This window comes from Pseudomonas idahonensis (genome assembly GCF_037903935.1).
Classification (GTDB): Bacteria; Pseudomonadota; Gammaproteobacteria; order Pseudomonadales; family Pseudomonadaceae; genus Aquipseudomonas; species Aquipseudomonas danubii.
This window is the reverse complement of sequence record NZ_CP149586.1, coordinates 3,944,026-4,057,968: the sequence shown is the minus strand read 5'-3', so window position 1 is coordinate 4,057,968 and position 113,943 is coordinate 3,944,026. Positions and strand designations below refer to the sequence as shown.

The window sequence follows — 113,943 nt, the reverse complement described above, 5'->3', positions numbered from 1 at the left end:
TCAGTGGTGCCCGCGGCGGCCAGACCATCGACTTCCGCGCCCTGGCCCATCAAGGCATCACCCTGGTGGGGCTGACCCAGGCCTTCGACGGTGAACGGGTGACCTTCCGGGCGGACCTGGTGGACAACCTGGCCCGAGGCGACGAGAACTACCTGGCGCTGCTGGACGCGGCCGATGCCTATATCGCCCGCAACGGCCTCGACCTGCCGCCGGAGCCCGAGGCTCGGCAGCGTGTCCCTGATCCGCAGTGCGTGAAGCAGCCGATCCTGGAGCTGGACCTGCTGGAGGCGGGGATCACCTCGATCATCTGGGCCACCGGCTATGCCGTGGACTTTTCCTGGCTGCAGGTGGACACCTTCAGCGAACAGGGCAAGCCCCTGCACCAGCGCGGTGTGTCCCGCGAGCCCGGGGTCTATTTCCTCGGCCTGCCCTGGCTGTCGCGTCGGGGTTCCTCCTTTATCTGGGGCGTCTGGCACGACGCCAAGCACGTCGCCGATCACATCGCGACCCAGCGCAAATACCTGGCCTACAGCCAAGCCCGGCAGTCCTCGACGCAGACTTCAGCGCAACCAGAGACACCGATCCACAACCTCGACAGCGTGGGAGCCCACTGATGCCTACTCATACCCGTATTCGCATGTTCAACACCAAGGACACCTATCCCAACCAGTCCCTGGACAATGACCTGTGCCAGGCGGTGCGTGCCGGCAACACGGTGTACGTGCGCGGTCAGGTCGGCACTGATTTCGACGGTCGGCTGGTGGGCCTCGGCGACCCGCGAGCCCAGGCCGAACAGGCGATGAAAAACGTCAAGCAACTGCTGGAAGAAGCCGGCAGCGACCTGTCCCATATCGTCAAGACCACCACCTACCTCACCGACCCGCGTTATCGCGAGCCGGTCTATCAGGAGGTGGGCAAGTGGCTCAAGGGCGTATTCCCGATTTCCACTGGCCTGGTGGTCTCGGCCCTCGGCCAGCCGCAGTGGCTGATGGAAATCGACGTGATCGCGGTCATTCCCGAGTGACCCCTGTGCGGTTGTTTCCAGCGGCGCCGAGTCGAGCGTCCATGCAGGCCCAGTGGGCCAAGGAGTTGCCATGACTTTTTCCATCGTTGGCCGCTGTGCCGAAACCGGCCAGTTGGGCATTGCCATCAGTTCGTCGAGCATCGCCGTCGGCGCTCGTTGCCCCTGGGTGCGAGCGGGAGTGGGGGCGGTGGCCACCCAGAACGTGACCCTGCCGGCCCTGGGGCCGCAGATTCTCGACCTGCTGGAGAACCACAAGCTCGATCCCGGCACGGCCCTGGACAAGGCCCTGGGCAGCAACGGCTGGAGCCAGTACCGCCAGGTGACGGTGATCGACGGCCAGGGGCGCACAGCGCTGTTCAGTGGCCAGCAAGCCCTGGGTCTGCACAACGCGCTGGCGGGCGAACAATGCGTGGCCGCCGGCAACCTGCTGGCGGGCACAGGAGTGATCGAGGCCATGGTCGAGGCGTTCGAACAGACGCCGGGCATTCTCGTCGAGCGTCTGTTGGCGGCCATGCACGCGGCCATGGCTGCCGGGGGCGAGGCGGGGCCGGTGCATTCGGCGGCGCTGAGCGTGGTGGATGACCTGACCTGGCCCATCGTCGACCTGCGGGTGGACTGGGCCGATGAAGACCCCATCGGTCAGTTGGCCGGCCTCTGGCAGGCCTATCGGCCGCAGATGCAGGACTACCTGACCCGGGCCCTGGACCCCACGGCGGCGCCCAGCTACGGAGTGCCGGGCAATGAGTGAGCATTCGAGCCGCGAGCTGCTGGCGCGGCTGGTGGGGTTTGCCACAGTCAGCCGCGACTCCAACCTGGAGCTGATCGGTTTTATCCGCTACTACCTGATGAGTCATGGGGTGGACAGCGAGCTGATCTACAACCCGCAGCGCACCAAGGCCAATCTGTTTGCCAGCATCGGTCCCAGCGATCGCAGCGGTGTGGTGCTGTCCGGGCACACCGACGTGGTGCCGGTGGATGGCCAGGCCTGGAGCGTCGAGCCGTTTGTCTTGAACGAGCGGGAAGGGCGCCTGTACGGCCGTGGCACCGCCGACATGAAGGGCTTTATCGCCTCGGTGCTGGCGGCGGTGCCGGGCTTGGTCCGGCGAGAGCTGCGCATACCGATCCACCTGGCCTTTTCCTATGACGAGGAGGTGGGCTGCCTGGGCGTGCGGCCGATGCTCGAACGATTACAGCAGCGCCCGCACAAGCCGCTGCTGTGCCTGATCGGCGAGCCCACCGAACTGCGCCCGGTGCTGGGCCACAAGGGCAAGCTGGCCATGCGTTGCCAGGTGCGTGGCGCGGCCTGTCATTCAGCCTATGCGCCGTATGGGGTCAACGCCATCGAGTACGCGGCGCGGCTGATCGGCAAGCTGGGGGAGATCGGCGGCCAACTGGCCCGTCCCGAACACCACGACCCGCGCTTCGATCCGCCGTTCTCCACGGTGCAGACCGGCACCATCAAGGGCGGCCGGGCGCTGAACATCGTGCCGGCGGACTGCGAGTTCGATTTCGAGGTGCGCACCCTGCCGGAGTTCGATGCCCAGGCCGTGGTGGATGAACTGCAGCGTTATGCCCAAGACCAATTGCTGCCGCAGATGCAGGCGGTACAGGCCGACACCGGGATCGCCCTGCAACCCTTGAGCGCCTACCCCGGGCTGGCCACCGCCGCCGACAGCGAAGCCGCCGAACTGCTGGCGCTGCTCAGTGGTTCGCGGGCGTTCGGCACTGTGGCGTTCGGCACCGAGGGCGGGCTGTTTCATCAGGCCGGTATCCCCACGGTGGTCTGTGGCCCGGGCAGCATGGACCAGGGGCACAAGCCGGACGAGTTCATCAGCCTTGAGCAGTTGCACGCCTGCGACGCCATGCTGCTACGCCTGGGGGATTGGCTGGAGCGTCCGACCTGACCTTGCCCAGCGGTTGACGGGCTCCGTTTCACGCCCCAGGCCATCTCCCGGATGGCCTGGGCGTTGGCGTTTGTGCGGCCCGGCCCAGGGCCTTGGCTACAGAGCTTTTTCATGGTGCCGGAGCATATTTTTAGTATTTTTCCTCTCGCTCGCGGTGACGCACCATCCTCCCTACCTACCTAACAACCAGGCCGTTACAACGGTCGACGAGGGAGTGCAGCGTGTTCGATCTCGGTTACTGGCAGCAGCGAGCTGCCCGGCAAACATTCATTGACCAGGCGCTGATCGGCGGCCAACGGTTGTCCGCCCAGTCCGGCGCCACGTTCGATGCCATCAACCCCGCCACCAATCAACGCTTGGCCCGGGTCAGCGCCTGTGGCGCCGCCGAGGTGGACCTGGCGGTGGCCGCCGCGCGCCGGGCCTTCGACCAGGGGCCCTGGGCGCGCATGGCCCCGGTGGAACGCAAGAAGGTGCTGCTGCGTCTGGCCGAGCTGATGCTCGCCCACCGCGAGGAACTGGCCCTGCTGGAATCCCTGAACATGGGCAAACCGGTGATGGATGCCTGGAACATTGACGTGCCCGGCGCCGCCAACGTCTTCGCCTGGTACGCCGAAAGCGTCGACAAGCTCTACGATCAGGTGGCCCCCGGCGCCCGCAACAGCCACGCCAGCATCAGCCGTGAAGCCTTGGGGGTGATCGGCGCCGTGGTGCCCTGGAACTTCCCCCTGGACATGGCGGCCTGGAAGCTGGCACCGGCCCTGGCGGTGGGCAACTCGGTGGTGCTCAAGCCCGCCGAGCAGTCGCCGTTCTCGGCCCTGCGCCTGGCCGAATTGGCCCTCGAGGCCGGGGTGCCGGAAGGGGTGCTCAACGTGGTGCCGGGCCTGGGCGTCGAGGCCGGTCGGGCCCTGGGCCTGCACCCGGATGTGGATTGCCTGGTGTTCACCGGCTCCACCGAAGTGGGCAAGTACTTCATGCAGTACTCGGCCCAATCCAACCTCAAGCAGGTCTGGCTGGAATGTGGCGGCAAGAGCCCGAACCTGGTGTTCGCCGACTGCCAGGACCTGGACCTGGCCGCCGAGAAGGCCGCCTTTGGCATCTTCTTCAACCAGGGCGAGGTGTGTTCGGCCAACTCGCGGCTGCTGGTGGAACGCAGCATTCATGACCAGTTCGTCGAACGCCTGCAAGCCAAGGCTCGGGACTGGCGGCCGGGCAATCCCCTGGACCCGGCCAGCCGTGCCGGGGCCATGGTCGATGCCCGCCAGACCGCCAGCGTCATGGGCTATATCAAGGGCGCCCGGGAGCAGGGCGCCGAGCTGGCGTGCGGCGGCCGGCAACTGATCATCGATGGCAGCGACAACTACATCGAACCGACCATTTTCACTGGCGTGGATCGCCAGATGACCCTGTTCCGCGAAGAACTGTTTGGCCCAGTGCTGGCGGTGACCCCCTTTGACCATGAGGAACAAGCAGTAGCGCTGGCCAACGACAGCGTCTATGGCCTGGCGGCGTCGTTGTGGAGCGATGACCTCAACCGTGCCCACCGGGTGGCCCGGCAGCTGCGGGCCGGCACCGTGTCGGTGAACACCGTGGACGCCCTGGACGTCACCGTGCCTTTTGGCGGCGGCCGGCAATCGGGGTTTGGTCGCGACCTGTCGCTGCACGCTTTCGACAAGTACACCCAACTGAAAACCACCTGGTTCCAGTTGCGCTGAGCCATGCCTTGCGACCTGCTCGCCAGGTCCAGTGCCGCGCCGTCAAAGCGCGTCTTTACCTGCCGCTTCGGCGGCAGGCCCACAACAATAAAAAGCGGAGTGTGTGCCATGACTGCAAGTGTCTCCATCGGGGCCGCAAGCCCCTTGCAACGCGGCGGTTTGCGCCGGGTCCTGGGCCTGGGTTCGCTGGTCTCGGTGGCCGTCGGCCTGGTGGTGTCCCAGGGGGTGATGGTGCTGATGCTGCAAGGGGCGGGGATGGCCGGGCTGGGCTTCTTCATGCCCCTGCTGCTGGCCTATCTGATGGCCCTGACCTACGCGCTGTCCTTTTCCGAGCTGGCGTTGATGGTGCCTCGGGCCGGCAGCTTGAGCAGCTACACCGAAGTGGCCATCGGGGACTTCCCGGCGATCCTCGCCACCTTCTCCGGCTACATGGTGGTGGCGATGTTCGCCCTGTCCGCCGAACTGCTGCTCCTGGACCTGATCATCGGCAAGGTCTACCCCGGCGCGCTGCCGCCGATGCTGGTGGCCTATGGCGTGCTGGGCACCTTCACCTTGCTCAATCTGCTGGGCATTGACGTCTTCGCCAAGCTGCAGACGGTCCTGGCGGTGGTGATGGTGGTGATTCTGCTGACCCTGGGCCTGGGCGCCATCGGCAGCGCGCAGGCGGATCTGCAACTGCCGCTGGATCAGGGCTGGAACCCCATGGAAGTGGGGGCGCTGGCGTTGGCGGCGATGGCCATCTGGGGCTTTGTCGGTGCCGAGTTCGTCTGCCCGCTGGTGGAGGAAACCCGCAACCCGGAACGCAATATCCCGCGCTCGATGATCATTGGCCTGAGCATCATTTTCCTGGTGATCACTCTGTATTGCCTCGGCGCACTGCTGTGCATTCCCCGGGAGCAACTGGCGAGCAACCCGCTGCCGCATTTCCTTTTCGCCACCTCGGTGTTCGGTGAGGCCGGCAAGCTGTTCCTGGTGGGCGCGGTGATCACCGCGACCTGCAGCACGGTCAATTCGTCCCTGGCGGCGCTGCCGCGCATGCTCTACGGCATGGCTCAGAACGGCCAGGCCTTTCCCCAGTTCAAGCGCCTGAGTCCGCGCACCCGTACGCCCTGGGTGGCGGTGCTGTTCATTGCCGCCCTCACGGGCCTGCCGATCCTGCTGCTGGGCCAGGACCCGGATTCCATCAGCCTGCTGCTGTTGGCCGCGGCCCTGGCCTGGCTCTTGGCCTACATCATCGTGCACATCGACGTGATCGCCCTGCGGCGTCGCTACCCCGAGGCGCCACGGCCGTTCCGTTCACCCTTCTACCCCTGGCCCCAGGTGCTGGGCATCGTCGGCATGCTGTTTGCGATCTATCACGTCTCACCGTCGCCGCAGATGACCGCGCGGATCTTCGGCAGCGCCGGGGTGGTGCTCGGGGTGATCTCGGTGATTGCCGTGCTCTGGATCAAGCTGGTGATGCGCAAGCCACTGTTTGTTCCCGAGCCGCTGTTGCCCCTCGAACCGGGGCCCGCTGCAACCTCTTCCCTTGAACCCACTTGCCGTGCAGGAGAATGACCATGAGTGCTTCCAACCCTCAGCCAGACAACGCCCCGCAACGCAGTACCCAGGACTACCAGGCCGCCGACGCCGCGCACCATATCCATGCCTTTCTCGACCAGAAGGCGCTGAACGCCGAAGGCCCGCGGGTCATCGTCCGCGGCCAGGGCCTGCACCTGTGGGACAACGACGGCAAGCGCTACCTGGACGGCATGTCCGGCCTGTGGTGCACCAACCTCGGCTACGGCCGCAAGGACCTGGCGGCCGCCGCCAGCGCCCAGCTGGAACAGCTGCCGTACTACAACATGTTCTTCCACACCACCCACCCGGCGGTGGTGGAGCTGTCGGAGTTGCTGTTCAGCCTGCTGCCGGGGCACTACAGCCACGCCATCTACACCAACTCCGGTTCCGAGGCCAACGAGGTGCTGATCCGTAGCGTGCGCCGCTACTGGCAGATCCTCGGCCAGCCACAGAAGAAGGTGATGATCGGCCGCTGGAACGGCTATCACGGCTCGACCCTGGCGGCCACCGCCCTGGGCGGGATGAAGTTCATGCACGACATGGGTGGCTTGATCCCGGACGTGGCGCATATCGACGAGCCTTACTGGTTCGCCCACGAAGGCAACCTGACGCCCGCCGAATTCGGTCTGCGCTGCGCCCGCCAGCTGGAGGAGAAGATCCTCGAACTGGGGGCCGAGAACGTCGCTGGTTTCATCGCCGAGCCGTTCCAGGGCGCGGGCGGCATGATCTTCCCGCCGGACAGCTACTGGCCGGAGATCCAGCGCATCTGTCGCCAGTACGACGTGCTGCTGTGTGCCGACGAAGTGATCGGTGGTTTCGGCCGTACTGGCGAATGGTTCGCCCACCAGCACTTCGGTTTCGAGCCCGATACCCTGTCCATCGCCAAGGGCCTGACCTCGGGCTACATCCCCATGGGCGGCCTGGTGCTGAGCAAACGCATCGCCCAGGTGCTGGTGGAGCAGGGCGGGGTGTTCGCCCATGGCCTGACCTACTCCGGGCACCCGGTGGCGGCCGCCGTGGCCATCGCCAACCTCAAGGCCCTGCGCGATGAGGGCGTGGTGAGCCAGGTCAAGAACGACACCGGTCCCTACCTGCAGCAATGCCTGCGCGAAGTGTTCGGCAAGCATCCGCTGATCGGCGAGATCCAGGGCACCGGGCTGGTGGCGGCCCTGCAGTTCGCCGAGGACAAGGCCACGCGCAAACGCTTTGCCAACGAGAACGACATCGCCTGGCGCTGTCGCACCCTGGGCTTCGAAGAAGGCGTGATCATTCGCTCGACCTTCGGGCGCATGATCATGGCCCCGGCCCTGGTGGCCACCCGCGGTGATATCGATGAGTTGATCGACAAGACCCGGCGCGCGGTGGAGCGCACGACCCAGGAAATCGAGGCCGGGCAACTGCCGACGGCCTGAGGACTGCTGCTGGATCGAGCGCTTGTCGGCGCTGTTAAAACACAACACCCCGCCAGAGTCGGACTCTGGCGGGGTGTTGTTTTGTTGCCGTGGCTCAAGGGGAGCCATTTCCATCTGTGGGGTTCAGCCCTGGGCCACTAATCTGTGGCCAGGGTTCAGAACTTACCGTTGAGACCCAGGCGGAAGGTGTCGTTGCGTTCGTCCGAGCCCAGGGCGGTCTTGTACGAGACGCCCAGTTGCCAGGCGCGTCCTAGGTTGAAGTCCACCCCCATGTCCAGGCTGGCGAAATCGCTGTCCAGGGCATCGGGTTTGAGCCGGTACAGGGTGCCTTCGTCGCCCTGGTCGGTGTAGCGCATCTTGTAGTCACTGCTGTTACTGAAGTTGTGGCCCCAGGCCAGGCCGACCTTGGGCGTGACCACACCGATAGGGGTCATCAGGTCGTAGCCCGAGCGCACGCCGAGGTAGGAGGTGAAGTTCTGCTGGCGCTGCTCGTCGTAGGACAGGCCATAAATACCACCGCCACTTTCACGGTAGGCGTCCAGGCGGGTGGTGCTGGCATTCAGGCGGCTGTAAGGGGTCAGCGACAACGGACCCTGGCGGTACTCGTAGCTGGCGGTCAGGGAGGCGAACAACTGGTCGGCATCCCGCGAGCCACGGGCATAGTCATCGGCACTGCCGGTGATGTAGCGGCGTGAGTCGAAGCTGATGCGGTTGTAGCCCAGCAGGCCGTCGACATACACCTGCGGGGCCAGGTTCAGGCTCAGGTAGGTGGCGATGCCGATGGCGTCCGCGTCGCTGCGGGTGTGGTTCTTGCCGATGTCACTGCGGTCGTTGCCGTAGCCGAAACCGATCCCGGCAACGGCCGTGGGCGACAGGCGATAGTCGACCCCGGCGCTCAGGCCCAGGGTGGTAAAGCTGTTGTCCCGGGCGCCCCGTGCGTGGGTCGAGCCGACGTTGACGAAGCCGTCGCTCCAGAACGCCAGGGCATCCTGTTGGCAATTGTCTTTGAGGGCGGCAGCGGCTTCGCGTTTTTCCTGCTCGGTCTGGTTGGCCGAGGCCCCCAGTTGGTCCTGGACGGCCTTGGCGATCTCGCCCAGCGGCACTTCGCGGCCTTCCTTGCGCAGGCTGGCGTTGAACGAATTGCGGTCGCAACTGATCTGGTGCAGTTGCTCCAGACGCCGGTTGAAGTTGTCCATCTGGGTGCTGGCAAAGCGTTCCGCGGCCCGGGTCTGGGCGTTGAGCAGGCCAATCACTTCGGCGTCCTTGGTGGGGTCCGAACGTTCCTGGATGGTGAAGGTGATGGTGCTCGAGGCGCTGGAGCCGCTGCCATTTTGCAGGCTGAAGCTGACGATCGCGGTGCCGGCGAAAGCGGCCGACGGTACGAAGCGCATCGAGAACGGGCCCATCATCCTCGCCTGGCCGGCCGAGGCCGGGGTGACCGAGCCCAGGACGGCCTGGGTGAATGGACCGCCGGTGGCGCCTTGGGTCAGGTCGACGGTGGCCGACTGGCCCGCAGCGAGGATCTGGCTGGAGGCGGGCACGCTGATTGCCACCGCGGCGATGGTGATCGAGTAGGCCTGGGAGCCGGTAGCGCCGTTGGCATCGGTGGCGGTGATGGTCAGGTTGGCAGTGCCGCTGGTGCTGGGCGTACCGCTGATCAAGCCGCTGGCGGTGTTCAGGCTCAGGCCCGCCGGCAGGCTGCCGCTGCTGATGCTGTAGCTGTAGGGTGCCGTGCCGCCGGAGACGCTGAGGGTCGCGCTGTAGGCACTGCCCGCGGTACCGGCGCCGAGGGAGGCTGGGGTCAGCACCAGGGTCGGCGCGCTGACGGTGATGGTCACCGTGGCCGGGCTGGAAGTGCCGCTGGCGTTGGTGGCGGTGTAGGTGAAGCTGTCGGCGCCGGAGAAGCCGGCGGTCGGGGTGTAGGTGATGCTGGTGCCGCTGGCGGTGGCGGTGCCATGGCTGGCTGCACTGGCCACGGCCACGCTGGTGGCCGCGCCGCCGCTGAGGTTGAGGGTGATCGGGTTGGCGCTGCTGTTGGCCGAGACCGTGGCGCTGACGGCGCCTGCCACCGGTGCCTGGGCGCCGATGGTGATGGAATAGGCCTGGGAGCCGGTGGCGCTGTTGGCATCAGTGGCGGTGATGGTCAGGTTGAAGGTGCCGCTGGCGCTCGGCGTACCGCTGATTGCACCGGTGCTGGTGTTCAGGCTCAGACCGGTTGGCAGAGTGCCGGCGGTGATGGCGTAGCTGTAGGGCGCGGCGCCGCCGGAAGCACTGAGACTGGCGTTGTAGGCCGTGCCGACAGTGCCGTTGCTCAGGGAGCCGGGGCTGAGGACGATGCTCGGCGCGCTGACGGTGATGGTCACCGTGGCCGGGCTGGAAGTGCCGCTGGCGTTGGTGGCGGTGTAGGTGAAACTGTCGGAACCGGAGAAACCGGCGGTCGGGGTGTAGGTGATGCTGGTGCCGCTGGCGGTGGCGGTGCCATGGCTGGCTGCACTGGCCACGGCGACACTGGTGGCAGCGCCACCGCTGAGGTTGAGAGTGATCGGGTTGGCGCTGCTGTTGGCCGCCACCGTGGCGCTGACGGCGCCTGCCACCGGTGCCTGGGCGCCGATGGTGATGGAGTAGGCCTGGGAGCCGGTGGCGCTGTTGGCGTCAGTGGCGGTGATGGTCAGGTTGAAGGTGCCGCTGGCGCTCGGCGTACCGCTGATTGCACCGGTGCTGGTGTTCAGGCTCAGACCGGTTGGCAGAGTGCCGGCGGTGATGGCGTAGCTGTAGGGCGCGGCGCCGCCGGAAGCACTGAGGCTGGCGCTGTAGGCCGTGCCGACGGTGCCGTTGCTCAGGGAGCCGGGGCTGAGGACGATGCTCGGCGCGCTGACGGTGATGGTCACCGTGGCCGGGCTGGAAGTGCCGCTGGCGTTGGTGGCGGTGTAGGTGAAGCTGTCGGAACCGGAGAAACCGGCAGTCGGGGTGTAGGTGATGCTGGTGCCGCTGGCGGTGGCGGTGCCATGGCTGGCTGCACTGGCCACGGCGACACTGGTGGCCGCGCCGCCGGTGATGTTCAAAGTGATCGGGTTGGCGCTGCTGTTGGCCGCGACGGTGGCGCTGACGGCGTTGGCAACCGGCGCCAGGCCGTTGATCACCAGACTGTAGGCGCGGGAACCGGTGGCGCTGTTGGCGTCAGTGGCGGTGACGGTCAGGTTGTTGGTGCCACTGGCGCTCGGCGTGCCGCTGATCACGCCTGTGCTGGTGTTCAGGCTCAGGCCGGCCGGCAAGCTGCCGGCGCTGATCGCGTAGGTGTACGGCGCGGTACCGCCGGTGGCGCTCAGGGTCTGGCTGTAGGCTGCGCCCTGGGTGCCGTCGGGCAGCGTCGTCGGCGTTATCGCCAGGGTCGGCGGGGTGACGGTGATGGTCACCGTGGCCGGGCTGGAAGTGCCGCTGGCGTTGGTGGCGGTGTAGGTAAAACTGTCGGAACCGGAGAAACCGGCGGTCGGGGTGTAGGTGATGCTGGTGCCGCTGGCGGTGGCGGTGCCATGGCTGGCCGCGCTGGCCACGGCGACGCTGGTGGCCGCGCCGCCGCTGAGGTTGAGGGTGATCGGGTTGGCGCTGCTGTTGGCCGCCACCGTGGCGCTGACGGCGCCTGCCACCGGTGCCTGGGCGCCGATGGTGATGGAGTAGGCCTGGGAGCCGGTGGCGCTGTTGGCGTCGGTGGCGGTGACGGTCAGGTTGAAGGTGCCGCTAGCGCTCGGCGTACCGCTGATTGCACCGGTGCTGGTGTTCAGGCTCAGGCCGGTTGGCAGAGTGCCGGCGGTGATGGCGTAGCTGTAGGGCGCGGCGCCGCCGGAAGCACTGAGGCTGGCGTTGTAGGCCGTGCCGACGGTGCCGTTGCTCAGGGAGCCGGGGCTCAGGACGATGCTCGGCGCGCTGACGGTGATGGTCACCGTGGCCGGGCTGGAAGTGCCGCTGGCGTTGGTGGCGGTGTAGGTGAAGCTGTCGGAACCGGAGAAACCGGCGGTCGGGGTGTAGGTGATGCTGGTGCCACTGGCGGTGGCGGTGCCATGGCTGGCCGCGCTGGCGACGGCGACACTGGTGGCAGCGCCGCCGGTGATGTTCAAAGTGATCGGGTTGGCGCTGCTGTTGGCCGCGACGGTGGCGCTGACGGCGTTGGCAACCGGCGCCAGGCCGTTGATCACCAGGCTGTAGGCGCGGGAACCGGTGGCGCTGTTGGCGTCAGTGGCGGTGACGGTCAGGTTGCTGGTACCACTGGCGCTCGGCGTGCCGCTGATCACGCCTGTGCTGGTGTTCAGGCTCAGGCCGGCCGGCAAGCTGCCGGCGCTGATCGCGTAGGTGTACGGCGCGGTACCGCCGGTGGCGCTCAGGGTCTGGCTGTAGGCTGCGCCCTGGGTGCCGTCGGGCAGCGTCGTCGGCGTTATCGCCAGGGTCGGCGGGGTGACGGTGATGGTCACCGTGGCCGGGCTGGAAGTGCCGCTGGTGTTGGTGGCGGTGTAGGTAAAACTGTCGGAACCGGAGAAACCGGCGGTCGGGGTGTAGGTGATGCTGGTGCCGCTGGCGGTGGCGGTGCCATGGCTGGCCGCGCTGGCCACGGCGACGCTGGTGGCCGCGCCGCCGCTGAGGCTTAGGGTGATCGGGTTGGCGCTGCTGTTGGCCGCCACCGTGGCGCTGACCGGGCCGACGGTAGGGGCCGGCACGGTGTAGGTATAGCCATTGGTCAGGGTGGCGCTGCCCCCCGGTGTGGTGACTGCAACGTTGACCGCACCTGCAGCATGGGCCGGGGTGGTGGCGGTGATGGTGGTGGCGTTGTTGACGATGTAACCGGTGGCGGCTGTCCCGCCAAAGCTCACCGCTGTGGCGCCGGTAAAATTGGTGCCGGTAAGGGTGACGGAGGTGGCGCCTGCGGTGCTGCCGGTGTTCGGGGTGACCGAGGTCAGGGTCGGAGTCGCGGAGCTGGTGACCAGCAGGTTGTAGGTGGCGACCCCGCCATCGTTGTTGCCGTCATTGAGGGTGATGCTGAAGGTGTAGTTACCGGCGGTGGTCGGGGTGCCGTGCAACACCGTGGTCGCGTTGCCGGGGGACGCATCGAGGATCAGGCCCGGTGGCAGGCAGGGGGTCACACCATCGTAGTCCGGATCGTTGGCGTCGCACTCCACCCAGCGGTCCAGGGGCATGGTGCCGCCGACAGAGCTGATGGTGATGCTCATGCTCTGACCCACCGCGATGGTGGGCAAGGTGCTGCCGGAGGCCGGGTTGGTGATCACGGGGGCAACCGCCATGGCCTGGCTGCTCATGCTCAGCATGACCAGCAACAGAAACAGTGAAATCAGCGGGCGTGTCAGCCAGTTACCTGGCGCGGTCAGCGGTGTTCTCATGAGGGCTTCCTGCCTTGCGACCGGTTTGAGGGTCGTGTCCAGCGTAAGTGTTAATAAAGGTCCAGCGGTTACAGCACGGCTACAGCCGGCCCCTTGGGGGGCAGGTATTACTTGATGCTCAGGGACTGTCGATCTCTTCCCGGGCGGCCATCCGCGCGGGACGCTGCATTTGGGTGTACAGGCCACTGTCGGCACCGGCCCGGAAGCCCAGCCGCTCATACAGCCGGCGGGCACGGCTGCCCTGTTCGACGCTCAGGCTGCAGCTCTGACGCTGGGCGTCGGCCTTGGCCAGTACCGTGCGCAGCAACTGGGTGCCGATGCCCCGGCCATGCCAGTCCGGTAGCAGGGCAATATCGACAATGCGCACATCGTCGGCCGCGTACTGCACACACAGGCGCCCGATCGGGCTGCCGGCCTGTTCGACGATCAGAAAGTCCGCGGCGGGAAAGTGTTTTTCATAATGCTGGCGTTGCAGCTCGGCCTGGGAGTGCAGGAAAGCCCGGCGCTGGGCGTCGTTCCAGCCAGGCACTGCACTGACTTCGGCCCAGCGGCGTGAGGCGTACAGCGCCTGGAGAAATCCCAGGTCATGGCTGTTCTGCTTGCGCAGTACAGCCACGTTGCCTGCCGGCAAATGGAGAGCGGTGATGTGAGTCATGAGCTTCTGATCGGGTACTCGCCATCCAGGCAGATGCAGTAGGACAGTGTCTGGAAGGGTTGCATGGTGTTGCGCAAGGCCGTCGACGTTGCGCCGCTACCGGTGTCGCCCACCGTGGTGGCCGCCAGTGTCTGGTTTGTCGCCGTTGGTGCGGTGTTGTTGTACAGGCGGACGTTGCGCGGTTGTGCCAGGTAGGCGGTGTTGTTGGGAATATCCAGAGCGGCCGCCGATTCGCTGCCGTCCTTGGCCAACACCTGATGGGTATGCGGGGCGAAGTTGCTGGCCACCATGGTTATCCGGTCGGCTCCCACGGCCGTGCCAACGGGCCTGTCGGTCAGCCCGGGGCCGGGCCCGGCCCCCATGGCCACGCGCCCGTTGAGATTGGGCAGATTGAAGTTCTGTCCGGGGGTGCCGCCATACAGGTTGCCAATCACCGAATAGAGGGCTGGATTCTGCTGGACGGTGATGAGCGAGCCATCGCAGTACGCCCAGTTTTGCGGGACGAAGTTGTAGGGGAACAGTCTGATTTCACCGGTAAAAGCGTCCATGATCGGTCATTCCAGATTGAGTGAGGGGGTCACTGCTGTCGGGTCGGATAGAGGCCGACCAGGCAAATGATGTAGTTGATCGCCAACGAACCCATCAGGTTGCTGTGGGGGGTCGTGGCGCCACCGCTCGGGGTCAGTGCCGAGTCGAGAAACTGCGGGTTCATCGCAACGGTGACGGATGTTCCGGTTCCTGCGCTGTACAGTCCGGTGATGATCCCCGCGCCCGGGAATTTGCCAAAGGTCATGCTATTGGCCGTTGCGGCTGGGGATGGGGTCGGCGACGTGGCATCTTGGGCGCTCACCATAAAGCCATGGGTGTGGGGGGCAGTGTTTTCCGGCCTCATGGTCACGGTTTCCACGCCAAACTTCTGCGTTAGTGTCCTTGGGGTCAGTCCGGTGCCGGCGCCTTGGCCCACGGGGAGCCGGCCACGGTAGTCCGGGAGACCGAAGTTGGTGCTGCCGTTGCCGCCGTACAGGGTGCCCAGTAACGAGTAGAGGACCTGGAAGTTGCTGATGGGCATCAGCGAACCGTCACAGAACGCCCAATTCTCTGGCGCATAGTTGCCGGCGAACATGCGGATTTCTCCGACGAAAGCTTCAGACATGTCAGTTTCCTTGCTTGAGGGTCTGTAGACAGCCGTTACTGGCGCGGCGGGTAGATGCCCGTCGTAGCGATGCAGAAATAGCCCACGATGGAGGGCTGCACATTCGGCATGGGCATGCCTGGCGTTGGGGTGACGGTCGCGCTGTTGAGGGCGATCAGAGTGCCGGTTGCCGGGGTATAGGTCGGTTTTGCCGGGACCCCCTTGGTGTTCGAGCTGACAGCGGGAATATTGCCGCCCGGGTCATCGTTGCCCGGATCGTTGGAGACGTGCGTGGCGTGGTTATGCTTTGCCACCGAGTTTTGCGGCATCGTCACGGTTTCGCTACCGCCTTTGGTGCCCAGCGCGTGCACATCCATGATCGGATCGACAGTGGAGGCCCTGTAGTTCTGCCCCAGAGCGACCCGGCCACGCAGATCCGGCAGGCCGAACGTCGTACTGCCGTCACCGCCATAGGTTCTGCCCAGCAAGGAAGCCAGCGCCACATGGGTGTTGATGGGTAGAACCTGGCCCTCGCAAGGGAGCCAACCCTCAGGTGCCCAACCCCAGGGGAACAAGCGAATTTCTCCGATAAAGGGATCCACGTTCTTATCTCCTTGAACAAGTTTTTGACGCCGGGAATCCGTCTCTTACTAATAGACTAGCAAGGGCGTAGGCGCACAATAAACAAAAGTGAATTTAGTGTGCAAATGTTATTTCAAGTTGTTTGGTGGTAATTAGCGGAGGGGGTGTCTATTAGCAGGTAGTTGACTATTTGGCTAAGAGATTTCAAGAGGGAAGTCTTTCACAGTGTTACTGGTTGTCGCTCGCTCTTGGTCGTTTGGTCCAACGGTGGCGGGGGGTGGGGCTGGCTGTTCAGCTTGGGGGGGGAGGCTTGCGAGTTCGGTTTGTCGGACTTGTAAGTTAATTGCTGAGGAACTAAGCGTGCTAACGATCTACGCCTAAAGTATCGATTGTCTAGTCTGGGGGTGGCGGATTTACAGCGCGCTTTAAGTGTGGCGGTAACATGTCTTAGTTACTGTTGTGGGGTGGTTATTCCCAAGTTGCCAACTAGGTTATTTTTTTTGGCGGGAACGGCGTGGTAAAGTTTTTTTACTCTAAGACCATGTTTTATTTGAAGTTGTTGTTTTTGACACCTGCGGGACGCCGCTCCCGGGGAGGAGCGGCGCGCCGTTACCGGCTTACAGCCCGGCGCTTTCTGCCGCTACGCTCTTGGGCTTGCCGTAATGCCATTCATAGACCACGAACTTGAAGTCCTTGAGGTCGCCTTTCTCGTCGAAGCTCAGGTCGCCGGTGGGGGTCTTGAAGGTGCCTTTGTGGATCGCCTCGGCGACTTTCTCCGGGTCTTCGCTCTTGGCTGCGGCGATGCCCCCGGCAATCACTTCCACGGCCGAGTAGGACGGCAGCACGAACGGGCCGCTGGGGTTTTCCTTCTTGGCTTCGAAGGCTTCCACCAGGGCCTTGTTGGCCGGGTCCTGGTCGAAGGACTTGGGCAGGGTCACCAGCATGCCTTCGGAGGCGTCCTTGGCGATCTGCGAGATCGAGTCGTTGCCTACGCCTTCAGGGCCCATGAAGCGCGCGGTCAGGCCCTTTTCCTTGGCCTGGCGCAGCAGCAGGCCCATTTCCGGGTGGTAGCCGCCGAAGTACACGAAATCGACATTGGCCTGCTTGAGCTTGGCCAGGATCGACGAGTAGTCGCGCTCGCCGACGTTGATGCCTTCGAACATCGCGACCTTGATGCCTTCCTTGCCGAGGATGTCCTTGACCGAGCTGGCGATGCCTTCACCGTACTGCTGCTTGTCGTGCAGCACCGCCACATTGGTCGGTTTCAGCTGGGCGATGTAGCGTGCCGCCGCCGGGCCCTGGGCGTTGTCCAGGCCGATGGTGCGGAACACCATCTTGTAGCCCCGGGCCGTCAGCTCCGGGCTGGTGGCCGCCGGGGTGATCATCACGATGCCTTCATCTTCGTAGATGTCGGACGCCGGCTGAGTGGAGCTGGAGCACAGGTGCCCGACCACGAACTTGACGCCGTCATTCACCACTTTGTTGGCCACGGCCACCGCTTGCTTGGGGTCGCAGGCATCGTCGTATTCCACGGCCACCAGTTGCTTGCCGTCGACGCCACCCTTGGCGTTGATCTGCTCGATGGCCATGCGCGCGCCGCTGAACTGCATGTCACCGTATTGCGCCACCGGGCCGGTCTTGGCCCCGGCGATGCCGATCCGGATGCTGTCGGCTGCCAGGGAATGGCAGGCGAGACCGGCAAGGATCATGGCGCTGAGCAGTTGGGTGGCTTTGTTATTGATACGACTCATATGTTGTTCCACTCCTGTGGGTAACGATTCAAAGGGTGTTGCGGGTGTTGCTTGGATGCATGATGCGCCGCAGGCAGCGGCGCATCGGCAACTCGGGGTTGTAGACCGGACAGCCCGGAACGGCGTTGACCCGGCTCAAGGAAGGGCCTTGCCGATCCTGGCCACCGCGTCGACGGCCGGTAGCGGCGCCGCGGGTTCGACACAGGCATCCAGGGCCTGGGCGAGATCGGCCAGCAGGTCGGCGATGTCTTCCAGGCCCACCGACAGGCGCACCAGGCCTTCGGCGATGCCGTGTTCGGCCCGTTCTTCCGGGGTGTAGGTGGAATGGGTCATGCTCGCCGGGTGCTGGGCCAGGGACTCGGCGTCCCCCAGGCTCACTGCGCGACTGAACAGTTGCAGGGCGTTCATGAAGCGGCTGCCGGTGGCCAGGCCGCCCTTGAGTTCAAAGGCGAGCATGCCGCCGGGCAATTTCATCTGCTGTTGCGCCAGGCCGTATTGCGCGAAGGACGGCAGGCCGGGGTAGGCGACCCACTGCACCCGCGGATGCTCTTGCAGGTACTCGGCGATGATCTGGGCGTTGCTACAGTGGCGCTCCATGCGCAGGGCCAGGGTCTTGAGGCCGCGCATCAGGAGAAAGGCGTCCTGCGGCGAAAGCACGGCGCCGGTGAGGTCCTTCAGGCCCTGCAGGCGAATGCGCTCCGCCAGGCTCTGGCGGGTGACCACGATACCGGCGGTGATGTCGCCGTGGCCGTTGAGGTATTTGGTCGCCGAATGCACCACCAGATCGGCCCCCAGCTCCAGTGGACGCTGCAGGTAAGGGGTGCAATAGGTGTTGTCCACGGCAAAGGTGATGCGCGGATGCTGGCGGGCGATTTCGGCCACGGCGGCAATGTCCACCAGTTGCATGTTGGGATTGGCCGGGGACTCGCAATAGATCATGCGTGTGGCCGGGCTGATGGCGGCCCGCAGGTTGCCCAGATCGCTCATGTCCACATGGCGCACCTTGACCCCGAACTCGGCCAGGCCGTGGTGCAGGAGCGCGAAGGTGCAGCCATACAAGGTCCGGCAGACGATGATTTCGTCGGTGGGGCGCAGCAGGGTCCACAAGGTGGCGGCAATGGCGCCCATGCCGGAACCGAAGGCCACTGCAGCTTCGCCATTTTCCAGGGCCGCCATGCGCGCTTCCAGCAACGCCAGGGTCGGGTTGCCGATGCGGGTGTAGAAGTAGCCGGGTTCTTCGCCGGCAAAGCAGCCAGCGCCATATTCGGTGGTGGCGAAGGTAAAGGTGGAGGTCAGGTAGATCGGCGGAATCAGCGCGCCCTGATGCTCCTGAGGGTTATAGCCGTGGTGGATGGCTCGGGTGGAAAAACCAAGGTCACTGTTTTTATTGTTCATGGTGAACACTCTCGGATTTTCCCTAATGCTATGCTCAAATCCGGCACAATAAATTCTAATCTGGCTCAAAAAAAAGCACTTGATTGGAATAAATCATCATAAAAACAAGATAAAGAGGCAAAACATGCCCCAGAGCCTGGATCGTACGGACAAAGCCCTGCTGATTGCCCTGCAAGACAATGCCCGGCTGACCAATGCCGAGCTGGCGGACAGCGTGGCCCTCACCACCTCGCCGTGCTGGCGCCGGGTCAAGTTGCTGGAAGAGAGCGGGGTGATCACCGGCTACCAGGCGATCCTCTCGCCCAAGGCGCTCGGCTATGGGGTCACTGCCTTTGTCAGCGTGATGATGGAGTCCCATTCCCGGGAGACGGCCCGGGCTTTCGAGCAGCGGCTGCTGGAAATCCCGGAAATCATCGCCTGCCACAACGTCTCCGGGCGCTATGACTTTCTTCTCGAGGTGCTGGCCAAGGACCTGGAGTCCTTCGGCGAATTTGCCCGAGAGGTGCTGCAGACCCTGCCGGCGGTAAAGGAAATCTACTCGAGCTTTTCCTTCAAGTCGGTGAAGCCGTTGCGGCAGATTCCGGTACAAGAGTAAGGGGGAGGTGCGGCCGTTTGGCGGCTATCGGCGGCGTCGTGGTTCGGCACTATCGCCAAGAGGCCGCGGCAACCGCGTCTGTCTGATTCGCAAGCAAGCCAGTGGCCTGCAACAGGCCCTCAGCGAAAGGGCACCGCGCAGCTCAAGGCTTCAAACCGAGCCATGGGCTGCGAGGTTGCAATACTGCCCTTTGAAATACAGCAATGGCTGCGCAGCCGCCGCTTGTTGCAGGTTCAACGCTTTCACTTCACCAATCACGATCAGGTGATCACCTGCGGCGTGTTCGGCGTGAATTTCACAATCCAGCCAATGCAGGCTGCCGGCAATGATCGGATTACCCAGCGGCGATTCCTGCCATTGGACGCCATGCCACTTGTCCGTGCCTTTGCGAGCGAACTGGTTGGAAATCCTGACCTGCTCACCGGACAGGATATTGACCGCGAATCGACCCGCCTGGCGAATCTTGGGATAGCTGGCCGAGCCGGACATGACGCTGAATGACACCAGTGGCGGGCTCATCGACACGCTATAAAACGACTGGCAGGTAAAACCGATCGGCTCGCCAGCAACCTGCGAGGTAATCACCGTGATACCGGATGCGTAGTGCCCGAGCGCTTCGCGAAAGCTCAATGGCTCGATAGCCGTTCTGGGAAGTGACATGGAGGGTCCTAAATATCGGGTGCTGCTCGAAAGTGTCGAGGAGGGCCTGAAGCAGCCCGGTAACTTTTTAATCCACTGCTTCAATCCTCCCGCACAGCATTTCCGGCTTCAGCTCAGCACGGGTTCGAGAGTTCTCTTCGGATAATGTCTGCACCAGCGCTTAACGCCTTTAGCTTGCCTCTTGCCACTCCACGAGCTAATGGCGCCATGCCACAGTTGGTGCATGGATAGAGTTTGTCGGCCTCTACGAACTGCAGTGCTTTGCGTAGGGTATTGGCCACTTCCTCTGGTGTTTCAATGGTGTTGGAGGCCACGTCAATGGCCCCGACCATCACTTTTTTGCCTCTGATGAGTTCAATGAGATCCATTGGGACATGAGAGTTGTGACATTCCAGCGAGACTATATCGATACTGGATTCTTGCAGCTTGGGGAAAGCCTCTTCATATTGTCGCCACTCTGATCCCAGAGTCTTTTTCCAATCTGTGTTGGCCTTGATGCCGTAGCCATAGCAAATATGGACCGCCGTTTCACACTTGAGGCCTTCAATGGCCCTTTCCAGGGTGGCCACTCCCCAATCATTCACCTCATCAAAGAAAACGTTAAAGGCGGGCTCATCAAACTGGATGATGTCCACACCGGCAGCCTCTAACTCTCGGGCTTCCTGATTGAGGATCTTGGCGAATTCCCAAGCCAGTTTTTCGCGACTTTTATAATGGCTGTCATAAAGCGTGTCGATCATGGTCATGGGGCCTGGCAGCGCCCATTTTATGGGTTGTTTGGTTTGCTGACGTAAAAACTTGGCATCTTCAACAAATACCGGTTTTTGCCGAGCAACAGCACCCACCACCGTTGGCACGCTCGCATCATAGCGATCACGAATTCTAACGGTTTCACGTTTTGCAAAATCAACGCCGCTGAGGTGTTCAATAAAGGTAGTGACAAAGTGTTGGCGCGTTTGTTCGCCATCACTGACGATATCAATACCGGCCTGTTGTTGTTCCTGCAGTGACAAACGTAAAGCATCGTGTTTGCCCTCGACCAATTCCTCGCCTTGCAACTTCCAGGGCGACCACAGTGTTTCAGGTTGTGCAAGCCAGGAGGGTTTGGGCAAGCTGCCGGCAGTTGAGGTGGGTAACAGTTTTTTCATCATCAATGGCCTTGTGATTTCAATGAGTCAAAGAGCGCAATGGGCGGACCACTGCTCAAGGATGGCCTGGTACGGCTTGATGAAGTTCTCCTCAACAAACTGCCCCTGCTCAATAGCCAGGCGGCTACGTTCCTCTCGGTCATAGACGATACGAGTCAGTGAGTAATCCTGGTGTTTCAGACTTGGTTGATAGGATTTTCCTGCCGCAGAATTGGCATTGTAGATTTCAGGGCGGTAAATCTTCTGGAAGGTGTCCATCGTGCTGATGGTGCTGATCAACTCAAGATTGGTGTAGTCACTGAGCAAGTCGCCGACGAAATAGAAAGCCAAAGGCGCAACGCTGTTTGCAGGCATGAAGTAGCGAACCTTCAATCCCATCTTCTTGAAGTACTCATCGGTTAAAGAATATTCATCCTGCTGGTATTCAAAGCCCAAGACAGGGTGCTGGTTCTCAGTCCGATGATAGGTTCGGCTGCTGGAAACACTGAGGCAAATAACCGGTGGTTTGTTAAAGTTTTCTTTGTAGGCGCTTGAGTGGATGAAGTGCTTGAACAGCTTTCCATGCAGCTCTCCAAAGTTGTCGGGAGTGCTGAATTCTGGCTGGTCCTTGTTGTGGTTCAATAACAGAACGCTAAAGTCATAATCTCGTACGTAAGAGGAGAAGTTGTTTCCGACAATGCCTTCCAGGCGTTCATTGGTCTTTCGGTCGAAAATGTTCGTTTTCAGTATTTCAATCAAAGGGATGGCGTTGCCACTGTTTTCAGTATCAATGTCCATTTCAACGGAAACGATTTCAAGTTCGACAGCGTAACGATCGCCTTTGGGGTTGTCCCAATGCGCCAAGGCATTGAAACGGTTGTCAATCATTTTCAACGTGTTGCGCAAGTTGTCTTGGCGGCTTTTGCCACGGGCCAAGTTAGCGAAATTGGTAGTGATACGGGTGTTTTCGGAGGGGTGATAATTTTCGTCGAAGCAAATGCTTTTGATGGTAAATGTAAGCTCTTTGTTCATGGCGTCCTGGTTTCCGAGATGGAACCTGAGTTTATTTATCGGTTCTCTGTACTTTCCAATGTTATTGCTAGGTTCTTTTGCTTAGTGGTGTTTCTAAGCTATCGATCATTGAGCTGCAGTTTATGCTGGGCTATTAATTGAGGGGTAATGAATTGATTTCACTGAGTCTTTAGTCACATTCATGATGTGCTGTTCATTCAGTTGTAGAAGGCTATTGCCCGCAGGACTCATTGATAGGCGAAACCAACAACTGAACGTGTGCGAGCTGGCGAGTGTGTGGAGAGCGCCATGCGCTTCCCGTTCATGTACCCGGCGCGTTCGCGTTTGCAGAACGGCGCCATCCCTGGCAAGCCAGCTGCTACCGGTGATCAGCCCGCCCCCAAAGCATTTTCCGCACACCGATGATTGACGTGGCAACAGCGGCTCCCTATTCTTTGTCGATCAACAAAGAATAGGGAGCAATTCGATGAAAACCCTCAAGGGCCCCAGCCTGCACCTGGCACAGTTCAGTGCCGATACCGCCCCCTTCAACAGCCTGCCGGGCATTGCCCAGTGGGCTGCTGATCTGGGTTTCAAGGCACTGCAGATTCCTGCCTGGGATGCGCGTCTGTTCGACGTCGCCACCGCGGCGGACAGCCAGGATTACTGCGATGACCTCAAGGGCCAGCTGGCGCAAAAGGGTCTGGTGATCAGTGAGCTGACCAGCCATATCTTCGGCCAGCTGGTGGCGGTGCATCCGGCCTACGACGCAATGTGCGACAACTTCGCGCCCCAGGCGCTGCGGGGCAATCCCCAAGCCAGAACGGCCTGGGCCATAGAGCAGATGAAGCTGGCGGCCAAGGCTTCGCGCCGCCTGGGGCTCGGTGACATGGGCACCTTTTCCGGGTCCCTGGCCTGGCCTTATCTGTTTCCCTTTCCGCAACGTCCAGAGGGTTTGATCGAAGCCGCTTTCGAGGAGCTGGCGCGACGCTGGCGGCCGATCCTCGATGTGTGCGACGAGCAGGGGGTCAACCTGTGCTACGAGATCCATCCCAGCGAGGACCTGCACGATGGCACCAGCTTCGAACGCTTCTATGAATTGGTCGACCGTCACCCGCGCTGCAACATCCTCTTCGACCCCAGCCATTTCGTGCTGCAGCAGTTGGACTACCTGAGTTACCTGGACATCTACCACGAGCGCATCCGCATGTTTCACGTCAAGGATGCCGAGTTCAATCCCAGCGGCCGCCAGGGCATCTACGGCGGCTACAGCTCCTGGGTCGAGCGGGCCGGGCGCTTCCGTTCCCTGGGCGACGGCCAGGTCGACTTCAAGGGGATCTTTGCCAAGCTGGCGCAATACGACTACCCGGGCTGGGCGACCCTGGAGTGGGAGTGCTGCCTCAAGGATCAGGAGGACGGCGCCCGGGAAGGTGTCGAGTTCATCAACCGCCACATGATCCAGGTCACCGAGCGGATCTTCGACGACTTCGCCGGGGCCGGGATCGACCGCCAACAGATCAACCGCATGCTCGGCATTGCCTGAACCCTTCATCAAGAGAACCCCCATGACTGCATTCACCGACAACACCCAGGCCGACACTGGCGGCCTGACCCATCGCTATGTGCGCATCGACGGCCAGCGCATCCACTGTGTCAGCGCCGGCACGGGCCGGCCGGTGCTGCTGATTCCCGGCTGGCCGCAGACCTGGTACGCCTGGCGCGAAGTAATCCAGGCCCTGGCTGCCCGGGGCTTCCAGGCCATTGCCGTGGACCCGCCGGGCAGCGGCCACTCCGACCGCCCGGAGCAGGGCTACGACACCGGCCATGTGGCCGGGGTGCTGCACCAGGTGATGGGGCAGTTGGGCTTCGAACGCTACAGCGTGGTCGGCCACGACGTCGGCATGTGGATCGCCTACGCCCTGGCCAGCGATCATCCGCAGGCGGTGGAGCGCCTGGCGCTGACCGAAGCAGTGATCCCGGGACTGGCGGCGGCGCCGCCGATCTTCGTCGCGCCAGAGCAGAACATCTTTCTCTGGCACTTCATGTTCAACCAGCTGCGGGATTTGCCCGAAGCCTTGATCGCCGGACGCGAGCGGGCCTACCTGAATTACATCTTCGATCACTGGTCCCATCGCCGCGAGGCGGTGGCCGCCGAGGTCTATATCGAGGCCTACGCCGCGCCGGGCGGCCTGCGTGCGGGTTTTGCCTACTACCGGGCGATTCCCGAGACCGTGCGCCAGAATCAGTTGCGCGCGCAGCGGCCGCTGGCAATGCCGGTGCTGGCCATCGGCGCCGAGCACGCCACCAACGATGCGCCCTTGCTGACCCTGCAGGGCCACGCCACGGATCTGCGCGGCGCCATCGTGCCCGACTGCGGGCACTTCATCATGGAAGAGGCGCCGGAGGAGTTCCTCGCTCACCTGCTGCCCTTTCTTCAGGAGGGCGCCGACTGAAGAAAGGGCAGGCGGTCCCGGGCCATGGAAAATGGCCGGGGCCGGTGCAAATCTAATATCATTTCGTCGCGGCGCCTTGCGCCAACCCACTGACCGGCCCCTGCCGGTCAGTTTCCTTGTCCTGACGAGATACCCGACCCCCATGGCTGGAAGACCCCGCGAATTCGATCGCAACCAGGCGTTGCGCCAAGCGCTCGAGCTGTTCTGGGCCCGTGGATTTGAAACCACCTCCATGGCCGATCTGGTGGCGGCCCTGGGGATCGCCTCGGCGCGGATCTACGCCGCCTTCGGTTCCAAGGAGGCGCTGTTTCGCGAGGCCATCGAACTCTATGAAAGCCACGAGGGCGGTTTTGCCGACCAGGCCCTGGGCGAAGCCAGCGCCTATGTCGCCATCGAGCGCATGCTCAAGGAGGCGGTGGCGCTCTACACCCGGGCCGGTCATCCCCAGGGCTGCATGGTGGTGTCCTCGGCGGTGAACTGCTCCAGCGACAATGACGGCGTGCGTGAGTGGCTGGCCGAGCATCGCCGGGCCCGTACCGCGAGCATCATCCAGCGCCTGGAAGCGGCGGTGCAGTCCGGCGAACTGCCGGCACACACCGATGCAACTTCCCTGGGGGATTATTACTCTACGGTGCTGCACGGGCTGTCGGTACAGGCCCGGGACGGGGTCACCCAGGCGCGCCTGCTCAAAGGGGTGGCGCTGGCCATGACGGTCTTCGAGGCGGCGCAGGGCAACTGACCAGGCGCCTGCCAGCCTGTGTCGCGCAAAAAAACAAGCAGCGACACCGCGCGCCAGCTGCGCAAGCGGGCAGCCCCCGGTCATGGTTCCTGGCCCGGGTTGTGCATTTTTATCGGGTCCTGGACCTGTTCGATCATCGATAGAGTATTACGACCCGCCCATGAGCAACTCCGCGGCTACACCTCAAGGTAACTGGCAGCCGGTCATCGCGTTGGCGCTGGCGGCCTTTGTCTTCAACACGACGGAATTCGTGCCGGTGGGGCTGCTCAGCGCCATCGGCGCCAGCTTCGACCTGCCTACCGCGCGGGTCGGGCTGATGCTGACCATCTACGCCTGGATCGTGTCCCTGACCTCGCTGCCGGTGATGCTGCTGACCCGCAACGTCGAGCGGCGCCGGTTGCTCACGGTGCTGTTCGGGCTGTTCATCGTCAGCCATGTGCTGTCCAGCCTGGCCAACAGCTTCGGCCTGTTGATGCTCAGCCGCATCGGCGTGGCGCTGGCCCATGCCCTGTTCTGGTCCATCACCGCGTCACTGGCGGTGCGCCTGGCGCCGCCGGGCAAGCAAGTGCAGGCCCTGGGCCTGCTGGCCACCGGCACTTCCCTGGCCATGGTCCTGGGCATTCCCCTGGGGCGCCTGCTGGGCGAGGCCCTGGGCTGGCGTACCACCTTCGGCGTGATCGCGGCCATGGCCGGCTTGCTGGTGCTGTGGTTGATCCGCACCTTGCCGCTGCTGCCCAGTCAGAACTCCGGCTCCCTGCGCAGCCTGCCGCTGCTGTTCAAACGCCCGGCGCTGGTGGCGATCTATGGGCTGACGGCCCTGGTGGTCACCGCGCAGTTCACCGCCTACAGCTACATCGAGCCGTTCATCAAGGTAGCGGCGGGCCTGGGGGGCGATGTGGTGACCCTGATCCTGCTGGTGTTTGGCGGTGCCGGGATCATCGGCTCGCTGTTGTTCAGCTGGTTGCACCGCCACAGTCCCCAGGGCTTCCTGCTGACGGCGGTGACCCTGCTGGCGCTGTGCCTGAGCCTGCTGCTGCCCCTCAACGGCCATGTCTGGTCCCTGGTGGCGCTGAGCGTGGTCTGGGGCATGGCGATCATGGGCTTCGGCCTGGCCCTGCAATCCAAGGTGCTGGTGCTGGCGTCGGACGCCACCGACGTGGCGATGGCGATGTTCTCCGGGATCTACAACATCGGCATCGGCGGTGGTGCGTTGCTCGGCAGCTGGGTCGGCGGACAGTTGGGTTTTGCCTATGTCGGGCTGGCGGGCGGCGCCCTGGCGGGCCTGGCCTTGCTGCTCTACAGCCTGGCCCTGCGGCGCATGGCCCGCAGCAACGTGTAGCCGCTGCCGCAGGCTGCGAGCGGACGGCATTGTGACCTGGCAGACGCGGCGATCTTGAGGCCGATAGAGGTTCGGCGGGAGATTGCCAGGCAAGGTCCTGCGGACCTTTTCGCAGCCTCGCCACAGGCTCGGCAGCGGCTACAGGGACCGCGTTGCCTTTGTCATGTGTAGCCGCTGCTGAGCCCCGGCGAAGCTGCGAAAAGGCCCTGCGGGCCTTGCTTGGCGATCGACCACCGAACCTGTTTTGTCTTGCAGATCTTTGCGAGCGCTATGTCGGAATGCCGCCCAAGCCGGTCGCCCGCCAAGGTCAGCGGCGTCGGGCCTCAGGCCAGCACGCCACCAGCAACAACAGCAACGCCGCCAGCAGGTAGGGCAGGCGCGGCTCCACCGCGTAGATCAGGGTGCCCGCCAAGGGCCCGACCACCACCCCCAGGCCCTGGGCGGCACCGACGGAACCGGCGGTGGCGCCTTGCTCGGCAGCGTCCACTGCGTTGCTGGCCAGGGCAGCGAAGGAGGGGAAGATCCAGCCCATGCCGGCGGCCGAGACAAAGAACCCCAGCCACAGCACCCAGGCGTGAGCGGCGAGGATGCTCGCGGCAAAGCCCATTGCAGCCACCAGGGCGCCGACGCGGATCATCCGCAGTGGCGGCCACTCCAGCTTGCGCACCAGCAGTTGCGAGGCAATCAACGCCAGCCCCACCAGGGTCAGGGCGACACCGGCGGTCTGCGCCGCCTCCGCCGGACCCATGCCCAGGCGGTCGAGGGCGAAGAAGCCGACGGTGATCTGCGCCATGGCCACGCACAGCATCGAGACGAACGCCACCAGCAGCGGCCGGCGCAGGCGCGGGTCCGTCAGGCTCACCGACTTGGGCGGTTGCTTGAGGTGCAGCTCCTGACGCGGCAGCCGCGCCTTGAGGAAGGCGAAGCCCAGCAGCGGCAGCAGCGCCAGCACATAGAACGGCAGGCTCAGGCTGTAGCGGGCCAGCAGCGCGGCAATCGCCGGGCCCAGGACCAGGCCGCAAGCGTTGGCCGCCCCCAGCGAGGCCATGGCCCGGGCCCGGTGCTCGGGCTCGATGTTGTCGGCGATCAGCGCGTAGCCGCCCACTGGAATCGCCGCGTAGAACACCCCGATCAGACCGCGTCCCAACAGCAGCCCGGCAAAGGCCAGGATGGCCGAGGGCAGGGCGTGCAGCGCCAGGTCGATGAAGAGGCTCAGGGCGAGAAAGGCCAGGGTGAAGCCGCCGGTGCCCAGCAGCAGGATCTGCCGTCGGCCCAGGCGGTCACTGGCCCGGCCCCAGGGCCGGGCCAGGAGCATCCAGATCACCCCGGAGACGGTCACCGCCATGCCTGCTTGCCAGGTGGCCAGGCCAAGAATCCGTGCGATGGGACCGATCAGCGAGACAAAGGCCATCATCGCCATGGTGCAGGCCAGGTTGGCCACCAACAGCGGACGCAGGTCGAAGGCCGGGGCGGCCTGGGGCGTGTCCAGGGTGTCGAGGGGCAACTGTTGTGAGTGGGTCATGGTTTATCCCAGGGCTGAGTGAAAGGGCAGGCGGCTGTCGACCATCACCAGCGGTCGACCGCGCACCTGTTCCAGGCGCCCGTCGACGCCATAGACGTCGCGCAGCAGCTGTTGGTTGATCACCTCCAGGGCCGGTCCGGCGGCGGCCAGACGGCCGTTGTGCAGGACCACCACCTGCTGGCTGAAACCCAGGGCCAGGTTGATGTCGTGGACCACCACCAGGGTGATCAACTGGCGTTCGCGGGTGGCCCGGGTAATGGCCTCCACCACCTGGCACTGGTGGTACAGGTCCAGGGCGCTGGTGGGTTCGTCCAGCAGCAGTACCCGAGGCTGGCGCACCAGGGCCTGGGCCAGCCCCACCAACTGGCGCTGGCCGCCGGAGAGGGCATCGATGGGACGGTCGGCCAGGGCGGTGAGGTCCAGGTCCCGGAGCACCTGTTCGACCCCGTGCAGCACCGCGGCGCTGGGTCGGCCGGGGGCGAAGCCGGCACCGCGATGCCCGGCCATGGCCGCGCTGAGCACCGCTTCGAAGGCGCACAGGCGCGTGCGTTCCGGCAGGCTCTGGGGCAGGTAGACGATGTGCTGCGCGCGCTCGACCTGGGGCAGGCGGTTGAGGTCGACGCCATCGAGCAGCACCTGCCCGGTGGTTTTCTGCAACCCGGCGATGCCCCGCAGCAGGGTCGATTTGCCCGCCGCGTTGGGGCCGATCAGCGCGGTCAGGGTGCCGGGGGCCAGGGGCGGCAGGCTCACGTCGCGCAGTACCTGGTGGCTGCCGTAATGCATGTTCAGGCCGGCTGTGCACAGCCCTGGTGTGGAGGGGGCGTTAAGGCTCACAGGACACCTCGGCGGTTGCGCATGACGATGGCCATGAAAAACGGAATGCCCACCAGGGCGGTGACGATGCCGACCGGCACCAGCACCCCGGGGATCAGGGCCTTGCTGGCGATGGAGGCCATGGACAGGATCAGCCCGCCGCTGAGCACGCTGGCCGGCAGGAACAGCCGATGGTCCTCGCCCACCAGCAGCCGGGCGATGTGCGGGGCGATCAGGCCGATAAAGCCGATGGTGCCGACAAAGGACACCGCCAGGGCCGACAGCAGGCTGATGCGCAGCAGCGCCAGCAGACGCAGGCGACCGACGTCGATGCCGAAGCTGCGGGCCCGTTCCTCGCCCAGGGTCAGGGCGGTCAGGGCCCAGCTCTGGCGCAGGGAAAACGGCAGGCACAGCAACAGCGCTACGGCCAGCACCGCAAGTTTTTCCCAGGAGGCCCGGGCCAGGCTGCCCAGGGTCCAGAACACCAGTTGCTGCAGGCTGTCCTGGGTGGCGACGAATTGCAGCAGGGCCACCAGGGCGTTGAAGGCGAACACCAGGGCGATGCCGAACAGCACCAGGCTTTCCACGCCGAAGCCACGCCAGCGCGCCAGCAGGTAGAGCAAGGCCACCGAGGCCAGGGCAAACAGGAAGGCATTGGCCGAGATCAGGTACTGCGCCGGCACCCCGGGAAGGCCCAGGCCCAGGACAATGGCCAGGGCCGCGCCAAAGGCTGCGGCGGCGGACACGCCGAGGGTGAAGGGGCTGGCCAGGGGGTTGTCGAGCACGGTCTGCATCTCCGCTCCGGCCAGGGCCAGGGCGGCCCCCACCAGCACCGCCATCAGGGCGTAGGGCAGGCGCACGTTCCACACGATCACCGCTTCGACCCGGGGCATCGAGCCCGGGTCCCAGAGCACCTGCAGCAGGCGCGAGAGGCTCATGCCCGAAGGCCCGGTGGTGATGTCCAGGGCCAGGGACAGCAGCAAGGCCAGGGCCAGAGCGGACAACAGCAGCACCCGGCGGCCATGGCGTCTTTGGTAATGCCCTGAGGCAACGCGCTCCTGCACGTCGGTGGCAGCCTGGGTCATGGTTGCAGGCTCGTAGCGAACACGCCGCTGGCGGGAATCGGCATGAAGCGCTGGTACAGCTCGCGGCGGGTCTGGTCCGGGTCCAGGTCCTTGAACAGCTCCGGGTGCAGCCACTTGGCCAGGGCCTGGACCGCGATCAGGTGCTCCGGCGAGTCATAGAAAATGTGCCACAGGCCGTGCACATTGCCCTCGCGCACTGCTCGCAGCTCGTTCAGCGGCGGGCGCTGGGCGGCCTGGCGCAGGCTGTCCCGAGCCTGTTGCAGGGTGGCGGAATAACCCAGGGTCACGCCGCCCTGGCCGGCAGCGAACACCCCGGTGGCCACGTACACATCCGGATCGCTGGAAAGGATGTACTCCACGTTGAGCACGCCAATGGGCCCGGGAATGCGCCCGTCGGCGATGTTGCGCCCGCCCGCCAGCTTGATCATTTCGCCGAAGTTGCCGGTGCCCGGGGAGCCGCAGCAATCCTGCAAGCCGGCGAGCATGTCGACGAAGATCTTCGGCTGCGGGAGCTTGCCGGCCTTGGCCAGGGTGTCGCTGACCCGGGCCAGGGACTGCTGGTAGAAGGCGATGAACGCCTCGGCCTGCTGTTCACGGCCCAGGGCCTGGCCCAGCAGGCGCATGCTGGGCACGGTGTTGCTCAGGGGATGGTCGCTGAAGTCGACGAAGATCACCGCCACCCCAGCCGCTTCCAGCTGCTTCACCGCTTCGCTGTCGGGGCTCGGCCCGTGGCCGCCGCTCAGGGCCATGATCGCCAGGTCCGGGTGCACCGCCAGGGCCTTTTCGACGCTGAAGGTTTCGGCGGACGTGCCGCCTACCAGCGGCACCTTGTCCGCCTCGGGGAAAGCCTTGTGGTAGGCCTCGTAGCCCTGCACGTCGAGGCCACGAAAGTCCCCTTGCCAACCGGCGAGACGGGCGAAGGGATTCTGGCCTTCGAGCAGCGACAGGGAATAGATCATCCGGCCTTCCCCCAGGAGGATGTGTTCGACCTTGTCCGGCACCTGGACCTGGCGTCCGGCCAGATCGGTGAGGGTCGCGGCGCTGGCCGTGGCGGCCCACAGCAGGCCCAGGGGCAGCAGGCCGAGCAAGAGCCCGCGCTGGGCGCGGCGCAAGAAATCACGGTGTGTCATGTAAGGTTTCCTTGAACGATTGAACGGCCCGGCGAGCGACGCGCTTGCGCCACCACAACAACAGGCCGGTGATGTACAGCAGGGGTAACGAAATACCGCAGAGAAAAGCCAGCCAGGCGCCGGGTGTGCCCAGCAGCAAATGCCCGTGGGCGGCGGAGAACAGCGGCTTGACCGCCATCGGCGTGGCTGTGAGCCAGCCAAACAGCTCCGGGCGCGCGAGCCAGGCACCGCTGGCGGCGATCAGCAGCAGGGGCAGGCACAACCACGCGGCGGCGAGGTTGTGCCATTCGCGCAGGCGCCGGGTGCCCTGGCTGCCGGGGCGCAGGCTGGCGGCTTTCCACCAGCTGCGGCGGCCCGGCCACCACAGGTACAGGCCGCTGCCCAGGGAGCCCAGCAGCACCAGGCCGCACACCAGCACCAGGGTCGAGCCCAAGGCCTGCGGCAACAGCAGGCTGCGGTGCAGCGCCACCAGCTTGGCCAGCCACAGGTCCTCGAAGACGAAGAAGCCCCGGGGCGCGCCGTTGTAGGGATCGATCATGGCGATGCCGGTGCCGGGACGCTCCTTGAGGGCACCGAAGACGATCACGTTGTCCGATTCGAGAAAGCCCTGGCGCGGAGGGGCTGCGCCGAAGACTTTGTGCAACTGCGGGTAGGCGTCGGAGGCGGCCTTGATCCAGGCGTCCTGTTCCAGCCGCGTGCCGTGCTCGCCGGGGGCCAGTTGCAGCATCGTTGCACCGACCTCCCAGCGCAGGATCGGGCCCTTGAGCTCCAGCAAGGCGCCGCTCAGGCCCAGTAGCGCCAGGAGCAGCCCCAGGCTCAGGGCCAGCCAGCGATGCAGCCGCAGCCAGAGTTCACGCATGGGCAGCATCGGCGGCTTACCAGCGGTAGCGCAGGCTGGCGATGACGCTGCGGTCATAACCGGCGCTGCAATTGGTCAGCGAGCAGCCTTCGTAGTAGCGCTTGTCGGTGAGGTTGGTGGCGTTCACCGCCAGGCGCAGGCCCTTGGCCGCCGGGATCAGCTTGTCGAAGTCGTAGTGCACCGCCGCGTCCAGCAGGGTGTAGGAGGGCACGCTGACGGTGTTGGCGGCATCGGCTTGGGTAGACCCGATGTAGCGCACGCCGGCACCAAAGCCGAGGCCGCCGAGCGGGCCTTCGGGCAGGGTGTAGTCGGCCCACAGCGAGGCCATCTTTTCCGGAGTGTCGGTGGGGCGCTGGCCTTTCTCCAGCGGGTTGTTGCTCTTGCTCACCTCGGCGTCGTTGTAGGTCAGCGCCGCCAGCAGGTCCAGGCCCCGGGCCAGGCTGGCCTTGCCTTCAAGCTCGATGCCGCGCACGTTCACCTCGCCGGTCTGCAGGGTGTTCAGGCGTTGGGCCGGGTCGGCGGTCTTGACGTTTTCCTGGGTCAGGTCAAACAGCGACAGGGTGATGTAGCTGTCGATCCCCGGTGGCTGGTACTTGACCCCCACTTCCGATTGCTTGGCGCTGGTGGGCTTGTACGGCGTGCCGTAGAAGTTGGTGCCCAGTACCGGGTCGAAGGACGTGGAGTAGCTGATGTACGGCGCCAGGCCGTTGTCCGCCAGGTACACCAGGCCGGTGCGGTAGGTGAACTTCTCGTCGTTCTGCTTGCTGCCGCTGTCGTTCATGCGGTTATCGGTACGGGCGCTGGAGCGGTCCTGGCGGCCACCGACGCTGAGCACCCAATGCTCGTCGAAGGTGAACTGCTGCTGGGCGTAGACCCCGACCTGATCGGCGCGCTGCACGGTGTTGGTGAACGGCGTGTTGGGGTTGAACACGCCGCCATGCACCGGGTTGTAGATGTCGATGGACGAGGCAGCGCCGCCGCGCAGGTAGTAGTCCTCGCGGGTGCGCCGGTAGTCGACCCCCAAAAGCGACACCATGTGCGTATTGCCCAGGTTCCAGCGGGCCTGGAGGTTGTTGTCCAGGGAGTAGGTGTCGCCGACGATGCGGAAGCGATAGGCATCGCGTTTCAACGTGCGCAGATCGGGCTCCAGGGCTCTGCCGCTGGCGGTGTTGGTCAGCAGGTTGACGTGGCCGTAGCGGGCGCTGGAATTGAGGCTCCAGACATCGTTCAGACGCTGCTCCAGCAAGTAGCCCAGTGAGTACTGGGTGCGGTCGTTGTCCAGCCCCGGTTCATCGAGGAAGACGTTGTGCTTGAGCTTGCCATTGGGGTTGCCGAGCAGGGTACCTTGGGCCGGCAGGGACACCCTGGGCGCGCCGAACGCATCCTGGGTGTAGTCGGCCAGCAGGGTCAGGCGGGTGTCGTCGTTGGGCTTCCAGGTGAAGGAGGGCGCGAAGTACTGCTTGTCGTCCTTGATGTGCTCGAACTGGGTGCCGCTGTCACGTTCCAGGCCCACCAGGCGGTAGAGGAACTGCCCCTCATCGTCCAGCGGGCCGCTGAAGTCGAACTGGCCCTGGGCCCGATCGAAGCTGCCGCCCTGGATCTGCACTTCATGGTAGGGCTGCTCCAGCGGTCGCTTGCTGATCTGGTTGACCACGCCTCCGGGCGAGTTCTGGCCGAACAGCACCGAGGCCGGGCCCTTGAGCACATCGATGCGTTCCAGGCCATAGGCTTCGACCTTGGGCCAGGCCTGGGCGGTGTTGCCCTTGAGGCCATCGCGGAGCATGCCGGTGGTGACGTCGAAACCGCGGATCGAGATGGTGTCGAAGCGCTGGCTGGCGGCGGTGGTATTGGCCTGCACCCCGGCGGTGTAGCGCAGCGCCTCGTTCACCGACTGCACCTGCTGGGCATCCATCTGGTCGCGGGTGACCACGGAAATCGACTGGGGAATCTCACTCAACGAGGCATCGGTCTTGGTCCCGCTGAGGCTGCGCTTGGCCACGTAGCCGCTTTGCTGGCCAGTAGGGGAGTCGACCTGGGTGGCGCTGATCACGCTGGTATCCAGGGTCAGCGGCTGCTGCGGCTCGCGCTCGGCGTCCGCGGCCAGCGCGCTACCGGCCTGGGTTAACGACAGGCCCAGGGCCAGGCCGTGGATCAGGCACGCCAGCGGACTGCGGCGCAGGGGCGGGCGAGGAACTGCAGAATCGACTGGCCAACCTGAGGTGTTTCGGTGCGCAACGCTGGTGCCCATGCTTCACTCCGTGATGGGGATTAAATGAGAATGCAAACGTATCTCATTTGTGAGCATGGGTTAGGGCCTAAAACTTTGGCTTGAGCGATCATTTCTTTCGTTTGCGGTACGGCGGGGCAAGGTCAAGGACAAGCGCGCCGGACTCAGCGCAGGGACTTGGGCGAAACCCCGAAGCGCTTGCGAAAGGCGGTGGAGAAATGCGCCGGGCTGTAGCCGACCCGATAGGCCGCGCTGGAGACATTGGTCTCGCCACTGGCCAGCAAACGGTAAGCCTCGCCCAGGCGCTGCTCCTGCAGGTAGGCATAGACGCTGGTGCCGAACACCTGGCGAAAGCCGGCGGTGAGCTTGCGCGGATTCAGACCCACCTGACGCGACAGCTCCGACAGCGACGGCGAGTCCTGCAATGAGTTGAGCAGCAGGTCCCGGGCGGCGTGGATACGTTCGATGTCCGCCGCGCTGCCGGGGCTGTCCTGCAGCGGCCGCGACTCGGCATGGGCGAGGATGCCCTCGACCCCCAGGGCGGTGAGCTCCAGGGCCTTGCCTCCCAGGTAGAAGGAGCGGGTCGGGCCTTGCAGTGGGCAGGTGAAGATTTGCTGGGCCAGGGCCAGCAGTGGCTTGCTGGCCGGCTGGCAGAACAGCATCGGCCCGCCGCCTCGCGGGTCCAGCAGGCGCTCGGGCTCCAGGCCGGCATTGCGGATCGACGGGAAGTCCAGCTGCACCGTGGTGTAGCGCACCGGTACGCCACGGGCGAACAGGTGGTCGCCGCAGTGCTCGCCCTGGTTGGCCACGGCGCACAGGGTCGGGCCGCGAATTTCCACTTCCGGCTGGCCCTCGACCCGGCAATTGAGCTGGCCGCTGAGCACCAGGATGATTTTCAAACCTTGCCAGAGCGGCTCTTGCATCCACATCTGGCTGTCCATCAGCACAGTCCCGGTGGACAAAGTGATTTCCGGCACCACCGCCGCCGTGCCGGCGTGCTGCGGATTGGGAAACTGCAGGGTGAAATCCCTTTGGACAGGCTGCGGCGCAGCGTGGGGGCTGAGCATGGCGAACTCCCTGTGAACCCGAAAAAGAGGCCATAAGCTATCAGGAAAATCCGCCCCTGTAATTAAGAATGATTATCCTTTAGCTTTCCACCCCGTCCTGTCAGGGCCTGTCGGGGCCGCGCCGCGCAATCAAAAGAAAAAGCCGCGCAAACGAATGTCCTGCCGATTGCCGGGCTTTGGAAATTGCCGGTTAATAATCACTCTCATTTGCAAGCACGGCAGCCCTTCATGGACGACACCCCACGCAACAGCACCGCAGGAGCGCCTGTGGAGCTTCATTTCCTTCCGCGCTGACGACGTTTTCCCGTTCATTCCAAGGGCCTGGCACCTCAGGTCCAGGGCCGCTTTTTGCGTCAAAAAACTCAGGAGACAGCATGTCCACTTTCGATGATCTGCAGGATTGCCCCTCTTGGCCCGAGGCGTTTGCCCAGCGCTACCGCCAGGCCGGTTACTGGCGCGAGGAAACCTTTGGCGACCTGCTGCGGGTGGCGGCCCAGGCTTTTGCCGAGCGCGAGGCGCTGACCGATGGCGAACAGCGCCTGAGCTATCGGCAGTTGGACCTGCGGGTCGATCAACTGGCCGCCGGCCTGTACCGCCTGGGCTTGCGGGCCGGGGACAATGTGGTCCTGCAATTGCCCAATCGCAGCGCTTTCGTCGAAACCTGCTTTGCCCTGTACCGCCTCGGCGTGCGGCCGATCTTCGCTTTGCCGGCGCACCGGCATCTGGAGATCGGTCGTTTCTGCGAATTCGCCCAGGCCCGGGCCTACCTGTGCACCGACTGTGACGCCGGCTTCGATTACCGGGCCATGGCCCGGGATCTCAAGGCCGGTCATCCGCACCTGGAGTGGGTGATAGTGGCCGGCGAGGCCGAGGAATTCACCGCCCTTGATGGCCTGTATGACCCGGCCCCGTCGCCGGCTTTCCCGGCGCCGAGTGCCGATGCCGTGGCCTGCTTCCAGTTGTCCGGCGGCTCCACCGGGATTCCCAAGCTGATCCCGCGGCGGCACAACGAATACCTCTACAACCTGCGGGCCAGCGTCGAGCGCTGCGGTTTGTCCAGTGCCAGCGTGTACCTGGCGGTGCTGCCCATGGCCCACAACTTTCCCATGTGCTGCCCGGGGTTCATGGGCACCTTGTCGGTCGGCGGGCGCGTGGTGCTCGGCCACTCGCCGAGCCCGGAGGTCTGTTTCGAACTGATCGAGCGCGAAGCCGTGACCCATACCGCCCTGGTGCCGCCCCTGGCCCTGGTCTGGATGGAGGCGGCCCAGGCTCGCGGACGAGGGCTTTCGTCGTTGCAGCTGCTGCAGGTGGGCGGGGCCAAGCTCAGTTTCGAGGCGGCGCGGCGTATCGAACCGGTGCTCGGTTGCCGCCTGCAGCAAGTGTTCGGCATGGCCGAAGGGCTGATCTGCTACACCGACCCGCAAGACCCGCCCCAGCGGGTGCTGCACACCCAGGGCCGGCCCCTGTCACCGGCGGACGAAATCCGCGTGGTGGACGAGCAGGACCGGCCCGTCCCGGTGGGGCAGGTGGGCCAGTTGCTGACCCGTGGCCCCTACACCATCCGCGGCTATTACCGCTATCCCGAGCACAATGCCCAGGCCTTCACCGCCGACGGCTTCTATCGCACCGGTGACCGGGTGCAGCTCACCGCCGACGGCTACCTGATGGTGGAAGGGCGGGACAAGGACCTGATCAACCGCGGTGGCGAAAAGATCGCCGCCGAAGAAGTGGAGAACCTGCTGCTGAGCCATCCGGCGGTGGCCGACATCGCCCTGGTGGCGATGCCCGACGCCTTCCTCGGCGAGCGCACCTGCGCCTTCGTCATTGCCCGTGGCCAGGCGCCCCGGGCTGTGGAATTGCTACGCCATCTGCGGGCCCAGGGCCTGGCGGCGTTCAAGCTGCCGGATCGCTTCGAGTTCATCCCGGCCTTTCCCCAGACCGGGGTCGGCAAGGTCAGCCGCAAACACCTGCGTGAAGCCATTCAGGCCTTGTACTTCGGTGCTGAGGCCCAAGCCCGGGTGGGAACTGATGCTCGTGGCTGAACAACCAGGATTGACTGAACTGTTGCAACCGGTGCGCGGGCGTCTGCTGGCGGCGATGCTGCTGCAGGTGCTGGCGGCGCTGGTGGGCCTGCTGCCGCTGATCGCCGTGGCCGAACTGGCGCCGTTGCTGCTGGCGGGTGAGCTGGACGTGGACCGCGCGGGCTTCTGGCTGCTGGCCGGGGGCGGGGCCTTGCTCCTGCGTCTGTTGGGGCTGGCGGCGGGGTTGCAGATTACCCATCTGGCCGACAGTGACCTGCAGCGCCATCTGCGCCAGCGCATCGCTGCCCATCTGGCGCGGGTGCCCCTGGCCTGGCTGGATGGGCAGCGGCAAACCGCCGAGCGGGTGTTGCTGGAGGATGTCGGCGCCCTGCATCAATTGGTGGCGCACCTGCCCAACAATCTGGTGGCGGCCCTGGTGGTGCCCTTGGCCAGCCTGATCTACCTGCTGACGGTGAGCCTGCCCATGACCCTGGTGGTGCTGGCGCCGCCGCTGGTTGCGCTGTGGCGCCTGCGGGTGATGCGTACCCCGGCGTACCACGCCGAGCGCCAGCGCTTGGGCGCGGCCATGGGCGCGCTGTCGACGGCGACCCTGAACTTTGTACAGAGCATCGCCATGGTCAAATCCTTTGGCCGGGTGGAGCGGGTGCAGGACGACTTTTTCAAGGCTGTAGAGGATTTCGGCCGTTTCTTCTCCCAGTGGGTCGAGCGCTGGGCCGGCCTGGGGGCCAGTGTCGAAGTGCTGCTCTCGCCTCTGCTGGTGCTGGCCCTGGTGCTGGTGGGCGGGGTGGCGCTGATTGCCGGCGGCTGGTTGCAGCCGGCGCAGTTGCTGGCGTTTGCCTTGCTGGGCCCGGCCCTGGCGGCGCCGGTGGCGGCCCTGGGCCATGGCGCCGATTCTCTGGTCCAGGGCCGGGCGGCGGCGCAGCGCATCAGCGCGGTACTGAGCACGCCGGTGCTGGCGCAGCCGGCGTTCTCCCGAGAGCCCGAAGGCGCCCTGGTGACCTTCGATTCTGTGGACTTCAGCTACCCCGACGGCACTCAGGTGCTGCGGGGCATCGATCTGCGCCTGCAGCCCGGCACCCTGACCGCCCTGGTGGGGGATTCCGGGGCCGGCAAATCCACCCTGGCCACCTTGCTTGCGCGCTTTGCCGATGTCAGCGCCGGGGCGATCCGCATCGGCGGTGTCGACCTGCGGGACATGGACAGCGCGACCCTGTATCGCCAGGTGGCCTTTGTCTTTCAAGAGGTGCGTGTGCTGCGCGCCAGCGTCCTCGATAACCTGCGCCTGGGGCGCCCCGAGGCCAGCCTCGCAGAGGTCGAAGAGGCGGCTCGGGCCGCGCAGATCCACGAACGCATCTGCGCCTTGCCCGAGGGTTATCACACCCTGCTGGGGACCGGCGTGCAGTTGTCCGGCGGCGAGGTCCAGCGCCTGGGCATTGCCCGGGCCATGCTCAGCCAGGCACCGATCCTGGTGCTCGACGAGGCCACCGCGGCCAGCGATCCGCAATCGGAAGCGGCGATCCAGCAGGCGCTGTCGCGGTTGGCGGCAGGGCGCACGGTGCTGGTGATCGCCCATCGCTTGAGCAGCATCCAGGACGCCGACCAGATCGCCGTGCTCCAGGGCGGGCAATTGCGCGAGTGCGGTCGGCACCAGGCCCTGCTGGATCAGCAGGGGGTGTATGCCGGGCTGTGGGCGGCGGAGCAGTTTGGCGCGGCCCCGTTGACGAGGGCGCTGTCATGATCGCTGCCCTGTTACGCAGCTTGCAGCCCAAGGAAGCCGGCCTGCTGCGCCGGGCGCTGCTGGCCATGGCGGCCAGTGCCTTGGCCCAGGGCCTGGCGCTGGCCTTGCTGCCCATGGCGTTTGCCGGGGTCTTCGACGCCGCGTCGGGCAAGGCGCCCTGGATCTGGGCTGGGGCTTTTACCGGGTTCGCCGGTCTGTGCCTGGGGTTGCGCCGCCATGCCCAGCTGGCCGGCTACAGGGCCGGTGCTGCGGCCGCGCAGTCGCTGAACCTGCGCATCGGCCAGCAGTTGGCGCGCCTGCCCCTGGAGTGGTTCGTCGAGCGGCGCGGCGCCGAACTCAACCGTCTGGTGACCCACACCGTGGCGCAGATCATGAGTGCCCCGGCGCACCTGCTGCAGCCCATGGCCAACGCCTTGCTCACACCCCTGGCGTTGCTGCTGGCGCTGTTCTTCTACGACCGCTCCATGGCCCTGGCCGCCTTGGCCAGTGTGCCCCTGTTGCTGTTGTTCTATCACTGGGGCGTGCGTTGGGGCGGGCAGGCCGAGCGCCTCAGCGAAGCGGCGGCCGGCGAAGCGGCGGCGCGGGTCCTGGAGTTCCTGCGGCAGCAGCCGCTGCTGCGCTCCAGCGGGCGCAACGGTGAAGGCTTCAGCCTGCTGGGCGAGGCTTTGCAGCAACAGCGTCAGGCCCAGCGCCAGGCCCACTGGCGCACCTTTCCGGCAGCCCTGGGGTTGGTGGTGGTGCTCCAGGCCGGCTACACCGCGGTGTTGCTGTGCGGGCTCTACGCGGTCCTCGGTGGCAGTCTCGGGGCCGTGCAGTACCTGGCCCTGGCGGTGCTCGCCACTTGCCTGGTGGAGCCCATGGGCGCCTTGGTCAATCTGGGCACCACCTTGCGCCAGACCCGCCACGGCGTGGACAGCCTGTGCCAGTTGCTGAACCTGCCGCCCCTGCCGGAGCCGAGCGAGCCCCAGACGCCGCAGGGGCAACGGGTCGAGGTGCGGGAGCTGGGGCTGGTGCGCCAGGGCCGAGCGCTGCTGCAGGACATCAGCTTCGAGCTGGAGCCGGGCTCCCTGAACCTGCTGGTGGGGGCCTCGGGCTCCGGCAAGTCGAGCCTGTTGCGCTTGCTGGCGCGCTTTTGCGATGTCAGCAGCGGCGCCATCCTGCTGGGGGGCGTGGACCTGCGCCAGCTCTCGGCCCGGCAGCGCGACCAGGACATTGCCCTGATGTTCCAGGACTGTCCGCCGCTGGCCGCCAGCCTGCTGGACAACCTGCGCCTGGGCCGCCCCGAGGCCAGTGAGGCACAACTGATGAGCGCGGCCCACGCCACCGGCCTTGACCGCCTGGCCCAGCGCCTGCCCCAGGGCTGGCAGACCCGGGTGGGCGAGGGCGGCGTCAGCCTCTCCGGCGGCGAACGCCAGTGCCTGGCCCTGGCCCGGGTCATGCTCAAGGACGCCACGCTGATCCTGCTGGATGAACCCACCGCCGCCCTGGACGCCATCAGCGAGGCGCGGGTCAACCGCAGCCTGCTGCAACTGGCGCGCAAGCACACGGTGCTGCTGGTGACCCACAAGCCGACCCTGGCCCCCCACGCCGCGCAGATCCTCCTGCTGGACCAGGGCCGCCTGGGCCAGCGCGGCACCCATGCCCAACTGATGGCGGCTACCGGCCGTTATCGCGAACTGTTCCACGAGCGCGAGGCGATCAATCGCTGGCGCTTGCGACCTACCCCTTCCGTACCCCATAGGACCGTCCACCATGACTGATAACCCAGCACTGGCACGCGCTCATCCAGCGCACGCCGGCCTGAGTCATTCACCCCAAGGCCTCTGCGCGGGCATAGCCCGGCTGCTCGACTACGCGCCCGAGGAGCTTGAGGCGGATGTTTCGCTGATCGAGCAGGGTCTCGATTCGGTGAGCATCATGCGCCTGCCGGCGTTGCTGGCCGCCGAGGGCGTGACCCTGAGTTTTGCCGAACTCATCCAACAGCCGACCCTGGACGCCTGGTGGGCGCTGATTGAGGCCCGTCGCGGCCTTGCGGCGCCAAGCCTGCAGGCGGTAGCCGACGCCGGCGACGACGCTGATTTTCCTCTGACCCCGCTGCAACAGGCGTACTGGTTCGGTCGCGATCCGGGCATGCCCCTGGGGGGCGTGGGTTGCCACCTGTATCAGGAACTGGATGGCCATGGCCTGGAACCCCAGCGCCTGGAGCAGGCCGTGCGCCGCCTGTGCCAGCGCCACCCGATGCTGCGGGCCTGTTTCATCAATGAAACCTGCCAGCGCATCCTGCCCCACAGCCCCTGGCCCGGGCTGACCGTCCACGACCTGCGCCAGGCGTCCCGTGTGGGCGCCGCCGAGGTCCTGGAACAGATCCGTGAGCAACTGTCACACCGCTGCCTGGAGGTCAGCAGCGGGGAAGTCTTCGATGTGCAACTGAGCCTGCTGCCCGAAGGCCGTAGCCGTCTGCACCTGAACATCGACCTGCTGGTGGCGGATGTCCTGAGCATCGGCATCCTGCTGCGGGATCTGGCCCTGATCCATGCCGGTCTCGAACAGCAACTGCCGGTGCTGGAGTGGGACTTTGCCCATTACCTGAAAGCCGAGCAGGCGGCCCGGGCGCCGCAACTGGCGGCGGCCCGGGACTACTGGCTGCCGCGCCTGGAGGAGTTGCCCGACGGCCCGCAATTGCCCCTGGCCCAGGAGCCGCAGCAACTGGGTAGGCCACGCTTCCAGCGTCTGGCCATGCGCCTGGATACAGCCCAGTTGCAGGCCCTGGAGCACAAGGGCCGGCAGCACGGCCTGACCCTGGCCAGCGTGCTGGCCTGCACCTATGCCCAGGTGCTGGGGCGCTGGAGTGCCAGTCAGCATTTCCTGCTCAACGTGCCGCTGTTCAACCGTCAGGAATTGCACCCTTGCGTGCCCCACCTGCTGGCGGACTTCTCCAATCTGGTGCTGCTGGAAGTGGATCAGCGCCAGCCCCTGGATTTCTGCCAGCAGGCCCTGGCGCTGCAGGCTCAGTTGCACCGGGATATCGCCCACAGCGCCTGGCCCGGGGTCGAGGTGCTGCGCGAGCGTGCGCGCCTGCGTCAGGGCGGCGGTCAGGGGGCGCCGGTGGTGTTTGCCTGCAACCTGGGCCCGGTCTTTGTCGATGACACCTGCCGCCAGCAACTGGGCGAGCCCGGCTGGGCGCTGTCGCAGACGCCCCAGGTGTGGCTGGATCACCAGAGCTACCCCATGGCCGACGGCCTGCTGCTGAACTGGGACGCGGTGCAGGGGCTGTTCCCCGAGGGCCTGCTGGAGCAGATGTTCGAGGCCTATCGCAATCTGCTGTTGTGGCTTTGCGAGCATGACTGGCAACAGGTGGCGCCGTTGCCCCTGCCGGCCGACCAGCAGCGGGTGCGCAGCGCGGTCAACGACTGCCGGCACGCGACCCCGGCCCGGCTGTTGCACCAGGGCTTCTTCCAACAGGCCCAGGCCCATCCCGAGCGGCTGGCGCTGGTCTGCGACCAGGGCCAGCTGAGTTATGCCGAGCTGGCCCGGCAAGCCCTGCAACTGGCGGGCGCCCTGGTGGAGTGGGGCGTGCAACCCGGCGAGGCGGTGGCGATCACCCTGCCCAAGGGCCGCGAACAAGTGATCGCGGTGCTGGGGATTCTCGCTGCCGGTGCGGTCTACGTGCCGGTGGGCATCGAGCAGCCGCCGGCCCGGCGCGACATGATCTATCAGCGTGCCGGGGTGCGCGTGGTACTCACCGACACGGCTCACCGCGACGGCGGCATCTGGCTCGCCGCACTGCGGGTGGTGACCCTGGCCCAGGCGCGCCCGGCAGCCGCCCTGGCGCAGCCTTTGCCGCTTGCGGCGGATGCCCTGGCGTATGTGATCTTCACCTCTGGCACCACCGGTGAACCCAAGGGGGTGGAGCTGTCGCACCAGGCGGCGATGAACACCATCGAGGCGCTCAACCGGCGTTATCGGGTCAGCGCCGAGGATCGGATGCTGGGCGTCTCGGCCCTGGATTTCGACTTGTCGGTGTACGACCTGTTCGGCCTCTTGAGTGTCGGTGGCGCCCTGGTGCTGCCGGCCGACGCCTTGCGCAAGGAACCCCAGGAGTGGCTGCGCCTGATCCGCGAGCAGCGGGTCACCCTCTGGAACTCGGTGCCGGCGCTGCTGGACATGCTGACCTTGCAGGTACGGGACGCTGGCGGCCTGGCGGCGTTGCGCCTGGCCATGGTTTCCGGGGACTGGGTCGGCCTCGACCTGCCACGCCGTTTGCGAGAGGCGGCGGGGCGTGAGCTGCAGTTCGTGGCCCTGGGCGGCGCCACCGAGGCGGCGATCTGGTCGAACTGCCAGGACGTGGACGCGGTGCCCGGGCACTGGCGTTCGATCCCCTATGGCCGGCCCCTGGACAACCAGTGTTTCCGGGTGGTGGACAGCCAGGGCCGGGATTGCCCGGACTGGGTGCCCGGCGAGCTGTGGATCGGCGGCGCCGGGGTTGCCGCGGGCTATCGCGGCCTGCCCAGCCTGAGTGCCCAGCGCTTTGTCGAGCATGACGGCGGGCGCTGGTACCGCACCGGCGACCAGGGTCGCTACTGGGCCGACGGCACCCTGGAGTTCCTCGGACGCCTGGACCATCAGGTCAAGGTCCGCGGCTTTCGCATCGAACTGGCGGAAATCGACCTGGCCCTGGAGCGCCACCCGGCCATCAGCCGTGCCCTGAGCCTGGTGCTGCCCGGCAGCGAGCCGCAACTGGCGGCGGTGCTGGTGGCCAACGAGCCGCTGCCGCCGACCCAGGCCCTGCGGCAGTGGCTGGGCCAATGGCTGCCCGAACACATGCTCCCGGACAGCTGGCTGACCCTGGCCGAGCTGCCGCTGAGCAGCAACGGCAAGGTCGATCGCGCGGCCTTGCTGTGGCTGCTGCAGGAGCAGCGGCGCGGCATCGCGCCGCACAGCGCCGAGCCTCCTCAAGGGGAGTGGGAAGAGGCCGTGGCCGCCCTTTGGCAGGAGTTGCTGGAGGTGCCACAGGTGGGCCGGCACCAGGGCTTTTTCGCCCTGGGTGGCAACAGCCTGCTGGCCGCCCGCTTGATCGAACGCGTCGCTCGGCAGTTCCAGCTGGAACTGTCGCTCAAGGACTTTTTCAACGCGGCCACCGTGGCCCTGCAGGGGCAGTTGCTCGCCTCGCGCCGGGAACAGCGGCCCGTCACTCAGAACGCAATGGTGGAGGGCGTGTTATGACGCTGCAGCAACTGCAACAGGATCTGCAACAACTGGGCGTGGAGCTCTGGGAAGAACAGGGTCGCCTGCGCTATCGGGCCCCGGCCGGGGTCATGGACGACGCACGCCTGCAGCAACTTCGGCAACACAAGGACGCGTTGCTGCAACAGCTGCAGGCGGCGCAGATGCCGACCCTGGAGGCCGACCTGCCGGCCCGGGAAGAACCCTTCCCGCTGACCGATGTGCAGGCGGCCTATCTGCTGGGCCGCACCACGGCCTTCAGCTTTGGCGGCGTGGCCTGTCACGGTTATCTGGAGTTCGCCCAGCAGGACCTCGACCCGCTGCGTCTGGAACAGGCCTGGAACCAGCTGATCGCCCGTCACGAGATGCTCCGCGCCGTGGTGCTGGAGGAGGGCTACCAGCGCATCCTGCCCCAGGTGCCCCATTACGCCATTGCGAACCACGACCTGAGCCAGGACGACGGCAGTGCCTTGCAGGCCCTGCGCGAGCGCATGGAACTGCGCCGCGCCACGCCTCAGCAATGGCCCTTGATCGAATTGTGCGTGAGCCAGGGCCGCGACACCTCGCGCCTGCACCTGTCGGTGGACCTGCTGGTGTGCGACTACCAGAGCGTGCGCATGCTGCTGGCCGAGTTGCAGCAGCTGTACCGCGGTGAGGCCCTGCCGGCACCGGCGCAGATCAGCTTCCGCGACTACGTGCTGGGCGAGCGGCGCCTGCGCGAGCAACCGCGCTACCAGCGCGACCGTGACTACTGGTGGGCGCGGGTCGACAGCCTGCCGGGGGCACCGGAGCTGCCGTTGCTGGGGGCACCCACCGGGCCACGCTTCCAGCGCCGGGCCATGAGCCTGGAAGCGCGGGACTGCAACGCCCTGCGCCTGAATGCGGCCGCCGCCGGGGTCGGCGTGTCGGCGGCGATCCTCTCGGCCTATGCCGAAACCCTGGGCCGCTGGAGTCGGCGCGGACACTTCTGCCTGAGCCTGACCCTGCTCAATCGCCTGTCCCTGCACCCTCAGGTCGACCGCTTGGTGGGGGATTTCAGCTCGGTGGAACTGCTGGAAGTGCAGACCCTGCAAGGGGGCAGTTTCGGCCAGCGCAGCCAGCAGTTGCAGGAACGGCTGTGGCAGGACATGGACCATCGCCTGTGCTCGGGCATCGAAGTGCTGCGCGAGCTGGCGCGGCGCAAGGGCCAGGATGCGGCGCTGATGCCGTACGCCTTCACCAGCACCCTGGGCGCAGGTGGCGAAAGCGGCGGCGGGGCCTTCATGCCAGGGGCCGAGCTGGTGTTCGGCATCAGCCAGACGCCCCAGGTGCTGATCGATTGCCAGGTCAGCGAACGGGACAACGGCCTGGCGATCAACTGGGACATTCGCGAAGGGGTATTCAGCGAGGCGCTGCTCGACGACTTGTTCGATACCTTTGAACGGCTGCTCAAGCGCCTCGCCCGGGAACCCTCGGCCTGGACCCTGGACGATTGCCTGGAATTGCCGGCGGCCCAGCGCCTGCAACGCGAGCTGGTGAACCAGACAGCGGCGCCGTTGCCCACCGGCGGGCTGCATGAGCCGTTCTGGCGACAGGCAGCTGCTGCGCCCCAGCGTGTGGCCTTGATCCAGGGCGCCGGGCAACTGAGCTACGGCGAGCTGGCCGGGCGCGCCGAAGCCGTGGCCGAGGCCCTGCTGAACGCCGGCTGCCAGCCGGGAGAGCGGGTCGCGGTGTGCATGGACAAGGGCCTGGAGCAGGTGATCGCGGTGCTGGGCATTCTGCGGGCGGGGGCGGCCTATCTGCCCCTGGACACCAACCAGCCCGAGGCCCGGCGCCAGTTGATCCTGGATAACGCCGAGGTCGGCCGGGTGCTCAGTCAGTCCTGGTTGAGCGATGAGTTGTGCTGGCCGGCGCGGGTGACCCAGGTGATCCAGGTCGATCAGGGCCCGCTGGCGGCGCAAGCTCCGTTGCCGGTGCTGGACATCGATCCGCAGCAGCTGGCCTACGTGATCTATACCTCCGGCTCCACCGGGGTGCCCAAGGGCGTGATGATCAGCCATCAGGCGGCGCTCAATACCATCGTCGACATCAACCAGCGCTTTGCCATCGGCGCCGAGGATCGGGTCCTGGCCCTGGCCAGCCTGGGCTTCGACCTGTCGGTGTATGACCTCTTCGGCCTGCTGGCCGTGGGCGGCGCCCTGGTGCTGCCCGACCCGCAACACCGCGCCGATCCTTCGCACTGGGCGGCGTGTGCCCGGGAGCATGGGGTCACGCTGTGGAACTCGGTGCCGGCGCAATTGCAGATGCTTACCCACTACCTGCAGGCGGTGCCGTCCATGGCCCCCGGAACCCTGCGCCTGGCGCTGCTGTCGGGGGACTGGATTCCCCTGAACCTGCCGGCGGAGGCTGCCCAGCTGTTGCCGCAGTTGCGGCTGATCAGCCTCGGGGGGGCCACGGAAGCGGCCATCTGGTCGATCTACTATCCGATCACCCAGGTCGATCCGCAGTGGCGCAGCATTCCCTACGGCGCGCCCCTGGCCAATCAGCGCTTCATGGTCCTCGACGAGCAGGGCCGCGACCGTCCTCAAGGGGTGGCCGGCGAGCTGTACATCGCCGGTAGCGGCCTGGCCCTGGGTTACCTGGGGGACGCCGAGAAAACCGCCGAGCGCTTTGTCGATCACCCTCGCAGCGGCGAGCGTCTGTACCGCACCGGCGACCTGGGCCGCTACCTGGAAGATGGCCTGATCGAGTTCCTTGGTCGCGAGGATTTCCAGGTCAAGGTGCGCGGTCATCGCATTGAGTTGGCGGAGGTGGAAAGTGCACTGCTCAGCCATCCCCATGTGGAGTCCGCGGTGGTGGTGGCCGCTGGCGAAGGGGCCTTCGAACGGCGATTGCAGGCCTGCCTGCGGGCCAGTTTGCGGGACATGCCGCTGGCCTGGCCGGAGCAGCTGGAGGCGCGTACCCAGGCCGCGGCCCAGGCCGTGCGCGGTGATCTGAGCGATGCCCTGGTCAGCGAGATGTCGGCCTGTGTCGAGCGCGCCGCGCTGCTGTCCATGGGCCTGGCCCTACAGCGTCCCGGGCTGTTCCGGCAGGCGGGGCAGCGTCACTCCCTGGAAGAAGTGTGGGCCTTGAGCGAGGTCGCGCCGCGCAACCAGCGCTTGATCCGGCGCTGGTTGCAGGCCCTGGCCCAAGAAGGGCTGGTGCAGCATGACCGGCAGTCCGGTGGCTACTCGGACCTGCGGGTGCAGCGCGAGGAATACCTTCAGCTGTGGCAGCGCATCGAAGCCTTGGAGCCTTGCGTAGGCTGGGGCGCCGAGGTCCTGCGTTATCTGCGCGAGAGCCAGGAGCAACTGCCGGCGCTGATGAGCGATCAGCTGGACCCGCTGCACCTGCTGTTCCCCGAGGGCCGTACCGATACCGCCGAGGGCGCCTACCGCAAGAACCTGATCAGCCAGTACCTGAACCAGGCGGTGTGCGCCGCGGTGCAGGAGATCATCCGCCAGCGTCCTGCCGGCCAGCGCCTGCGCCTGCTGGAAATCGGCGCCGGGGTCGGCGGCACCAGCGCCGATTTGATTCCGGCCCTGGACGGCCTGCCGGTGGACTACCAGTTCACCGACCTGTCGCAGTTCTTCCTCAACGAGGCCCGGGAACATTTCGCCGCCTATCCCTGGGTCAGCTACGGGCTGTTCGACCTCAACCAGGACCACTGGGCCCAGGGTGTGGCCGCCAACTCCTTGGACGTGATTCTCTGCGCCAACGTGCTGCACAACTCGCGGCATGCCAGCCGGGTGCTGGCGCGGCTGCGGGAGATGCTGGCCCCGGGCGGCTGGCTGATCTTCATCGAGGCCACCCGCGACACTTACCAGATCATGGCCTCCATGGAGTTCAAGGAAGGCCTGACCGCGTTCGAGGACTTCCGTGCGGAACTGGACACCACCTTCATCCGGCGCGAGCAGTGGCAGCAGTTGCTGCTGGAGGCCGGGGGCGAAACCCCGCTGTGCCTGCCCAAGGCCGATGACGCCATGTCGCAGATCGGTCAGCACCTGTTCATCACCCGCTTCAAGAGCGAGCGCCAGACCCTGGAGCCCGAGCCACTGCGTGCCCATCTGGCCCAGCGTCTGCCGGACTACATGATCCCGGCGGACTGGCAGATCCTCGATGAGATGCCCCTGACCGCCAACGGCAAGGTCGACCGCCAGGCCCTGGCCCGGATCGGCATGGCCGGGCCCGAGCAACAGGTCAACAGCGGCGCGGCGCCGGTGGACGATCTGGAACGCAGCATCGCCGAGGTCTGGCAGACCCTGTTGCGGGTGCCGGCGGTGGGCCGCGAGCAGGGCTTCTTCGAACTGGGCGGCGACTCGTTGCTGGTGGCGCAAGTGGTGGGTCGCCTGCGCGAAGCCTTGCCCCAGGCCCGGCAGTTGCCCTGGAGCGACTTGCTGCGGCAGTTGATCAACCAGCCCACCGTGGCGGCCCTGGCCGACTACCTGCGCGGGCAGGGGGGGCAAGGCGATTCACCGCTGGTGCGCATCAGCGACAAGGTGCAGGGCCCGACGCGGATCTTCGTCCACGACGGCAGTGGCACCCTGGCGCCGTATCGCGCGCTGTTCGCTGCCCTGGGGGAAGACGCGCCCCTGGAAGGGCTGGTGCTCAACGACGTGCCGGGGTATCTGGCGCTGGAGCCGGCCACGGCGATTCGCCGGTTGGCCGAGCGCTATGCCGACACCCTGCAGGCCGAAGGCCGGCGCCAGGTGAGCATCGTCGGCTACTGCCTGGGCGGGTTGCTGGCCACCGAACTGGCGGCATGCCTGGCGGCGCGTTCCATCGAGGTGCTGCAGCTGAGCGTGATCAGCAGCTACCGGGTGCCGTTCATGATCGAGGACGACCTCTTGGCCGAGTACGTGTTCGCCCGGGTGATGCAGGCCGATCCGCTGGTGCTGGGGTATCCCGAGGACGAGCAGGCCATGGAGCGCAGCATCGCCCGGGTCCTGGCCCAGACCCCAGGACGGGTGCCCCAGGGTTCACTGTTGGCCTTGAGCGACGATGGCCAATGCACCTCGGCCCTGGCCTGTCTGCGGCGCCTGGCAGAGAAGACCCCCGAGCAGCGCCTGCAGGCGATTGCCGAAGCCATGCGCCACGCCGGTTCGCAGTTGAGTGACCTGGACTGGCTGCGCGAGCAATTGCAGGTGTTGCGTCACAGTCTGGCGGCGGTGGCCCTGCATGAGGCCACGCCGTATCAGGGCGACTTGCTGTTCATTCGCCAGAGCGGCGAGGTCCAGGTACTGCCGGGCATGCACCGCGACATGAGCGCTTACTGGCAGGCCCTGTGCCTGGGCGAACTGCGGGTGGTGGATGTGCCTGGGGATCACTTCAGCTGCATGCAGCAGCCTCAGGTGCAAGCCGTGGCCCGGGCCTTCGACGCCGCCGAGGTGGCGGCATGAGTGGGGCGCTCATTGGTCTGGTCGGCGCGTATGGCAGCGTCGGCCGTCAGGTGGCGCAACTGCTGGCACCCAGGCTTGCCTTGCGCCTGGGCGGACGCGACCGTCAGCAGGCCGAGCAGTTGAACCAGCAGTTGGGGGCGTGCGCCGACGTGCGCGCCCTGGACCTGTGGGATGAGCAAAGCCTGGCCAGCTTTTGCGCCGGCTGCACCCTGGTGATCAACTGCGCCGGGCCCAGCTACCGGATTCTCGATCGGGTGGCCCGGGCCGCGCTGGCGGCGGGCGCCGATTACCTGGATGTGGGCGGCGACGACCCGGTGCACGAGCGTCTGGCCGGTCAAGTGCCCGCAGGGCGTCGGGTGCTGTTGTCGGCGGGCATGCTGCCGGGGCTGTCGGGGGTGTTCCCGCAGTTGCTGGCGCAGTCTTTCCAGCGAGTGGACGAGATGCGCTGCTATGCCGGCGGCCTGGGACGGCTGTCCGTCACGGCCGCCGAGGACTTCCTGCTGAGCCTGGGCAATGGCTTCGGCCAGGCCCAGTGCGGCTGGCGCGAGGGACAGGTGGTGCGCAGCACGGGCAGTGCCCGGCAGCCTCTGCAACGGGACTGGCTGCCGGTGGCCGGGGTACAGGCCTATCCCTACCTGAGCACCGAGCAGCAGCGCTTGTTCAGTGACCTGCAAGTGCCTCACGGCCAGGGCTTCAACCTGTTCGAGGGCGGGCAACTGGCGGCGACTTTGCAGCGTATCCAGGGCTCGGCGCCAGAGGCGCGCAATACGCCGCAGAACATCGCCGCGCTGGTCCAGGCCAGTGCCCTGGATGTCGCCGGACGGCGGCCGTACCAACTGCTGGCGGTGGAGGTCGACGGCCTGCGTGATGGCCGCCCGCAGCAGGCCAGTGCCTGGTTGCGTGCCGGCGACGGTTCGCGGTTGACCGGCAGCGTCGCGGCGTTTTGCGCGCTGCATTGGCAGCTATTGCCCCAAGGCCTGCATTACGCGGCCCAGGTGCTGGATGCTCAAGCCTTCCTGGAGCAGGTCTGTCAGTGGTTGCCGGACACCCGGGTCAGCCTGGGCCTGGGCGCCGGTACTCCGCTGGCCGAGCTAGAGGAGGGTGTGCTGTGAGAAAGGCTCCCAGTGCCTGGCTGCGCCGTTACCCGCAGCCGCAACCGCCGCGCTGCCGGCTGGTGTGCCTGCCCCATGCCGGGGGCAGCGCGAGTTTTTTCAATGACTGGCGGGCGGGGTTGCCCGCCGATATCGAGTTGATCAGCGTGCAGTACCCGGGGCGTGAAGAGCGCCTCAACGAGACCTGGCCCGGCAGCCTGGAGTGGATGGCGGGCACTATCACTCGGGCCCTGTCGGACCTGGTGGACCGGCCCCTGGTGCTGTTCGGCCACAGCATGGGCGCGGCCCTGGCCTATGAAGTGGCGGGGCGCATGCAGCAGCAAGGCTCGGCCCCTCAGCGCCTGATTGTGTCGGCACACCCGGCGCCCCATCGCCAGCGCCACAGCGAGCTGCACCTGGGGTCGGACGAGGCGTTGCTGGCGGATGTACGGCGCCTGTCCGATGGTGCGCCGTCCCTGTTGGACGACCCGACGCTGCGGGACCTGTACCTGCCGGCACTGCGTAACGACTATCGGCTGATCGAGTCCTATCGCGGCGACATCGGCCGCGCCCTGGACCTGCCCCTGAGCGTGTGCCTGGGGGGCCAGGACCCGGAAGTCGATGCGGACGAAGCCTATGCCTGGGCCGAGGTCAGCGCCCAGGTCACCGACTTCCAGAGTTTCCCCGGTGCTCACTTCTATCTGCGCGAGCAGCAGGCCGAAGTGCTGCGGCACCTGACCCGGCTGCTGGCCGGCCACGGCGAGCAGCCGTGGCACTGCTGGCCCTCGACCCCGTGAATTTTCCCTTGGTAGTCATCAACATGAAAACCCCCGAGCAATGCAGCGCCCTGGAAGACATCCGCTGGGCGATCGACACCCTGGACCAGCAGATCATCCAGGCCCTCGGCCAGCGCCTGGCCTACGTCAAGGCGGCCGCGCAATTCAAGCCGACCCAGGACAGCATCGCCGCGCCGGAGCGGGTCGCGGCGATGCTCCCGCAGCGTCAGCAATGGGCCGAGCAGGCGGGCCTGGACCCGATGTTCGTGGTGCCGCTGTTTGCCCAGATCATCCACTGGAACATCGCCCAGCAAGTGCGCCACTGGCGCGTTCAGCGCGGGCTTGAGCAAGGAGTCGGTAATGAATGAGTCGTGCCTGTCCGGGCTGACCCAGGCCCTGCGTGAAGGCGAGGCCCAGGCTCGGCGCAAGAGTCGCGCGGTACTGGTGGTGTTCAGCCTGGCCGCCGAGCGCCTGGAGCCACTGCGGCTGTTTGCCGCCAACCGCCAGGTGTTCGGCCAGAGCCTGTTCTGGTCCAGCGACCAGGGCGCTCTGGCCCTGGCCGGGTTCGGCTGCACCGAGGAAATCAGCCCGCCGGCCGCCGAGCGCTTTGCCGCCAGTACCCAGGCCTGGCGCCAGCTGCTGGAGCAGGCCCATCAGGTCGGTCCGCGCAAGGCCTATCTGTGTGGCGGCTTCGCCTTCGATCCCCAGGCGCCGCGCAGTACTCAGTGGCAGTCGTTCGCCGCCACTTCCCTGGTGCTGCCACGGATTCTGTTGTTGCGTGAAGGCGAACAGCAGCACTGGCTGTTCAGCCTGTGGATCGAGCCGGGCGCCGATGTGGCCCATTGCGCTGCCGGCCTTGCGGCGGAATGGAACCTGCTGCAGCTCCGCTATGCCCATGCACCGTCACTGCAGGTGCCGGTGGGCACCCGGCAGGACGACGACGCCCTGGGCGCCGAGCAGTGGCAGGCCACCGTCGCCGGCGCCATCGGCCGGATCAACGCCGGTGAACTGAGCAAAGTGGTGCTGGCCCGGGAAGTCTGCTTGCGGGCCCCGCGCAGCATTCCCTGCGGCCCCTTGCTGGAGAACCTCAGGGCGGCCTATCCCCAGGCCTTTCTGTTTGCCTTCAGCCGCGGCGACAGTTGCTTCCTCGGCGCCACCCCCGAACGTCTGGTGCGCGTGGCCCGGGGCACCTTGAGCACCGTGGCCCTGGCCGGCACCTGCGCCCGCGGTCAGCACGAGCAACAGGACGCCGAACTGGGCCAGGGCCTGATGGACAGCGCCAAGGATCGCCACGAGCACGCCCTGGTGGTGCAGACCCTGCGCGAAGCGCTGCAGCCCTATTGCGCCATGCTGGAGATTCCTGCGCAGCCGCAACTGCACCGCCTGGCCCACGTCCAGCACCTGCTGACCCCGGTGCTGGGGCGGTTGCGGCCCCAGGTGGACCTGCTGCAACTGGTCGACGCCCTGCACCCGACCCCGGCGGTGGGCGGCCTGCCCCGGGCCAAGGCCCTGGGGTATATCCGCGAGCATGAGCAACTGGACCGGGGCTGGTACGCCGCCCCGGTGGGTTGGCTCAACGCCGAGGGCGACGGCGAATTTGCCGTGGCCCTGCGCTCGGCCTTGATTCGCGGCAACCAGGCGCACCTGTTTGCCGGCTGCGGGATTGTGGGCGAGTCGGACCCCGAGAGTGAATACCAGGAGACCTGCCTGAAGTTGCGCACCATTGGCGACGCGTTGTGTCCGCCAGCGGCCTTGCCGAGCGTGGCAGTGAGCGCCGGACAAAGCACCTTGTAGACGCTGGCGCAGGCTCGCAGCGATCCTGAGGGCGCCGAGGCCCCTTCGGTGCCTTGCGCAGCCTGCGGCAGCGGCTACACAGAGGGTTTCCTGTAGCCGCTGCTGAGCCTGCGAAGCTGCGAAAAGGCCGGGCCGCGTTCGGTACGCAGGGCCTTGCCTGGCGAGCGCTTGGAGCCCTGGTCTGCAGGTTCAGCCAGTGGGCACCGTGACCGCTGCCGGGCCGGCGATGCTGGACGCCGGCCTGGTCCGCAGCAGGGCGTTGATGGCTTGGCCGTAGTCCTTGCCCGCCAGGCGCATGCTGTTGTTGTGGGTGCCGCCGGGCACCAGCAACAGCTTCTTCGGCTCCAGGGCGGCCTTGAACAGGTGCTGGCTCAGGCGCGGCGGTACGTAGTCGTCCTTCAGGCCATGGACCACCCGCAGCGGCATGCCGATTTCGCGGATGGTGTCGATGGCGTATCGTTGCGCCTCCCTCCCTTCGAGCTCCCTGGCGAGTACCCATGAAATTCGACGCGTTGACCGACACCCTGCTAAAGCTCGAAAACGCCTTCAACGACCCTGGCGAGAACCTTGCGCGGCGCATCGACGCCTGCATCGCCGAGGTGGCCCAGTTGGCCGACCCGGCCAGCATTGGCCCGCTGTTGTCGTTGCTCGACGATGAGGCCGAATATGACGAGGTGATGTTTTCGCTGATTCACGCCGCCGAGCATTTCGATGATGCTGTGTATGTGCCGGCGGTGCTGGCGGCGCTGCCCGGCTTGCAGGAACACAGCCCGAGGTGGGCGCAGACGCTTTTCACGCGGGTGCTCAACAGCGAGCCCGCGCGCCTGGAGATGGTCCGTGCCTTGCGCGAAGCGGCGCCTGCGGTCAAGGCGGCGGCCCTGGAGTTGGCCGATTCGATCAATCAGCAGTCTCCGGCGTTCCTGGCCAAGACCGTGGTGGTCATGGTGGCGGCTCAGCCGGCTGCGTGAGGGCCATCTAGGGACAGGTTTTTTGCAGGTGCCGCGCGCCCATTCGCTGGCAAGCCAGCTCCTATACAAGCCAGCTTCAGCTGGTGGGGGCGGCTGTGGTGGGCGGGCCGGCGAATTTGTGGCTGGGCTTGGCACGCAGCAGAGCGTTGATGGCCTGGCCGTAGTCCTTGCCCGCCAGGCGCATGCTGTTGTTGTGGGTGCCGCCGGGCACCAGCAGCAGTTTCTTCGGTTCCAGGGCGGCCTTGAACAGTTGCTGGCTCAGGCGCGGCGGTACGTAGTCGTCTTTGAGGCCGTGGACCACCAGCAAGGGCATGCCGATCTCGCCGATCTTGTCGATGGAGTCGAACTTCTGTGACAGCAGCCAGCGTACCGGCAGCGAGGTCTTGGTCGCTGCGGCAGCGGCATCGGCCAGGGTGGTGAAGGTGGATTCGACGATCAGCCCGCGAGCGGCAATCGGGGTCTTTTCGGCGGCGGCATTGCGCCCCAGTTCGGCAGCCAGGTCGATGGCCACCGCCCCTCCCAGGGAGTGGCCGTAGATCAGGCGTTTGTTGGCATCGGGTTGCAGCACCTTGAGCCGCTCCCAGGCGACGCGCGCGTCTTCATACACGCTGTTTTCCGAGGGCAGGTCGCCATGGCTCTGGCCGAACCCCCGGTAATCGATGGCCAGCACCGAGTAGCCCAGGGCGTGCAGTTGCTCGATGCGAAACAACTGGCCGGTGAGGTTCCAGCGCACGCCGTGCAGGTAGAGGATCGCCGGGGCATCGGCGCGTTTGGCCGGCCACCACCAGGCGTGGATGTTCTGTCCGGGCTTGAAGCTTTGCGGTTTGAGTTGCAGTTCCTGCACTGTGCTGGGCAGACCGCGATACCAGCCGGCGTTGCCCGGCTCGATGCGAAACACCAGTTGGCGCTCCTTGTGTTCGAGCACCGCACAGCTCACCGGCAGGCCGACGATCAGTGTGGCCAGGCACAGCAGCGCAAACCAGCGACGGCGCAGGCGCTGGGACAGGGATGGGGACATGCAGGGCTTCACCACAGGACGGACGACAGCGCGTTTTTAACAGATGTGCCGGGATGACGGCACTCATTTTCAGCGCAGCGGTCGGCGGCAAAGGTTAGAAAATGCTACGGGGGGAGGGGTAACAGACGTCGTGGCCAGCCGCTGGTGGGACGGGCCACGACGAGGGGGCTGCTTTAGAAGTTCCAGCGAGTGCTGAGCATCACATTCCGCGGGTCGCCGTAGTACGACGAGTTGTAGAAGCCGATGTTGGTGAAGTACTTCTTGTCGAACAGGTTGTTGACGTTGAGGGTGGCCGAGACGTTCTCGGTGATCTGGTAGCGGGCCATCAGATCCACCAGCCAGTAAGGGGCCTGGGCGAATTTTTCCTCGGTGCCCTTGCCGTAGTTGCTGAGTATCTTCCACCCGGTGCCCTGCCAGCGGACGCCGCTGCCCAGGGTCAGCTTGTCCAGGCTGCCGGTCAGTTTGTAGCTGGTGTAGAGGTTGACCTGATCTTCCGGTTCCCAGGTGGAGACCTTGGCCCCGCTCTGGTCGCGAATGATCTTGTGGGTGTAACCGGCCTGCAGCTGCCAGCCGGGGGCGAGCTCTCCGGAGATTTCCGCTTCATAACCCTTGGCCTTGGACTTGATGCCCTTGGAGGCATAGTCCAGCCCGGGGGTGGTGGGGTTGGCGTTATAGGCCAGGTCATCCACGGGCCGGTTTTCTTCATGCACCTCGAAGTAGGCCAGGCTGGAGTTCAGGCGACCGTCGAAGAACTCGTCCTTGAGGCCCACCTCGTAGTTGGTGCCTTCGTCGGGCTTGAGCACCTTGTCGTTGCGGTCGCGGTAGTCGTCCTGGGGCAGATAGATCTCGGTATAGCTGGCATAGACGGAGAAGTTCTGGTCGAGGTCGTAGACCACCCCGGCGTAGGGAATGACCTTGCCGGTGTCCTTGGTCCGGCTGGTGCCGCTGACCTCGTAGTTGTTGACCCGGCTGCCCAGCAGCAACGAAAGATCATCGTTGAGGCTAAAGCGCGCGGTCATGTAGCCGGCACTCTGGCGGGTGGTCTCGTCGTTCTTTTTGGTGATGCGGCCCCAATCGGGCTTGGGGCTGTGCCCGTCCCAGTTGAAGTAGTCGTAGAAATTGTTGTGATTGGTGGCGCTGGTGAAGTCCCGGCCTTTCCAGTGCGAGTTGGAGATCGAGGCCCCGACCACCAGCTGATGCTCGCGCCCCAGCAGGTCGAAGGGCCCCGTAGCGTAGAGGTCGCCGCTGTCGCTGACGGTCTCGCCGGTGTACTTGCGGGTCAGCAGCGAGGCGATGCCGGTCTCGGCATTGGGCGACATCAACGAACCCAAGGGGGCGTTGTAGCCATTGATCTGGTGGTTGTACTGGGCCTTGGCCACCCAGCCGTTGGCAAAGCTGTGCTCCAGGGTGGTGAACGCGGTACGGGTGTATTGCGACCAGCGGCTCCAGCTCGCGCCGTTGTTGTAGGAGCGCGAGGTGCTGATGGCATTGCCCTTGGAGTCGTACAGCGAGCTGCTGCCCGACCAGCTGGAACCCTTGGGGTCGTTGTCCTGATAGTCGGCGCCGACGGTCAGCAGGGTGTCCGGTGACAGGTCGAACTCCAGGATGCCGTAGTAGACGCTGGTCTGGCGCTGGTAGTGGTCAAGGAAGGATTTCTTGTCCTGATAGGCGGCGACCATCCGTCCGCGGACATTGCCGCTGTCGGTCAGGGGGCCACTGACATCGACCTGCGAGCGGTAGTTGTCCCAGGAACCGGCCCCCAGGTCGATATGCCCGGCGAATTCGGCGGTGGGTTTCTTGCGCACCATGTTGATGGTGCCGCCGGGGCCACCGGCACCGGTGAGCAGGCCGGTGGCGCCCTTGAGTATTTCCACGCGGTCGTAGATCACCGTGTCGGTGAGGGTGTGGCCCGAGGAGTACTGCGCGTCCTGCAGGATCGGAATTCCGTCGTACTGGAAGTTCTGAATGGCAAAGCCGCGAGAGAAGTAGCTGGTGCGGTCACTGTCGTAGGTGGCCACGGTGATGCCCGGGGTATGGCGCATCACGTCGTCGATGGAATTGAGGCCGAAATCGTCCATGGCCTGGCGGGTGACCACCGAGATCGACTGCGGGGTTTCCCGGGGTGTCAGCACCAACCGGGTGGCGGTGGCGATGGTGCCGGGGGTGTAGGAGCCGGAGCCTTCGGTGATGGTTCCCAACTGGTTGGTGCTGACGGTGGTGGTGCCGAGTTCCACGCGTTCGCCGCCGGCCCTGAGCACTCGATAGCCCGCCCCTTCGGCCACCGCTTGCAGGCCCAGGGGCGCCAGCAGGCGTTGCAGGCCTTCACCGATGGCGAAGCGGCCGCTCAGGCCTGGGCTGTGCTTGCCGGCGCTGAGGCTGGCATCGACGGCGATCATGGCCCCGGATTGCTGGCCGAAGGCGCCCAGTACCTGATCCAGGTTGCCTGGGGCGATTGCGTAGTTGTGGCGCTGGCTGTCAGCTACTTCGGCGTTGGCCTCGGCGGCCAGCAGCGGCAGGCTGGTGCTGGCGATCGACAGGCCGATGAGGAACGGGCGCAGGGCCGCGGCAAGGGGCGTGAGGCGGATGTGCATAAGAAAGTCCATGGGTTGGGAAGGGTTGGCGCTGAGCTGTTTTCCAGCTTCTTCCCTGGTCTTGATGCGTGAGATTGGAAAAACTGCCGCCTTCCTGGAAAAAAATCAGGCCGCCGTCACTGAGGCCCAATAGCCCATGACCCGCTGAATGCGAATGGGCAGGGTCCGGGCCAGCAAGTCGAGGCTGGCGTCCGGCTGGTCGAGGGAGAACGAACCGGACACCCGCAGCCCGGCGACCTCGGCGGCGCAGCGCAGCAGGCCCGGACGATAGCGGTCGAGTTCGGCGATCACCTCGCCCAATGGCATGCGTTCGGCGATCAGCAGGCCCTGGGTCCAGGCGCTGGCTGCGGCGGCCACTGGCGTTACGGGGCTCATGCGTTGCTCGATGTCCACCTGCTGGCGCGGGCCCAGGACCTGTCCGGGCCCCTGAGCCAGGCTGACCGAGGCACTGCCGCTCAGCAGTTGCACCCGGGTGCCACGGTGTCCCGGCAAGCCGACGCTGACCATCAACTGCGACAGCGGTGCCAGGTGGATCCTGGCTTCGGCGGTGACGACCCGCACTGGCGCGGCGTTGCCCAAGGTCAGCAGCAGGCGTCCACTGTTGAGCCGTAGTTGCGGTCCTTGCACACGGTCCTGAAGATCCAGAGTGGTGCGGGTGTCCAGCTGCAGCGCCGTGCCGACCGCCAGTTGCAGTTGGCGGCGTTCGCCGGTGGCGGTGTGGTAGTCGCTGAACAACTGCGGCAACAGCAGCCGCTCGCGCACGCTCCAACTGCTGGCGGCCACCACTCCAAGGCCGACGACGCCCTTGAGCAAGGTGCGCCGCGAAGGGTGGCTGCGGGCCTGGAGCAACTGCCGGGTGCGAGCGGCGGGCAGGCTGCGGGTGCTGTCGCGCAGGTCCTGCCCGAGCCCGGCCAGGCGTTGCCAGGCCAATTCATGTTGCGGGTCGGCCCGGCGCCAGGCCAGGCACCCGGCCTGTTGCTCGGCGCTGCTGGTGCCCGACTGCAGGAGCACCAGCCATTCCAGGGCCTGATCCAGTACGCGGTGATCCACCGCGCCCTGATCGTCCATGGGCTTAAAGGCGCTCATGCCGGGTACACCGCCGCGTAGCAGTGGCGGTAGGCCTTGAGCATGGCTTTCTGTACCACGTTGACCGAGAGCTGCAGGCGCTCGGCAATCTGCGGGTAGGTCAGGCCTTCGAGCTGGGACAGCAGAAACACGTCCCGCACCCGATGGCCCAGGCCGTCCAGCACCTGACCCACGGCGTCCAGGGCTTCGAGCACCAGCAGGCGGGTTTCCGGTGAGGGCTGGTGTTGCGGGTCCAACTGCGCCAGGGATTCAAGGTAGGCCCGCTCCAGGGCCTGGCGGCGGAAATACTGGCCGCACAGTCGGCTGGCCACGGTGTTCAGATAGGCCCGGGGTTCACGCAGTACCGGCAGTTGTTCGCTGCGCAGAATCCGCAGGAAGGTGTCCTGTGCCAGGTCCATGGCCTGGTCCTGGTTACCGAGCTTGCGTCGCAGCAGTTGCACTACCCAGTTGTGATGCTGGACGTAGAGCTCGCCCACGGCGTGCTGTAGCGAAGAGTTGGGCACCATCGATAGGGGTTCCGGGACCGAGGCGGGCGAAAAGGGTGTTTATGGTAATGCTTCTCATTAGTGGGCGCTCAAGTTTTTATCGCTGCCGGCCAGGGCCCGAGCACGCGGGGCTTGTTGGTCATATAGTTGTAGGTTACAACTAAATATTCCACGAGAGAGGTCACCTTTATGTCGAGCCCATCCGCAGGTTTCATCCCGCAATTGCGTCAGGCTTCCCGGCAGATGGTCCGTGAGCTGGGCTTCATGCACAGCACCCTGGCCGCCACCGACTACTCGCCCTCGGCAGTGCATGCGTTGCTGGAGATCGGCCAGGGCAATGCCTTGACCGCTGGCGATCTGGTGACGCTGCTGGGGCTGGAAAAATCCAGCGTCAGTCGTCTGGTGCGCAAGCTGGTGGAGGCCGGCGAGATCCGCGAACAGGCCGATGCACAGGATGCCCGCTCGAAGCGCCTGCACCTCACCGCCCAGGGACGCCAGACCCTGAGCGGTATCGACCGTTTTGCCCAGGCCCAGGTGGCCGCAGCCCTGGTGCACCTGAGCGCGGACCAGCAGCTTTGCGCCTCGACGGGCATCGCCGACTACGCCCGGGCACTGCGTGCGGTGCGCCTGGGCGAGGCGCCCGAGCCGCCCGCGTGCTGGTCCATCGCTCGTGGCTATAGACCGGGGGTGATTGGCCGTATTGCCGAAATGCATGCCTGCTACTACTCCGCCCGCGCCGGTTTCGGCCAGGCCTTTGAAAGCCTGGTGGCAGCGGACATGGCTGAGCTGATGGGACGTTTGCACAACCCGCGCAATCAGGTCTGGGTGGCGCTGCAGGGTGAGCGGATTGTTGGTTCCATCGCCATTGACGGGGAGGGCGCGGACGGCGAGGCGATCCTGCGTTGCTTCATCCTCGATGATTCGGCGCGTGGCCAGGGTTTGGGCCGACGGCTGCTGGTCGAGGCCCTGGGGTTCTGTGACCAGTGGGGTTTTACAGCCACCCGCTTGTGGACCTTCAAGGGTCTGGATGCGGCGCGCACGCTGTATGAGCAACAGGGTTTCGTCCTGGTGCAGGAGCAGGTGGGCGAGCAGTGGGGCGCGGCGGTGACCGAGCAGTGTTTTGTGCGAGCCAGGCGGGCGGAGCACGCCGGAACTCGCTGAGCGTTGTAGCCGCTGCTGAGCCCGCGAAGCTGCGCAAAGGCCCGCAGGGCCTTGCTTGGCAGTCCCGAGCCGAGCCTCTAGCGGCACTGAAAACCTGCGTCTCCTGCGCAGCCGTTCGCAGCCTTCGGCAGCGGCTACAGATAGCCGGTATTGGTGGTAGGGTTAGCCCCCTGATGATTATCGATCTGTGGAGAAGCATCCCATGCAAGCCATCAAGCTCAGCCTGCCGGCATCCCTGGACAACCTTAAAATCGTGGAACTGGCCGATCCCGGGCAACCCGGCGCCGGGCAGATCCGCGTGCGTCTGCATGCCTGTTCCCTGAATTTCCACGACTACGCGGTGGTGACCGGCGCACTGCCCACCGCCGACGGGCGGATTCCCATGGCCGACGGCGCCGGGGTGGTGGAAGCGGTGGGCGCCGGGGTCACGGAGTTCCAGGTGGGGGATTCGGTGGTCTCCTGCTTCTTCCCCCACTGGCATGACGGTGGCCCGGCGATTGCCGATTTCAGCACCACCCCGGGCGATGGCGTCGACGGTTATGCCCGTGAAGTGGTGATCCAGCCCAGCCACTGGTTCACCCATGCGCCCAAGGGCTACAGCCATGCCGAAGCGGCGACCCTGACCACCGCCGGTCTCACGGCCTGGCGTGCCCTGGTGGTGGACGGCGGGCTCAAGGCCGGGGAAACCGTGCTGGTACTGGGCACCGGCGGCGTGTCGATCTTCGCCCTGCAACTGGCCAAGGCCATGGGCGCTACGGTGATTGCCACCTCTTCGTCGGACGCCAAGCTGGCCAAGGTTCGCGAGCTGGGCGCCGACCACACCCTCAACTACCGCACCCAGCCTGAATGGGGCAACGAAGTGCTCAAGCTGACTGGCGGCCGAGGCGTCGACCATGTGGTGGAAGTCGGTGGTCCGGGCACCTTGCCGCAGTCCATCACGGCTTGCCGCATCGGCGGGCATATCGCCCTGATCGGCGTGCTCACCGGTTGGGCCGGACCGGTGCCGACCGCGGCGCTGATGGCCAAGCAGCAGCGCCTGCAGGGCTTGATCGTCGGCAGTCGCCAGCACCAGGTGGAGATGATTCGTGGCCTGGAGGCGACGGGGATCAAGCCAATCATCGACAGCACCTTCCCCCTGGCCGAGATCGCCAAGGCCTTCGCCCATGAAGCCTCGGGCGCGCACCTGGGGAAAATCTGCCTGACGTTCTAAGGCGTCGTGCGCGGCAACGCCCGGGTGGCTCTGGACGTTGCCGCCGCCCAGGTGTGGCGTTGGCTCGCATTGCCGCCTCGGCTCAATGCGCCGGCTTGAGTTCGGGCGTGGCGTTGGCCCGGGCGATGACGGTGAGGATCGACAGGGCGGCGATGACCAGCCCTGGCGAGGTGGCCAGCAGGACCCCGGCGGTGCCGGCGCCGGCGGCGAGGATCTGCCCGGCGGCCAGGGGCCCGGCCACCGAGCCCAGGCGTCCGATGGCCACGGCAGCGCCGACGCCGGTGGCACGCACCGCGGTCGGGTAGGAGGGCGGTGCCAGCGCGTAGAGCACCAATTGCGCGGCCATTACGAACAGCCCGGCGGCAAACCCGGCCACGGCCATGGGCGCAATGCCCACCGACAGCCCGACCCCGGCCAGCGCCGCCAGCAACCCGGCGTAGACGAACAGCACCACCTTGAGCCCGTTGCAGCGGTCCAGCAGCAGGCCGCCGAGCAGTGAGCCGAGGGCACCGCCGATGTTGAACAGCATCTGCACCAGGCCCGCCTGGGGTTTACTGAAGCCTTGTTCGAGCAGCAGCGACGGCAGCCAGTTGAGCAGCATGTACATCACGGTCAGGGTGAAGAAGTAGCTGAGCCACAGGGCCAGCGTGGTGCGCGCGCGACCTTCGCCGAACAGTGCCTGGGTGGTGGAGGCTCGGCGGCTGTCGGCGCTGGCGCTGTGTTGGCGAAAGGCAGTGGATTCCGGCAGTAGCCAGGCCATCAGCGGCACCACCAGCAGCGGCGCCAGGCCGCCGATGATGAAGGTGGTCTGCCAATGTTCACTGGAGAACATCGCCACCACCGCCGCCAGCGCGCCGCCCAGGGGCACGCCGCAGTACATGACGCTGATGGCCGTGCCCCGGCGGCGTTCACTCACCGCTTCGGCGCACAGGGCGATCAGGTTGGGCAGCGCCGCGCCCAGGCCGAGGCCGGTCATGAAGCGCACCAGCAGCAGGCTCGAATAGCTCTCGACGTAGGCCGTGCACAGCGAGAATAGGCCGAACAGCAACACCGCGCCGACCAGGATCTTCTTGCGCCCGATACGGTCGGCGACCCAGCCGCCGAAGAACGCCCCGGGCAGCAGGCCGATGATTCCGGCGCTGAACACCCAGCCCATCATCTTCGGGTCCAGGGCGAAGCTCTGGCGCAATCCGGCAGCGGCGGTGCCGGCCGCCTGCAGATCGAACCCCTCGATCAGTGCAACGATAAAGCACAAAGCGATGGTCAGCGTCGAACGACGCGATGGACTGTCCATGGGCAAACCTCATTGTTGTTTTTGTTGTGGTGGCCAACTGGACGCCGGGCCTGAACGCGCCGGCGTTGGTGGCTGGCGATTAAGATAACAAAGATAACTAAAAAATGAATAGCGCCTTAATTTCATCGATAAACGTAAATAAAGGAATTAAAATCAGCTAGTTAAATCAATAATCATGATTCGACGTAAAAATAGATAATATTATTAATGTTCGATTATCGGTCATTTGAGGTTGACGTAAGGCTTGGGCTGTTTCCATTCTCTGTCCGTGACGTCGGCTGCCAGGCCCGCGCTCGACACCTAAAACAACAACAAAAAATGGACATCGGACATGCCAAATCTCCCAACCAACGCCGTTGCGGCGGCGTCAGCTTCCTGTATGCCCAGTCTCCCCACGCGGCTGGCTCTGGCCGTGCTGGGCTTGAGCCTGTTGCCCGCTCCACTCTGGGCGGCGGGTTTTATTGACGACAGCCACGGCACCCTGACCCTGCGCAATTACTACCTGGATCGCGACTACCAGGACGGTGGGGCGAAGACCGCCGCGCGGGAGTGGGCCCAGGGTTTCATCATGAACATGGAGTCGGGGTTCACCGAGGGTCGCGTCGGTTTCGGCCTCGATGTGCGCGGGCTGCTGGGGGTCAAGCTCGACTCCTCGCCGGACCGCAGCGGCACCGAGCTGCTGCCGGTGTCGGCCAGCGACAAGCGCGCCGTGGATGAATACTCGCGGCTGGCGCCCACCGCCAAACTGCGCTTTGCCCGGACCACGGTGAAGACCGGCGATGTCTCGATCTTCCTGCCGTTCGCCTTTGCCAGCCCGTCGCGCCTGCTGCCGCAGACCTTTCGCGGCACCACCCTGAGCTCCACGGACATCGACGGCCTGACCCTCAATACCGGCTATATCGACCGCATCAACAAGCGCGACTCCACCGACTACCAGGCCATGACCATTGCCTCGCCCAACCGGCGGTTCAATGCCACGGCCAGCACCTCGCACCTGGCGTACCTGGGGGGCGATTACCAGGTCAACAAGGCGCTCAGCCTGCGCGCCTATCACGCCGAGGTGGTCGACCTCTACCAGCAGGACACTCTGGCCCTGCTGCACAACCTGCCCCTGGGCGATGGCGTGCTGAGCAGCGATCTGCGCAGTTTTTTCAGCCGGGAAGACGGCAGTGCCAAGGCCGGCCGGGTCGACAACCGCAACCTCTCGGCGCTGTTTGGCTACAAGTTCGGCGGGCACCGGGTGAGCCTGGGCTACATGCATTCCAGTGGCGACACGGCCACGCCCTACATCTCCGGCACCGAGTTGATGGGCATGAGCGAGCTGACCATGAGTTCGGACTTTCTCAATGCCAAGGAGCGCACCTGGCAAGCCATCTACGACTATGACTTTGCCGCCTCCGGCGTGCCCGGGCTCAAGAGTCGGCTGCGTTACGTGCGCGGCGACCATATCGAGCTGGCGGCCTTCAATGCCAGCGAGCGCAAGGAGCGCGAGTTTCAGATGGAGTTGGGGTACGTGCTGCAGAGCGGCCCGCTGAAGAACCTCGGGCTGGTGGCGCGCAAGTCGATCTATCGCAATGACTTCCCGGCGGGCGCGGCGTTTCGCGATGAAAACCAGACCCGCTTCCTGGTGCTCTACACCTTGCCGATCTGGTAAGCCCGCCAGCAGCCTGGCTGCCTCAGCGTGCCGGCCCTGTGCCGGCACCTTGGCTTCAGTCCTGGTACACCTTCTTCAGCAGGCGCAGCAGCTCTTCGCGTTCCTCGGCGCTCAAGGCCGAGGTGGCGTCGACGTCGCTTTGCGCGGCGATCTGCTTGAGCTCCTTGAGCAGGGTTTCGCCGGTCTTGCTCAGGAATATCCCGTAAGAGCGCTTGTCCGGCTTGCAGCGCACCCGCACCGCCAGAGCGCGGCTTTCCAGTTTATTGAGCAGGGGCACCACTTGCGGCGGCTCGATGGCGAGGGCGCGAGCCAGGTCGGCCTGCATCAGCCCCGGGTTGCTGTCGATGATTGCCAGGGCCGAGAACTGCGCGGGGCGCAGGTCGTGGGCCGAGAGCCGGCCGATCAGGTTCTGGAACAGCTTGAGCTGGGCGCGACGCATGGCGTAGCCAATCAGTTCGTCCAGCGCCGAATCCAGCGGCGCCTGAACCTCGGCGTTGGCGGGTGGGGCCTCGCGCGGGTCGGCGAGGGGAGCGGGCTTGGCCATGACAAAAACATCCTGGGTCGGTTAACAAGGCTATCCAGTTTGCCGGGGTCGGCCGCTGATAGCTACGTTTGCCTGTGCTGGCAGTCGCTGCAGAAGGATTTTATCCAGGGGTAGGAAAATGGTTAATTCAATTAATAGTTAATTGACATAACTAATTTCGCGGTTTAATTTCGATCCATCTTCAAGCCAGAACAAGAGAGCATCGCCATGAGCAACTACGAAGGTCGCTGGACAACGGTCAAGGTCGAAATCGAAGACGGCATTGCCTGGGTCATTCTCAATCGTCCGGAAAAACGCAACGCCATGAGCCCGACCCTGAACCGGGAAATGATCGACGTGCTGGAAACCCTGGAACAGGACCCGGCCGCTGGTGTGCTGGTGCTGACCGGCGCCGGCGAGGCCTGGACCGCCGGCATGGACCTCAAGGAATACTTCCGCGAGGTGGATGCCGGGCCGGAGATCCTTCAGGAGAAAATCCGCCGCGAAGCCTCCCAGTGGCAGTGGAAACTGCTGCGCATGTACGCCAAGCCGACCATCGCCATGGTCAACGGCTGGTGCTTCGGTGGCGGCTTCAGCCCGCTGGTGGCGTGCGATCTGGCGATCTGCGCCGACGAGGCGACCTTCGGCCTCTCGGAAATCAACTGGGGCATCCCGCCGGGCAACCTGGTGAGCAAGGCCATGGCCGACACCGTGGGCCATCGCCAGTCGCTGTACTACATCATGACCGGCAAGACTTTCGGCGGGCAGAAAGCCGCCGAAATGGGCCTGGTCAACGACAGCGTGCCCCTGGCTCGATTGCGTGAGGTGACCATTGAGCTGGCGCGCAACCTGCTGGAGAAAAACCCGGTGGTGCTGCGTGCCGCCAAGCATGGCTTCAAGCGTTGCCGCGAGCTGACCTGGGAGCAGAACGAAGACTACCTGTACGCCAAGCTCGATCAGTCGCGCCTGTTGGACACCGAAGGCGGCCGCGAGCAGGGCATGAAGCAGTTTCTCGACGACAAGAGCATCAAGCCCGGCCTGCAGGCGTATAAACGCTGAGTCCGGCCGGCGAACGGCGGGCGCCTCCCGCTGTTCGCCGCGCCACTGCTACACCGCTGTGCTGCATTCCCGACAAAGACAACAAGAGGAATCACCATGCTGGACGTGCCCCTGCTGATCGGTGGCCAGTCGCGCCCCGCCGGCGACGGTCGAACCTTCGAACGCCGCAACCCGGTGACCGGCGTTGTGGTATCGCGCGTGGCCGCCGCGACCCTGGACGATGCCGACGCTGCCGTGGCCGCAGCCCAGGCTGCATTCCCCGCCTGGGCGGCCCTGGCCCCCAACGAACGCCGCAGTCGCCTGCTCAAGGCCGCCGAGCAGTTGCAGGCCCGCAGCGGCGAGTTCATCGCCGCCGCCGGCGAGACCGGGGCCATGGCCAACTGGTACGGCTTCAACGTGCGCCTGGCGGCCAACATGCTGCGCGAAGCGGCGTCGATGACCACCCAGATCAACGGCGAAGTCATTCCCTCTGATGTCCCCGGCAGCTTCGCCATGGCCCTGCGCCAACCCTGCGGCGTGGTGCTGGGCATCGCCCCGTGGAACGCCCCGGTGATTCTCGCCACTCGGGCCATCGCCATGCCCCTGGCCTGCGGCAACACTGTGGTGCTCAAGGCCTCCGAACTGAGCCCGGCGGTGCACCGGCTGATCGGCCAGGTGCTGCAGGATGCCGGCCTGGGCGATGGCGTGGTCAACGTCATCAGCAATGCCCCGGTCGATGCCGCGGCGATTGTCGAGCGCCTGATCGCCAACCCGGCGGTGCGCCGGGTCAACTTCACCGGTTCGACCCATGTCGGGAGGATTGTCGGTGAACTGGCGGCGCGCCACCTCAAGCCGGCCCTGCTTGAACTGGGCGGCAAGGCGCCGCTGTTGGTGCTGGACGACGCCGACCTGGACGCCGCCGTGGCGGCCGCAGCGTTTGGCGCCTACTTCAATCAGGGGCAGATCTGCATGTCCACCGAGCGCCTGATCGTCGATGCCAAGGTCGCCGATGCCTTTGTCGCCAAGCTGGCGGCCAAGGTCGCGACCTTGCGTGCCGGCGACCCGTCGGCCGCGGACTCGCTGCTCGGCTCGCTGGTGGATGTCAGTGCCGGGGCACGCATCAAGGCGCTGATCGACGACGCACTGGAGCAGGGCGCGCGGCTGGTGGTGGGCGGGCAACTGGACGGCAGTATCCTGCAGCCGACCCTGCTCGACGGCGTCACCGAGTCGATGCGCCTGTACCGCGAGGAGTCCTTCGGACCGGTGGCGGTGCTGCTGCGTGGCAGCGGCGATGAAGAGCTGTTGCGTCTGGCCAACGATTCCGAGTTCGGCCTGTCGGCGGCGATTTTCAGCCGCGACACCGGGCGTGCCCTGGCCCTGGCGCAACGGGTCGAGTCGGGTATCTGCCATATCAACGGCCCTACCGTGCACGACGAAGCGCAGATGCCGTTTGGCGGCGTCAAGTCCAGCGGCTACGGCAGTTTTGGCGGCAAGGCCTCGATCGAGCACTTCACCCAATTGCGCTGGGTCACCTTGCAGCACGGCCCGCGACACTACCCGATCTGATCCGTCGCCACGGGCGCGGTGCTTTTGCGACCGCGCTCGTGTACAGGCCAGACAACAATAACAAGGCCGCAGCCAGCGGCTGCCACGCTTGCCAGCTGTCGCCCCCGAGTGCGCGGCGCAGGCGTGCCTTGATGGAGGACATGTACGTGAGTTGCCAATCCAGAGCGCCATCCCCACCCGTGGCCGAGCCGCCGCGTTATCGCCAGGTGTCCATTGGCCGGCCGGCGGTTGCCGTCAGTGAAGAGCAGGGCGTGCTGCACATGCGCTCGCTGGAGCCGCTGGCGCCCTTGCCCGATCGCTTGCTCGATCGCCTGCTGCACTGGGCCCGGGTGCGCCCCGAGCAGACCTTCATTGCCGCCCGCGAGGCCGGTGGCGACTGGCGCCTTGTCAGCTATGGGCAGATGCTCGACAGCGTGCGCGCCATCGCCCAGGGCCTGCTTCGTTACGGCCTGTCGGCCGACAAGCCGCTGGCGCTGCTCTCGGGCAATGACATCGAACACCTGCAACTGGCCCTGGGCGCGATGTACGCCGGGATTCCCTATTGCCCGGTGTCGCCGGCCTATTCGCTGCTGTCCCAGGACTTTGCCAAGCTGCGCCATGTCTGCGACCTGTTGCAGCCGGGGCTGGTGTTCGTCAGCGACGCCAGCGCCTACCAGCGGGCCATCGACGCGGTGCTGCCGCCCGAGACGCCGCTGATCAGCGTGCGTGGCCAGGTGCCGGGGCGGCGCCAGGCGAGCTTCGCCAGCCTGCTGGCCGAGCCCGGTGGCGCCGAGGCCGATGCGGCCTTTGCCGCCACCGGCCCTGACAGCATCGCCAAGTTTCTCTTCACCTCGGGCTCGACCAAGCTGCCCAAGGCGGTGATCACCACCCAGCGCATGCTCTGCGCCAACCAGCAGATGCTGCTGCAGACCTTTCCGGTGTTCGGTGAAGAGCCGCCGGTGCTGGTGGACTGGCTGCCGTGGAACCACACCTTCGGCGGCAGCCATAACGTCGGCATCGTGCTCTACAACGGCGGCACTTTTTACCTGGACGAGGGCAAGCCCACGGCCCAGGGCTTCGCTGAAACCCTGCGCAACCTCAAGGAGATTTCCCCCACCGCCTACCTGACCGTGCCCAAGGGCTGGGAGGAACTGGTCAACGCCCTGGAGCTGGATGCCGAGCTGCGCGAGTGTTTTTTCAAGCGCATGAGCCTGTTTTTCTTCGCCGCCGCCGGGCTTTCGCAAAGTGTCTGGGATCGCCTGGACCGGGTCGCCGAGCAGCATTGCGGCGAACGCATCCGGATGATGGCCGGGCTCGGCATGACCGAGGCCGCGCCGTCTTGCACCTTCACCACCGGGCCGCTGTCGATGGCCGGTTACATCGGCCTGCCGGCGCCGGGTTGCGAAGTGCGCCTGGTGCCGGTGGATGGCAAGCTCGAAGGGCGTTTTCGCGGGCCGCACATCATGCCCGGCTACTGGCGCGCGGCGCAGCAGACCGCCGAGGTGTTTGATGCCCAGGGCTTCTACTGCTCGGGGGATGCGCTCAAGCTCGCCGACGCCGCCGACCCGCAACTGGGGCTGATGTTCGACGGGCGCATCGCCGAAGACTTCAAGTTGTCGTCCGGGGTGTTCGTCAGCGTCGGCCCGCTGCGCAATCGCGCGGTGCTCGAAGGCGCGCCCTATGTCCAGGACCTGGTGGTGGCCGCCCCCGACCGCGAGTGCCTGGGGGCCCTGGTGTTCCCGCGCCTGTATGAGTGCCGGCGGCTGGCGGGGCTGGGCGCCGAGGCCAGCGAGGCCCAGGTGCTGGCCAGCGCGCCGGTGCGCCAGTGGTTCGGCGACTGGTTGCAGCGCCTGAATCGCGAGGCCAGCGGCAATGCCAGCCGCCTGGAGTGGATCGCGCTGCAGGTGGAGCCGGCGTCCATCGACCGTGGGGAGATCACCGACAAGGGCTCGATCAATCAGCGCGCGGTGCTGCAGTGGCGCGCCGAGCAGGTCGAGAACCTGTATCGCGGCCGCGAGCCGTCGATCCTGCGCGCCGAGCCCAAGCCATGAGCGGTGCCGGGCAGTACAGCGGGTTTGCCGATGTGGCGATCCTTGAGGCGGTGCGCACGCCCTGGGTCGACCTCGGCGGGGACTTGGCCGAGATCTCGCCGATCGACCTGGGGATCAAGGTCGGGCGCGAGGTCCTGGCCCGGGCCGGCATCGAGCCGCAGGCGGTGGACAGCGTGCTGGCCGGTTCCATGGCCCAGGCCAGTTTCGACGCCTACCTGCTGCCCCGGCACATCGGCCTGTACAGCGGGGTCGGGCAAGCGGTGCCGGCCCTGGGGGTGCAGCGCATCTGCGCCACCGGTTTCGAGCTGTTGCGTCAGGCCGCCGAGCAACTGCGCGGCGAGGTGCAACTGGCGTTGTGCGTGGCCAGTGAGTCGATGTCGCGCAACCCGATTGCCGCCTACACCCATCGCGGCGGCTTTCGCCTGGGAGCGGCGGTGCAGTTCAAGGACTTTTTATGGGAGGCGCTGTACGACCCGGCGCCGGGGCTGGACATGATCGCCACCGCCGACAACCTGGCGCGGCGTTACGGCCTGACCCGCGAAGCCGTAGATGGCTACGCCTGCGACAGTCATCAGCGGGCCCTGGCCGCTCGGCAAGCGGGCTGGTTCGCGGCGGAAATCGTCGCCGTGAGCCAGCAGCGCTTCGAACTCGACGGCTATCAAGCGCGCGGCATTCGCCTGCCGCGCGGGGTCGAGAGGGTCAGCCAGGACAGCCATCCGCGCCCCAGTGAACGGTCTGACCTGGCGCGATTGCGAACCATCCACGAAGGCGGGGTGCAGACCGCCGGCAACAGCTGCGCGGTGGTCGATGGCGCGGCGGCGGCCCTGGTCGGGCGGGCCTCGGCGTGCAGCGACCGGCCCCTGGCGCTGTTGCGGGCCAGCGCGGTGGTCGGGGTGGCGCCGGAGTTCATGGGCATCGGTCCGGCCCCGGCGATCCGCCTGCTGTTGCAACGCAGTGGCCTGAGCCTTGGGCAGATCGGTCGCCTTGAAATCAACGAGGCCCAGGCAGCCCAGGTGTTGGCCGTGGCCCGGGAGCTGGAACTGGACGGCGATCGGCTGAATGTCCAGGGCGGCTCCCTGGCCCTGGGCCATCCGCTGGCCGCCAGCGGCCTGCGCCTGGTGCTGACCCTGGCCCGGCAACTGCGCGAGCACAACCTGCGCTACGGCATCGCCGCGGCCTGTGTGGGCGGTGGCCAGGGCATGGCGCTGCTGATCGAAAACCCGGCCTGGCGCGCTTGAGCCCGATCGGCCCGCCGTCCCTGGCGGGCCACTCTATTTCTACTCGATGAGGTGTCCCCATGTGGAGCTACCAGGCGCCGCTGCGCGATATGCAATTTGTCCTTGAGCACTGGCTGGAGGCCCCCGAAGCCTGGCGTCGCAGCCCGGCGTTCGAGGCGTTGGACCTGCCCCTGGCGCTGCAGGTGCTGGAGCAGGCGGCGCGTTTCAGCCAGGGCGTACTGGCGCCGCTGAATGCCAGCGGCGATCGCCAGGGCTGCCGGTGGGCGGATGGACAGGTCAGCACCCCAGAGGGGTTTGCCGAGGCCTATCGGGCCTATGTCGAGGGTGGCTGGCCGGCCCTGGCCTGCGCCGAAGCCTTGGGTGGCCAGGGCCTGCCGCAACTGCTGGACGCGGCGCTGCAAGAGATGCTCTACGCCAGCAACCATGCCTGGGCCATGTACACCGGCATCGCCCACGGCGCCTACCTGTGTCTGAAGACCCACGGCGCGCCCTGGCTCCAGGAGCGCTACCTGCCCGCGATCATCAGCGGCGCGAGCCTGCCCACCATGTGCCTGACCGAGCCCCAGGCTGGCAGTGATGTCGGCCTGCTGCGTTGTCGGGCCGAGCCGCAAGCCGATGGCAGTTATCGCCTGAGCGGCAGCAAGCTGTTCATCTCCGGTGGCGAGCACGACCTCACCGACAACATCCTGCACCTGGTGCTGGCCCGGTTGCCGGACGCGCCCGAGGGCAGCCGGGGGATCTCGCTGTTCCTGGTGCCCAAGCGCCTGGAGCAGGGCCAGGACAACGGCGTGCGCTGCGACGGCATCGAACACAAGATGGGGATCAAGGGCAGCGCCACCTGTTCCCTGGTGTTCGATGCGGCCCAGGGCTGGTTGGTGGGCGAGGCCAATCGCGGTCTGGCGGCGATGTTCGTGATGATGAATTCGGCGCGTCTGCACGTGGGTCTGCAAGGCCTGGGGCATGTCGAAGCGGCGTGGCAGAACGCCCTGGCGTACGCCGGTGAACGCCAGCAGATGCGTGCGCCATTGCGCCCCGCCGGGGGCGCCGCCCAGGCTGCCGATCCGATTCGCTACCACCCGGCCATGCGCCGCGTGCTTCTGGAATTGCGCGCCACCAGCGAAGGCTTGCGGGCCATCGGCTACTGGGTCGCGCACCTGCTGGATCAGGCCGAGCATCACCCCGAGCCACTGGCCCGGCGCCAGGCCGATCAGCTGGCGCAACTGCTGACGCCGATCATCAAGGCCTTTTTTACCGAGCAGGGTTTTCGCCAGGCCAGCAACGCCTTGCAGGTCTTTGGCGGCTACGGCTACGTCGCCGAGTTCGCCATCGAGCAGACCCTGCGCGACAGCCGTATCGCCATGATCTACGAAGGCAGCAACGAGATTCAGGCCAACGATCTGCTGCTGCGCAAGGTGCTGGGGGATGGCGGGCAGGGCTTCGCGCTGTTGCTTGAGCAACTGCGCGATGAGGCCGGGCAGGGCGCCGCGGTGGCCGGATGCGCGGGCTTTGCCCGGCCGTTGACGGATCTGGCCGAGGCATTGCAGGGGCTGGTAGGCGAGGTGCAACAGTGGGCGCTGGAGGATGCCGAGTACCCGTATCGCGCGGCGGGGGATTTTCTCGCCTTGTGTGGCTTGAGCCTATTGGCGCTGGCCTGGGCCCGGGCGGCGCGGGTCTCGCGAAATCTGCCCGAGGGCGATCCGCTGCGCGGGGCCAAGCTTGCGACGGCGGGGTTCTTTTTCAGCTACCTGTTGCCCCAGGTCGAGCAACGGATGACGGCGGTGCGCAGCGCGCAGGCGGCGCTGGCCTTTATCTGAGGTGATGCGGGTTATTGGATCCAATGTAGAGTGCCTGAACCGAACCTTGTGGTGAGGGAGCTTGCTCCCGCTGGGGTGCGCAGCGCCCCCATCTGCGGCCTTCGAGGGTTTTCCGGCCTGGCGTGCCAGCAGCCTTTGCGCCGGCTGCGCCACCGAACGGGAGCAAGCTCCCTCGCCACAGGCTTGTTTGGCCGTGAGCCTGGTAGTGGGGCTCGTCGCCTGCCCGAACGGTGCTGGTCGATAATCGCCCGCTAATCCCGGTGCCTTGTCGGGTACCTAAGCATTTGATCCCTATGGAAATTAACCCCGACCCTGGTTGGCCTGGGACCTTTTGCTCAGCCGTTTCAGCCCGTTCGTCTCTTGTTATTGGATCCATTAAGCGCTTTATTGGCGACCTGGCGATGGCAGGAGCCCTCCTGGCCGTCGGCAATAAAAACAACAAAAAGGGTTTCGCCATGAATGTCTTATCGACGGCGTGCAGCCGCCTGGCTGGCGCGCGCTGGCTGTCTGTGTGCACAGGTTCTTTGGGTGTTGCGCTTCGGGTCCTGGCCGAACGGCAGGTGCGCCCATGAACCACGATCTCAAGCAACGGGTCGACCAGGGCCCGATGGGCGCCTTCCAGTGTCTGGCGATCGGCATCTGCATCGTCCTCAACATGATCGACGGCTTCGATGTGCTGGTGATGGCCTTCACCGCCGCTTCGGTGTCTGCCGAGTGGCAGCTCAATGGCGCGCAGGTCGGCCTGCTGCTCAGTGCCGGGTTGTTCGGCATGGCCGCCGGTTCGCTGTTTATCGCGCCCTGGGCCGACCGCTTCGGCCGCCGGCCGCTGATTCTGGGGTGCCTGTTGCTGTCCGGTGTCGGCATGTTGCTTTCGGCCACCAGCCACAGCCCCTTACAACTGGCGCTGTTGCGCGGCCTCACCGGGCTGGGCATCGGCGGCATCCTGGCCAGCAGCAATGTGATCGCCGCCGAATACGCCAGCCGTCGCTGGCGTGGGTTGGCGGTGAGCCTGCAATCCACCGGCTATGCCCTGGGGGCAACCTTGGGCGGCTTGCTGGCGGTGTGGTTGCTGAGCCATTGGGGCTGGCGCTCGGTGTTTGTGTTTGGCGGCATCGTCACCTTGCTGGTGATCCCTCTGGTGCTGCTCTGGCTCCCTGAATCCCTGGACTTTCTCCTGGCCCGGCGCCCGGCCGACGCTTTGTTGCGGGTCAATCGCCTGGCCCAGCGCCTGGGCCACCCGGAACTGGCGCGGCTGCCCGCTGCGGCGCTGCGCGAGGAGGGCGCTGTCAGTGGCTTTGGCCAGCTGTTCGCCGGGCCGATGCGGCGCACCACGCTGCTGATCTGGCTGCTGTTTTTCCTGGTGATGTTCGGCTTCTACTTCGTCATGAGCTGGACCCCGAAACTGCTGGTGGCCGCTGGGCTTTCGGCGCAGCAGGGGATCACCGGCGGGGTGCTGCTGAGTGTCGGCGGGATCTTCGGCGCGGCGCTGATCGGCGGCTTGTCCTCGCGCTGGCCGCTGACCCGGGTGCTGTCGCTGTTCATGCTGGTGACCGCCGGGCTCCTGGTGCTGTTTGTCGGCAGTGCTTCGTCGATTGCCGCGGCCCTGGGCCTGGGGCTACTGATCGGGCTGTTCGCCAACGGCTGCGTGGCCGGGCTCTATGCCTTGTCGCCGGTGGTCTACGACGCTTCGGTGCGGGCTACCGGGGTGGGCTGGGGGATCGGCATCGGGCGCATTGGCGCGATTGTCTCGCCGACGGTGGCCGGGGTGCTGCTGGATGCCGGCTGGCAGCCCCTGCACCTGTATGGGGTGTTTGCCGTGGTCTTCGTGCTGGCGGCCGGTTGCCTGTTGTGGCTGCGACCGGCGTCGCCGCAGGCGCAGGCAGCCCTGGCCTAGCCCGCGAGACTGGAAGCGGCAGCGGGCGCCGCTTCAAGACTGGCCGTCGATGATCGCCGCGGCCACGGTCTGGCGGAACCAGGTCAGGGCGGCGGAGCTGTCGCTGTTGGGGTGCCAGTGCAGGGACACGTCGAATTCCCCCACCGGGAACGGCAGATCCAGTTGCTGCAGGCCGCCTTCAAGGATGAACAGGCGGGCGATCTGCGCCGGCAGCACCGCCAGCAGGTCGGTGCCGGGCAGGATCTTGGGCAGCACCGAGAAGTGCGGCACCTGCAGGCTGATGCGGCGCTTGGCGTTCATCTGCTTGAGCACGTCCTCGACGCTGCCGTGGCCGGTGGTGCGGGTCACGGCGATGTGCCGCTCGGCGAGGAACTGCTCCAGGCTCAGCTGGGTGCCGATGCGCGGGTGGCGGTCGCTGAGAAGGCACACGTAGCGCTCGCGGATCAGCACCTGGCTGCGGGTGCCGGTCAGGGGCTTGCGGCAGATCAGCGCGTCGACCTTGGCGCTGCTCAGCCATTCGCCGGCCTGATCCACCTGCAACGGCAGGACCTCGACTTCGGCCTCTGGCGCTTGCTGGTTCAGGCGCGCCAGGATCAGCGGCAAGAAACCCATTTCGCCGAGGTCGGAGAGGGCGATGCGAAAGCGTCGCTCGGTGGTGGCCGGGTCGAAGCGGCGGGTGCTGTGCACGGTGTTTTCGATCCGCGTCAGGGATTGGCGAAGGGGCGGGTACAGCTCATCGGCCAGTTGGCTGGGCTGGATGCCGTCGCGGGTGCGGCTGAACAGGCCGTCGTCGAACAGCTCGCGCAGCCGCGCCAGGGCGTAGCTGACCGAGGGCTGGGTGACGAACAGGCGCTCGGCGGCCAGGGTCACGCTGCGGGCCTCATAGAGGGTGACGAAGGTGCGGATCAGGTTCAGATCGATGTGGCTCATGTTGCCTCATGGATATAGATGGATCTTATTTTTAATAAAAATAGTATCGATTTGATCAATTTCATCGCGGCTGCAAGAGTAACTCAAATTCTAAAAAAGCAGCGGCAAAGGTCCCTATGAAAACCGTCCATAGCGCTTCCTACGACATCCTCCGGCAACACGGCCTGACCACGGTGTTCGGTAACCCGGGTTCCAACGAGCTGCCCTTTCTCAAGGGCTTTCCTGAAGACTTCCGCTACATCCTCGGCCTGCATGAAGGCGCGGTGGTCGGCATGGCCGACGGCTTCGCCCTGGCCAGTGGCCGGCCGGCCTTCGTCAACCTGCACGCGGCGGCGGGCACCGGCAACGGCATGGGGGCGCTGACCAATGCCTGGTACTCCCACAGCCCGCTGGTGATCACCGCCGGCCAGCAGGTGCGTTCGATGATCGGTGTCGAAGCCATGCTGGCCAATGTCGATGCCGCACAGCTGCCCAAGCCCCTGGTCAAGTGGAGCCATGAACCGGCTTGCGCCGAGGATGTGCCCCGGGCCCTGAGCCAGGCCATCCATATGGCCAGCCAGGCGCCCAAGGGCCCGGTGTACCTGTCGATTCCCTACGACGACTGGGCCCGTCCGGCACCGGCCGGGGTCGAGCATCTGGCCCGGCGGCAGGTGGCCAGCGCCGGGCTGCCCGCGGCGGCGCAATTGCGCCATCTGGTGCAGCGCCTGGCGGCGGCGCGTAACCCGGTGCTGGTGTTGGGGCCGGATGTGGACGGCAGCCAGAGCAACCACCTGGCGGTGCAACTGGCGGAACGACTCGGTATGCCGGCCTGGGTCGCGCCGTCCGCGTCCCGCTGCCCGTTTCCGACCCGCCACCCGAGCTTTCGCGGGGTGCTGCCGGCCGCCATCGCCGGCATCAGTCGCTGCCTGGCGGAGCATGACCTGATCCTGGTGGTGGGCGCCCCGGTGTTCCGTTATCACCAGTTCGCCCCGGGGGACTACCTGCCCGAGGGCACTGAGCTGCTGCACATCACCTGCGACCCGGCCGAGGCGGCGCGGGCGCCGATGGGCGATGCGCTGGTGGGGGACATCGCCGAGACCTTGCAGGCCCTGGTCTGGGCGCTGCCGGAGTGCGACCGGCCGCAGCCGGCAGCCTTGCCAGCGCCTGCGCCGGTCGCGGAAAGCGGCGGCCTGCTGCGCCCGGAAACCGTGTTCGATGTGATCAACGAGCTGGCGCCCAAGGACGCGATCTACGTCAAGGAATCCACCTCCACCGTCGGTGCCTTCTGGCAGCGGGTGGAGATGCGTGAACCCGGCAGTTACTACTTTCCGGCGGCTGGTGGCCTGGGCTTCGGCCTGCCGGCGGCGGTGGGGGTGCAACTGGCCCGGCCCGAGCGGCGGGTGATCGGCATCATCGGCGACGGCTCGGCCAACTACGGCATCACCGCGCTGTGGACCGCGGCCCAGTACCAGATTCCGGTGGTGTTCATCATCCTCAAGAACGGCACCTACGGCGCCTTGCGCTGGTTCGCCGATGTCCTGCAGGTCGATGACGCACCGGGGCTGGATGTGCCCGGCCTGGACTTCTGCGCCATCGGCCGCGGCTATGGCGTGCACGCGGTGAAGGCCAATACCCGCGAGGAATTTGCCGAGGCCTTGAGCGCGGCCTTGGCGGGCCAGCGCCCGGTGCTGATCGAGGTGCCGACCCTGACCATCGAACCCTGAGGACTGTCTTGTTGCCGGGCCAGCTGCCCGGCCGTGCCCACCGCAGCTTGCGGACTCACCAGAAGAATAAAAAGAGGTGGTTATGAACACGACTACGGTCATTGCAGCGATCGACAATGCGCCCCAGCCGGCGCGCTCCGCTGCCTCCCATGCCGACATCGGCACCTTGCTCGACCATGGCCCCTTCACCGGCATGCAGAAGCTGGTGGTGTTCCTGGCGGCGCTGTCCATCGTCATGGACGGCTTCGACGGCCAACTGATCGGTTTCGCCATTCCGCTGATGATCAAGGAGTGGGGCATCACCCGCGAGGCGTTCGCCCCGGCGGTGGCGGCCGGGCTCATCGGCATGGGCATCGGCAGTGCCTGTGCCGGGCTGTTCGCCGACCGTTTCGGCCGGCGCATGGCGGTCATCGCCAGCGTGTTCGTGTTCGGCGCGGCCACCTGCGCCATTGGCCTGGCGCCCAATGCGCTGGCGGTGGCGGTGCTGCGCTTTATCGCCGGGCTGGGCATCGGTGGCGCGCTGCCCAGCGCGACCACGGTGACGGCCGAATTCACCCCGGCGCGGCGGCGCACCCTGGCGGTGACCGCGACCATTGTCTGCGTGCCCCTGGGCGGGATGCTGGCGGGGCTGTTCGCGTCCCATGTGTTGCCGCTGTATGGCTGGCGCACGCTGTTCTTCATTGGTGGCAGCCTGCCCATCGTGCTGGGCTTCGTGTTGCTGGCGACGCTGCCGGAGTCGCCGCGTTTCCTGGCGCGTCGACCGCAGCGCTGGGTTGAGTTGAACGCCCTGCTGGGGCGCATGGGGCGGCCCATGGCCTCGGGGGTGAGCTACAGCGATGCCCTGGAGCAGAAGAGCGAGAAGCAGGGCGGTTTCCGCGCCTTGTTCGCCCAGGGCTACGGACGCGACACCCTGGCCCTCTGGGTGGCCTTCTTCATGTGCCTGACCGCGGTCTACAGCGCCTTCAGCTGGCTACCGACCATGCTCCTGGCCGAAGGCCTGGAGCTGTCGGTGGCCGGTTCCGGGTTGACCGCCTACAACCTCGGCGGGGTCATCGGTGCGCTGGTCTGTGCGCTGGCCATCACCCGTTGGGGCTCGTTCTGGCCGCTGCTGATCTGCTGTGCCGGGGGCGCGGCCAGCGCCTTCCTGCTGCAGGTGGTGGATATCCACCAGAACACCGGTCTGCTGATTTTCGGTTTCGGCGTGCACGGCCTGTTCGTCAATGCGGTGCAGTCCACCATGTACGCGCTGTGCGCCTTCATCTACCCGACCGGCGTGCGCGCTACCGGCACCGCTTCGGCCCTGGCCTTCGGGCGCCTGGGGGCGATCCTCAGTGCCTTCGCCGGGGCCCTGGTGATCACCCAGGGCGGGGCCCATGGGTACCTGACTCTGCTGGGCTCGGTGATGCTCATGGCCTTGCTCGCGCTGCTGATCGTGCGCCGGCACATTCCCCGGCGCCTGCCGGGCCAGTCATGAACGCAGTCCTTGAAACGGCCATTCAATCAGGAGGTTCGATGCACATCACCATTCTCGGCGCGGGCGCCATGGGTTCGCTGTTTGGCGGCCTGCTGGCGGAAAGCGGGCAGCAGGTAACGCTGCTGGACATCAATGACGCGCACCTTGCGGCGATCCAGCGCGATGGCCTGTTGCTGGCGACCGACCACGGCGAGCGGCGCATCACCGGCCTCAATGCTTGCCGCCCGGAACAGGCCAGCGGGCACCCGGACCTGTTGCTGGTCTTCACCAAGACCCTGCACACCGACAGCGCCTTGCGCAGTGTGGCCGGGCATATCGCCGGGCACACCCGGGTGCTGACCCTGCAGAACGGCCTGGGCAACGCCGAAGCCTTGTCGCGGCATGTGGCCCCGCGGCAGGTGCTGATCGGCATGACCAACTGGCCGGCCGACATGGTCGGGCCGGGGCAGGTGCATTCCCACGGCCAGGGCATGGTCCGGATGCTGGCCCTCGACGAGGGTGAGCGCCAGGCCAGCACAGAGGTGGCGGCGGTGCTGGACGCGGCCGGGCTCAACTGCGCGGTGGACCCCGAGGTCTGGACTTCGATCTGGGAGAAGGTCGCCTTCAACGCCGCTTTGAACAGCCTGTGCGCGGCCACTGGTTGCACCGTGGGCCAGTTGGACGTGGCGCCGGAAGGCGTGGCGCTGGCCCGGGCCATCGTCATGGAGGTGGTGGCCGTGGCCGGCACCCGGGGGATAGTGCTGGATGCCCAGCGCTGCCTGGATAGCGTGGCCTTTGCCATGGCCAACCACCGCACCCACAAGCCCTCGATGCTGCAGGACGTGCTGGCCGGGCGGCCCACGGAAATCGGCGCGATCAACGGCCAGGTAGTGGCCCGGGCGCGAGAGGCGGGGGTGGCGGTGCCCCACACCGAAACCCTGCTCGGTCTGCTGCGGCTGATCGAACAACGCGCTGCCGTGTAGATACCGGCTTGCCGGCGAAGAGGGCCTTGGGTCTTGTGTGTTTCTTGCGGGCGTCTTCGCTGGCAAGCCAGCTCCTACACAAGCCCGCGCCCATACAAGCCGGTTTTTGGGTGACACATCGGTTTATGCATGCTGTTCCATGAGGAGATTTTTCATGAGTGAATCCAACGCGGTCTATCGCGATCTGCATCTGCAACCCATCGCCGGACAGTGGCGCGCCGGTGCCGTCGGCAAGACCCTGGCGGTGACCAATCCGTTTGACGGCGCGCTGTTGCTGGAAGTGGCCCAGGCCAACCGCAGCGACCTGGATGCGGCCTATGCCAAGGCCGCCCAGGTGCAGCCGCAATGGGCGGCCCTGGGCCCGTCGCAGCGCGCGGCGGTGCTGCATCGGGCGGTGGCGATCTTCGACCAGCGCCAGGAAGAGATCGTCGACTGGATCATCCGCGAATCCGGCAGCACGCGGATCAAGGCCCTGGCCGAATGGGGCGCGGCGCGGGCCATTACCCTGGAGGCAGCGTCGTTCCCGGCGCGGGTCCATGGGCGGATTGTCGAGTCCGATGTGCCAGGCAAGGAAAGCCGCGTCTACCGCAGCGCCCTGGGGGTGGTGGGGGTGATCAGCCCGTGGAACTTCCCGCTGCACCTGACCCAGCGTTCCATCGCCCCGGCCCTGGCCCTGGGCAACGCGGTGGTGGTCAAGCCGGCCAGCGATACCCCGGTGTGCGGCGGCCTGCTGCTGGCCAGGATCTTCGAGGAAGCGGGGCTGCCCGCCGGGGTGTTCAGTGTGGTGGTGGGGGCCGGCAGCGAGATTGGCGATGCTTTTGTCGAGCACCCGGTGCCGGCGCTGATCACCTTCACCGGCTCGACCCCGGTGGGGCGCGGTATCGGCCGCATCGCCAGTGGTGGCGAGCATCTCAAGCATGTGGCTCTGGAGCTGGGAGGCAACAGCCCGTTCGTGGTGCTCGACGATGCTGACCTTGAGCAAGCGGTGAACGCCGCGGTGTTCGGCAAGTTCCTGCACCAGGGGCAGATCTGCATGGCGATCAACCGGATCATCGTCGATGAACGGCTGTACGACGCCTTTGCCCAGCGCTTCGTGGCCCGGGTCAAGCAGCTCAAGGTGGGTGATCCGCAATCGCTGGAGACCGTGATCGGCCCGGTGATCAACGCCCGCCAGTTGCAGGGCCTTCAGGACAAGATCGCCCTGGCCCGCGAGCAGGGCGCCGAGCCACTGTACGAGGGCGGTGCGAACGGCAATCTGCTGGCGCCCCATGTGTACGGCGAGGTGCGCGCCGACATGGACCTGGCGCGCCATGAAATATTCGGCCCGCTGGTGGGGCTGCTGCGCGCCCGGGACGAAGCCCATGCCCTGGAGCTGGCCAATGCCAGCGAGTTTGGCCTGTCCAGCGCGGTGTTCACCGGCAACCTGGAACGCGGGGTGAACTTCGCCCGCCAGGTGCGCGCCGGCATGACTCACATCAACGATGTGCCGGTGAACGATGAGGCCAACGCGCCTTTCGGGGGCGAGAAGAACTCCGGGCTGGGGCGCTTCAACGGCGACTGGGCGATCGACGAATTCACCCGGGACCACTGGATCAGCCTGCAACACCGGCCGCGTCAGTATCCCTTCTGATCCGGCCCTCTGAATAACCCCCGGCCGCCCAGGCCGGGTTTTTTGCGCATCCGTGAGTGGACGGGCCGTTGCCGGCCTGTCGGGGCACGGCTGCGCCTATGCAAAGCGGAGAACAATAATAATGAACACCCGTCATCCGATGCTGTGCCGTTCCCTGGTCGGGGCTTGCCTGTCTGCGGGCCTGTGCGGCCCTTCCTGGGCTGGCGACGACAGTGGTTTCTTCGAGGGGAGCAAGACCGACCTGCTGTTGCGCAACTACTACTTCAACCGGGATTTTCGCGACCACGACGCGCCCAAGGGGCAGATCGAGGAGTGGGCCCAAGGCTTCATCCTCAAGTTCAGTTCTGGTTACACCCCAGGCACCGTGGGGGTTGGCCTGGATGCCATCGGCCTGTTCGGCCTCAAGCTCGACAGCAGCCGCCAGGTCAGCGGTTCGGAGTTGCTGCCGGTGCACGACGATGGCCGCGCCGCGGATAATTTCGGCCGCGCCGGGGCGGCCTTGAAGGCGCGGATTTCCGCCACCGAGTTCAAGCTCGGCGAACTGCTGCCGGATGTGCCGCTGCTGCGCTATGACGATGGCCGCCTGCTGCCGCAGACCTTTCGCGGGGCCATGCTGGTGTCCCGCGAGATTGACGGCCTGGGCCTGCAGGCCGGGCAGTACCGGGCCGTGAGCCTGCGCAACTCGTCAGACATGCAGGACCTGTCGGCCTGGGCCGCGCCTGGGGTGAAGTCCGATGGTTTCAACTATGTGGGTGCCGACTACCGCTTCAACCAGCAGCGCACCCTGTTCGGCGCCTGGCATTCGCAACTGCAGGACATCTACCGCCAGAGCTACTTCAACCTGCAGCACAAACAGCCGGTGGGCGATTGGGTGCTGGGGGGCAACCTGGGTTACTTCATCGATCGCGACGATGGCAGCGCGCGCATCGGCCGCATCGACAGCCACACCGCCTATGGCCTGTTCTCCGCGGCGAGGGCCGGGCACACGCTGTACCTGGGGGTGCAGAAGGTCAGTGGCGACAGCCCCTGGATGTCGGTCTACGGCAGCAGCGGCCGGACCCTGGGCAACGACATGTTCAACGGCAACTTCAGCAACGCCGGCGAGCGTTCCTGGCAACTGCGCTACGACTATGACTTCGCCGCTTCCGGGGTTCCCGGGCTACTGGCCATGGTGCGTTACGGGCGTGGCGACAACGCCACCACCAAGGCCGGCAAGGATGGCCATGAGTGGGAGCGCGATACCGAAATCGGCTACACCCTGCAGAGCGGCAGCCTGAAGAACCTCAGCCTGCGGCTGAACAACGCCACCAACCGGCGCAGCTTCAACAGCGACTTCGACCAGACCCGGTTGATCGTCAGTTACCCGCTGTCGTTGTGAAAAACCTGTAGCCGCTGCCGAAGGCTGCGAACGGCTTGGGCGGCATTCCGACGCAGCAGGCGCGGCGATTCCAAGGGCGCTGGAGGTTCGGCGGGAGATCGTCAGGCAAGGTCCTGCGGACCTTTGCGCAGCTTCGCAGGCTCAGCAGCGGCTACAGGGTGTGTCGGGATGCGTGTTGTGGTGGGCTCTGCGTTATGATGGCCGCCCGTTTTTTCAGGAAGCTGCCCGCATGAGTAAACCCGGTCAAACGGTGCTGGTCGCGCTGCGCAAGATGATCGCCTCGGGCGAGCTGGCGGCAGGCGAGCGCTTGATGGAAGTGCCGACCGCCGAGCGCTTCGGGGTGTCGCGCATGCCAGTGCGCATGGCCTTTCGCACCCTGGAGCAGGAAGGCCTCTTGGTGCGTTTCGGTGGCCGCGGGTTTCAGGTGCGCTCGGTCAGCGCCGAGGACATCGCCGGGGCGGTGGAGGTGCGTGGTGTGCTGGAAGGCCTGGCGGCGCGCCAGACCGCCGAGCGCGGGCTGTCGGCCGAGGGCCGTGCGATCCTTGAGCGCTGTCTGGTCGAGGGCGATGCGCTGTTCGACAAGGGCTATGTCAACGAGGAAGACCTGGAGGTCTATCACGACCTCAATATGCGTTTTCACCAGGTGATCGTGGCGGGCAGCGGCAACCCGGCGATCGCCGATGCCCTGGCGCGAAACGACCATCTGCCGTTCGCCTCGGTCACCGCCCTGGCGGTGGATCGCCAGGACATGGCCCGGGAATACCGGCGCTTCAACTACGCCCATATGCAGCATCACTCGGTGTTCGACGCCCTGGTCAACGGCCAGGGCGCGCGGGCCGAAGCGCTGATGCGCGAGCATGCCAACGCCACCTTGCGTTACGCCGAGATCTTCGGCTCGGCGCTGGCCGATGAGCGCATGAAGCTGATCCTGCCCTCGCCGTGAGTGGCGCTAGAGGTCCAGCACCAGCAACGGGGTTTTGGCCCGGGAGCAGCAGGGCGTGAACTGATCGTTGCGCGCCTGTTCGTCCTCGGTGAGGAACAGGTCGCGGTGCTCCGGCACCCCCTCCAGCACCCGGGTCAGACAGGTGCCGCAGATCCCTTGTTCGCAGGAAATCGCCACCTCGATGCCCTGGTCCTGCAGCACCTGGACCACGTTGCGATCGGCCGGCACCTGGAACACCTGTCCGCTGCTGGCCAGCCTGACCGCAAAACTGCCATCGGCGCTGTGGTCCACGGGCGCGGCGCTGAAATATTCGCGATGCAGGCAGTGTTCCTTCCAGCCCAGGGCTTGGGCGCTGTCCAGCACGTATTGCATGAAACCGCCGGGGCCGCAGACATACAGGTGCACATCATCCTGTGGCTCGGCCAAGGCGTGAGCGATATCCAGGGCAGTCTCGGGCTGTTCGTCGAAATGCAGGCTGACCCGCTCGGCGAAAGGCGATTGCCGCAGGCGCTGGACAAAGGCTGCGCGCTCGGCCGAGCGCGCGCAGTAATGCAGCTGGAAATCCGCGCCGTTGTGGGCCAGTTGCTCGGCCATGCTGAGGATCGGGGTAATGCCGATGCCGCCGGCGAACAGCAGGCTGCGCCGCGCGCCGGGGGCCAGGGCAAACAGGTTGCGCGGCGCGCTGATGCGCAGGCGCGCGCCCACCTGCAGCTCTTGGTGCAGGCTGCTTGAGCCGCCTCGCGAGGCGGGATCCTTGAGCACCCCGATCAGGTAGCGGTGGCGTTCTTCGGGGTGGTTGCACAAGGAGTATTGGCGCACCAGGCCGTTGGCCAGGTGCACGTCGATATGGGCGCCGGCGCTGAAGGCGGGCAGGGGGCTTGCGTCGGCCGTGGCCAGTTCGAAGCTGCAGATGTCCAGGGCTTCGTCGTGGCGCGCGACCACCAGTACGTCGATCATCATCGGTCCTCGCCGGTGGCGGCATCCGCGCCACCAGCCTGTCGGGTTCGGGGGAGGGCTTAACGGCTTGCCGCGATCAGCGCTTCTCGGGGCTCGCGCTCCTGGGCGATCAGGCGTTCCAGCACCCGTCGCGACTGCACGCCGCCGGCGTCGATGTTCAGCTTGAGCAGGCTGCGCTGGGGTTGGGCGAGCAGGTTCTGCTGCTGGCGTTCGAGCATCTCCAGGTCTTCGCTGAAAATCTTGCCCTGGCCTTCGCGGATGCTCTCGGTGAGCGCCTGGTCCTGGGGATTGAAGTTGCGCGCCATGCCCCAGAAGTACCAGATCGAGGTGTCGCTTTCGGGGGTGATGAAATCCACCACGATGCTCGACGCCTTGTACTGCGCAGGGGCGTCGTAGCCACCGTGGCCGGCATGGGCCACGCCGACTTCGATCAGCACATGACTGGGCGGGCTGAAGCGGCAGATCTGCCAGCGGTCCACCGGCACGTCGTCGGCCAGCTGGTTGCCGCGCAAGGCCATGCGCCAGAAGGGCGGCGGCATGACGTTGTGCATGTGCCGGGCGGTGACCACCTGATCGCCGTCCACTGTGGTCTGTGGTGGCGCCTCGTCGATCTCCTTCTGGCCGATGCTGGAGGCGTGGACGTAGGTTTCGTGGGTCAGGTCCATCAGGTTGTCGATCATCAGCCGGTAGTCGCACTGGATGTGGAACAACCCGCCGCCATAGGCCCACTGATCGTTGTCGGCCCATTCCAGGTGATGGATCAGCGCCGGGTCGGCCAGGGCCTGATCGCCGGGCCAGACCCAGATGAAACCGTAGCGCTCGACCGCGGCGAAGGTCTTGTTGCAGGGGAAGCCGCGAACCCGTTGGCCGGGCATCTCCACGGTCTTGCCGTCGCAGCCCATCACCAGGCCGTGGTAACCGCACACCAGGTTGCCGTTCTCGACATAACCCAGCGACAGCGGGGCGCCACGATGGGGGCAGAAATCCTCGACGGCGGCGACCCGACCTTCATGGGCGCGGTAGAACACCATTCGTTCGCCGCAGATCTGCCGGCCCAGGGGCTTGTCCTGCAATTCATCGGGGGTGCAGGCAACGTACCAGGCATTCTTGGGGTACATGACGTCTCTCCAGGCGTTTGTTGTTTTTATTTAATGGATCCATTAAATGGTTCGCGCTCTGATGGTGTCAAACAAATACGTTGATTTAGTGTTCGGTAATCGGCTGTTTATCGGGACTTTTAGGTTTATGGATCCATTGAGCGTGTAGCTGGGCATGGTTCGCGCCAGGGTCGGGGCGGGGCGGCGTGTGGCGTGGTGCAGGCAGGGCGCAGCGCCAGGGGCGGGAGTCTGGCGGCTGCGGTAGCGGGAGGCGGCTGTGGGAGGTGGGGCGCTCAGCGCCGTTGCAGGCTGTCCTGCAGGCGCTGGATGCCTTCTTCGAGCATGGCCCGCGGGCAACCGAAGTTCAGGCGCACGAATTGCCCGCAGTCGTCACCGAACTCGAGTCCGGCGCTGAGGCCGACCTTGGCTTCCTTGAGGAAGTAGTCGTGGGGATCGTCCAGCCCCAGCTCGCTGCAGTCGAGCCAGGCCAGGTAGGTGCCTTGTGGGGCGTGCATGCGGATGCCCGGCAAGCGGGTCTGCACCGCGTGCAGCAGGTAGTCACGGTTGTCCTGCAGGTAGCCGAGCAGCGCCTGCAGCCAGGGGCCGCCGTGGGTCAGGGCGGCCTGGGTCGCCTCCAGGCCCAGGGGGCTGACGCTGTCCACCATGCCGGCGCGGGCGTTGTTGAAGGCCAGGCGGGTGGCCGGGTCCTGGACGATGGCGAAGCAGGTCTTCATCCCGGCGATGTTGTAGGCCTTGCTCGCCGACATCAGGGTGATGGTGCGCCGGGCGATCTCCGGGCTCAGGGACGCGGTGGGAATATGCCGGCGTCCGTCGAAGCACAGCTGGGCATGGATCTCGTCGGAAATGATCAGTGCGCCCTGATCCAGGCAGGCGTTGGCCACGGCTTGCAGTTCTTCCCGGGGGAAGACCTTGCCCAAGGGATTGTGGGGGTTGCTCAGGAGCATCGCGCCAGCACCTTGCAAGGCCTGGCGCAGTGCGTCCATGGGGGTGACATAGGTGCCTTGCTCGGTGAGCTGGAACGGCACTTCGACCTTGTCCAGGCGCCAGTTGTCCGGGGCCATGCGCAGCGGGCGGTAGTTGGGGGTCTGTACCAGCACTTTTTGCCCGGGCTGGACGAAGGCGTGCAGGGCCATGTTGAACCCGGGTTCGACCCCGGGCAGGAAGATCAACTCGTCGGGCTGCACGCGCCAGGCGTACTTGTTCCAGAGGTCGGCGACCACGGCTTCGCGCAGTTCATCCCGGGCCACGCTGTAGCCCAGCAGCGGGTGCTCGAGGCGTTGGTGCAAGGCCTGGAGAATGCCGTCCGCCACGGCAAAGTCCATGTCCGCCACCCACATGGGCAGGACGTCCTCGGGGTAGCGGCTCCATTTGGTGCTGCCGGTGCCCTGGCGCGGATGCAGGGTATCGAAATCGAAGCTCATGAGCGGGTCTCGTCGAATCGCATGGGGAAGGTGGAGGGATTCTAGCCTTCCCTGAGGGTGGCCGGCAGGCTGGGTTGGGCCAGGCCCGGGCAAAGGGGGGATTCAAGGTGAGGGAGTGGGTGCGAACAATGTGGGTTGTTTGCAGGCTGAAATATAGAAGTTGAAACGGGTGTTTATTTAAAGCGGAGTATTGTTTTTCTTTTGTTTTATGGGGTTTGTGTCAAGGCACTTTTTTCTGATTATTTGTCATTGTTTGTTTCTGGATTTTTTAAGGATTGTCTTAGGTTGTGTTTTTTAGTTGGTGTTATATGGTGTGGCGGTTATTGGAGTTGTTCAAGGTTTAAACCTAAGTGGGTATAACAATAATCGAACCGCCAAGGAGCAGGACAATGACGGCTGAAAGTGGAATTCGCTATCGTGATTATTCGGTCCCCTATCTAGTGGATGAAACCCTTCGGGAAGGAATTGAACGCACGGCCTTTCCCATTTCCGTGGACGCCAAGGTGGCGCTTCTCAAGTCCATGGCAGCAGCAGGCTTGAGAGATTTCGTGGTGGGCTGCGGGCCTGAAGAGCCGCTGGTCTGGGACCGTCTGCATCAGGCCCGGGAAGCCCATGAACTGCCCGCCGATACCCGCGCCACCTTCATCATTCTGCTCAACTGCTGGGAGACTGCTTTCGCTTACTTCCAGTCCCGCCAGCAACATCGCCAGTGGATCGCCGACACCGTGTTCAGCTTCGGCATGATCACCTACAGACAGGGCGAGCGGGAGTTCGAGCGGGCCATCGAGGCGTTCCGCAGCATCGGTGCCGTCCGATTCAAGGCCAGCGTGCTCAATAATTTTCGCCAGGGCGTGTCTGAGCCGCGCTATGGCGAAATCTGCCGGCAAATCGACTGGGCTGCCAGCCTGGGGGTGGAGATCATCAGGATCAACGATTCGGTGGGCTCGCTGCAGCCCCATGTGACCCAGTGGCTGTGTTCGAAGCTGGTCAAGGATTACCCCCGGCTGGTGTTTTGCCTGCATGCCCATAACGACAACGGACTGGCCCTTGCCAATACCATGCAAGCCATTCACTCGGGCTTTCAGATGGTTGAAGGGGCGCTCGCCGGTTTTGGCAATAGATCGGGTATTGCGCCCTTGGAACAAGTGGCCAAGTTGTGCAAGACCAATAATATAAGTCTGGGCTCCTGTGAACTTGATTTGGATAAGTTGATCGATGCAGCTCATCAGTGTGAAGACGCCTTCTTGCAAGTGCCCAGTGTTTATCGGCCGGTGAGTGGCAAGTTGGAAACACTTTCCAATTACGGTGTTCTGAATATTCCGGACTTTCTTGAAACTCAGGATGAGAAGAGTTACTTCGTCAACTATGTCGGCCTGCATCCGCAAACCATTCGCCAGGCCCTGAGACACTATTCAACGGCAGGGCTGAATGTGGCGACGATGGCCGATGCGGACCTGTGGCCCATAGTGGAGAGCCTGAAAGTGGAGATGCGGGCCTCGATGAAGGACATCGAGTCCCACTATCGGCGGGTCATGGGCGGGGTGATGGATTTCTACCGCGCCTCGACCTACACCCCCCGGCAACTGGCGCAGTATGCCGAACGGTGGATTGTTCGGGGGCATGCTGCTCATGGATAAGGTCTTTACGGTGGTGATGCCGTTGTTTGCCATGATCTTCGCCGGCTATTGGATAGTGCGGATCGGGGTCATCGGCAAGGAAACGGTAAAGGGCCTGGTGGGCGTCGTGTTCTGGCTGTTCCTGCCATGCTTCATTTTCATCAAGACCCTGGGCGCTCGGGACCATGGCGAGCTGGATTGGGGGCTGCTCAGCGCCTACTACCTGGCTTGCCTGGTGACCTTCATCATCGCTGCGGTAGGTGGCTGGCTGATCTGGGGCGGCAATGGGCGCATAGCCGGCCTGCGTGGGTTGTCGTCCATCTCGGGGGTGGTGGGGTACATGGGCTTGCCCCTGATGGTCATGGCCTTTGGCGATGAGGCGGCCTTGCCAACGTTGATGATCACCATGGCCGACAACCTGGTGATCCTGGCGGGTGGCGCATTGATCATGGAGCTCACCGCGCAACAGGAGGTGCAGGCCAAGCCGGATATCGGCCGCGTGCTGCTCACCACGACCCGTTCCATTGTCACCAACCCGCTGATCCTGGCGGTGCTGCTGGCCGTGCTGTTCATTGCCCTGCAATGGCAGTTGCCCAGTCCGCTGCAGATTTTCGCCACGCAGATGACCAACGCCACCGGGCCTTTGGCCCTGGTAGCCCTGGGCGCCGCCTTTGCCGTGCATCGCAATCAGAGCCTGATCAAGGGCGACGCCCTGGCGCTGGCACTGTTGAAGGTGGTGGTGCTGCCGGTGCTGGTGTTCGTTTCCGCCCGGTACGTGTTTGGCCTCAGCGACTTTCTGATCAAGATTGCGGTGATCATGGCGGCGTTGCCGGTGGCGGTTAACGTTTTCATCCTGGCGTCGCGCTACAAGACCTATGAGACGGAGGTCTCCAGCAGCATGCTGCTCTCCGCGGTGATGGGCATCGGGGTGATCTCGGGGTTGCTGGTCGTGCTGGACTGATGCTCAAGCCTGCCGGCACATGACCGGCCATTGCACCCTGCAAGCGTTAGGCGCTTGCGGGGTGTTTTGTTTGCCTGTCCTGCGGCGTTCGCTGCAGGGCTGATGATCCCTGCGAAAACCTGCAGCAGCTTCCCGCAAAGCAGCTTTTCCCTTGCCTGTGCCTCACAAAAACCTCGTTTCGCAACGTTCCGGGTTATGGAAACAATGAACCCCTGCATAAGCCTGCCCGACTGCCACGGGCACCTGCGGCGATGCACTGCCGATCGATTTGTTCTTCCTACAAAAACAACAGGGAGCAAGCGATGAACCGCCATTCGAGCAAGACCGCGTCCGCTCACCCCGGACCGGTTGCAAACACTCCAAGCGAACGGGGCCACAGAGCCCGCAACGGTGACGATCCGGCTACCCGGCCTTTGCTGCCAGGCGCCTTGCACCGCTGACCAAGACTCGTAGTGCCTGGTGCAGTACCGCCCGTGAATACGGTCGCTTCCAGGCTCCTGCTGTGCGGGTTCGTGCGGGCGAGCCGGCTTTCTTTGAGGATGGGTTTCATGTCCAACACCTTGCGTTGCGGCGTTGCATTGTCGTGGGTTCTGCTGTGCGCCGGGGCTTCGGCCCAGCCGCAGAATCTCACCGTCATTTCCTTTGGCGGAGCCACCAAACAGGCTCAGGAAAAAGCCTATTTCCAACCCTTCAACCAGAGCGGGGCGGCCCGGGTGTTGGCGGGGGAGTACAACGGTGAACTGTCGAAGATCAAGGCCATGGTCGATGTCGGCAAGACCAGCTGGGATGTGGTCGAAGTGGAGAGCCCGGAGCTGTTGCGCGGCTGTGACGAGGGCTTGTTCGAACCTTTGGACCTGGCTCGCTTTGGTGATCCGGCGCAGTTCGTCCCGGGCACCCTGAGCGAGTGCGGCGTGGCCACCTACGTCTGGTCGATGGTCATGGCCTTTGCTCCGCAAAAGCTGGCCAAGGCGCCCGGGTCCTGGGCCGACTTCTGGAACCTCAAGGACTTCCCCGGCAAGCGCGGTTTGCGCAAGAGCGCCAAGTACACCCTGGAAATCGCCCTGCTGGCGGACGGTGTGGCGCCGGCCCAGTTGTATCAGGTGCTCAACACCCCGCAAGGCGTGACCCGGGCCTTTGCCAAGCTGGATCAGATCAAGCCCTACATCCAGTGGTGGGAAGCCGGGGCTCAACCTCCGCAATGGCTGGTGGCCGGTGATGTGGTGATGAGCGCGGCCTACAACGGACGCATTGCCATGGCCCAGAAGGAGGGCATGCAGTTGAGTATCCTCTGGCCCCAGAGCCTGTACGATCCGGAGTACTGGGCGGTAGTCAAAGGCTCGCCGAACAAGGCCCTGGCCGAAGATTTCATCCTGTTCGCCAGCCAGCCCCAGGCGCAGAAGGTGTTCTCGCAGAACATTCCCTATGGACCGGTGCATCGTCAGGCACTGCCCCTGTTGCCTGAGGCGGTGCAGCAGCAACTGCCGACCTACGAGGCCAACCTGCGGGGCGCGCGGGCGGTGGATGCGGCGTTCTGGGTCGACCATGGCGAGGAGCTGGAGCAGCGCTTCAACGCCTGGGCGGCCCGTTGAATGCATCACTGATGCACTGAGGAAAAAAGGGCCTGCACAAGCTGTGCAGGCCCTGGTCCGATTTCCGGGATCTGACGACGTTGCCGGGGCGGCGGCGAGCTGGACACACCCGTCGGCTCAATGGGCGGGGGCTTGAGGGCGCTGGGTCAGCCAGTCGATAAACAACGAAAACAGCTCCGCCTGGGAACTGATGGCCAGCTTGGTATAGAGATTCTTACGGTGCATGCGCACGGTTTCCGGAGAGATTTCCAACACCTTGGCCGTGGATTTCACCGAGTGACCGCGCAGGATCAGGTGGGCGATCTCCCGTTCACGCACCGTCAGTAGCGGAGTGCCGAAGCTCATGAAGGCGGCTTCGATCTGTTGGTTGAGGTCGGCCGGTGCCAGGGCCGGCAGCGAACCCTGAGTCGCGTGCCGCACCAGTTGCTGCAGGCCGCCGGCACTGCCGAAACGACGGATCAGCTCGCGCACCAGCGGCTCCACCGCCCGCAGTAGCGCCAAGGGTTCGCTGGCGAAGCGTGCGCCACTCAAGCCTTGGAACATGCACAGGGAGATCTTGCTGTGCGGGTCGAGGTCGACGATGTAGTAACTGTCTTCGGCGCCCCCGGTCTTGAGGTAGTAGGTCTTGTAGTACTCGCTGGCGAAGAAGTCGTCCGGGGCGATTTCCGAGAGGTGGTAGAAACCTTCCGCCAGACCGTTTTCCACCGCCAGGCAAAAGGGGTCGAGCAGGTAACCGCGGGAGAAATAGCGGTTGATGATCTCGTCGCGGTACGTGCCGACAATGCCTTGCTCATGCAGCAACTGGGGTGGCAAGCCTTTGCGTTCCAGGCTGATCATCATGGATTCGATGGGGGTCAGGGCATTCAGCGCTGCCGCCAGATGACTGAGGAAGGCCTCATCGTCCACGCTCTCGAATGCCTTGGCCAAGCCGGCATGCCAGGCCTGCAGGGCATCGAGGGATAGTGGGGCGTTGGGGGGATTGGCAGATGCGCTCATGCCCGGCAGTTTAACTGCCGGGCGCAGGCCGGGTAAGACCCCGATTCGCAGTGCTGTCGGTGCCCGTTGTCGATTCATCAACCCAGGTACTGGCCGTCACGGCGCAGCTCGGCTGCAGCCTCGAGGATGCATTCGCGCAAGGTATCGACAATCTCGTCGATCTGCGCGCGGGTAATGATCAGCGGTGGCGACATGACGTTGAGATGGCCGATGGGACGCACCAGCAAGCCCTTGGCCTGGGCTCGCAGGTGGATGCGTTCGGCAATGTTCAGGGCCTCCGGCAACAGGCTCTTGCTGTGCTTGTCGGCGACGAACTCGACGCAGGCCATCAGCCGCTTGCAGCGCACATTGCCGACCAGGGGCAGCTCCGCCAGGCTTTGCAGGCGTTGCTCCATGTAGGCCCCCACATCCTCGACATGGGCCAGCAGGTTTTCCCGCTCGATGATCTCGATGTTCTTCAGCGCCGCGACGCAACTGACCGGGTGCCCGCTGTAGGTGAAACCGTGGGTGAAGCAACGGCCCTTGCCCGGCTCGCCGATCACCTGCCAGATGCGCTCGGAGAAAATGCAGGCCCCCAGGGGCAGGTAGCCCGAGGTCAGGCCCTTGGCGGTGGTGATGATGTCCGGCTGCATGCCGAACACGTCCTGCGAGGCGAAAAAGGTTCCCAGGCGACCGAACGAGGTCACCACCTCATCGGCGACATACAGCAGGTCGTAGCGCTGGCAGATTTCCCACATCCGTCGGTGATAGCCCTCGGGAGGAATGATTACTCCGCCGGAACCCATGATGGGTTCGGCGAAGAAGGCGGCCACCTTGTCCGGGCCGATGGTGAGGATCTTGTCCTCGAACTCGGCCACCAGAAAATCGAGGAAATCCGCCTCGCTCATACCTGCCGGGGCACGGTAGTAGTTGGGGCAGGAGATGTGGTGAAACAGGTCGCTCATGAAGTCGAATTCGGGAGCTCGGTCGGCGGCCTTGTTGCCGATGGACATGGTCAGGAAGGTCGAGCCGTGGTACGCATTGATCCGCGAGATCACATGCTTCTTCTCATGCTTGCCACGACTGTTCTGATAGAACTGCACCAGGCGGTAGGCGGTGTCTACTGCAGTGGAGCCGCCAGTGGTGAGGAACACGTGGTTCAGGTCCCCCGGTGCCAGGCTGGCGAGTTTTTCACAGAGCTGGATGGCGCTGACGTTGGCCATGTCGCAGAACGGATTGGAGTAGGCCAACTGCCGTACCTGATCGGCAATCGCTTCAGCCATTTCCTCACGGCCCAGGCCGATGTTGGTGCACCACATGCCGCCGACCGCATCCAGGTAGCGCCGGCCGGCGGTGTCATAGATATAGGCACCGTCACCGGCAGCGATGTTCAGCGAGCCCTGCTCGCGGTGCTCGTCGAACATATGAAAGCCGTGCATGTAATGGGCCTTGTCGGCGGCCACCAGTTGTGGGTCGTCGAACTGTTGAAAAAAGGCTTCGGGTTGGATGGCCATGGGCTTCACCTCGGGTTGAACCATTGGACGCAACGTCCGTGGAATGGGTAGGCATGGATCACTTGCCGATCTTCACCATGTTCCAGGTGCGGGTGATCAGGCGGGTGCTGGCGGGAGACTGGATTTTCTGGGTGAACAGTCGCTCCCGGGTCTGGGCATCGGGGTAGATCGCCGGGTTGTCACGCACCTCGGCAGCGAGCAACGGGGTGGCCTTGAGGTTGGCATTGGCATAGCGGATGTAGTCGCTGACCTCGGCCATCACCTGCGGCTGCAACAGGTACTCGATAAAGGCATGGGCATTGGCCACATTCGGTGCATCGGCGGGAATGTAGAAGTTGTCGAACCAGATCAGCGAACCTTCTTTGGGAATGAAATAGTCGAGCTTGACCGGTGCCCCCGCTTCATTGGCCCGGGCCTGGGCGGTGGCGTAATCGCCGGACCAGGTCGCACTCAGGCACAGGTCGCCATTGGCCAGGCCATTGAGGTAGCTGGTGGAGTCGAACTTGCGGATATAGGGCCGTATGGCCATCAAGGCATCTTGCGCGGCCTTGAGGTCTGCGGGCTCGGCGCTGTTGGGATTGCGCCCCAGCCAGGCCAGCACCAGCGGCAGAATGTCCGTGGGCGAGTCCTGCAGCGTCACTCCGCAATCAGCGAAGCGCGACACCACCTTGGGATCGAACAGCATTGCCAGGGAGCCGATGGGCGCGTCCGGCATCCGCTCACGGATCTTGTCGACGTTATAGGTCACCCCATTGCTGCCCCAGGTATAGGGCGCCGAGTACTGCACCCCGGCGTCGTAGTTCTCCAGGCTTGTCAGCACCTGGGGATCGAGATTCTGCCAACTGGGCAACCACTGCTTGTTCAGCGGCTGGAATACCTGCGCCTTGATCAAGGGCGGCACCAGCGCCGCATTGAGCACCACCAGATCGTAGCCGGAGCGCCCGGGCAGCAACTTGCCCTGGACGGTTTCATAGGAATCGAAGGTGTCGTAGATCACCTTGATGCCGCTGGCCTTCTCGAAGCCGGCGAGGGTGTTCTCGCCGATATAGTCCGACCAGTTGTACAGCCGCAGCGTCTTGCTTGCAGGCTCCTCGGCCTGCACCCAGGCCGCCGCCACCATCAGAACCACGCCAAATACCGCAGGGAATGCTGTACGCATGCTGGAATTCCGCCTTGAACCTGATGGGAGGAGCCCGGGTCGAGCCGTTGGCGCTACTGTCCGCGAGCGGCCGCACACACGCCATAACCCGATCGGGTAGGTGAGTGAGGAACAGGCAAGGGCGAGCTATCGGACTTGATTTATGCAATCATCCAGCCCCGTCGGCGACTTCGAGGCGTATTTGCCCACCCGGAAACCTGTAGAAACAGCCCGGCAGAAAAAATATCGAATAGGAGTTGCCAGGAATGGAAAACATGTCCATAATTGCGACCATTCCTCAGCGAGGAAACGGAAAAACTCTTTAGAAATCAAAGAGTTGCGAGATGAGGTTGATCTCGAAAACCGTTCTAGTTTGTATGTGGCCAGTGTTGTTTTTCAGGCATTGGACATTTGGGGCCGAGTAGCAAAATGGTTATGCAGCGGATTGCAAATCCGCCTACGCCGGTTCGATTCCGACCTCGGCCTCCACCCTTGAAAACCCCGTAGATTAACGTCTACGGGGTTTTTTATTGCCCGCTTGAAAGTGCTGGCGTACCAAAACTTTCCTATTTCGTCGGCTTCGCGATGACGCCCATGCGAGCGTAAATCTTCTTCGAAGTCTCCTGTTTCGAGTGTCCGAGAAACCGGCTTGCATCGCCTGGATCGAGAATTTTAAGCGCTTACGCAAACATCTCGACACATGCAAAGGCTCTGAAGGCATGGGAGTTTGTGACCTGGCTGGTGCCGCCAGAGCCAGATGCCTGCGACTCTTATTCAGCCCAAAAAAGAAAAAGAAGAAAGGTCGCAGTGTGATCACTGTCGGCGGCGGTGCTTTCGGTCTTGGGAGGAGGCCGCAAGCAATAAATTAGTCAGTTTCCTATTTGCTCTTCAATGCTGCAGGCGTCGCCCTCCGTGACCGGTGGTGGCAATTTGATTTGGGTTGGGGGATTACGGGAATCCGTCGATTTAGAGAATTCAAATTGTCATAGGAGCCGGCTAGATCCGTTCTACCGACTCCTGCTTTCGCAACTGGCTCCGCGCCCACCCTTGACCCTACAACGAGCCGCTCAGGCACAGAAAGCGAGGCGCCGTCCTTTGGGGAGTCCTCGCCTCTGATGGGTGAACACCGAGGGAAAGACGCAACTATAGGTGGAAATCGCCCGCAGCTTCCGGCTGGTAAAGCACTTTCCTGATCTCAATCCGGCGGGTCCGATCAGAAATCCGCCAGTCGATGGTGTCCCCCTCCTGATAGCCAAGGATGGCGGCGCCTATATCGGAATACACTGAATGCTTCCCTGCGTTGCTGTCCGCGTCTTCCGGGTAGACCAAGGCCACTTCGATCTCTTCGTCGTCCAGTTGCAGCAAGGCCTTGGAGTTCATCGTGACCACATTGCGTGCAACCTGCTGCGGCTTGACGACAATGGCTCGCTCAAGCTCATGTTCGAGTTCAAAAACGGCCGGGCCTTGCTCGAGCGCGATCAGGCTCTCGAGCCTGGCCTTGTCAATTTCGGTGATGTAGATCTCAGTGGCGTCGGAAACGGTACCTTCGCGCAATAACTGGAGATAGCGCCCGGCCGTCATGGAAAATGATTTCAATGTCGGCGTTTCGCTTTCAAGCAGAAAGCCGCTGCGCTGAAAGGCTTTCAGCGAGCGCGTGTTATCCGGGTGGATCTTGGCGATGAGCTTCTCGGCCCGCATGTCGAGGAAGGCCAGTTTCATGCCTTCGCGGATGGTGCGAGCGCCAAGGTTTCGGCCCCATTTGTCGCTGTCTCCGATGACCAGAACTATCTCGCAATTGGAGCCGGTCTTGATCAGGCGGACAAAGCCCACCGGCGCGTCATGCCGGTCATAGGCCATGAAAAATCGGCCGCCCCGGTTGAACAGATGGGTCAGGATCGGCAATTGAGTTCGATCGATGACTTGCTCGATGGAGCGAGAGACATCGCGTGAATCGCTCAGATAGCAGGTAACGCGCTCATCCTCCAACCAATCCATCAACGTCAGCGCGTGCGCCCGAGTAATTTCAGGGCACAGCGAAATGAAAGGCTTGTTCATCTTAACCACACTTATTAATGGAAGCCCTCGATGGCTATGGTCATTACGGTTCGTCGGCAGCCGGCCATTCTAAGATATACCGCGAGTAATGGCGAATATCCCGGCGAGTTCGAGGAAATCATCGTTTTGCCGAGCACGAGCCAGTCAAGCGCTCAAGCCTCGATGAAGCCGACTACATTCAGAATGATCAGCTCTGTATCGTTCTGCCCCTTGATGCGGTACCACACCAGCCGAGACACCTTTCTGGTGGAAGTCGGCAAGAAAATGAAGTTCGGCGAAGAGAGGACTCGTCAGCTCTGGAAAACCTGCATGGCATGGATGGACGGTGCTCTGGAGGTTCGTCGAGAGGCCGCGTAGTTCCTTTCAATTATGATCTTTGAGTGGAGTTTTCTATCAAGGGAGGGAAGGGGAATGTCCAGTTCAGGAGGGTCGTCAGCCAAATATCGAAGGCAAACTTTTGGCGCAGCCTCGGTAGGCCGGGCAAAGCCACGAGCGGCAAAGCCCTTGGCTCCGTCACCATCACCCGCGGCGACGTGAGCCGCTATCAGTTCCGCCTGGCTGCGTTTCAGCGCAGCACCGCCGATGTGCGCCTGGAGATGCCCGGCCTGGCCGATCTATCCAGTGCTCTTCAGTTTCAAAGCAAAAAAGAACACAGCGTATGAGAAACGCAAAGTTTTCATCTGATTGACGGTGCTGTTTTTCTACCGCCCAGAGTTCTAGCGCAAGCTTTCTCCGGAGATCTCCATCACTTTCTATACGCTCTCGCAGGATACTTTCTTCGATATATGGAATCAGCACCTTCAACTTAGAATCAGAAATGGTAGCAAGTACACCACCGTCAATCAGACTGAGCAAATAGCGAGCGTACTGACGTGTCATTTCGCCGAAAGACACGCTCGCTTCAAGTAACGCCTCCTCAAGGCAATCAAACTCTTGAACCTCCAGGCTATCAATCATTATACAGCTCCATCTTTTACTCTCATCGCGCGGCAGCAATCGGCCTAAAGCGGCCTGAGCAGATTCGGGAAGGGGTTCGAATCCCTATTTTTGCAACCCTTGTTGCATTTGGCGAACTGGTTGTTGGCTAGGGAGGTGAGGTTGTGGGGCAAAAATGAGCAATCCATACGCCAAACTGAATCGCCCCTGTGCATCGTGCAGCTCGGGCACCGTCGATGTTGGTTAGAATGCCGTGTTGAAGTCTATTGCTCGCAAGGGAATCCAATGAGCACTGAAAAGCCAGAGCTTTTGTTCATCCTTCAAAGGTTTCTAGATAATGTTTATGAGAGGGCTTCGAAAAGTCAGAGTGTTTTACTCAAAAGGAATCATGGCCACTACACATACGCGGATGAAATACTCTTCGTCTACGTGACGATCTTCCCTAAAGAGGTTGAGCTTGTTTTTGAGAGCAAGCAGGTAAGTAGCGGGGTTTTTAGTATTGCTTTGGATATGTGCATGTCCAGTGGAGAAGTACTGGCTGGCGACCTGCTGTCTCTGAATGGGAGATGCGAGGAGATCAGCGCGGCATTGGCTTCGCAAGAAGACTGGGTGTTGGCCCTGTTGTTAAAGTGCTTGGGCAACTGAGTCTTTTTTCAGGAGCGTGGACAACGCAGGCTTTCCGGTTTGCCGGTTCGCCTACGTGGAGTTTATGCAGTGACCGCTCCTGGCCCAGAGTGTGTAAAAACAGCTTCCAAGACCGACGAAGTATGTTTCAGGAGAGGAGTTGAAAACAGCCTGGAAATTCTTGGTATGGTGCGAGAAGGCTTCCTCTTATTAGGACAAAAAATGATTTCACATGTATTCATCGGAGTGAATGACTTCAATCGAGCACTTGTGTTTTACCAAGGGGTCATGCAGATACTCGGACTTGAGCTCAAGTTCACAGACCTTGAACGCCCATGGGCGGGCTGGAAACACCCCGACACTGCACGCCCTCTTTTCGTGGTGGGCAAGCCGTTCGATGGCGAGTCTGCGGCGCTAGGCAATGGACAAATGATTGCTCTGCTGGCACCTAATCGACAGATCGTAGACAACGCCCATGCCCTGGCGTTGGCATTGGATGGAACATGTGAAGGCGCTCCGGGCTTGCGACCCGAATACCACCCGAATTTTTATGGGGCGTATTTTCGAGACCCTGAAGGAAACAAGCTTTGCGTCTGTTGTCACGATCCGGAGTAGGTCAAGTGTAGGATCTATTTTTGGCCTGAAATCGTGAACAAAACATTGTCGAGAACCCCGGCGCCTGGAGCGAGAGGCTCAACGCAATTTCACCAGGCCAAACTGAAGCGGCGAACGGAAGAAATTGAATCGAGCATCAACCGTTACCTGACGGCACTTGATGCTGCCGATCGGCAGGAACCAACAGTCTCCGAGCCCAACGCCGTGCGGCTGGAAGAGAAAATCGCCAAGTTGAAGACGCAAATGAAAGAGCTTCAAGCAATTGAAGTTCAGCTCAACGAATCGCCGGACCTGAAAGCAGCCGTTCATGACTGACCCCTTTTGAGCATTGGAAGCCCCTAAGAAATCAGTTCCGCAATCAAAATCCTGCCCCGCATACCTCCGGACTTGCCTTACTTGGACAGCGACAACGGCACACCCCAGATGGGATCTTCCATGCCTTGTTTGCCCAGCGGCGTGATCTGCATGGGCTGGAGCCTGGACAGCAGTTGCCGGTGCTTCTCGCTCAGGTTGCGCTGCTCGATGAGGTGCTGCGAAAAGCTCATGGGTGCCGGCCAGGTGTAGACGGTCAGGTTGTCGAGCGGACACTCGATTTTTTTCGGATCGATCGCTCGGCACTTCGACTGCTGGTACTTGTAGCCAGGGGTCTTCAGATGCATGCGCGGGGCCAGCAGCAATTGCCCGCCCTGGATGGTGAAACTGGCGAGCGCCTTGTCGACCGGCAGGCGCGCCTGGACCTTGATCGCGGGAATGTCGCGAGAGTCGGTCTGTTGGTAATAGCCGGCCGGGGAGCCCGCCGTCGTCTGGGTATATTGCTGTTCACCCCAGCTCACGCAGGCACCCGAGGCCCTGACTACAGCGGTACAGACACGCTCGGTCTTGGTCTCGCTGCCATAGGTAGCGTCCTTCCAGACCTCTTCCCTGTAGTACTCGCGATACAGTTCGGGGGACAGGTAGGCGGTCCCGTTGGCGCCACGGCCCGAACCGGGTGGACCGCTGCGGGCGCCGACCTGGTCAAGCAAACCGCGGAGCTGGTAGTCATCGCCGCCGGTCAGCAAGTATTTGCCGGGAGGCAGGATATGCACCTCGAAGGCCTTGAACAGGTAGGTTTCGCCAGGCGGTCTCTGCAGCGCGTTGGTCTGGAACTTGCGGCCGAAGGTCACCTTCGGATCTTTCTCGTATTCCCAGATCACCGTTGGCGTCCATTGCGTCATGGTCAGCGCATCGCTCAGCGACTTGTGCGGCATCACGTCCGCCACCAGCACTACCGCCATGTTCGCCTTGAGTGCTGCGTCCACTTGGTCCAACAGCTGCGCGTAGCGCGGATCGTCCATGCTGCCGTAGGCACCCGAATCGAGATCGGAGACGCAGCCGCAGAGAGATAGAGAGAGAAGCAACGCCGTGGGAAGGGCAAAACGCAGTCGGAACAGTCTCATGTATCAGTCCTTGAACTATCTATGTCGGGCCAGCCACTAAGGCGCCAAGGCCACGCCCGTGCAGCGGCCACGAATGGAGAAGTCCTTGATCTGTCTGGCCTTGTCGACAGTCATGGAGAGGGTGCAGCCGCTCGTGTGAGTGACATCGTCCCAGTAGTTGGTGTGGACCATCACGCCGCCCTGCATCTCACTGGAGCTGCCGACCACTTCCTTTTTCACGTAGGAAGTGTCGCGGTACCACTGCATTTGCACTTCGCTGCGGTCGGGCGAGGGCTGCATTCGTCCGGGCGGGCCGAAGAAGTCGATGGCTTCCTTGGCATCGCGTCCCTTCCATTGCTGGCCGGCCCTGTATTCCGGGAGGGTGGGAATGCAGCCGCTCAGCAAAGGCAACAGCAGGCCGAGGGCAAGTAGGTGCCGGGTCATGACGGCCTCCTTCATTGCGGGCTGTTGCCGAGCATTGCGTCCAGGCTCTGCACGGCCTCGCTGTTGGCCTGGATGCCGTACAGTTGCTGGAACATGGCCTGGACGGTCTCGACCATGCGGCCGGCGGCCATTTTGCCCATTGGCAGCATCTGGTTGTTTTCGCGGTTGCCTGCTGCGCAGACGAAGGCGAAGGTGCGTTGCAGCCAGTAGTCTTTCGGGGCGATCCAGCCCTGGGCAGTGGTCACGTCCTTCATGGCGTGATCGAAGCGGCGCATGGCGCGGGCGCTGTCGAAGCGCACTTTGCGCTCCTTGCACTTGTACTGGATCTCGTAGGCCGCCAGCACGGGCATCGCCGGGTCTTCGAAGATCTGCATGATCATGGCCGACTGCACCCCCTGGGGCTTTTGCAGGATGCCGGCGGCATCGGCGACGAATACCTCGTTGTGGTAACGCTCGCCCTTGCCGTAGACGATCCAGTATTCACCTTGAGGCGTGGCGAGTGCCGTGCCGCTGGTACACAGCAGGATGAGTGATAGCGGCAACCATCTGGCGCGGGGGAATGGAATCGCCATGATATTTCCTTCCTTGATGGGGCTTGTCCGTGGCCGCATGGGACCGTCCAGAAGAAGGAATATAGGTCTGGCCGGCAGTAGCGGTCGATTAGGGCGGATGTGCTAATGGCGCATTGCCGTTATCGATCGGGTCAACGAAACCTGTGAGTGGCGGTCGTCTGCATGATCAGAACCTTGGGCATGCACAGGTGCGGAGTTAAAGTGCCGCCACTGAAAAGGTAGAGCGGATGCGGGGCCGGATACTGGATATCTCGACCGAGGTCGAATCGTTGCTCCTGCAACTGGGTGCATCAGGCCGAGGGCTGCATGAAAAACTGAGTTCCATTGAGGGAATGATCAGCCCGCCAATGGCGAAAAAGATCCGCTGGATTGCGAGCGTGCGCAACAAGGCGGTTCATGAGCGTGTTGTCGAGGTGGATCTTGAAGACTTCAGCAAGGGCGGGGCGCAAGTAGTCGCTTATCTGAAGCAGCTTGTTGCTTCGATCACACCTAAGCATACCCAGCACAAAGAACCGCAAGGTTCGCCTGAGCCAGGCAAGTCCTGGGCCGAGAAGGATGGTTGGGAGAAGACCAAGACGGTCGGTACCTATATGGCGGCCGGTGCAGCTGTGGTCGCTTGGTTGTTCATGTCCTCCAAATGAGTCTTCACGATTGCTTATGGCCCGGTTCTCTTGCCGGGCTTTTTCGTTTCCGGCGGCCTGATGCTGGAAACTGTGGTTTTGGAAAGACGCGGTATTGCTGAGTATTGGGCGTTGTGTCACTGAGTGCTGAGTTGCCTGGCCATCACATCTCAATGGTCGGCATGGTGCTTTTGCCGCAACTTATCAGTTGTCCCGCCGTGACCTGCAGTCCAGTTGTTGGTTTTGCCGCGTACCCGGCAAAGAAGCCGACGGACACCAAGGCAATGTAGAGGACGGTTTTTCTCAGGGCCATGCTGGCACTCGCTCACTGTTTGATAGGGAAATGCCCAGCACTGATCCTCATTGAGGAAAAAGGTTCCAGGTGAACGATGTTGCGCGTGCTTCACTAGGGACGATGCAAGTTTGGCCATTGGCGGTGATTCGGCCCTGGGCTCAACTTGCCACGGGGTGGCAAGTTGCTCTATTCAGCAAAGGCTATCGGCTGGAGAGGCTAGGGAAAGGGGTGGAAGGCCCATGTCGCGAATGGCCGCGGCGAGTTTGTCCTGATAGATCGTCAGAATCGAGTAATCCAGCTTTTGGGTGATGTTGGCGCCGCCTGCGCAATTGGCCAGGAGTTCATCCAGGGCGCCGGCCACCAGGTCTGCGGTGACTTGCAGGACATTCAATCCAAAGCGGTTATCGACAATGACCAGATTCGTTAAGTCGTACATACAGCCCCTATGGTCACTGTGCTTATGAGTAGTGGCTATGAGCCATGATTATTTTAACTAAACGGCAGGTGCGCTGTCATCGGGAGAAGATGGGCGGTGTCGCGGGCTGATAGGCGTTTGCGCTTCTGAATTTTCAGCACGCCTGTGGCAGCCCTGTGTACCATTGTTGCCCGCGAAAAAAGCACCAGAGGCAATCTGCATGCTGATATTGAAAAAGGGCGACAACCAGGGCTTGAGGGTAGGGCCGCGCTGGCCGTCCGCAAAGGTGTTGATGGAGCGCGAAGTCTTTGTGCAACTGCTCAAGGTCCAGTCCAGCCTGCCGCGTTCGGTGCAGTTGCTGGTAACCCGGGGCTACGAGCGCAAAAGCAGTTACCTGGGGTTTTTCAGGACGCTGTCACGCTGGCTGGGGATCAGGTTGTTCTGCCTGTGTTATCCGGGGCGTAAAGAGGAGCTGGAGGATATCTTCGGTTCCAATGGCCATGATGTGGATGGCACTCATATCGATGTGTCCATTGTCTTCAATGGTAAGCGCCTGCGCTTTTTGCCACTGGGGGTGTTTACCCCGCCGGCGCGCCAGCAACAGTTGCAAGGGCGGTACTCGGCTGTCGTTGATGAGGTCAAGAACCTGTTGAAGCGTCACGGTTTCGAGATTCATCGCAATCACACGGAAAGCCTGCAGATTCATTGCGACTACAAGGCCTGATAGCCAGGAACCGTCGTCCTGGGCTCGGCTGCCGAGTCCATAGCGCTCATGTCATGAACGTAATAAGGAAGTTATGTGTTGCGAAGTCTGTTGTTGCTGGTGTTGATCTTTGTCTTGAGTGGATGCACGGCCCTGATGACTCGCACTACTCCCATGAGTTGCCCCTATATCGGCGTGCGCATGGATTGGGCATTGGCTAAGGAGAACAACGGTGTGCTCTGGCCTTTTCTGGCGTTGGATGCTCCATTCTCCGGCGTGGTGGATACGCTGATGTTTCCCTTCGAGTATCAGTACAGCTGCACGCTTTGATCTTGAGCTGGCCGATGACCTGCCGCTCACTCATGGCGGCCTCTATGTGTCTGACCTTCGATCACTGACAGAGACGACCGTCTACAGTTAAGTGTGACCTCGGCTTCCCAAAGAGAACCGACATGCTCAAGTCTCGCTCGTTGATCGCTGTTCTTGCCGGCGTGCTCCTGGCTGGCGCTTCCCCTCTGGCATTGGCCGACCCCGGAAATGGCAAGGGGCAGGGGCATTCCAAACACAGTTCTCAGGGTGACCAGGGGGGCATGGCAAGGGGAAGAAGTCAGGCGCCGATGACTGGAGTCATGGCCCCAGTGTCGATCGCGGCAGTGTCCTGGGCATATTGGGTGGGCACCGTGACTACTGGAGCCCGGGACCGGCACTGCCTCCAGGCATTCAGAAAAACCTGGCTCGGGGCAAACCTCTGCCCCCGGGAATTGCCAAGAAGCTGGACCACCGGCTATTGGGGCAGCTTCCTCGCTATGACGGTTATGAATGGCGGCAGGCCGGAACCGACCTGATTCTGGTGGCTATCGCCAGCGGGATCATCTACGAAGTGCTCAGTGACGTCCTCAACTGATTGGCGGGCCTGTTGAGGTTTCAGCCTGTCGTGGCTGAAATCTCAACATCGAGTCCGTCTTCTCGAAGCGTTATTGCCAGCGCTTGAACAGCACGCTGGCATTGACCCCACCAAAGCCGAAACCATTGGACAGTGCGTATTCCATGGCCATTTTGCGTGCCTGGTTGCGCACCAGGTCAAGGCCCTCGGCGGCGCTGTCCGGGTTGTCCAGGTTGAGGGTTGCAGGTGCGATCTGGTCACGCAGGGCGAGGATGGCAAAGATCGCCTCGATGCCGCCGGCGGCACCCAGCAGATGCCCGGTGGCGGACTTGGTGGCGCTGATGGCCAGGCCGCTGTCGGTGCCGAATACAGTCCTGATGGCAGCCAGTTCGCCCTTGTCGCCCACTGGCGTGGAGGTGGCATGGGCATTCAGGTACTGGACCTGAGAGGCTTGCACGCCGGCCTGGCGCAAGGCTTGCTGCATGGCACGCCGGGCGCCGTCGCCATCTTCCGGACCCGCGGTCATGTGGTAGGCGTCGGCGCTGGTGCCATAGCCCACCAGCTCCGCGATGGGCTGTGCGCCCCGAGCCAGGGCATGTTCCAGCTCTTCGATGACCAGCAGTCCGGCGCCTTCACCCATGACAAAGCCATCCCGTGCCTGATCGAAGGGGCGTGAAGCCCGTTCCGGGGTGTCGTTGTACTCGCTGGACAGCGCGCGGGCTGCGGCGAAGCCACCCAGGCTGACCCGATGGATCGCCGCCTCAGCTCCACCACAGACAGCGATGTCGATTTCACCGGCGCGGATCATCCGCGCGGCGTCGCCAATGGCCTGGACTCCGGCAGCACAGGCAGTGACTGGCGCTCCCAATGGTCCCTTGAGGCCGTGGCGGATCGAAACGTGACCTGCCGCCATATTGCTCAGGAATGACGGAATGGTGAACGGCGACAGGCGCCGCGGGCCCTTGCTGTCGGTGGTTCGCACGGCATCGGCGATGGCCGGGAAGCCGCCTACACCAGAGGCAATGATGGTGGCTGTACGTTCCTGTGCCTGAGGGCTATCGGGTTTCCAGTTGGCCTGGGCCAGGGCTTCTTCGGCCGCCGCCAGGGCGAAGAGGATGAAACGGTCCATCTTGCGCTGTTCCTTGGGGGCCAGCAGCCGGTCCGGGTCGAAGCCGGCCTGGGGATCCTCGAGCGCGCCGGGCACCTGGCCGCCAATGGTGGTGGGCAGATCCTGGATAAACTCTTCGGGCAATTGACGGATTCCGGATTGTCCCGCCAGCAGGCGCTGCCAGACCTGCTCGACCCCACAACCCAGTGGAGTGATTGCGCCCATACCGGTGACTACGATGCGTTTACTCATGCGGGTCCTGCTCCTTCGTTGGTTTGCGTGGGGAACAACGAAACGTGGACGATACTATCATCATGAAAGTAACATCCGAATCCACAAATACTGAGGTGCATCGCAGGAGCCAGCCATGCAACGAAAAAGTCTGATCGACGCTGAATGTCCCATTGCCCGCAGCCTGGAGCGAGTCGGCGAATGGTGGAGCATCTTGATCATGCGCGACGCGCTGCATGGCCTGAGGCGCTTCGACGAATTCTCCCGCAGCCTGGAGATCGCCCCGAACATGCTGACCCGACGCTTGAACTCACTGGTGGAGGCGGGGCTGTTGGAGCGCCAGGCCTACAGCGAGCGCCCCTTGCGCTATCAATATGTGCCTACAGCCAAGGGCGAGGATTTCCGTGTCGTACTCATGGCCTTTGTAGCTTGGGGCAATCGCCACTACGCGCCCGAGGGCGAAAGCGTGCAGCTGGTCGAGCGTGAGAGCGGACGACCTGTGCAGCCAGTGATGGTGGATGTTGCCGATGGTCATCTGGTGCCGTTGCAGGCGTGCACGGTACAGGCGGGACCTGCTGCCAGCGTCGGCATGCGTCAGCGACTGATGGCTATGGTGGAGTGAGTCCGGTTTGGGGCTGGTTCCGTGGAGCGGCTGCGCTGCCGGGCGGCTCGCTCTGGACGGTGGGTCCCGGGAGAAGGACGGAAGGATTGAGGTTACTGGGGATCAATTTGCCCACCACGTAGCCGCTGTGGCTGATCAGGGCCAGCAACAGCAGTGTGTTATGCAGTTTCGGCAACACCTCCAGCACCCAACTACCTGAGCCCAGGCTATGGCCGACGGCGGCGCCATAGACAAACACCACCACCATGGTGATCAGCAGCATCTGCAGGCGTGGCAGGTCGACGATGACGCCATTGCTCACGTCCTCGCCGCGAATCAGGTCGGCCAATCGCGCATCCTTCGGGTCACTCTTCATCAGTACCTGGCCCTTGGCCGACGGCAGGGCGACCAGGCTCTGGCTGTCGAGCAACTGCTGGCCGGTGGTTGCCAGAGCGCTGGTGTCTGCAGGCTGCTCGGCCTTGCGGTTCAAGGCCATGGGGGCTGTGACGAAGCTGGCCAGGCTGAAGCCCATCAACGCGATCAGGTTGTAGTCCAAGTCCACCATCAGCGCTGTAGTGGCGTTTCCCCGAACAATGTTGCCGATGTACACCGTATACAGAGTGGCCAGTACCAGCAGTGTCCACAGGGTCATTTGCAGGCGTGACAGCGAATACCGGTTGCGCTCGTCAATCAGCACCCCAAGTACCCGGCCGCGAATTCGCAGACCGGCGAGGACGAACAAGACGAACAGGCCGGCCAGGCAACTGGCCCAGGCGCCCAGGCGTGGCCAGTCCAAAGCAGGTGCAACTGTCAGGTACGGGGGAGGGCTGGGGTGACTCAGAAGTAGGGCGGCGGGTGCGCCGGTCGCGAGCAACACGGCCAGCGTACGCAGCAGATAGCCATTGGTTTTCATCGTGGCAGGCCCTCTCCTTGTATAGGCGGCTGTTTTTCCTTGGTCTGCGAGGCCGCTCTTGTCCCCAGGCTGCTTGACGTCGCGGGCGCCCTCCGGCTCATGGCCGCTGGGGCGCCTGCTGTTGGGTATAGCGAATCTTTTTCCTGGCCGTTTGCCGTTGGTCGGGTGTTTTGTAGGGGGCGGCGGGTGTCAGCGAGCACCAAGCCCGCGGCGCCAGGCCGGGTGGAAGTGTCGCCAGTGGGCGTCCTGTGCCGCCGCCAGGAGCTCGCGGTCACCCCGGGTATCGCCCCAGGCCCTGAGTCGATATTGGTTCAATGGGCCGTAGACACTTTCCAGGCGCAGTACCTTGTTTTCGCAACGGCAATTGTGGCCGGCGATGCGGCCGGTCAGCACGCCATCGACCACCTCCAGTTCGGTTCCGATCAGCCTGATGCCCAAGCGTGTGGCGAAAGGCTGCAGCACCAGGGCCGGCGACGCCGAGCACAGGGTCACCAGCGCTCCGGAACGCAGTTCCCCGGCTACGGCTTGCAGCCCACTCGGGCGCATCAGTCGGGTCCAGGATTTCAGACAGAAGGCTTCGGCCTGTTGCTGGAGCCACGCCGCCTCGATGCCCTTGAGAAAGGTGCTGATCAATTGCGCCTTGAGTCGGTCGCGGTCAACGCGACGAGTCAGGTAGCCCAGACTGGGTAGCGCCAGCTTGAGTATCCGTTGGTTGAACCCGCGTTGCCCGAAGGCAAACTTCAGAAAGGGCACAAAACTGTCGTGGCGAGTGAGGGTTCCGTCGAAGTCGAATACCGAAAGCACTGGGTTGGCATCGGCGTTGAGTCCAACGGCGTCCGGGGGTAGCGGCTGTGTTTCAGCCTCAGCGATCAGGGGCGGCAGGGTCTTAGGGTGGGGCGACATAGCTGTTCTCGGTGGTTGCAGCCGCTTGATTCGCGGCCGGTATTGCCAGTAATGGATGCAGTTTACGCGCTCCAGCCTTTAGCCGCGGGCCGGATAGCCGGAGGATCAGAGGCGCAGCATGGGCAAAGGTTTCCAGGGGCGGATCAGCAGTTGCTTGAAAGACAGCTGAGCCAGGCGCAGATGAAAGCCTGCATCAGGAAAGGCTGAAAATACCCGGCGGCGATCGTCTCGCGAGAGGCCGAAACTCAACATTCCCAGCGACACATCTATCCAGTCGGCTCGGCGAAAACTTTCCACCAGGCTGCCTGGGTGTGGGGCGGCGGTGATCTTGTGGTGCTGTTCGATCATTGCCAGCACTTCGGCTTTCCACTCGGACCTGTCTATTTCATCCAGGTGGTTTTCAGCCAGGCGCAGCGATGGCGGTAGGTAGTCGAACGTCTTGGCGGTCCAGATGCCCAGGTCGTGGAAGGCGCCGGCTATGGCCAGTTTCTGCAACTGCTGGGCATCGGCATTGATGAGCAGGTTGCAGAAGTTGATGACCCGGTACACATGGTTGCGATAGCCAGTGAAGTCCTTGCCCAACTCTTGGCGATAGCGTTCCAGCAATTGATCCAGCGGTTCCAATCGTGTCAGCAACATTGCTTTTCCCTTGCAGGACTGGCGCTGGGGCCGGTCATTGATATCCGGGCAGTGGCTCATTGGGTTGCAGAGGTGCTGGCGCGTGCTCTTTCAACCATGGCCACGATGGTGGCGCAGAGTTCTTCCTGGGCTTGTGCGGGAGTGATTTCTCCCAGCGCCGCCGCGTGGGAAACCGCTTCGGCCGCACCCAGCATGGCGCGCAGCCCGGCCCTTGCGATCACGGCTCCGGCGGCGAAGGGTTCCAGAGCATGACGGCATTTCTCAAGGAATATTGCCTGGTAGTCGCGCTTGATGATCTCAAGCTCCGGCGAACTGGCCAGGGCGGCAATCACCCCAGGGATTTCGCGGCCCTGCAACAACACGCAGTCGACGTAGGACGTGGCAATGACCGCTGCGCGGGCGGCAAGGGTCGGTTCGCTGGTTTGCAGGGCCTGTTCCATCAGCAGCGTCTGGCGCTGGTCGAAGTCCTGATACAGCGCCGCCAGGAGCACCGCTCGAGTGCCGAAATGGTCGTAGACCACCGGCTTGGTGACGCCGGCCTGTTCCGCCAGATATCCCAGGGTCAGCGCCTCGGTGCCGTGCTCACGGACAATCTGCCAGGCTACGGCCATCAGTTGTTGCAGGCGTTGCTCCCGCGACAGGCGCCGTCGCGGCGATGAAGTGGAATCGGTTTTCTGACTGCTTGACATGGCTATATACCAAAAGTAACTTATCGGCAGTAACTTACTAAAAGTATATAAAGCTCAATCCCCCAGCGCAATCCGTCCGCAGGAGTACTCGCCATGCATGCACTTATTGTTGTCGCCCATCATGATCCCAAGTCTCTCACCCATAGCCTTGCGGCGCAGATTGCCGAGGGGGTGGGGCGCGGTTCCGGGCATTCATTCGAGATTGCCGATCTCTGGGCTGAAGGGTTCGAACCACGCTTCGGTGCTGCCGATATTGCTGTGCATCGTACCCAGGTGCTTCCTCCCGCCGATGTGCTCGCCGAACAGGCACGGATCGACCGCGCCGATGCTCTGGTGCTGGTCTATCCGGTTTATTGGTGGTCCATGCCGGCGCTGCTCAAGGGCTGGATTGATCGCGTGTTCTCCAATGGCTGGGCCTTCGATTTTCGCGCGGACGCCAAGCTGGAGAAGAAGCTAGGGCGTCTGAGCGTGCACCTGATAGGCGTTGCCGGGGCTGACGTTGGCACTTATGAGCGACATGGTTATCTCGGCGCGATGCAGACCCAGATCGACCATGGAATCTTCGACTACTGCGGCGCCAGGGTGCTGACCTCACAACTGATGTTTGACTCGGAGAGCGGCGATGTGGCGCCTTGCCTGGAGCGGGCACGAGCGCTAGGGCAGGCACTGTTCAGTACCAGCGCAGTCGTCGAGTCGGCGTGAGAAGGGAGCTGGAACCGTTTTCAACGCAGCATCACCGAGTATCAAGGCTATTCGTACAAAGCCTAGCCCCAGCAACACCAGGCAAAGGTGGACAGGCACAGCATCAGGGGCAGAGCGTCGAGAAAGTCATTCATACCCACACATTCCATTCAGGCAAGTGCCGGCAATTTAAGGTGAGCAACGTTGTCTGTCTGTTGCGATTCTGTGAATTTTCAGCGCATTTTCGTTTAACGGTGGACGGGCTTTCGCACTGCGGTGATGGGCAATTCAGGCGCATCATCTTGGCGCCTAAAAAGGTGCGAGAAGGCGTGACATGAAACTCAAATACTCAAAAAAAGTGTGGATATTTAATGACTTAGGTGATTTTATTTGCGTTTTTTTCTTCAAAATATCTTGTTACAGAATGTACTGTTCCGTTACTATAGCCCCGCGTTCACCTACCACGGTTTATGCATTTTTAGCCCCAAGTGTCCATCAGCTACTTGGGCTTTTTTTTGCCTGAAATTTGTCTCCGCCGCCTTTCTCGACGCACCCTTCCTACGCAAGCTTCAGAAGCCGGCCCGGCATCGCGGGCGACAATCCCGCAATTCAGTGCTCCAGGATGTGCAGTCCTTCTTCCGTCTGTGGAAGCTCGAAGTAACGGCAGATCAGCTCGAATTGTTCCTTGCTGGTACTAAAGGGGTGATCTCCCAGGCTGTTACGTTCCCGCAGTCTTGTCAGGCAGACATCCTCATCGACATTCAACAGGTGCAGTCGATGCTCGACCTGTGCTTGATCTGCCAAGGCTCGCAACCAGGCGCGTTGGGCCAAAGTATTGGCGGGGAAGTCCAGCACGACATTGTTGCCACCACGCAACAGACTGATCAGCAAAGGCTCCAGTGCGTTTTTCAGGCGCTGGGCATGCAGCGCATAGTCAGCAACTGAATGAATAAGGCCCGGATACAACTGCGCCAGCCATTGGTCCTCACAGATCAACACGCTGCCGGGTGCCTGGGCCAGTCGCTTGGCTAGTGTGGATTTACCCGAGGCGATCTTGCCGCACAGCAGGTGTAGAACAGCAGGGGATGAGTGGCTCATGCTTGTCTCCTGGGGATTTTCGCTTCAGAAGACGGGTGATAAAACCCGCCTCTGAGGCGGGTTGATTAGGGGTTGAACGACCGCTAGCCCACCTTGCTGGTGCAGGCGGTCATAATCGCGGCGGGGCGGGACTGAAGATTCAGGTTCATAGGCTTGAAACTTACACAACTGACGGAAAAAAGCACAGCGCAGAATAACGCTGGAGAAGCAGGTAGGCCCAGGCGATCAGAGCGTGGCCTGGCGCAGAAACTGCGCAGTAGAACTGAGAGGTAGTTAGCATTTGTTGTGTGTTTTTTCGATACAAAGGATCAGGTGCTGACCTATTCTGAATGGGAAAAATCCACAAAATTCCACACAGGCGATAAGCCATGCTCTCCACCAGCGAGCTTTGTCACATCTTGGAGTCCGGCTTTCTCCCGCTTTCCTGCGTCTGCAGCGTGCATCCCAGCGGCTCCCTGACGATCAAGATCTACGATGCCGATTCAGGCCGGGTGGATTTATTGTTAACCGGAGTCTCGACTGCCGAACTCACCAGTGTGCGCGACATCTCCAACCTGATCGGCGAGTTGCGTACTGAGCTGCGGGCAGGGCGCAGAGGCTTTGCCGGTGGTTTTACCAACTACGCTGGTTAACATCCCCCGGTTGTCATTGGTGACAGTTGAACATGTCATTCTGAACGCATAGTTTTGTGGCGTTCGCCCGGTATCTATGACTCTTTACCGGTTCATGGATGGCGAGGTCATGTGTACTGGGCGAACTCCGTTGGCTATCGATGTGCTTATTTCCAGCCCAGAGTCTGTAGTATCCCATTGCAGCGTCAGTATCTGGTCAATGAACCGGGACGCGGCATGCCATGACTTTTGACTCTTCGATCTGTCCTTGCGGATTGACTCGATATCAAGGAAGACCTCCATGAACATAGGCAATACGCCTCCCGCCAATTACACCTACGCACAACTGTCAAAGGTGCTGGAAAACAACCGCACAGTGACCCAGGTCAAGGGCCCCGAGGCGCCAGTGGAACAGGCGTTTTCGACTCACCTGGAAACCGAGTTGGCCGCCCCCCAGGACGACCCGCTTAAACTCAAACTATCGTTGAATTTTCTGGCTGGAGCTTGAGACCTGCCAAGGGCCCGCTTCGCGCTGAACGCATTGCATGGTTTGACTGGCGCCCCTCTCGAATGAGCCTATGGCTGGTGATAAGTCTTTATAAATCAGTTGGTTGGATAAATTCTCCGTGTTAGTCTTGGCGCCGCTTAACAAGTCGACGCGATGTTTGGTGACCCTATCCAGGATGATCAGACCGCCGCTGTAGGCTGCTGATTTACTGTGTTTTTTTACACAGAGCTCAGAGTGAAGGGAGAGGTTTTTTTGCCTGCTTCGACCTTGCTTCACAAGGACTGGATGTATATATTCCACACCCTGCTTTAAGCACTGGCCGGCCTGATGCCGATTGACTGTTCCAGTGCCGCGTGATCGCGCTACCGCCCGAATGGCGAAACTGGTAGACGCATGGGACTTAAAATCCCCCGCTCGTAAGGGCGTGCCGGTTCGATTCCGGCTTCGGGCACCATCTAAAATCAAGGGTTTACGGGCTATAGCCAGTGTAAATGCCTGTATCTTTCCGGTCCGCAATTAATCCAATGGTCCGCAATTCACTTTGTCGGTGAGACCTTCTTGCCTTTGCGGTTGCGGATGTACTGCTCGGTCATTACTACGGTGGTATGCCCAAGTTGATCTTTGGCCTGCATGATATCGCCGCTCGATTCCGCCTTGTCTGTGCCAGCCTTGGCGCGCAAATCACGCATCTGGAAGTCGGCTTTCTCAACTCCTGCGGCCTCTCTGGCCATATCAAACCTCCTTCGTAACATCGCCGCCGTCATCGGGGTACCATCTTCTGTCACGATCAGCCGCGTCGAGCGGACTTTGTGTCCGGACTTCCGGGCCTTGATTCGATCAATTAAAACCTTCAGCTCACCCGTTACTTCGATACGCCGCTTGGCCTTGGTTTTGCCCTGGAGCACCCAGATCTGGCAGTCGCGCACGTCTCGCTCATCCATGAGACGTGTGTCTGTCACTCGTTGACCGGTCAAGTAGGCTAAATCCATCGCATCGCGCAGCCCGGCGTCGGCCTTGTCGTGCACGCGCTTGAACAGCTCGTCCTCGACATAGGTGTCTCGGCCGGTCTCTTTGTTGCCCTTAATTCCGGAGCATGGGTTGGCCAGCGATGTGTAGCCCTTGTCCCTGGCGTAATTCCAGATGGCGCTCAATAGAGCTTTTTCCCGGTTTGCACGGACCGGTGCGGATTTTCGCCAAGTCAGATACTGGCGGACATGGAGCGGTTCAATAGTTTCTAGGGGAGCCGGTGGGTCGTCGAAGAACGCCATTAGGTTTTTCAGCTCGCG

The 113,943-nt window shown here is 64.2% G+C and carries 95 protein-coding genes, 2 tRNA genes and 2 pseudogenes (2 of these 99 cut by a window edge); 54 read left to right on the top strand and 45 right to left on the bottom strand.

Translation table 11 applies throughout. The features are described from left to right. From WIN67_RS18405 to WIN67_RS18375, 7 genes are all read left to right on the top strand, one after another. Positions 1–614, top strand: the final stretch of a protein-coding gene (locus WIN67_RS18405) for a flavin-containing monooxygenase (protein WP_253085367.1). Its footprint begins 712 nt before the window's first position; 614 of the gene's 1,326 nt are visible here — the last part of the coding sequence; its start codon lies off the left edge, out of view; the stop codon is at positions 612–614. Next, positions 614–1,024 (top strand): RidA family protein, encoded by a 411-nt coding sequence (locus tag WIN67_RS18400; protein ID WP_011061806.1) that lies wholly within the window; start codon positions 614–616, stop codon positions 1,022–1,024. Before WIN67_RS18405 ends, WIN67_RS18400 begins: the two co-directional genes overlap by 1 nt. 70 nt (positions 1,025–1,094) lie before the next feature. Continuing rightward, the gene (locus WIN67_RS18395; RefSeq protein ID WP_102863076.1) at positions 1,095–1,772 is read left to right on the top strand and encodes a DUF1028 domain-containing protein; all 678 of its coding nucleotides are present in this window, start codon (positions 1,095–1,097) and stop codon (positions 1,770–1,772) included. Further along, complete coding sequence (argE, locus tag WIN67_RS18390) at positions 1,765–2,928, top strand: acetylornithine deacetylase (RefSeq protein WP_339069803.1); 1,164 nt, start codon at positions 1,765–1,767, stop codon at positions 2,926–2,928. Before WIN67_RS18395 ends, argE begins: the two co-directional genes overlap by 8 nt. A 221-nt stretch (positions 2,929–3,149) precedes the next feature. After that, positions 3,150–4,640, top strand: coding sequence for an aldehyde dehydrogenase (locus WIN67_RS18385; RefSeq protein ID WP_339069802.1), 1,491 nt, complete (start codon positions 3,150–3,152; stop codon positions 4,638–4,640). Between the two features lie 108 nt (positions 4,641–4,748). Further along, positions 4,749–6,197 (top strand): APC family permease, encoded by a 1,449-nt coding sequence (locus WIN67_RS18380; RefSeq protein WP_339069801.1) that lies wholly within the window; start codon positions 4,749–4,751, stop codon positions 6,195–6,197. A gap of 2 nt (positions 6,198–6,199) precedes the next feature. Next, positions 6,200–7,612 carry an aspartate aminotransferase family protein gene (locus WIN67_RS18375; protein WP_102863080.1) on the top strand — a complete coding sequence of 471 codons (1,413 nt, stop codon included), beginning with the start codon at positions 6,200–6,202 and terminating at the stop codon, positions 7,610–7,612. 155 nt (positions 7,613–7,767) lie between these two features. Here WIN67_RS18375 and WIN67_RS18370 read toward each other — a convergent pair whose 3' ends face one another. From WIN67_RS18370 to WIN67_RS18340, 7 genes are all read right to left on the bottom strand, one after another. Beyond that, positions 7,768–12,996 carry a putative Ig domain-containing protein gene (locus tag WIN67_RS18370; RefSeq protein ID WP_339069800.1) on the bottom strand — a complete coding sequence of 1,743 codons (5,229 nt, stop codon included), beginning with the start codon at positions 12,994–12,996 and terminating at the stop codon, positions 7,768–7,770. A 118-nt stretch (positions 12,997–13,114) separates the two neighbouring features. Then, the gene (locus tag WIN67_RS18365) at positions 13,115–13,651 is read right to left on the bottom strand and encodes a GNAT family N-acetyltransferase (protein WP_102880190.1); all 537 of its coding nucleotides are present in this window, start codon (positions 13,649–13,651) and stop codon (positions 13,115–13,117) included. After that, positions 13,648–14,199 carry a phage tail protein gene (locus WIN67_RS18360; protein ID WP_102880191.1) on the bottom strand — a complete coding sequence of 184 codons (552 nt, stop codon included), beginning with the start codon at positions 14,197–14,199 and terminating at the stop codon, positions 13,648–13,650. Before WIN67_RS18360 ends, WIN67_RS18365 begins: the two co-directional genes overlap by 4 nt. Before the next feature lie 29 nt (positions 14,200–14,228). After that, positions 14,229–14,804 carry a phage tail protein gene (locus WIN67_RS18355; protein WP_339069799.1) on the bottom strand — a complete coding sequence of 192 codons (576 nt, stop codon included), beginning with the start codon at positions 14,802–14,804 and terminating at the stop codon, positions 14,229–14,231. A gap of 35 nt (positions 14,805–14,839) precedes the next feature. After that, positions 14,840–15,385: a phage tail protein gene (locus WIN67_RS18350; RefSeq protein WP_102880193.1), complete on the bottom strand. Its 546-nt coding sequence runs from the start codon at positions 15,383–15,385 to the stop codon at positions 14,840–14,842. Positions 15,386–15,982: 597 nt separating this feature from the next. After that, a complete protein-coding gene (locus WIN67_RS18345) occupies positions 15,983–17,116 on the bottom strand; it encodes a branched-chain amino acid ABC transporter substrate-binding protein (RefSeq protein ID WP_102863086.1) in 1,134 nt (377 codons plus the stop codon). A gap of 135 nt (positions 17,117–17,251) precedes the next feature. Further along, entirely contained in the window at positions 17,252–18,511 is a 1,260-nt protein-coding gene (locus WIN67_RS18340) for a methionine gamma-lyase (protein WP_339069798.1), read from the bottom strand. Between the two features lie 124 nt (positions 18,512–18,635). On the opposite strand from WIN67_RS18340, the gene WIN67_RS18335 reads away from it, so the two are divergent. After that, a complete protein-coding gene (locus WIN67_RS18335) occupies positions 18,636–19,106 on the top strand; it encodes an Lrp/AsnC family transcriptional regulator (protein ID WP_102863087.1) in 471 nt (156 codons plus the stop codon). 150 nt (positions 19,107–19,256) lie between these two features. Here WIN67_RS18335 and WIN67_RS18330 read toward each other — a convergent pair whose 3' ends face one another. From WIN67_RS18330 to WIN67_RS18320, 3 genes are all read right to left on the bottom strand, one after another. Then, positions 19,257–19,766, bottom strand: a complete 510-nt coding sequence (locus WIN67_RS18330; protein ID WP_110596527.1) for a flavin reductase family protein — start codon at positions 19,764–19,766, stop codon at positions 19,257–19,259. Between the two features lie 113 nt (positions 19,767–19,879). Then, positions 19,880–20,914 (bottom strand): methionine synthase, encoded by a 1,035-nt coding sequence (locus WIN67_RS18325; RefSeq protein WP_339069797.1) that lies wholly within the window; start codon positions 20,912–20,914, stop codon positions 19,880–19,882. A 27-nt stretch (positions 20,915–20,941) separates the two neighbouring features. Continuing rightward, positions 20,942–21,925, bottom strand: a complete 984-nt coding sequence (locus WIN67_RS18320) for a DUF1852 domain-containing protein (RefSeq protein ID WP_339069796.1) — start codon at positions 21,923–21,925, stop codon at positions 20,942–20,944. 466 nt (positions 21,926–22,391) lie between these two features. Here WIN67_RS18320 and WIN67_RS18315 point away from each other — a divergent pair, with 466 nt between their 5' ends. The 4 genes from WIN67_RS18315 (at position 22,392) to WIN67_RS18300 (ending at position 26,435) form a co-directional block, all read left to right on the top strand. Next, a complete protein-coding gene (locus WIN67_RS18315) occupies positions 22,392–23,447 on the top strand; it encodes a sugar phosphate isomerase/epimerase family protein (RefSeq protein WP_102880198.1) in 1,056 nt (351 codons plus the stop codon). Positions 23,448–23,469: 22 nt separating this feature from the next. After that, on the top strand, positions 23,470–24,357 hold the full coding sequence (locus tag WIN67_RS18310) for an alpha/beta fold hydrolase (RefSeq protein ID WP_110596531.1): 888 nt from the start codon (positions 23,470–23,472) through the stop codon (positions 24,355–24,357). A gap of 142 nt (positions 24,358–24,499) precedes the next feature. Beyond that, the gene (locus WIN67_RS18305) at positions 24,500–25,096 is read left to right on the top strand and encodes a TetR/AcrR family transcriptional regulator (protein ID WP_102863093.1); all 597 of its coding nucleotides are present in this window, start codon (positions 24,500–24,502) and stop codon (positions 25,094–25,096) included. Positions 25,097–25,256: 160 nt separating this feature from the next. Further along, a complete protein-coding gene (locus tag WIN67_RS18300) occupies positions 25,257–26,435 on the top strand; it encodes a sugar transporter (protein ID WP_102863094.1) in 1,179 nt (392 codons plus the stop codon). A 307-nt stretch (positions 26,436–26,742) separates the two neighbouring features. On the opposite strand, the gene WIN67_RS18295 is transcribed toward WIN67_RS18300, so the two are convergent. From WIN67_RS18295 to WIN67_RS18265, 7 genes are all read right to left on the bottom strand, one after another. After that, positions 26,743–27,957: an MFS transporter gene (locus tag WIN67_RS18295; RefSeq protein ID WP_110596534.1), complete on the bottom strand. Its 1,215-nt coding sequence runs from the start codon at positions 27,955–27,957 to the stop codon at positions 26,743–26,745. 3 nt (positions 27,958–27,960) lie between these two features. Beyond that, positions 27,961–28,791 carry an ABC transporter ATP-binding protein gene (locus tag WIN67_RS18290; RefSeq protein WP_422394622.1) on the bottom strand — a complete coding sequence of 277 codons (831 nt, stop codon included), beginning with the start codon at positions 28,789–28,791 and terminating at the stop codon, positions 27,961–27,963. After that, positions 28,788–29,855, bottom strand: a complete 1,068-nt coding sequence (locus tag WIN67_RS18285; protein WP_339069795.1) for an iron ABC transporter permease — start codon at positions 29,853–29,855, stop codon at positions 28,788–28,790. Before WIN67_RS18285 ends, WIN67_RS18290 begins: the two co-directional genes overlap by 4 nt. Further along, positions 29,852–30,985 carry an ABC transporter substrate-binding protein gene (locus WIN67_RS18280; protein WP_339069794.1) on the bottom strand — a complete coding sequence of 378 codons (1,134 nt, stop codon included), beginning with the start codon at positions 30,983–30,985 and terminating at the stop codon, positions 29,852–29,854. The genes WIN67_RS18285 and WIN67_RS18280 overlap by 4 nt, the downstream gene beginning before the upstream one ends. Continuing rightward, positions 30,972–31,844, bottom strand: a complete 873-nt coding sequence (locus WIN67_RS18275; protein ID WP_273923374.1) for a PepSY domain-containing protein — start codon at positions 31,842–31,844, stop codon at positions 30,972–30,974. Before WIN67_RS18275 ends, WIN67_RS18280 begins: the two co-directional genes overlap by 14 nt. Positions 31,845–31,860: 16 nt before the next feature. Continuing rightward, positions 31,861–34,092 carry a TonB-dependent siderophore receptor gene (locus WIN67_RS18270; RefSeq protein WP_339069792.1) on the bottom strand — a complete coding sequence of 744 codons (2,232 nt, stop codon included), beginning with the start codon at positions 34,090–34,092 and terminating at the stop codon, positions 31,861–31,863. Positions 34,093–34,235: 143 nt separating this feature from the next. Next, positions 34,236–35,138, bottom strand: coding sequence for a helix-turn-helix domain-containing protein (locus WIN67_RS18265; protein ID WP_102863102.1), 903 nt, complete (start codon positions 35,136–35,138; stop codon positions 34,236–34,238). Positions 35,139–35,512: 374 nt separating this feature from the next. On the opposite strand from WIN67_RS18265, the gene WIN67_RS18260 reads away from it, so the two are divergent. The 9 genes from WIN67_RS18260 to WIN67_RS18220 are packed head-to-tail and all read left to right on the top strand — an operon-like array spanning position 35,513 to position 53,219. After that, complete coding sequence (locus tag WIN67_RS18260) at positions 35,513–37,180, top strand: (2,3-dihydroxybenzoyl)adenylate synthase (protein ID WP_339069790.1); 1,668 nt, start codon at positions 35,513–35,515, stop codon at positions 37,178–37,180. After that, positions 37,167–38,918 (top strand): ABC transporter ATP-binding protein, encoded by a 1,752-nt coding sequence (locus tag WIN67_RS18255; RefSeq protein WP_339069789.1) that lies wholly within the window; start codon positions 37,167–37,169, stop codon positions 38,916–38,918. Before WIN67_RS18260 ends, WIN67_RS18255 begins: the two co-directional genes overlap by 14 nt. Continuing rightward, positions 38,915–40,678: an ABC transporter ATP-binding protein gene (locus WIN67_RS18250; RefSeq protein ID WP_339069787.1), complete on the top strand. Its 1,764-nt coding sequence runs from the start codon at positions 38,915–38,917 to the stop codon at positions 40,676–40,678. Before WIN67_RS18255 ends, WIN67_RS18250 begins: the two co-directional genes overlap by 4 nt. Further along, entirely contained in the window at positions 40,671–44,141 is a 3,471-nt protein-coding gene (locus WIN67_RS18245) for an amino acid adenylation domain-containing protein (RefSeq protein ID WP_339069786.1), read from the top strand. Before WIN67_RS18250 ends, WIN67_RS18245 begins: the two co-directional genes overlap by 8 nt. Then, the gene (locus tag WIN67_RS18240) at positions 44,138–49,558 is read left to right on the top strand and encodes an amino acid adenylation domain-containing protein (protein WP_339069784.1); all 5,421 of its coding nucleotides are present in this window, start codon (positions 44,138–44,140) and stop codon (positions 49,556–49,558) included. Before WIN67_RS18245 ends, WIN67_RS18240 begins: the two co-directional genes overlap by 4 nt. Then, entirely contained in the window at positions 49,555–50,670 is a 1,116-nt protein-coding gene (locus WIN67_RS18235) for a saccharopine dehydrogenase NADP-binding domain-containing protein (protein WP_339069782.1), read from the top strand. The genes WIN67_RS18240 and WIN67_RS18235 overlap by 4 nt, the downstream gene beginning before the upstream one ends. Then, on the top strand, positions 50,667–51,446 hold the full coding sequence (locus WIN67_RS18230; RefSeq protein WP_110652742.1) for a thioesterase II family protein: 780 nt from the start codon (positions 50,667–50,669) through the stop codon (positions 51,444–51,446). Before WIN67_RS18235 ends, WIN67_RS18230 begins: the two co-directional genes overlap by 4 nt. Positions 51,447–51,469: 23 nt before the next feature. Next, on the top strand, positions 51,470–51,793 hold the full coding sequence (locus tag WIN67_RS18225; protein WP_102863566.1) for an isochorismate lyase: 324 nt from the start codon (positions 51,470–51,472) through the stop codon (positions 51,791–51,793). Beyond that, complete coding sequence (locus WIN67_RS18220; RefSeq protein ID WP_339069778.1) at positions 51,786–53,219, top strand: isochorismate synthase; 1,434 nt, start codon at positions 51,786–51,788, stop codon at positions 53,217–53,219. Before WIN67_RS18225 ends, WIN67_RS18220 begins: the two co-directional genes overlap by 8 nt. 189 nt (positions 53,220–53,408) lie before the next feature. On the opposite strand, the gene WIN67_RS18215 is transcribed toward WIN67_RS18220, so the two are convergent. Next, positions 53,409–53,645 carry a hypothetical protein gene (locus tag WIN67_RS18215; RefSeq protein ID WP_422394621.1) on the bottom strand — a complete coding sequence of 79 codons (237 nt, stop codon included), beginning with the start codon at positions 53,643–53,645 and terminating at the stop codon, positions 53,409–53,411. 71 nt (positions 53,646–53,716) lie between these two features. Here WIN67_RS18215 and WIN67_RS18210 point away from each other — a divergent pair, with 71 nt between their 5' ends. Beyond that, positions 53,717–54,187 carry an Imm30 family immunity protein gene (locus WIN67_RS18210; RefSeq protein ID WP_339069776.1) on the top strand — a complete coding sequence of 157 codons (471 nt, stop codon included), beginning with the start codon at positions 53,717–53,719 and terminating at the stop codon, positions 54,185–54,187. 76 nt (positions 54,188–54,263) lie between these two features. On the opposite strand, the gene WIN67_RS18205 is transcribed toward WIN67_RS18210, so the two are convergent. The 4 genes from WIN67_RS18205 to WIN67_RS18190 form a co-directional block, all read right to left on the bottom strand. Beyond that, complete coding sequence (locus WIN67_RS18205) at positions 54,264–55,205, bottom strand: alpha/beta hydrolase (protein ID WP_339069774.1); 942 nt, start codon at positions 55,203–55,205, stop codon at positions 54,264–54,266. A 173-nt stretch (positions 55,206–55,378) separates the two neighbouring features. Then, positions 55,379–57,796, bottom strand: coding sequence for a TonB-dependent siderophore receptor (locus tag WIN67_RS18200; protein WP_339069772.1), 2,418 nt, complete (start codon positions 57,794–57,796; stop codon positions 55,379–55,381). Between the two features lie 105 nt (positions 57,797–57,901). Next, complete coding sequence (locus WIN67_RS18195; protein ID WP_339069770.1) at positions 57,902–58,882, bottom strand: DUF4880 domain-containing protein; 981 nt, start codon at positions 58,880–58,882, stop codon at positions 57,902–57,904. Beyond that, positions 58,879–59,388, bottom strand: coding sequence for a sigma-70 family RNA polymerase sigma factor (locus WIN67_RS18190; RefSeq protein WP_170003656.1), 510 nt, complete (start codon positions 59,386–59,388; stop codon positions 58,879–58,881). The genes WIN67_RS18195 and WIN67_RS18190 overlap by 4 nt, the downstream gene beginning before the upstream one ends. A gap of 168 nt (positions 59,389–59,556) precedes the next feature. Between WIN67_RS18190 and WIN67_RS18185 the strand changes: the two genes are divergently transcribed. Beyond that, complete coding sequence (locus WIN67_RS18185) at positions 59,557–60,528, top strand: bifunctional helix-turn-helix transcriptional regulator/GNAT family N-acetyltransferase (RefSeq protein WP_296411618.1); 972 nt, start codon at positions 59,557–59,559, stop codon at positions 60,526–60,528. Between the two features lie 202 nt (positions 60,529–60,730). Next, complete coding sequence (locus WIN67_RS18180) at positions 60,731–61,738, top strand: zinc-dependent alcohol dehydrogenase family protein (RefSeq protein ID WP_170003650.1); 1,008 nt, start codon at positions 60,731–60,733, stop codon at positions 61,736–61,738. An 82-nt stretch (positions 61,739–61,820) separates the two neighbouring features. On the opposite strand, the gene mhpT is transcribed toward WIN67_RS18180, so the two are convergent. Continuing rightward, complete coding sequence (mhpT, locus tag WIN67_RS18175; RefSeq protein WP_123394416.1) at positions 61,821–63,032, bottom strand: 3-(3-hydroxy-phenyl)propionate transporter MhpT; 1,212 nt, start codon at positions 63,030–63,032, stop codon at positions 61,821–61,823. A gap of 331 nt (positions 63,033–63,363) precedes the next feature. Between mhpT and WIN67_RS18170 the strand changes: the two genes are divergently transcribed. Further along, complete coding sequence (locus WIN67_RS18170; protein ID WP_339069764.1) at positions 63,364–64,686, top strand: OprD family porin; 1,323 nt, start codon at positions 63,364–63,366, stop codon at positions 64,684–64,686. A gap of 55 nt (positions 64,687–64,741) precedes the next feature. Here WIN67_RS18170 and WIN67_RS18165 read toward each other — a convergent pair whose 3' ends face one another. After that, a complete protein-coding gene (locus WIN67_RS18165; protein WP_042940954.1) occupies positions 64,742–65,230 on the bottom strand; it encodes a MarR family winged helix-turn-helix transcriptional regulator in 489 nt (162 codons plus the stop codon). Positions 65,231–65,437: 207 nt separating this feature from the next. On the opposite strand from WIN67_RS18165, the gene WIN67_RS18160 reads away from it, so the two are divergent. From WIN67_RS18160 to WIN67_RS18135, 6 genes are all read left to right on the top strand, one after another. After that, positions 65,438–66,268, top strand: coding sequence for a p-hydroxycinnamoyl CoA hydratase/lyase (locus WIN67_RS18160; protein ID WP_123394413.1), 831 nt, complete (start codon positions 65,438–65,440; stop codon positions 66,266–66,268). A 96-nt stretch (positions 66,269–66,364) separates the two neighbouring features. Continuing rightward, on the top strand, positions 66,365–67,813 hold the full coding sequence (locus WIN67_RS18155; RefSeq protein WP_339069760.1) for an aldehyde dehydrogenase: 1,449 nt from the start codon (positions 66,365–66,367) through the stop codon (positions 67,811–67,813). A 146-nt stretch (positions 67,814–67,959) separates the two neighbouring features. After that, entirely contained in the window at positions 67,960–69,843 is a 1,884-nt protein-coding gene (locus WIN67_RS18150; RefSeq protein ID WP_422394620.1) for a feruloyl-CoA synthase, read from the top strand. After that, positions 69,840–71,081 (top strand): thiolase family protein, encoded by a 1,242-nt coding sequence (locus WIN67_RS18145; protein WP_339069756.1) that lies wholly within the window; start codon positions 69,840–69,842, stop codon positions 71,079–71,081. The genes WIN67_RS18150 and WIN67_RS18145 overlap by 4 nt, the downstream gene beginning before the upstream one ends. A gap of 59 nt (positions 71,082–71,140) precedes the next feature. Next, positions 71,141–72,895 carry an acyl-CoA dehydrogenase gene (locus WIN67_RS18140; protein ID WP_339069755.1) on the top strand — a complete coding sequence of 585 codons (1,755 nt, stop codon included), beginning with the start codon at positions 71,141–71,143 and terminating at the stop codon, positions 72,893–72,895. 568 nt (positions 72,896–73,463) lie between these two features. Continuing rightward, a complete protein-coding gene (locus WIN67_RS18135) occupies positions 73,464–74,789 on the top strand; it encodes an MFS transporter (protein ID WP_123394408.1) in 1,326 nt (441 codons plus the stop codon). Between the two features lie 33 nt (positions 74,790–74,822). Here the strand turns inward: WIN67_RS18135 and WIN67_RS18130 are convergent, their stop codons facing one another. Then, positions 74,823–75,719, bottom strand: coding sequence for a LysR family transcriptional regulator (locus WIN67_RS18130; RefSeq protein WP_123394407.1), 897 nt, complete (start codon positions 75,717–75,719; stop codon positions 74,823–74,825). 116 nt (positions 75,720–75,835) lie between these two features. On the opposite strand from WIN67_RS18130, the gene mdlC reads away from it, so the two are divergent. The 6 genes from mdlC (at position 75,836) to WIN67_RS18100 (ending at position 83,809) form a co-directional block, all read left to right on the top strand. Next, positions 75,836–77,422, top strand: a complete 1,587-nt coding sequence (gene mdlC, locus WIN67_RS18125; RefSeq protein ID WP_339069751.1) for a benzoylformate decarboxylase — start codon at positions 75,836–75,838, stop codon at positions 77,420–77,422. Positions 77,423–77,504: 82 nt separating this feature from the next. Further along, positions 77,505–78,896 (top strand): MFS transporter, encoded by a 1,392-nt coding sequence (locus WIN67_RS18120; protein WP_159893158.1) that lies wholly within the window; start codon positions 77,505–77,507, stop codon positions 78,894–78,896. Between the two features lie 38 nt (positions 78,897–78,934). Then, positions 78,935–79,858, top strand: coding sequence for a 2-dehydropantoate 2-reductase (locus tag WIN67_RS18115; RefSeq protein WP_339069749.1), 924 nt, complete (start codon positions 78,935–78,937; stop codon positions 79,856–79,858). A 154-nt stretch (positions 79,859–80,012) separates the two neighbouring features. Next, positions 80,013–81,488 carry an aldehyde dehydrogenase family protein gene (locus WIN67_RS18110; protein ID WP_159893162.1) on the top strand — a complete coding sequence of 492 codons (1,476 nt, stop codon included), beginning with the start codon at positions 80,013–80,015 and terminating at the stop codon, positions 81,486–81,488. A 121-nt stretch (positions 81,489–81,609) separates the two neighbouring features. Next, positions 81,610–82,866, top strand: a complete 1,257-nt coding sequence (locus tag WIN67_RS18105; protein WP_339069746.1) for an OprD family porin — start codon at positions 81,610–81,612, stop codon at positions 82,864–82,866. A 229-nt stretch (positions 82,867–83,095) separates the two neighbouring features. Next, a complete protein-coding gene (locus WIN67_RS18100; protein ID WP_016966916.1) occupies positions 83,096–83,809 on the top strand; it encodes a GntR family transcriptional regulator in 714 nt (237 codons plus the stop codon). Positions 83,810–83,815: 6 nt separating this feature from the next. Here the strand turns inward: WIN67_RS18100 and WIN67_RS18095 are convergent, their stop codons facing one another. The 3 genes from WIN67_RS18095 to WIN67_RS18085 form a co-directional block, all read right to left on the bottom strand. Beyond that, positions 83,816–84,766, bottom strand: coding sequence for a PDR/VanB family oxidoreductase (locus WIN67_RS18095; RefSeq protein ID WP_339069744.1), 951 nt, complete (start codon positions 84,764–84,766; stop codon positions 83,816–83,818). A gap of 59 nt (positions 84,767–84,825) precedes the next feature. Further along, complete coding sequence (locus WIN67_RS18090; RefSeq protein ID WP_339069742.1) at positions 84,826–85,884, bottom strand: aromatic ring-hydroxylating dioxygenase subunit alpha; 1,059 nt, start codon at positions 85,882–85,884, stop codon at positions 84,826–84,828. Between the two features lie 272 nt (positions 85,885–86,156). Beyond that, a complete protein-coding gene (locus WIN67_RS18085) occupies positions 86,157–87,305 on the bottom strand; it encodes a PatB family C-S lyase (RefSeq protein WP_339069740.1) in 1,149 nt (382 codons plus the stop codon). A 389-nt stretch (positions 87,306–87,694) separates the two neighbouring features. Between WIN67_RS18085 and WIN67_RS18080 the strand changes: the two genes are divergently transcribed. The 3 genes from WIN67_RS18080 to WIN67_RS18070 all read left to right on the top strand — a co-directional run bounded on the left by WIN67_RS18080 (position 87,695) and on the right by WIN67_RS18070 (position 91,471). After that, positions 87,695–88,942: a pyruvate carboxyltransferase gene (locus tag WIN67_RS18080; protein ID WP_339069738.1), complete on the top strand. Its 1,248-nt coding sequence runs from the start codon at positions 87,695–87,697 to the stop codon at positions 88,940–88,942. Then, a complete protein-coding gene (locus WIN67_RS18075; protein ID WP_339069737.1) occupies positions 88,935–89,882 on the top strand; it encodes an AEC family transporter in 948 nt (315 codons plus the stop codon). Before WIN67_RS18080 ends, WIN67_RS18075 begins: the two co-directional genes overlap by 8 nt. A 548-nt stretch (positions 89,883–90,430) precedes the next feature. After that, a complete protein-coding gene (locus tag WIN67_RS18070; RefSeq protein WP_339069735.1) occupies positions 90,431–91,471 on the top strand; it encodes an ABC transporter substrate-binding protein in 1,041 nt (346 codons plus the stop codon). A gap of 117 nt (positions 91,472–91,588) precedes the next feature. Here WIN67_RS18070 and WIN67_RS18065 read toward each other — a convergent pair whose 3' ends face one another. The 3 genes from WIN67_RS18065 to WIN67_RS18055 form a co-directional block, all read right to left on the bottom strand. Further along, entirely contained in the window at positions 91,589–92,467 is an 879-nt protein-coding gene (locus tag WIN67_RS18065; RefSeq protein ID WP_339069733.1) for a response regulator transcription factor, read from the bottom strand. 77 nt (positions 92,468–92,544) lie between these two features. Further along, the gene (locus WIN67_RS18060; protein ID WP_339069731.1) at positions 92,545–93,960 is read right to left on the bottom strand and encodes an aminotransferase; all 1,416 of its coding nucleotides are present in this window, start codon (positions 93,958–93,960) and stop codon (positions 92,545–92,547) included. Between the two features lie 58 nt (positions 93,961–94,018). Next, positions 94,019–95,119 carry a polyamine ABC transporter substrate-binding protein gene (locus WIN67_RS18055; RefSeq protein ID WP_339069729.1) on the bottom strand — a complete coding sequence of 367 codons (1,101 nt, stop codon included), beginning with the start codon at positions 95,117–95,119 and terminating at the stop codon, positions 94,019–94,021. A 394-nt stretch (positions 95,120–95,513) separates the two neighbouring features. Between WIN67_RS18055 and WIN67_RS18050 the strand changes: the two genes are divergently transcribed. Continuing rightward, a tRNA-Cys gene (locus tag WIN67_RS18050) sits at positions 95,514–95,587 on the top strand. A gap of 654 nt (positions 95,588–96,241) precedes the next feature. Here WIN67_RS18050 and WIN67_RS18045 read toward each other — a convergent pair. After that, a complete protein-coding gene (locus WIN67_RS18045) occupies positions 96,242–97,153 on the bottom strand; it encodes a bifunctional GNAT family N-acetyltransferase/nucleoside diphosphate kinase regulator (protein ID WP_170003596.1) in 912 nt (303 codons plus the stop codon). A 30-nt stretch (positions 97,154–97,183) separates the two neighbouring features. Between WIN67_RS18045 and WIN67_RS18040 the strand changes: the two genes are divergently transcribed. Next, positions 97,184–97,510, top strand: coding sequence for a hypothetical protein (locus WIN67_RS18040; protein WP_339069726.1), 327 nt, complete (start codon positions 97,184–97,186; stop codon positions 97,508–97,510). Between the two features lie 162 nt (positions 97,511–97,672). Here WIN67_RS18040 and WIN67_RS18035 read toward each other — a convergent pair whose 3' ends face one another. Then, a complete protein-coding gene (locus tag WIN67_RS18035; RefSeq protein ID WP_339069724.1) occupies positions 97,673–98,110 on the bottom strand; it encodes a hypothetical protein in 438 nt (145 codons plus the stop codon). Positions 98,111–98,374: 264 nt separating this feature from the next. Here WIN67_RS18035 and WIN67_RS18030 point away from each other — a divergent pair, with 264 nt between their 5' ends. The 3 genes and pseudogenes from WIN67_RS18030 to WIN67_RS18020 all read left to right on the top strand — a co-directional run. Next, positions 98,375–98,734, top strand: coding sequence for a hypothetical protein (locus WIN67_RS18030; protein WP_170003593.1), 360 nt, complete (start codon positions 98,375–98,377; stop codon positions 98,732–98,734). 69 nt (positions 98,735–98,803) lie between these two features. Beyond that, positions 98,804–99,328, top strand: a complete 525-nt coding sequence (locus WIN67_RS18025) for a VOC family protein (protein ID WP_339069722.1) — start codon at positions 98,804–98,806, stop codon at positions 99,326–99,328. Positions 99,329–99,415: 87 nt separating this feature from the next. After that, positions 99,416–99,640: pseudogene (locus WIN67_RS18020) on the top strand (IS5/IS1182 family transposase); the annotation flags it as partial. A gap of 80 nt (positions 99,641–99,720) precedes the next feature. Here WIN67_RS18020 and WIN67_RS18015 read toward each other — a convergent pair. The 3 genes from WIN67_RS18015 to WIN67_RS18005 are packed head-to-tail and all read right to left on the bottom strand — an operon-like array spanning position 99,721 to position 101,759. After that, a complete protein-coding gene (locus tag WIN67_RS18015) occupies positions 99,721–100,764 on the bottom strand; it encodes a hypothetical protein (protein WP_250330676.1) in 1,044 nt (347 codons plus the stop codon). A gap of 36 nt (positions 100,765–100,800) precedes the next feature. Beyond that, the gene (locus WIN67_RS18010) at positions 100,801–101,187 is read right to left on the bottom strand and encodes a hypothetical protein (protein WP_102863142.1); all 387 of its coding nucleotides are present in this window, start codon (positions 101,185–101,187) and stop codon (positions 100,801–100,803) included. A gap of 11 nt (positions 101,188–101,198) precedes the next feature. Next, complete coding sequence (locus WIN67_RS18005) at positions 101,199–101,759, bottom strand: hypothetical protein (protein ID WP_110596562.1); 561 nt, start codon at positions 101,757–101,759, stop codon at positions 101,199–101,201. Between the two features lie 227 nt (positions 101,760–101,986). Between WIN67_RS18005 and WIN67_RS18000 the strand changes: the two genes are divergently transcribed. Then, positions 101,987–102,400 carry a hypothetical protein gene (locus WIN67_RS18000; RefSeq protein WP_339069718.1) on the top strand — a complete coding sequence of 138 codons (414 nt, stop codon included), beginning with the start codon at positions 101,987–101,989 and terminating at the stop codon, positions 102,398–102,400. A 142-nt stretch (positions 102,401–102,542) separates the two neighbouring features. On the opposite strand, the gene WIN67_RS17995 is transcribed toward WIN67_RS18000, so the two are convergent. Beyond that, entirely contained in the window at positions 102,543–102,692 is a 150-nt protein-coding gene (locus WIN67_RS17995) for a hypothetical protein (RefSeq protein ID WP_170003584.1), read from the bottom strand. Between the two features lie 172 nt (positions 102,693–102,864). Then, positions 102,865–103,110 carry a hypothetical protein gene (locus WIN67_RS17990; protein WP_170003581.1) on the bottom strand — a complete coding sequence of 82 codons (246 nt, stop codon included), beginning with the start codon at positions 103,108–103,110 and terminating at the stop codon, positions 102,865–102,867. A 199-nt stretch (positions 103,111–103,309) separates the two neighbouring features. On the opposite strand from WIN67_RS17990, the gene WIN67_RS17985 reads away from it, so the two are divergent. From WIN67_RS17985 to WIN67_RS17975, 3 genes and pseudogenes are all read left to right on the top strand, one after another. Beyond that, the gene (locus tag WIN67_RS17985; RefSeq protein WP_102863146.1) at positions 103,310–103,813 is read left to right on the top strand and encodes a hypothetical protein; all 504 of its coding nucleotides are present in this window, start codon (positions 103,310–103,312) and stop codon (positions 103,811–103,813) included. Positions 103,814–103,888: 75 nt separating this feature from the next. Further along, a complete protein-coding gene (locus tag WIN67_RS17980) occupies positions 103,889–104,122 on the top strand; it encodes a YceK/YidQ family lipoprotein (protein WP_102882572.1) in 234 nt (77 codons plus the stop codon). 122 nt (positions 104,123–104,244) lie between these two features. Beyond that, a pseudogene (locus WIN67_RS17975) lies at positions 104,245–104,696 on the top strand (anti-virulence regulator CigR family protein). Positions 104,697–104,766: 70 nt separating this feature from the next. Here WIN67_RS17975 and fabF read toward each other — a convergent pair. Next, positions 104,767–106,035: a beta-ketoacyl-ACP synthase II gene (gene fabF, locus WIN67_RS17970; protein ID WP_339069714.1), complete on the bottom strand. Its 1,269-nt coding sequence runs from the start codon at positions 106,033–106,035 to the stop codon at positions 104,767–104,769. A gap of 115 nt (positions 106,036–106,150) precedes the next feature. On the opposite strand from fabF, the gene WIN67_RS17965 reads away from it, so the two are divergent. Continuing rightward, the gene (locus WIN67_RS17965; protein ID WP_102882575.1) at positions 106,151–106,636 is read left to right on the top strand and encodes a winged helix-turn-helix transcriptional regulator; all 486 of its coding nucleotides are present in this window, start codon (positions 106,151–106,153) and stop codon (positions 106,634–106,636) included. Here the strand turns inward: WIN67_RS17965 and WIN67_RS17960 are convergent. From WIN67_RS17960 to WIN67_RS17945, 4 genes are all read right to left on the bottom strand, one after another. Beyond that, positions 106,623–107,411, bottom strand: a complete 789-nt coding sequence (locus WIN67_RS17960) for a hypothetical protein (protein WP_339069711.1) — start codon at positions 107,409–107,411, stop codon at positions 106,623–106,625. The two genes, WIN67_RS17965 and WIN67_RS17960, sit on opposite strands and share 14 nt — an antisense overlap. 306 nt (positions 107,412–107,717) lie before the next feature. Next, positions 107,718–108,431: an HAD family hydrolase gene (locus tag WIN67_RS17955; RefSeq protein WP_339069709.1), complete on the bottom strand. Its 714-nt coding sequence runs from the start codon at positions 108,429–108,431 to the stop codon at positions 107,718–107,720. 105 nt (positions 108,432–108,536) lie between these two features. Beyond that, a complete protein-coding gene (locus tag WIN67_RS17950; RefSeq protein WP_213665389.1) occupies positions 108,537–109,070 on the bottom strand; it encodes a hypothetical protein in 534 nt (177 codons plus the stop codon). Between the two features lie 56 nt (positions 109,071–109,126). Beyond that, positions 109,127–109,759, bottom strand: a complete 633-nt coding sequence (locus WIN67_RS17945) for a TetR/AcrR family transcriptional regulator (RefSeq protein WP_102882579.1) — start codon at positions 109,757–109,759, stop codon at positions 109,127–109,129. Between the two features lie 93 nt (positions 109,760–109,852). Here WIN67_RS17945 and WIN67_RS17940 point away from each other — a divergent pair, with 93 nt between their 5' ends. Then, a complete protein-coding gene (locus tag WIN67_RS17940) occupies positions 109,853–110,461 on the top strand; it encodes an NAD(P)H-dependent oxidoreductase (protein ID WP_213665387.1) in 609 nt (202 codons plus the stop codon). A 588-nt stretch (positions 110,462–111,049) separates the two neighbouring features. Here the strand turns inward: WIN67_RS17940 and WIN67_RS17935 are convergent. Continuing rightward, the gene (locus WIN67_RS17935; RefSeq protein ID WP_110596569.1) at positions 111,050–111,538 is read right to left on the bottom strand and encodes an AAA family ATPase; all 489 of its coding nucleotides are present in this window, start codon (positions 111,536–111,538) and stop codon (positions 111,050–111,052) included. A gap of 368 nt (positions 111,539–111,906) precedes the next feature. Between WIN67_RS17935 and WIN67_RS17930 the strand changes: the two genes are divergently transcribed. The 3 genes from WIN67_RS17930 (at position 111,907) to WIN67_RS17920 (ending at position 113,111) form a co-directional block, all read left to right on the top strand. Further along, entirely contained in the window at positions 111,907–112,170 is a 264-nt protein-coding gene (locus WIN67_RS17930) for a DUF1652 domain-containing protein (protein ID WP_102863157.1), read from the top strand. A 280-nt stretch (positions 112,171–112,450) separates the two neighbouring features. After that, complete coding sequence (locus tag WIN67_RS17925; RefSeq protein ID WP_339069704.1) at positions 112,451–112,657, top strand: hypothetical protein; 207 nt, start codon at positions 112,451–112,453, stop codon at positions 112,655–112,657. 367 nt (positions 112,658–113,024) lie between these two features. Next, positions 113,025–113,111: transfer RNA gene (locus tag WIN67_RS17920), tRNA-Leu, on the top strand. 82 nt (positions 113,112–113,193) lie between these two features. Here the strand turns inward: WIN67_RS17920 and WIN67_RS17915 are convergent. Then, on the bottom strand, positions 113,194–113,943 hold the 3' portion of the coding sequence (locus WIN67_RS17915; RefSeq protein WP_339069702.1) for a tyrosine-type recombinase/integrase. The gene runs 282 nt beyond the window's last position; only the last 750 of its 1,032 coding nucleotides appear in the window; the start codon falls outside the window, past its right edge — the gene reads right to left on this strand; it ends in the stop codon at positions 113,194–113,196.

Excerpts from the sequence above, each read along its gene's own strand:
- WIN67_RS18400 (WP_011061806.1), top strand. The coding sequence starts at position 614 with ATGCCTACTCATACCCGTATTCGCATGTTCAACACCAAGGACACCTAT.
- WIN67_RS18395 (WP_102863076.1), top strand. The coding sequence starts at position 1,095 with ATGACTTTTTCCATCGTTGGCCGCTGTGCCGAAACCGGCCAGTTGGGC.
- argE (WP_339069803.1), top strand. The coding sequence starts at position 1,765 with ATGAGTGAGCATTCGAGCCGCGAGCTGCTGGCGCGGCTGGTGGGGTTT.
- WIN67_RS18380 (WP_339069801.1), top strand. The coding sequence starts at position 4,749 with ATGACTGCAAGTGTCTCCATCGGGGCCGCAAGCCCCTTGCAACGCGGC.
- WIN67_RS18375 (WP_102863080.1), top strand. The coding sequence starts at position 6,200 with ATGAGTGCTTCCAACCCTCAGCCAGACAACGCCCCGCAACGCAGTACC.
- WIN67_RS18370 (WP_339069800.1), bottom strand. The coding sequence starts at position 12,996 with ATGAGAACACCGCTGACCGCGCCAGGTAACTGGCTGACACGCCCGCTG.
- WIN67_RS18365 (WP_102880190.1), bottom strand. The coding sequence starts at position 13,651 with ATGACTCACATCACCGCTCTCCATTTGCCGGCAGGCAACGTGGCTGTA.
- WIN67_RS18360 (WP_102880191.1), bottom strand. The coding sequence starts at position 14,199 with ATGGACGCTTTTACCGGTGAAATCAGACTGTTCCCCTACAACTTCGTC.
- WIN67_RS18355 (WP_339069799.1), bottom strand. The coding sequence starts at position 14,804 with ATGTCTGAAGCTTTCGTCGGAGAAATCCGCATGTTCGCCGGCAACTAT.
- WIN67_RS18345 (WP_102863086.1), bottom strand. The coding sequence starts at position 17,116 with ATGAGTCGTATCAATAACAAAGCCACCCAACTGCTCAGCGCCATGATC.
- WIN67_RS18340 (WP_339069798.1), bottom strand. The coding sequence starts at position 18,511 with ATGAACAATAAAAACAGTGACCTTGGTTTTTCCACCCGAGCCATCCAC.
- WIN67_RS18335 (WP_102863087.1), top strand. The coding sequence starts at position 18,636 with ATGCCCCAGAGCCTGGATCGTACGGACAAAGCCCTGCTGATTGCCCTG.
- WIN67_RS18330 (WP_110596527.1), bottom strand. The coding sequence starts at position 19,766 with ATGTCACTTCCCAGAACGGCTATCGAGCCATTGAGCTTTCGCGAAGCG.
- WIN67_RS18325 (WP_339069797.1), bottom strand. The coding sequence starts at position 20,914 with ATGAAAAAACTGTTACCCACCTCAACTGCCGGCAGCTTGCCCAAACCC.
- WIN67_RS18320 (WP_339069796.1), bottom strand. The coding sequence starts at position 21,925 with ATGAACAAAGAGCTTACATTTACCATCAAAAGCATTTGCTTCGACGAA.
- WIN67_RS18315 (WP_102880198.1), top strand. The coding sequence starts at position 22,392 with ATGAAAACCCTCAAGGGCCCCAGCCTGCACCTGGCACAGTTCAGTGCC.
- WIN67_RS18310 (WP_110596531.1), top strand. The coding sequence starts at position 23,470 with ATGACTGCATTCACCGACAACACCCAGGCCGACACTGGCGGCCTGACC.
- WIN67_RS18305 (WP_102863093.1), top strand. The coding sequence starts at position 24,500 with ATGGCTGGAAGACCCCGCGAATTCGATCGCAACCAGGCGTTGCGCCAA.
- WIN67_RS18300 (WP_102863094.1), top strand. The coding sequence starts at position 25,257 with ATGAGCAACTCCGCGGCTACACCTCAAGGTAACTGGCAGCCGGTCATC.
- WIN67_RS18295 (WP_110596534.1), bottom strand. The coding sequence starts at position 27,957 with ATGACCCACTCACAACAGTTGCCCCTCGACACCCTGGACACGCCCCAG.
- WIN67_RS18285 (WP_339069795.1), bottom strand. The coding sequence starts at position 29,855 with ATGACCCAGGCTGCCACCGACGTGCAGGAGCGCGTTGCCTCAGGGCAT.
- WIN67_RS18280 (WP_339069794.1), bottom strand. The coding sequence starts at position 30,985 with ATGACACACCGTGATTTCTTGCGCCGCGCCCAGCGCGGGCTCTTGCTC.
- WIN67_RS18275 (WP_273923374.1), bottom strand. The coding sequence starts at position 31,844 with ATGCGTGAACTCTGGCTGCGGCTGCATCGCTGGCTGGCCCTGAGCCTG.
- WIN67_RS18270 (WP_339069792.1), bottom strand. The coding sequence starts at position 34,092 with ATGGGCACCAGCGTTGCGCACCGAAACACCTCAGGTTGGCCAGTCGAT.
- WIN67_RS18265 (WP_102863102.1), bottom strand. The coding sequence starts at position 35,138 with ATGCTCAGCCCCCACGCTGCGCCGCAGCCTGTCCAAAGGGATTTCACC.
- WIN67_RS18260 (WP_339069790.1), top strand. The coding sequence starts at position 35,513 with ATGTCCACTTTCGATGATCTGCAGGATTGCCCCTCTTGGCCCGAGGCG.
- WIN67_RS18255 (WP_339069789.1), top strand. The coding sequence starts at position 37,167 with ATGCTCGTGGCTGAACAACCAGGATTGACTGAACTGTTGCAACCGGTG.
- WIN67_RS18250 (WP_339069787.1), top strand. The coding sequence starts at position 38,915 with ATGATCGCTGCCCTGTTACGCAGCTTGCAGCCCAAGGAAGCCGGCCTG.
- WIN67_RS18245 (WP_339069786.1), top strand. The coding sequence starts at position 40,671 with ATGACTGATAACCCAGCACTGGCACGCGCTCATCCAGCGCACGCCGGC.
- WIN67_RS18240 (WP_339069784.1), top strand. The coding sequence starts at position 44,138 with ATGACGCTGCAGCAACTGCAACAGGATCTGCAACAACTGGGCGTGGAG.
- WIN67_RS18235 (WP_339069782.1), top strand. The coding sequence starts at position 49,555 with ATGAGTGGGGCGCTCATTGGTCTGGTCGGCGCGTATGGCAGCGTCGGC.
- WIN67_RS18225 (WP_102863566.1), top strand. The coding sequence starts at position 51,470 with ATGAAAACCCCCGAGCAATGCAGCGCCCTGGAAGACATCCGCTGGGCG.
- WIN67_RS18220 (WP_339069778.1), top strand. The coding sequence starts at position 51,786 with ATGAATGAGTCGTGCCTGTCCGGGCTGACCCAGGCCCTGCGTGAAGGC.
- WIN67_RS18215 (WP_422394621.1), bottom strand. The coding sequence starts at position 53,645 with ATGCCGCTGCGGGTGGTCCATGGCCTGAAGGACGACTACGTACCGCCG.
- WIN67_RS18210 (WP_339069776.1), top strand. The coding sequence starts at position 53,717 with ATGAAATTCGACGCGTTGACCGACACCCTGCTAAAGCTCGAAAACGCC.
- WIN67_RS18205 (WP_339069774.1), bottom strand. The coding sequence starts at position 55,205 with ATGTCCCCATCCCTGTCCCAGCGCCTGCGCCGTCGCTGGTTTGCGCTG.
- WIN67_RS18200 (WP_339069772.1), bottom strand. The coding sequence starts at position 57,796 with ATGCACATCCGCCTCACGCCCCTTGCCGCGGCCCTGCGCCCGTTCCTC.
- WIN67_RS18195 (WP_339069770.1), bottom strand. The coding sequence starts at position 58,882 with ATGAGCGCCTTTAAGCCCATGGACGATCAGGGCGCGGTGGATCACCGC.
- WIN67_RS18190 (WP_170003656.1), bottom strand. The coding sequence starts at position 59,388 with ATGGTGCCCAACTCTTCGCTACAGCACGCCGTGGGCGAGCTCTACGTC.
- WIN67_RS18185 (WP_296411618.1), top strand. The coding sequence starts at position 59,557 with ATGTCGAGCCCATCCGCAGGTTTCATCCCGCAATTGCGTCAGGCTTCC.
- WIN67_RS18180 (WP_170003650.1), top strand. The coding sequence starts at position 60,731 with ATGCAAGCCATCAAGCTCAGCCTGCCGGCATCCCTGGACAACCTTAAA.
- mhpT (WP_123394416.1), bottom strand. The coding sequence starts at position 63,032 with ATGGACAGTCCATCGCGTCGTTCGACGCTGACCATCGCTTTGTGCTTT.
- WIN67_RS18170 (WP_339069764.1), top strand. The coding sequence starts at position 63,364 with ATGCCAAATCTCCCAACCAACGCCGTTGCGGCGGCGTCAGCTTCCTGT.
- WIN67_RS18165 (WP_042940954.1), bottom strand. The coding sequence starts at position 65,230 with ATGGCCAAGCCCGCTCCCCTCGCCGACCCGCGCGAGGCCCCACCCGCC.
- WIN67_RS18160 (WP_123394413.1), top strand. The coding sequence starts at position 65,438 with ATGAGCAACTACGAAGGTCGCTGGACAACGGTCAAGGTCGAAATCGAA.
- WIN67_RS18155 (WP_339069760.1), top strand. The coding sequence starts at position 66,365 with ATGCTGGACGTGCCCCTGCTGATCGGTGGCCAGTCGCGCCCCGCCGGC.
- WIN67_RS18145 (WP_339069756.1), top strand. The coding sequence starts at position 69,840 with ATGAGCGGTGCCGGGCAGTACAGCGGGTTTGCCGATGTGGCGATCCTT.
- WIN67_RS18140 (WP_339069755.1), top strand. The coding sequence starts at position 71,141 with ATGTGGAGCTACCAGGCGCCGCTGCGCGATATGCAATTTGTCCTTGAG.
- WIN67_RS18135 (WP_123394408.1), top strand. The coding sequence starts at position 73,464 with ATGAACCACGATCTCAAGCAACGGGTCGACCAGGGCCCGATGGGCGCC.
- WIN67_RS18130 (WP_123394407.1), bottom strand. The coding sequence starts at position 75,719 with ATGAGCCACATCGATCTGAACCTGATCCGCACCTTCGTCACCCTCTAT.
- mdlC (WP_339069751.1), top strand. The coding sequence starts at position 75,836 with ATGAAAACCGTCCATAGCGCTTCCTACGACATCCTCCGGCAACACGGC.
- WIN67_RS18120 (WP_159893158.1), top strand. The coding sequence starts at position 77,505 with ATGAACACGACTACGGTCATTGCAGCGATCGACAATGCGCCCCAGCCG.
- WIN67_RS18115 (WP_339069749.1), top strand. The coding sequence starts at position 78,935 with ATGCACATCACCATTCTCGGCGCGGGCGCCATGGGTTCGCTGTTTGGC.
- WIN67_RS18110 (WP_159893162.1), top strand. The coding sequence starts at position 80,013 with ATGAGTGAATCCAACGCGGTCTATCGCGATCTGCATCTGCAACCCATC.
- WIN67_RS18105 (WP_339069746.1), top strand. The coding sequence starts at position 81,610 with ATGAACACCCGTCATCCGATGCTGTGCCGTTCCCTGGTCGGGGCTTGC.
- WIN67_RS18100 (WP_016966916.1), top strand. The coding sequence starts at position 83,096 with ATGAGTAAACCCGGTCAAACGGTGCTGGTCGCGCTGCGCAAGATGATC.
- WIN67_RS18095 (WP_339069744.1), bottom strand. The coding sequence starts at position 84,766 with ATGATCGACGTACTGGTGGTCGCGCGCCACGACGAAGCCCTGGACATC.
- WIN67_RS18090 (WP_339069742.1), bottom strand. The coding sequence starts at position 85,884 with ATGTACCCCAAGAATGCCTGGTACGTTGCCTGCACCCCCGATGAATTG.
- WIN67_RS18085 (WP_339069740.1), bottom strand. The coding sequence starts at position 87,305 with ATGAGCTTCGATTTCGATACCCTGCATCCGCGCCAGGGCACCGGCAGC.
- WIN67_RS18080 (WP_339069738.1), top strand. The coding sequence starts at position 87,695 with ATGACGGCTGAAAGTGGAATTCGCTATCGTGATTATTCGGTCCCCTAT.
- WIN67_RS18075 (WP_339069737.1), top strand. The coding sequence starts at position 88,935 with ATGGATAAGGTCTTTACGGTGGTGATGCCGTTGTTTGCCATGATCTTC.
- WIN67_RS18070 (WP_339069735.1), top strand. The coding sequence starts at position 90,431 with ATGTCCAACACCTTGCGTTGCGGCGTTGCATTGTCGTGGGTTCTGCTG.
- WIN67_RS18065 (WP_339069733.1), bottom strand. The coding sequence starts at position 92,467 with ATGAGCGCATCTGCCAATCCCCCCAACGCCCCACTATCCCTCGATGCC.
- WIN67_RS18060 (WP_339069731.1), bottom strand. The coding sequence starts at position 93,960 with ATGGCCATCCAACCCGAAGCCTTTTTTCAACAGTTCGACGACCCACAA.
- WIN67_RS18055 (WP_339069729.1), bottom strand. The coding sequence starts at position 95,119 with ATGCGTACAGCATTCCCTGCGGTATTTGGCGTGGTTCTGATGGTGGCG.
- WIN67_RS18045 (WP_170003596.1), bottom strand. The coding sequence starts at position 97,153 with ATGAACAAGCCTTTCATTTCGCTGTGCCCTGAAATTACTCGGGCGCAC.
- WIN67_RS18040 (WP_339069726.1), top strand. The coding sequence starts at position 97,184 with ATGGCTATGGTCATTACGGTTCGTCGGCAGCCGGCCATTCTAAGATAT.
- WIN67_RS18035 (WP_339069724.1), bottom strand. The coding sequence starts at position 98,110 with ATGATTGATAGCCTGGAGGTTCAAGAGTTTGATTGCCTTGAGGAGGCG.
- WIN67_RS18030 (WP_170003593.1), top strand. The coding sequence starts at position 98,375 with ATGAGCACTGAAAAGCCAGAGCTTTTGTTCATCCTTCAAAGGTTTCTA.
- WIN67_RS18015 (WP_250330676.1), bottom strand. The coding sequence starts at position 100,764 with ATGAGACTGTTCCGACTGCGTTTTGCCCTTCCCACGGCGTTGCTTCTC.
- WIN67_RS18010 (WP_102863142.1), bottom strand. The coding sequence starts at position 101,187 with ATGACCCGGCACCTACTTGCCCTCGGCCTGCTGTTGCCTTTGCTGAGC.
- WIN67_RS18005 (WP_110596562.1), bottom strand. The coding sequence starts at position 101,759 with ATGGCGATTCCATTCCCCCGCGCCAGATGGTTGCCGCTATCACTCATC.
- WIN67_RS18000 (WP_339069718.1), top strand. The coding sequence starts at position 101,987 with ATGCGGGGCCGGATACTGGATATCTCGACCGAGGTCGAATCGTTGCTC.
- WIN67_RS17995 (WP_170003584.1), bottom strand. The coding sequence starts at position 102,692 with ATGGCCCTGAGAAAAACCGTCCTCTACATTGCCTTGGTGTCCGTCGGC.
- WIN67_RS17990 (WP_170003581.1), bottom strand. The coding sequence starts at position 103,110 with ATGTACGACTTAACGAATCTGGTCATTGTCGATAACCGCTTTGGATTG.
- WIN67_RS17985 (WP_102863146.1), top strand. The coding sequence starts at position 103,310 with ATGCTGATATTGAAAAAGGGCGACAACCAGGGCTTGAGGGTAGGGCCG.
- fabF (WP_339069714.1), bottom strand. The coding sequence starts at position 106,035 with ATGAGTAAACGCATCGTAGTCACCGGTATGGGCGCAATCACTCCACTG.
- WIN67_RS17965 (WP_102882575.1), top strand. The coding sequence starts at position 106,151 with ATGCAACGAAAAAGTCTGATCGACGCTGAATGTCCCATTGCCCGCAGC.
- WIN67_RS17955 (WP_339069709.1), bottom strand. The coding sequence starts at position 108,431 with ATGTCGCCCCACCCTAAGACCCTGCCGCCCCTGATCGCTGAGGCTGAA.
- WIN67_RS17950 (WP_213665389.1), bottom strand. The coding sequence starts at position 109,070 with ATGTTGCTGACACGATTGGAACCGCTGGATCAATTGCTGGAACGCTAT.
- WIN67_RS17945 (WP_102882579.1), bottom strand. The coding sequence starts at position 109,759 with ATGTCAAGCAGTCAGAAAACCGATTCCACTTCATCGCCGCGACGGCGC.
- WIN67_RS17940 (WP_213665387.1), top strand. The coding sequence starts at position 109,853 with ATGCATGCACTTATTGTTGTCGCCCATCATGATCCCAAGTCTCTCACC.
- WIN67_RS17935 (WP_110596569.1), bottom strand. The coding sequence starts at position 111,538 with ATGAGCCACTCATCCCCTGCTGTTCTACACCTGCTGTGCGGCAAGATC.
- WIN67_RS17930 (WP_102863157.1), top strand. The coding sequence starts at position 111,907 with ATGCTCTCCACCAGCGAGCTTTGTCACATCTTGGAGTCCGGCTTTCTC.
- WIN67_RS17925 (WP_339069704.1), top strand. The coding sequence starts at position 112,451 with ATGAACATAGGCAATACGCCTCCCGCCAATTACACCTACGCACAACTG.